Below are 110512 nucleotides of genomic sequence, written 5' to 3'. Positions count from 1 at the left end.
ATCAACGTTCTCTACGCCATCCTGCGCGACCAACGCCCCTACGAGGCCCGGCCACCTCTTCGTCTCGTAGCTTGACAACAGCATTAGGCAGCGTCATACCAAGGCTTGTTCTCCGCCCAGTGCCGGACCCATCCCGCAAATCCAGGCTCTCCAGTGGTGAACCCAAACTGGGCCCCGAAGGGGACGGCACCGACGTCACTGATCAGCCAGACGTGCCCTCGGTGGAGCCCGGTGACGATGAGATGCCAGTTCATCGCACATCCGTCCGTGCCGAGCACGATCGAGCCTTGGTCATAGACCTGCTCAAGGAGCTCGTCGGCATCATCGGCCGGAGCCTCGTCCTCCTCCCACATCCATGCCTCCGTCAGCGGGAACGCCTCACTCAGGTCACGTTCCTGCTCGTCATCACCCCAGTCGTCCGGCAGCTCTGCCACCGGCAGCAGCCCGTACTCTGGCGGCCCGGACGACGAACCGTCCGCTATCTCAGCGACGAAGGTCCGGTAGGGCTCGGGCAGCACGATTCCGTGTTCTGCCTCAAAGGCACGGACCGCCTCCCAGCCAAGAGCCGACTCACCTCCGTCATCGGCATCGAACGCCGCACGAAGCGCAGCCAACTCAGCAGGGTCCGCCTGATCAATGTTCATGGGGCATAGATACCACCCTGCTCTGACAGCGCTCGACGCCCCGGAGCACTACCTCCCGCCCCGTGCCGGGCTCCTTCCTCCAGAAAGGGTCACGCCACTGAACTCATTCCACTCATGACGTTACCGGGCACGTGAGCTGAGTTGTCCGCTGGCGTAGGCCTCGGGGAAGGCCTTGGACAGCCCGCCGTTCACGTGCGCGGCGCCCCATTCAGCCAGGAGTGCGTCACCCTGTGCGTCACCCCTCCCGGAGTGCGTCACCACCCTCACCGTCCTCCGTGTCCTGTCGCATCGAAGGTTGACAACCGGGACGTTCGTCTCACCGAAGGTTGATCACGTCACCAGGCTGGCAGTGGGGTTGATACCGTTCGGGACGGTTCAGTCAAGTGAACGAGGCAGGTCAGCAGGTGCCGACTCTAGATTTCTACGCTCATGTCGCTACCAGTTGCCACGTACTCGGAGCTGGAATTGGCACCGATCCCGACGGCTGGAGGGCTGCCATAGGACCGGATTTCCTTGACGTCCCTGGCAGTGGCCTCCTACGGCGGGACTACGGACTCGTGGAAGTCAACTTCTCACCGGACCAGCTTGGGAGCCAGGGACGAATGTCCTGCTTCGGCTTCGGCGTCAAGATCCAAAGACTGCTGTACGACCAGTCCCCGAGCACCGTGCCGCTTCCGCTGTTGCGGGAGTACGGAAAGTTCGCATCCCGAGTGTCGTTCGAAGAACTTCGGGCTGCGGTCTTGTCTCTGGGACATACGGTCGAGCTCGCAGACACATCGCACGACATGCACTGCTACCGCGTGTCCCGGTCCGCAGCCCGCATCCACGTCATCATCGATCCTGATCCGTATGGTTCAGGCGCCCCTGATCCGGACGGACATCAGGTGGGGGACGTCTGGTCCATCGACTTGTGGTGACCGGCTCGGGGCCGACAAGCGGATCTCGGACGTCGAAGCTGAGCCCTCTTGCCGCCGAATGTTCTCTGACCTGTGCGAACGTATGCTCCAGGCCGAACCTCCTGAGGAGCACCTGCCACCACGGGTCCACGTCCGTTGGGACGGCGCCGGTCTTCGAGGCCCGCGGGTGCAGCTACCAGGAACCCCTCGGCTGTCGGGTATGCCTCTCCTCGTTCGGCAAAGCGCATCCGCGGGATGCCCTCGACGGTTACGACGAGTGAGTCCGATGCCCGTCCCCCGTCGTGGAGGCGCTGGATAACCCCGGCCCGGTGCCTTGCTGAATGCTGCGGACGGATCGCCAGGCCGGTCCCTTCCTGAAAGGTTCACGGCACCAGGGTCCTGGCCGTGAGCAGCTCTTTCCGTGGGTGGAACGGCAATGTTCCGAGCGGCCAGCGAAGTAGACGCGCCGCACTTCGTACACCGCCCACTGGGCGGCGCTGCGTTCGCGTTCGAACGCGTCCAGGTCGGCGGTGTTGCCGTCGTTGTGGAGGGGCTGCTTGAGGGAGACGTCGCGGTACAGGATCGAGCGGGAGTTCAGGGCCATTGCGTTGGACTCCAGGCGCAGTACCGCGGCGGCCAGTTCGGCAAAGGCGCGGCAGCGAGCGAGGTGCGCGTCCACGGATGCTCGGACGGCAGGTACGGGCACGTTGTCGAGAATTGAGACAGTGAGGGTTTTCCATCATCGGTCTGAGCTGGCCAGATGAAGGCAGAGGACGGCTTGGACGAGGGTGGTGATCCGGGTGGTCGAGCACCGGAGCTTGCGGAGGAGTCGCCAGGCTTTGAGGGTGGCCATGGCCTGCTCGACGAGTGCGCGGATCGTCGCGTGGGACTGGTTCACCGCCTGCTGACCGGCGGAAAGGGTCTCCCACCGTCCCCAGTACGGGGTGCGGACCGTGCCGCTGGCGCCCCGGTAGCCCTTGTCGGCCCAGCATTTGTTGTCGGCCTCGGCGAGGGCGTCGAGGATGCCGTGTTCGCGAGCCGCGCGGATGTCGTGGACGGCGCCGAGAAAGGCCGGTGAGGCCCACAGCAGCCGGCCGGAGGGATCGGCAAGGACCTGAACGTTCACCCCGTGCCTCTTGTGCTTCCCCGAGTAGTAGGGCCGGTCCGCGGCGATCCGGTCGATCGGCAGCAGGGCCCCGTCCAGCAGCACGAACGCCTTCAAGGATGCTTTCCGGACCGCCTCCGCAAGGGTCGGCGCGAGAGCGGCCAGGACCTCGATGGCCTCGGTGATGTACCGGTACGCGGTCGTGGTCCCGATGCCGAACCCGGCCGCGAGCTGGGCATACGGGTAGCCGTTGCGGAGATGGGCAAGAGTGAGCAGGGCCTGACGGCCGATGCTCAGGCGCCGCCAGCGGGTGCCGAGCTCTTGGCGGCGCTGACGGAGCTTGGCGGACAGGAAGCGCAGGGCGGAACTGGACACGTCGACGCCCGACGGGTGGACAAGCACACGAAGCCTCTGGTGGAGACGGATTTCTTGGTCGAAAACCCATCTACCAGGGGCTTCACCTGTCTGTCACCCCAACTGGCCCTCCAACCGAACAGGTTGGAAAGAGCTCAGTCTTTCGGGCACGGTGGGGCTAACATGGCGGTTTTGCCGAGTGCAGGAGGGGATTCGCGGTGCTGGTCATGCCTGGGCGGCGGACATCGACGATGGAACTGTTGGCCATCGAGGCGGTGGGCCGGGGGATGTCGGTCAGGGCGGCGGAGGAGCGCGGCCTGGCAGGCCCTGCGTACTGGTACGGCGGGCCGGTCGCGGGTGCGCGGCTGGCAGGCCGGCTCGGGTTCGCGTTGCTGGAGCCGACCGACGGCTGGCTCGCCGAGTTGCCGGAGGAGTTCACCGGCCGCCAGATACGGGCGGGAACCATCGCGGACGCGTGGGCGATCGACCGGCCGATGTTCGTCAAGCCGCCCCGTGACAAGTCCTTCCCGGCAGATGTCTACACCGACGGCTCCCGGCTGTCCTGCGCTGTGGACCCGGCGACACCGGTGCTGCTGTCCGAAGTGGTGACCTTCACGGCCGAGTACCGGCTGTTCCTGCTGGACGGCCGGATCGCCACGGCGAGCCGCTACGCGGTCTTCGGCCGGCTCGACCCCCGCCCACTCGGCGCGACACGCGAGGACCTGGTAACGGCCGCGCAGCTCACGGAGTTTGCTGATCGGCTGGCTGCCCATGCCGGGCACACGCTGCCGAGTGGCGTCGTCGTGGACGTCGGGCAGCTGCTGGATCCATACCGCCCGGGCCACCGCTGGGCTGTGGTGGAGGCCAACATGGCGTGGTTCTCGCACGCCTACGCGGCCGACCCCGGACGGGTGCTGGATGTGGTCCTGCGCGCGGCGGGGCCACGCGAGCACATGCGGCCGCGAGATCTGGAGTTCGAACGGCACTGATTCGCATGGCACAAGAACCGGGCTTCCCAGCGGGTGCGGTCGAGATCACCTGTCAATCGGTCGAGATCGCGAGGCAGAGGACACCGCAGGTCAACGGTTCGGCGAGGGAGGTGTGAGTCTGGCGTACGGCCTGTCCCGCGGTGCGCGGGGTTTGCCTCACTTCGCTCGGGACGACATGAGGAACTGAGCGCCGTATCGGGCAACGTTCGCCCTGTTGTGGGGTGAGGTGCGTCAAGGATCCGTGGAGCCACTATGCAGGCTATGAGCCATCGCTGATGGTCAGTTCCCTATAGGGCCCGTAATCAGTGGCGTCGTCCGGCCCGCTGTGGAGAATGCGTCCATGTATATCCGAGCCGCGTTCCTGAACGATCTGCCCGTTCTCCAGGACATCGAGAGGGCTGCCGGGCAGTGTTTCCGAGACATTGGGATGCCGGAGATTGCTGAGGACGAACCGCTACCGCTCGATGAGCTCGCCCGCTACCATGACGCCGGGCTGGCCTGGCTTGTGGTCAACGAGTCCGACGCCCCGGTCGCCTACCTGATCGCCGACCGGATCGACGGCAACCTTCACGTCGAGCAGGTCTCGGTGCACCCGAACAGCGCCCGTCGCGGTATCGGCCGGTGGCTGCTGGATCATTTGGCGGCCCACGCCACGGACGAGGGTGCACACGCTCTGACCCTCACCACGTTTACCGAGGTCCCATGGAACGCCCCCTATTACGCACGCTGCGGTTTTCAGCTTATGGACGACAGCCAACTCACTTACGGCCTGCGGGAGATCCGCGAACGTGAAGCGGCGCATGGTCTGGACCGGTGGCCGCGGGCTTGCATGTCACGGGCGCTGTGATGCCGCTGGTGGAGCGCCGTGCGCGCGGTGTGTGTCCGACGCCTGCCGGCGAGGTGTTCCGGCGCTATGCAATGGTTACGCTCAACGAGGCCGACCGCGCCGTACGCGCCGTACGAGACGCTCGTGACGGTGCGTTCAGTCAGCCGCTGGCTGTGGGGGCCACTCCCTCTCTGGCCTCTGGGATCGTCCCCGAGGCCATCCGGGGCCTGCTGAAGCAGGCCGGATCCATCCGGTGGAGCCTCGCCCCCGGCCTGAGTACGCAGCTGCACCAGCGCGTGACCGTCGGCGATCTCGACATCGCTGTCGTCACTGACGCGCCACCGGGGCTGCCCCAGGACCCGCGGGTCGAGCGACGGTTCCTCGGTCTGGATGACATGGTCGTCGTTCTGCCCATCGGCCACCCACGGGCCGGGGGTGGCCCGGTACACATGCAGACGCTGGCCGACCAGACGTGGGTCGAGGACAACGACGGTTCAGCTGCGCTCCTGCGCCAGCACGCCGCCCGCGCGGGAGTCAGCGCCCGCATCGACCTCACCGCGGCCGACCTGCACGGCAAGGTGGCTCTGGTCGCGACCGGTCACGCCATCGCGCTGATACCTGGGGTTCTGACGTGCGCGTTGCGGACCGACGTCACCACAGTGAGGCTCGTCGGTCCTGCGACCCGGGGCATCTACACGATCACGCCACGCCGCGACCCCCACCCCTGCGCATCGCCTCTCCACGACCAGCTCGCGGCTGCGTTCGCCTCGGTCGGTCCAGTCCAAGCCGCTCACCAGCCGACGGAGACGGGCACTCAGCACCCTCACTTACCCGCTGGTCAAACCTCCTCGGAACAGCCCCGCACAGCCCCGCCACCCGCAGCCAGGCGCTGACCAGCACAACCGCGAATGGAATCGCAGACGGTCCACCACTTGCCGCATAACCCGTCTGGCCGCAGCCTGAGAAGTTCCCGGCACCGCTCGTCGTGTGAGTCCTACGGATTGCGGCCTTCACACCTCCATGCGCACCTACGGCCGAGCCATGAGATGCCACTCCCGTCCTGCGAAACCGCAAGGACACCAGCCGCACCGATCTTCCCGAAGGGGGACTGAGCCCCTCACTCGCCCCAACGGCATCAGGCTGCTGCCCACACGTCCGGTGACAGACCGGTTCTGAGGCGTCCCCCGGAGTGTGGACAGGGGGGTTCTTGCCGCGAGTGTGAGTTTACGTCCTTGCTGGCGCTGCTGCTGGAACTCGGCAGGCGAAAGGTAGTTGAGGGCGCTGCGGCGCCGTCTGGTGTTGTAGTAGGTCAGCCGCTGGAAGATCTCCAGTCTCGCCTGGTGCATCGTGTTGAACAGCCTCTGGTGCTGCGAGCCTCTGTCCGCGTGGAAGATCACTCCGGTGACGCTGCCGCCTCGGGCCGCGACCGCCATCGTCAGGGCGTCGATGATCAGCTCAGGGCGCATGTGTGAGGCCATCGAGTAGCCGAGCCCTCGGGCGAGCAGACGTCGATGACGCAGGCGAGATACAGCCACGCTCCGCCGACCTGCACGTATGTGATGCCGCCACACCACTTCTCGTCCAGTCGGGTGGCGGTGAACTGACGCTGGACGAGGTCCGGGGCGGGGGCGCGAGCCGGTCCGGGGCGGTGGTGCGCTTGCGGCGCCGCAGGTTCGGGCCCTCGATGCCGTGCCGTCGCATCAGCCGCTCGGTGATCTTTCGCGGCCTGTTCTGCGGGCGGGTGCTGCGGTGGGGGAGGAGGAGGCGAGCCTGGAATCGCCATGGGCTGCCCAAGATGGGGTGCGTTTCCGTTGTGGGCTGGCGGATTTGGTTGCGGTGGATAGGTCGTGTACGGACACCTTCGTTCGCTTCGCAGTGCCGACACGGGGCCGTGCAGCAGACTGACCTGCGCAGAGTGACAAGAGAACCGGACAAGGCCTCCTGCATTCATCAGGCGAGCAATAGTCAAGGCTTGTGGGTCGGCAGTTGTTCAGCTTCGAGTTGGTCGGAGCCTGGTGAGTCCTCCGACCGTCGAGAGCTCGATGTTGAGAGGCTCGGCGGCGGCCGGCGAGGTGATGAGCAGGAGTACCGACACGTCGGGGTGCTCGTCGTCGTAGAGATCGTCTTCCCCGTCGTCTCCGGGAATGTCGTTCGGCTGGACCTGGAGGCGGGTCGTGTCGGCGAGGGTGGCCAGGAAGGAGACGCCGAGGTAGTCGCTCTCGCGTTCGGTGAAGGTCACGTCGAGTCGGTCGGCGAGCAGGCCGGCCAGCTCCTTGGCGGGTGGTGTGATCGGTCTGGATGGTGGCTGGATTTTGGTTTGTGAGGGTGGGTGGTCGTAGCGGCGAGTGGAGGTTTGTGGCCGGTGAGGGTTCTTTTTGTTACGTCGGAGTGGTCTGGTCATTATTTTTGTATGGTGCCTTTGGGTTGGGCTTTGCAGGCGGCGGGGCATGAGGTTCGGGTGACGTGTAAGCCGTCTCAGGTTGGGGTGTTGAGTCGGGCGGGTTTGGTGCCGGTGCCGGTTGGTGATGGTCCTGATTTGGCGTTGCTGGCGCGGGTTGTTCATCACACTGAGGTTTCGATGGGTTTGCGTCCGCAGTGTGGTCCTGTTTTGAATCCGTTTACTAATCGTGTGTTGGGTGAGGTTGGTGAGCCTGATGTTGCTGTGGAGGGTCCGAAGTTTTTTCGGGAGGCTGCGGTGGCTGTGCGGCGGGGTTGTGACAATGTGGTTGCGTTTGCTGGGGAGTGGGGGCCGGATCTGGTTTTGTATGACGTGATGGCTGCTGAGGGGGCGTTGGCGGCGCGGGTTCGGGGTGTGCCTTCGGTTCTGTGTGGGCCTGGTTTGTTCGGGGTTGTGGAGACGGAGCGGGCGCTTGACATGGGTCCTGCTGATCCTGTTGAGCATTTCGATCGTTATGGAGTCGGCTCGTGGGGGCGTCGGGACATCGAGTATTTTATTGATCCTTCTCCGGAGGGTGCGGTTCCGCCGTTGGGTGGGGCTTTGCGGTTGCCGGTCCGTTTCGTGCCTTACAACGGCCCGGTTACTGCGTATCCGCGGATGCTGCCGGTGCGTGGTGGGCTGCGGATCTGTGTGTTGTGGGGGAACTCTGCCACGCAGATGTTCGGTACTGGTGTGCCGGGGTTGCGGTATGCGTTGGAAGCGGCTGCGGATCTTGCGGATGATGTGGTGTTTCTCGCTGGAGAGGAGCAGGTCGATGCGTTGAAGCCGTTCCCGGCTCATGTGCGGTCTCTGCCGAACTTTCCTTTGCATCTTCCGTTGAGTAGTAGCGATCTTTTGATCGACCACTGCAGTGACAACCCGGTGATGAATGGTGCTCTGGCTGGTGTGCCGCGTTTGGGGTTGGCGTTGAGTGGTGATCACTTCGTCTTTGGGCGGCGTATTGATCCGTTGGGAGCGTCGCGGACGTTGCCTGCCCTGACGGCCTCGCGGGAGGAGGTCCGGCAGGCAGTTGGGGAGATCCTGGACGGTGGGTCTTACCGGGCTGCGGCTGCTCAGGTGAGGTCCGGCGTTCTCGCGCAGCCGGCGCCGTCCCGGTTGGTACCCGTCCTTGAGCGGTTGGCTGCGGGCGGATCGCTTGGGTGTGTGGACCTTTCGTATGTACAGCCGACGCCGTACGGGTGACGTCTGCACCCGCTGTGTTCATCACCAGGCCGACTCGTCGATTTTCGAGGGACTGTCGTCATGCGCTTTGTGTTTACCACCTACGCTGCTCGTGCTCACTATTTTCCGCTGGTGCCGCTGGCGTGGGCTTGTGTGCTGGCCGGTCACGATGTTCGCATGGTCAGTACGCCGCTGTTGTCGTCCGCGATCGAGTGTTCTGGGCTTCCTGGTGTCTGTTTGGGTGCCGATATCGATCTCGATGCCCGGTTGGCCAAGGGCGAGTTGGCGCCTCGGCCGGCGGACGGGGGGTGGTCGGGGGACCCGTACGTGCGTGTGGTCGAGAACATGGCGCGCCTGCAGTTCGACACGGCGGGGGCGATGGTCGACGACTTGGTGGAGTTCGCTCGTTCCTGGCAGCCGGACGTCATTGTGCATGATCCGGTGACGTACGCGGGTCCGGTGGCCGGTCAGGTCCTTGGTATTGCCACGGTCGGCCATCTCTACGGTATGGCGAAGGTGCCCCGGCTCGAGCTGACCGATCTGTGGACGGGGACTGTGCCACGCCAGGGTTACAGCGAGTTGTTCCATCGGTTCGGTGTCGCACCGCGTGTCCGGCCCGATGCCTGGATCGATCCGCGCCCGTTGAGCATGTGCTGGCCTGAGGAGGACGCCGAGCGGGCTGCTGTTCCTCGTTATCCGATGCGCTATGTCCCTTACAACGGGCCGGGTGTGTTGCCGTCCTGGTTGGGCGGGTCGTTCGAGCGTCCTTGTGTTTGCGTGACGTGGGGGACGACTCAGCAGAAGAAGCTCGGTGTGGGGGTCGTTGAGACTTTCCGCCGTTATATCGAGGCGATCGCGGAGTTGGACGTGGAGGTTGTTGTCACGGTGGGCGCGGCGGACGAAGCGATGCGGGTACCGCTGCGCGGTCTGCCTGACCGTGTACGGATGGTGGAGTGGGTTCCGCTGAGTCTGCTGCTCACGCGGTGCGACGCGATCGTGCATACCGGTGGGACCGGGACGGTGATGACGGCGGCGGCGTGCGGGGTGCCGCAGCTGGGGGTGACGAGCATTCCTGAGGGTCGGTTCAACACGGAGCGGCTCGCCATGACCGGGGCGGGCATCTGGCGGGAGGAGGCTTCGGTGAGCGCGGCTGATGTCCGCGATGAGGTGCGCCGTCTGCTCGGCGACGTCCGGTTTCGTGGGGCGGCGGCCCGGCTTCGTGCCGAGATGCGAAGTCAGCCCGCCCTTGCCGACGTGGTGCGGGAGCTGGAGGCGATCGGATATGAGGAGAAGGTTCGATGAAGGTGCTTTTCGCTGTCTCGGCGTGGGCCGGGCACTACTCCTGCATGGTCCCGCTCGGTTGGGCCCTGCAGGCCGCGGGACACGAGGTACAGGTGGCCGTTGCCCCTTCAGCGGCCGACGAGATCGCTGCCGCGGGCCTTACCGCCGTCCCCGTTCTCGACACGCTCGACCTGAACGTGATGCGGCGTATGGCGTATTTCCAGGAGGCTGCTGACGGGGAGTGGAACCTGCCCGGTTTGCCGCCGCACCCGCTGACGGGCCGTCCCGTCGCCAGTCTGGAGGAGTTCGATATCGCTGCCGAAGGGCCCGCCTACTGGTCGCGGTGCGCGGCCGCGATCTCGCGTAGCTACGACGGCGCCGTGGCACATGCCCGAGCCTGGCAGCCCGACCTTGTGGTGTTCGATCTGATGTCGGCCGAGGGAGCGCTGGCAGCCACTTTGCTCGGGACGCCGTCGGTGTACTTCCCCTTCGGTCTCATCGGCACGGTCGAGACCGAACCGGGGGTCGACCTCGGGGACGGTGACCCTTCCGGATCATGGCCTCGGTATGGGCGACCGCCGTGGCGGGGTGAGCAGATCGAGTACGTCATCGATGTGACCCCGCAGGGAGCGACGCCGCCGTTTGGGGATGCCCTGCGCATTCCGCTGCGTTACGTCCCGTACAACGGCCCCGCGCAGATTCCCGGCTGGCTCCACTCGCCCGGGCCGGGCCCGCGGGTGGCTATCCTCTGGGGGAACTCCGCCACCGGCGGCTTCGGCACGCAGTTGCCGGTGCTGCGGTACGCGATCGACGCTGCTGCTGAATCGGCGGGTACCGTCTTCCTCGCGGCCAACACGGCACAGGTCGAGGCCCTTGATCGGCTGCCGGACAACGTGCGGGTACTGCGGCAGTTCCCCTTGCACCTGCTCCTGTCCGTCAGTGACCTGGTGATCCACCACGGCAGTGCCAACCCCGCGATGAACGCCGCGTCCGTCGGCACACCGCAACTGGCGCTCGCACTCAACGAGGAGCAGCAGACCGTCAGCGGCCGGATGGCCGCCACCGGTGTGTCACGGGTGTTGCCGGGGCTGCGGGCGGACGCGGACGCTGTACGCCGTGCCGTGCGCGACATCCTCGCCGACGCCTCATACCACAAGGCCGCCCGTCAGGTGGCCGAGACGATCGCCGCGCGGCCGAGCCCGGCCCAACTGGTCCCTGTGTTGGAGCGCTTGGCGCTCACCGGCCGCCTGGACCGACGGGACGTGGAACGGCTCACTGCGGTCGTCTCCACTGGTCCTGCGCTGTCGCGCTGAGGGGCTTTGACCATCCGACGCAAAAGGGGAGAGAACATGGCACGCTCAGGTACGCAGCTGTACTACGTCGTCAGCCCGGCGGGCAATGCCAACTACGGCGACGAACTCATCGCGGCCACATGGCTGCGCCACATTCACCGCGTGGCCCCCGATGCGGAGGTCGTCGTCGACTGCCTTGACCCGGTACGGGCGGGGGACCGCCTCGGCGCGCTCCACCCCAAGGCGCGTTGTGTCAACACGCTGTGGCAACTGTGCCTGCGCAGTGGGTCGTCGAACCCGCGGGAGGTGGTCGAGCGGGTCTGTAGTGCGGTGGATGACCCCGGTCTCGTCCCGGACCTTGCGCAGGGGATCGGCGAGCTGCGGCGTGCGGATGTGGTCCACATTGTCGGCGGCGGTTACCTCAACTCGTTGTGGCCCCAGTTCATGGGGGTGCCTGCGGCTGTGGCGGCCGCGGTCCGTCACTCCGGCGGACGCGCCGCGATGACGGGCCAGGGGTTGTGCCCGGCCGTTGAGGGTGGTGCCGAGCAGTTGCGCAGGTGTGTCGCGGATTTCGACGTCGTGGATGTGCGTGATATGCCGTCGGCGGCGCTCTTGGGGTCGGCGTCGTTCACCCACACGGGAGATGACGCGATGCTCGGTGTCGCGGAACACCTGCGTGCCGCGCCCCATGGCACGCCGCAGCTGATGATTTGCGTGCAGTCCCAGTTGTCCGAGGTGGAGTCGGAGCCGTTGCTGGGTTTCCTGGCCAGTGTGGTCAAAGCCTGGGGCGTCGACGAGGTCGGGCTGTTGGAGTGCCTGCCCGGCGGGGATCAGGGCATTGTGACGCTCGCCGAACGGATGCTCCCGGTCGTGCGGCGCTATGGTGCCGAGGAAGTCCTTGCCGAGGGCTTGCCGGTGAGCGCGGATCAGTTGTGGATGTCCTCGCGTTTCCATCCGCACCTGGTCGCCGCGGCCGGAGGGGCTGGTGGCATCGCGTTGAACATCAGGCCCGACTACTACGGCATCAAGCACCAGTCGTTGATCGAAGCCGGCTCTGGCTGGTCCCTCCTGAGCGAGCCCATGATTCCGGCCAGGCCGCAGGCTGGGGGGTTCGGGCCCGAGCGCTGCGCCGGGCTGCGTGAGGCCAAGCTCGAGGTCGCCCGGTCTGTCTATCCGCCTGTCTGTTGAGCCGGGGTGTTGTGTTCCCACCGGGCTGCGGCGTCGGTCCACAAATCGCGGAGAGCGTCTCGCAGAGAGCCGAGGGGACGCCACCCCAGGACCGTATCGGCGCGTCGGGCATCGGTCTGCTGCCAGGTGATGTCGGTCCGGGTCGGTGTCCGTGAACCGTCAGGCGCCCGCTCTATGATCTGGGCACGGGTGCCGCTGACTTCGACGAGGAGGTCGACGAGGGCGCGGACCGGTACGGCTCGGCCGCTGCCGAGGTTGAACACCTCGCCCGTCACGGGGCTCTGCGCGGCCAGGAAGGCGGCCCGTGCGACGTCTCGGACGTCGATGTAGTCGCGTCGGGCCCGTAACGGGTGCAACTCCACCTTTGCGGGCTGGCCCGCGGCTGCGAGCAATTGCTCCGCGACGCTGCCCAGCAGACTGCCGGCCGGCGCGCCCGGCCCGGCGACATTGCCGACCCTGAGGACCACGCCGCGTATGACGCCCTCGGCGCAGGCGGTAAGGACGGTGCGGGTGGCGGCCAGTTTGGATCGGCCGTACGCGTCGATGGGGCCCAGCGGCGCGTCCTCGCTGAGTGAGATGCCGGGCTCCGTTGGTGCGTACTCGCGCGTTGAGCCGAACTGCACCAAGCGGGGGGAAGTCTGCAAGGAGCCCAGCGCGTGCACTATCCGCTCCAGCAGACGGACGTTGGTTTCGAGCATCGCCTGCTCGTCCATGCCCCACACCATCCCGGTCGCGTTGACCACGACGTCGGGACGTTCCTGGGCGAACAGCCTGGCGAGGTCTGCGACACCAGCGAGTGAGAGGTCCAGGTTCCTCAGCCGGCTGCCGTGCGGCAGCGGGCGGGCGCGTCGAGCGACGACGGCGACCCGGTAACCGGCTTCAGCGAATGCGGCACAGACGTGCCGGCCGATGTAGCCCGTCCCTCCCAGGACCAGCACACGGCGGCGAGTGCCGAGAACGGCGGAGGTGCCCCTCTCGTTCATGCGGCGGCCACCTCCTGCAGTTCGGAAACCAGCAGGGCGGGCGAGCGCCGTCCTGCCAGGTCGTCGCGCAATGCCCGTGCGGCCTGCCGCAGCGGAGCGGACAGCAGGCCCTCAACGGCCTCGCGCACACTGTCCTGCGTGGTGATCAGAGCCGGCAGCCACAGCGCGCCACCGCTCGTCGCGGCGCGCTGCCCGGTGGCGATTGCGTCGTCGGTCAGGGCCAGGGAGAGTTGTGGCACGCCCGCCGCAGCCGCTGTCATCAACGCACAGGCACTGCCGTGATGGATCACCGCGTCACACGTGTCGAGGAGGAGCTGGAAGGGCAGGCCGGTGACGACCTGCGTGTCCGGCGGCAGAACCCCCAGCGCGTCCACCTGCTCGCGGGGAGCGGCGATGACCACCTCCGCGCCCAGATCCGCCGCGCACTGCACGGCCGAGCGCAGCGCGGGCACGTCACAGCCGAAGATGGCGGGGGCCGACCTGCCCCACACCACCAAGACACGGGGGCGTGAGGCGGGAGTACGCAGCCGGTCCGGCACGGCGCGCGGCTCGCCGTTGTAGGACACGTAGCGCACCGGTAGGACCGCCGCGTCGCCGTGGTCGGGTACGGACGCGGTCGGGGACGGGTCGATGACATGGCGGATCCGTTCCCGACGCCAGGGTTCCAGGCCGTGCCGTACGAACGAGCCGGTCGGATCGTCGGGTCCCATGTCCAGCTCGTTCCCGCGCTCCACCGCACCGAAGAGACCGGGGGGGAGGAAGACCGCGGGTACGTCGCGGACAGCGGCCGCGAGCGGGCCCTCCTCCGACATGAGGCTGTGGCAGACGAGATCGGGGGACCAGGACCGGGCCACGTCCACCGCCGCATCGGCGCTTTCCCGGTAGTGCGCGGCCAGGTCGCGCCAGAGCGCCGCGCCCACCGCGGCGATGTCGATCTCGGACAGGCTGTACCCCAAGGCGCCGGTGAGCGGGTGCAGCGGCAGGGGGAGCCCGGGCAAGGCACGCCGCCCCTCCGCGCTCTTGAGCAGGTGGGCGAAGCGGGCGACGCGCATCAGATCAGCGCTGCGCAGCACCGGCAGCGGGGTCAGTCCGCTGCGGGCCACACACGCCGCCAGCTCCGGCTGGCAGGCCACCCGCACCTCGTGCCCCGCCGCCTGCAGCGCCCAGCCGACGGGGACCATGCAGTAGTAGTGACCGCTCCAGCCGGCCACGGTGAACAACACGCGCATACCCACCTCCACATCAGCGGACTCCGGCACGTAGGTTCGCGCGGGGTTTTGGAAAACGGCTCAACGCCTCGCGAGCCTTTTGACGGCGCGTGGACCACCTCCCCAACCGCCCTCAAGCGGCTCTGCCTAGGGTCTGGGCGCATGAAGGTCCAAGAGCGAAGCCTTCCCGGGGTCTTCCTTGTCTCGGCCGAGAGGCACCAGGACGTGCGGGGCCATTTCTACGAGGCTTTCCGGCGGGACGTTCTGGCCGAAGCGGTCGGGCACCCGGTCGTGATCGAGCAGACGAACTGCTCGGTGACGCGACGCGGCGGGATACGGGGGATCCACAGCACGAACGTGCCACCGGGCCAGGCGAAAATCGTGACGTGTGTGCGCGGAGCGGTCCTTGACATGGTGGTGGACCTGCGCATCGGCTCGCCGACCTTCGGCGAGTACGAAGTGGCCTGGCTCGACGCCGATTCGAGCAGTTCTCTGTACATCTCCGAGGGGCTCGGGCACGCGTTCCTGTCGCTGGTGGACAACAGCTGTGTCTTCTACCAGTGCTCCGCCTCGTACATGCCCGATCAGGAATTCATCATCACGCCGTTCGACAAGCGCATCAACCTGCCCTGGGGACTCGTCGATGAGGCGATCGTCGCGGAGAAGTACAAGTCGGCCCCGACCCTCGACGAAGCGATCGAGGGCGGTCTTCTCTCCACGTACGAAGAGTGCATGGCTTTCCGCGAGACATTGAGCAACGCCCATAGTGCGAAGTGAGGATGCTGCGTGCGTGTGCTGTTCACGGTCTCCACCTGGGGAGGCCACTACTACTGCATGGTCCCGTTGGGATGGGCCCTCCAAGCCGCAGGGCACGAGGTGCGGGTGGCCTGCCCGCCCGGCCAGGCCGCCACGGTCTCGGCCGCAGGACTGGTGCCGGTGCCCGTCCTCGACGGTCCCGACCTGACATACTGGGCACGGCTGACCCGCTACCAGGAAGCGGTCGAGGGCAAACGCTCCCTGCCCGGCATGCCGCTCCATCCGGACACCGGCGAACCGGTCTCACACCTGAGGGAGTTCGACGTCGACGCGGCGTCGAACCGGTTCATGGAGACCATCTTCCACGCGCTGCGCACCAGCCATGACGCGGCGGCGGACCTGGCCCGTCTCTACCAGCCCGAGCTCGTCATCCATGATGTGCTCACGCCGGAGGGCGCGCTCGCCGCTCAGCTCGCGGGCGCCCCTGCCGTCTACCACTCCCTTGGCCTGTACGGTGCCGCGGAGACCGAGCCCCCGATCGACATGGGACTCGACGATCCGACGGAGTCGTTCGCCCGCCATGGCCTGCAGCCCTTCCGCCGCGAAGACATGCCCTATGTGATCGATCCGTCCCCGAGCAGATCGGTGCCTCCCCACGGCCGTACGACACCGCTGCCCGTGCGTTGCTTGCCCTACAACGGGCCGGCCGCCACGCCGCCGCCCTGGCTGTCGGACCCGCCGTCGAAGGGCCGGATCTGTGTGCTGTGGGGCTACTCGGCCACCGCGATGTACGGCACCGGCGTCCCGGCGCTCAGGACCGCCATCGAGGTCGCCGCCCGGCTCGGCAAGGAGGTCGTCGTCACGGCGGGCAGCGACGAGGTGGAGGCGCTCGGTGAACTGCCTGTGGACATGCGCGTGCTGAGCGACTTCCCCCTGCACACGCTCCTGCAGACATGCGACGCCCTGTTCCACCACGGCGGCGCGGGCGCCATGATGACCGCTGCCGCGGCCGGAGTTCCGCAGCTGGCCCTTTCCTTGAGCCCGGACCAGATGGTGTTCGGGCGCCGTATGGAAGCCACCGCAGCGGTCGTCTCGATACCGGGTCTGACGGCCGTCGACGAGCAGGTCGACAAGGCCGCCCGCACCGTGCTGAGCACGCAGTCCCAGGAAGCGGCACACGCCCTGGCCGAGGACATCCGGGCCAAGCCGACGCCGGCGGAGCTGGTCCCCGTGCTGGAGCGACTGGTGCACGACAAAGGCGCGGAAGGGCCCTTGGCACAACGCGGCGCCCGTCCGACGTTCCGTCCGTCCCTAGAGAATTCCGGATTGAAGACATGAAGACCCAGACCTCACAAAACGGTCGAGCCGTGACCCGGTCGGACAACGCAGTGGGCCTGCGCCGACGGGCCGACAGCTCCTCGGCGCGCAGTCTCGCGCGGTCGGCCGCGGCACGGCAGGGCGCACACCGGAGCACGGCGCAGATACTGGCCTGGCTGGACGAACGCACCCGTGCGCACGACTTCCGGGTCGACCGCATCCCCGTCACCGACATGACCGGCTGGAACTTCGAGGAGCAGACCGGCAACCTGCGGCACCACAGCGGGCGGTTCTTCACCGTGGAGGGCATGCACGTCACCGTCGAGGACCGCGGCGTGGGCACCCCCGCCAGGACCTGGTCCCAACCGGTCATCTGCCAGCCGGAAGTGGCGATCCTCGGCTTGTTGGTCAAGGAGTTCGACGGCGTTCCGCACATCCTGATGCAGGCCAAGATGGAGCCGGGCAACTGCAACGTGGTCCAACTCTCGCCCACGGTGCAGGCGACGTGGAGCAACTACACCGGCGTGCACAAGGGGTCGCCCGTCAAGTACGTCGAGTACTTCGCAGAGCCCGGCAAGAGCACGGTGCTGGCCGATGTCCTCCAGTCCGAACAAGGTGAGTGGTTCTACCACAAGAGGAACCGCAACGTCGTCGTGCAGACCTGGGACAACGTGCCGGTACACGAGGACTTCTGCTGGCTCACCCTCGGCCAGATCGGCGAACTCCTGCACCACAGCAACGTCATCAACATGGATTCCCGCTCGGCGCTGTCCTGCCTGCCGGTCGAGGACACGGAACAGCGCGCCCTGCACTCGGACAACGAGGTCCTGTCCTGGTTCGCCGGCGCACGGGCGCGCTATGCGGTGACGTCCCGGCTCGTCCCGCTGAGTGACGTGCCGGACTGGCGGAGCACGGCTTCGTCCATCGAGCACGTGAACGAGGCGTACTTCCGGCTCGTGGGGGTGTCCGTGCAGGCCGGCAGTCGTGAAGTGGCGAGTTGGACGCAGCCGCTTCTGGAGCCCTACGCACAGGACATCGCCGCCTTCCTCGCCTGCCGCATCGAGGGCGTGGTCCACGTACTCGCACACGCGAGGCCCGAGGGCGGCTTCGCCAACGGTGTCGAGATCGGGCCGACCGTGCAGTTCTCCCCGGGAGATCTGGCCCGACTGCCCGACGCGCAAGAGCCGCCCTTCGCCGACGTCGTGCGGGCGGCGGAGCCGGACTCGATCCTCTACTCGACCGTCCACTCGGAGGAAGGGGGCCGCTTCCTCAACGCGGAGAACCGGTACATGGTGGTTGACGTCCAGCAGCACTTCGACCCGCCGCCGGACTACCGCTGGGTGACGCAGGCCCAGCTCAGCACGCTCGTCGGACACGGCCACTACCTCGGCATCCAGGCCCGCACGCTACTCGCCTGCCTGAACGCCTCGACGGCGGTCCCCAAGTGACGGAGACTGCCCGGCACAAGGTCGCCGTCGTGGGCCTGGGATACGTCGGCTCCTGCGTCGCGGGAACCCTGGCCGAAGCGGACTGGGATGTCGTGGGCATCGACCTGAACGCCCGGCTCGTCGATGACCTGGCCGACGGGGTCTGCCGGTTCGAGGAACACAAGATCGCCGAGCTCATCGGCCGGGCGGTGAAGAGCGGCAGGCTGCGGGGGACGACAAACTACGCGGCCGTCACCGGGGTCGACGTCGTGCTGATCACGGTGGGAACGCCGGTCCGTGACGACGGCTCGCTGGCCGACGAACAACTGCGATCCGCATGCACCGAACTGAGCCGGTATCTGCGACGCGGACAACTGGTCATCGTGAAGAGCACCGTGCCGCCGGGGGCGACGAGGAACTTGGTCCTGCCGTTGCTGGAGCGCAGCGGACTGAAGGCCGGGGCGGACTTCGCCCTGGCTTTCACCCCTGAGCGGCTCGCCGAGGGCACGGCCCTTCACGAGTTGCGGAGCCTGCCCATCGTGGTCGGCGGCGTCGACGAGGCGAGCGTCACCGCCGCTGCCGCGTTCTGGTCCGCCGCGCTCGGCGTCCGGGTCGTCCCGCAGGACTCGCTCGAGGCGGCCGAGATCGTCAAGTTGGCGGACAACTGGTGGATCGACCTGAACATCGCACTCGCCAACGAACTCGCCAAGCTCTGCGCGCTGTACGGCGTCGACGTACTGGACGTGATCGATGCCGCCAATGGCATCCCCAAGGGGGCCGGGAACGTGAACATCCTGCTCCCCAGCGCGGGGGTGGGCGGCTCGTGCCTGACCAAGGATCCGTGGATGGTCTGGCAGGCAGCCAGGAGCCGGGGCCTTCAGATCCTCACGGCGCCGGCCGGGCGGAAGGTCAACGAGGGAATGCCCCGCTACACCGCGGACACGATCCTCGCCGAACTGCGGTCCCTGGGCAGAAAACCGGCGGACGCGGCGGTGGCCGTCCTCGGCATGGCCTTCAAGAACAACACGGGTGATCTGCGGAGCACGCCCGTGACCGCGGTGGTGGAAGCACTGCGCGCGGCCGGGGTGCGGGTACGGGTGCACGACCCGCTCGTCGATCCCGAGGAGGCGTTGAAGCTGCTCGGGTTCGAGCTGTCGGACACCGTGCACGACGCGGTGCGGGGAGCCGACTGCGTGGCCGTCCTGGCACTGCACCGTGAGTTCACGTCCGTCGACTACGCGACCCTGCCGGTGGCCAAGCCGTGTCTGGTCCTGGACGGTCGTGCCTACTACCCCAAGGAAAAGATCGAGTCCTTGCGGCGGCTCGGCTATCTCTATCGAGGAATCGGACGGTAGCGCATGGCACGGGTGGTGGTGACCGGTGGCGCAGGCTTCGTGGGCAGTCGGCTGGTCCGGCGGCTCGTCGAGCGGGGAGACGAGGTCGTGGTGGTCGACGCGGCCTCGGGAATCAGAGCACTGGAAGGTATCGACACCGCCGTGGTCCCGGTGGACGTACGGGACCGCGACCGGCTGGCTCGGACGATCAACCAGGGTGTGGACCTGGTGTACCACCTCGCCGCGGTGGTGGGCGTGGACCAGTACCTGGCGTGCCCGCTCGATGTCATCGACGTCAACTTCACCGGTACGCGCAACGTCCTGGAACTGGCAGCACGCGCCGACGCCCGAGTCGTCGTCGCCAGCACCAGCGAGGTGTTCGGCAAGAACTCCGCGGTGCCGTGGTCGGAGGAGGCCGATCGGGTGCTGGGCCCGACCGCGGCCGACCGCTGGAGCTATGCGACCAGCAAGGCCCTGGCGGAGCATCTGACGCTCGCCTTCGGACGCCGCCACGGCCTCGCGGCGACCATCGTCCGCTACTTCAACGCATACGGCCCCGGGCAGCGACCAGCCTACGTCGTGAGCCGGAGCATCCACCGGGCACTCAACGGAAAACCGCTGGTCGTGTACGACGGCGGCAAGCAGACCCGGTGCTTCACATACGTGGAGGACATCGTTGACGGCACCCTGTGCGCCGCCGACGACGAGAAGGCCGTCGGCGAGACGTTCAACCTCGGTAGCATGGTGGAGACCACCGTGCGCGAGGTGGTGACCGAGATCGGTGAACTGTGCGGCTTCGACGGGGAACTGGTACCGATCGACACCGCCGAGCGGCTGAGCCCGGGCTACCAGGACCTGCAGCGCCGCATCCCCGACACCGCCAAGGCCGCCGCGCTGCTGAACTGGACGGCCGCCACGACGTTGCGGGACGGCCTGGCCCGGACCATCGCCTGGGCCAGGAACAACCCGTGGTGGCTGGCGCTCGCGGACAGCGGCGCCTCGGCCCGGCCCGCCGACGACCGGCCCGGGGGAGAGCGGAGGGCGAGTTGATCACTCGGATGAGGATTCCCGACACCTTTCGCATCGATCCGCACCGGTTTCAGGACCCTCGGGGCTCGGTCCATGAACTGTTCCGGCATGAAGAACTCGGCGACGTGACGGGCCGGACCTTCGTACCGGCCCAGACCACCTACTCGGTCTCGCGCCGGGGCAGCCTGCGGGGCATCCACGCCACACCGGTTCCGCCGGGGGAAGCCAAACTGGTCACCTGCGTGCGCGGCGCGGTGCTCGATGCCGTGATCGATCTCCGGGCGGGTTCGCCGACGTTCGGGGAGTTCGACATGGTCCGGCTCGACCCGGGGTCCGGTACCGGCATCTTCATGGCGGAGGGGATAGGGCACGCCTTCCTCGCCCTCACGGACGACACGTGCATGAGCTATCTGTGCTCCGCGGAGTACCGGCGGGGCCGAATGATCGACATCAATGCCCTGGACCCGGAGATAGGGATCCCCTGGGGCGACGCGGAGCCGTTCGTCATGTCGGACAAGGACGCCTCCGCCCCCTTTCTCAAGGACGCGGTCGATGCCGGGTTGCTTCCGCAGTACAGCCGGTGTCGCGACCTGTACGAGAAGTTGGCCGATGTTCCCCGTGCTGGACGTCTCGCAGGAGGGCCGTGAGAAGCATGGAGCAGAACGGATTCAAGGACCCACGGGTCGTCCCGCACGAGTCGGAACAGGAGCGGCAATCGCGGCTGCGGCTGACGAAACTGCTGACACAGACGCCCATCCCGCCGGAGTACCTCATCGACAACCTGCCGGTTTACCTGAGGCGGCACCAGCTGGCGGACCTCCTCTGTATGGACGCGCTGTACCGCATGATCCCCGAAGTTCCCGGCGTGATCATGGAGTTCGGGGTGCTGCACGGCCGTCACCTCGCCGCGCTGACCGCGCTGCGCAGCATCTACGAGCCCTACAACTCGCTCCGGCGGATCATCGGGTTCGACACCTTTACGGGATTCCCCGACATCGCAGACGTGGACCGGGTGACCACCAGCGCGGTCACCGGCCGCTTCGCCGTTCCCGAGGACGAGGTCGACCACCTGCGCGAGGTCATGGCGGCGCACGAGATCGGTGAGCCGTTCGGCCACACACAACGAACCTTCGTGATCCAGGGAGACGTCCGCACCACGGTACCGCGCTACCTGGCGGAGAACGAGGAGACGGTGATCGCCCTCGCCTACTTCGACCTGGACCTCTACCGCCCCACGAAGGAACTGCTCGAGGTGATCCGACCGCACCTCACACGGGGAAGCATCCTCGCCTTTGACGAACTGGCCCATCCCAAGTGGCCCGGGGAGACGACAGCACTGCGCGACGTACTGGGCCTTGACCACGCACGCCTGCGCCAGCTGCCCGCACGGGAGTCCCCGGTGATCTACCTGGAATGGCAGGGCTGAAGACCGGCCCGGGCGGCGGGGCCGGACCGCCCCGCCGCCCGGGGCTCAGCGCAGATCGTCCCGGGTGACCCGGCGGCAGCTCACCAGCCAGCCGGCACCGTCGGGCACGAGAACGTCCTCGCACAAGGTGCTCAGGCGTACGTCCGGTCGTCCGTTGCGCGGCGATTCCACGATGAGCGCGTACGCGCGAGTGCTCAGGGTGCCGTCGCCGCGGGCGGACACGTCGAGCATGCCGAGCCAGTGGCGTCGTACGACACCCCGCTCCGCCAGATCCGTCGTGGTCGTGAGCGCCGCCGCGTCGATCGCGTCCCTGCCGCGTACCGGTTCGGGGTGGGCGTTGGCCGAAAACTCGCCGTCCGGGGTAAAGGTGGCGGCCCAGGCCGAGGCGTCACCGCTGTCGAGGGCGTGCATCTGGTGCGCGTAGAACTGCTGGACTTGCAGGTACACGGCGCTGTCGACGGGGCTGCCTGCTGTGTGTTCAGAGTCGATCATGGCCATCCCACTCTTCTCGCGACCGGTCTCTCCGGGTCGGCCGACGAGCTTCGCGGATCACGATTGAGCACGGTTGGAGCCGCCGTCGACAGGTCCTCTAACGAACTTCGTGAACATTCCCGCGATCGACATGGAGGGAGAGCCGGCGCATGGCGGACGAAACGAGACACGTGGCTCTTGTCACGGGCGCCACCAGCGGAATCGGAGAGGCCATCACCCACACCCTGGCCGAGAGCGGGCACCGTGTGTTCATCTGTGCCCGCGACGGCGAGAAGGTGGCGGCGGCGGTCAAGGACCTGCGGGCGCGGGGCCACGATGTGGACGGCCGCGCGGGCGACGTGCGCTCACGCGAACAGGTCCGCGAGGTCGTCGCTTCGGCGGTGGAACGGTTCGGTCCGATCGGCATCGTGGTCAACAACGCGGGCCGCAACGGCGGCGGCGTCACCGCGGAGATCACCGACGAGTTGTGGCTGGACGTCGTCGCCACCAATCTGCACAGCGTCTTCTACGTCACCCGCGAGGCACTGACCACCGGCAGGATGCTGGAACAGCGCTGGGGCCGCATCATCAACATCGCCTCGACCGGCGGGAAGCAGGGCGTCGAGCTCGGTGCCCCGTACTCCGCCTCCAAACACGGTGTCATCGGCTTCACGAAAGCGCTCGGCAAGGAGCTGGCCAAGACGGGCATCACCGTGAACGCCGTCTGCCCGGGATATGTCGAAACCCCCATGGCCCAGCGCGTCCGGCAGGGATACGCCGAGCACTGGGACATTCCCCAGGACGAGGTCCTGCGGCGCTTCGAGGCGAAGATCCCACTGGGCCGCTACACCACCCCCGAGGAGGTCGCCGGGCTCGCCGCTTACCTGGCCACGGACACCGCCGCATCGATCACCGCCCAGGCCCTCAACGTCTGCGGTGGTCTCGGCAACTACTGACCCGACCGCAGCGACACGGTCGCGAACGGCAGAGAGGCAACAGCATGGCCCAGCAGGAAGCCCAGTACACCGAGCACACCGTCGTCGCCACCGCGTCCGCCGAGGCGCTGTACGACATCATCGCCGACGTCACCAGATGGCCCGCGGTCTTCGGCCCCACCCTGCACGCGGAACAGGTCCAGAGCGACGGCACGAACGAGCGCGTCCGCCTGTGGGCACTGGCCAACGGCGAAGTGAAGACCTGGACGTCGCGGCGGACGCTCGATCCGCAGGCGCACCGGGTGACCTTCCGCCAGGAGGTGTCCCAGCCACCCGTTGCGTCGATGGGCGGCGAATGGAGCATGAAACCGGCGACCAACGACGGCACCCTGGTGGTGCTGACCCATGCCTACACCGCGGTGGACGACGACCCCGCACACGCCGACTGGATCGCCCGGGCAGTGGACCGCAACAGCCGGTCCGAACTGGCGGCGTTGAAAGACGCGGTCGAGCGGCCGCCGGGCCTCGACCAGCTCATGATGTCGTTCGAGGACACCATGGAGATCGCGGCCACGCCCGACGCGGTGTACCACTTCATCCAGGACTGCCGGTCGTGGCCGCAGCGACTGCCGCACGTCTCGCGCCTGGAGCTGACGGAACAGCCCGGCGGGATCCAGCACATGGCCATGGACACCAAGGCTCCCGACGGAGCGGTGCACAGCACCGAGTCGATCCGCCTGTGCTTCCCCGCAAAGCGCATCATCTACAAGCAGACGACCTTGCCCAAGCTGCTCCGCGCACACACAGGCTGCTGGACCTTCGCGCAGTCCCCGGACGGAACCACGGCGACATCGCGGCACACGGTGGTGATCGACCCGGCATCGATCACCGCGGTCCTGGGCGCAGACGCCACCGTCGCCGACGCCCGCGCATCGGTGCGCCGGGCGCTGGGCGCCAACAGCACGGCCACGCTGCGACTGGCGAAGCAGTTCGCGGAGGCGGGCCGGGAGCCGCAGGCGTGAGCGCCGTGACGCGGGGGAGGTTGGGCCTCGAAGGCAAGGTCGCGCTGATCACCGGCGGTACCCGAGGACTCGGGCTCGCCATCGCCCGCAAACTGGCCTCTTGCGGCTGCGAGATCCTCCTGAACCACGCGGGACCGCGGGAACAGGCAGAGAAGGCGGTGGCCGCCCTCGGCGATGCCGAGGGCAGGGTGTCACTGGAGCGCGCCGACGTCGGGACCGCCGAGGGCGTGGAGTCCCTGATGAGCAGGGTCCGCGACACATACGGACGGCTGGACGTGTTCGTCCACAACGCCGCCAGCTGGACACCGATGACAGCCCTGGAACCGGACCCCGGGGCGGCCTGGCAGGACCTCGCTGTCGCGCTGACACCCCTGCTGCACGGCGCGTCCGCGCTCGCCCGTCTGATGCCCGAGGGCGGCAGGATCATCGCCGTCTCCAGCACGGGAGCACACCATGCGGTGCCGGCCTATGTGAGCCTGGGCATGGCGAAGGCCGCCCTGGAAAGCCAAGTTCGCTACCTGGCAGTGGAGTTGGCCCAACACGGGATCACCGTCAACGCGGTGTCCACCGCAAAGCTCGACAAGGGGCAAACCCCGTCCCCGCCAGCGGTCACCGCGCTCGCCGCGCGCACTCCAGCGGGCCGTCTCACCGTGCCCGAGGACGTGGCGGACGTGGTGGCGCTGCTGTGCGCGCCGGAAGCCGCATGGATCCAGGGCCAGGTGATCCGTGCCGACGGCGGTCTGGTGCTGCGGGCATGAACGTCACGGCGACGGCGGAGGCGGACTTCTGCGTGGTCGGGGCAGGACCGGCCGGCCTCACACTCGCGCTGCTGCTGCTCCGCTCGGCATCCCGCGTGGTCCTGGTGGAGCGAACCACGACCCTGCGGCGCGAATACCGCGGGGAGATCATCCAGCCGGGAGGATCGCAGGTACTCGACGCACTGGGAGTGCTGGGACCCGCCCGCCGCCAGGGCTGCCACGAACTCGACAGCTTCCAGCTGGTGGAGGACGGCAAAACCCTGTTCGCCAGCGACTACCGTCAACTCCCCAAGCCCTACGACCACTTGCTGAGCATCCCACAGGAGCACGTGCTTGCCGAACTGCTGCGGCGCTGTCGCCGGTATCCGAACTTCACGCTGATCGAGGGCAGCAAGGTCACCCGCCTGGGGCGTAGCGCGGATCGTGTGTCCGAGGCCCGGGTCGAGGGACGGGGCGGGCCGCTGCGGGTCGTAGCGCACTGTTTCGTCGCCGCGGACGGCAGGTACTCCAGGACGAGAAGCCTGGCGGGCATCGAGTCGGGCCGGCACGACGTCTTCGACCAGGACGTGCTCTGGTTCAAAGTGCCAGCGAGCGGTCGCCCGGACCCTGACGTACGCATCGTGCGGGGCGGCGGCAACGCCGTCCTGACCTATCCCTCGGGCCCGGACGACATCCAGATCGGCTGGCTGCTGCCCCACCGGACGTACCGCAGTCTTGCTCACCGCGGCATCGAGTACGTCAAGGACCAGGTGTGCGCGGCCGTTCCCCAGTACGCGGACACGATCAGGGACACCGTCCGCAGCATGACCGACCTGACACTCCTCGATGTGTTCGCCGGACTGTCCCCTCAGTGGGCGCAGGACGGCCTGCTCCTGATCGGCGACAGCGCGCACACCCACAGCCCGATCGGCGCCCAGGGAATCAACCTCGCGCTGCAGGACGCGGTCGCCGCGCACCCCGTACTCATGGCGTCGCTGCACGAGAAGGACGCCGGCGCAGACGTCCTGGAGCGCTACTGCGGCCCACGGCGGCGCGAGATCCGCCGGGCCATGCGGCTGCAAGTGGTACAGAGCAAGATGATGCTCTCCGCCGGAAAAGTGTCCCGGGCTCTGCGCCCCAGGATGGCCTCTCTTGTCTCCCACACCCCCGCCTATCAGAAAATCCTGCGGCAGATCGCTTTCGGCAGCGAGGTCGAAGTTTCCTCCGAGTTGTTCATGGACGGATACGAAAGGACGGAGCGCGCATGCGCGTGATCGATCTCAGCTCACCTGTCGACGCGTCGTTCTGGGAACCCGACCCGGTGCGCCACACCGCCATGTCGCCCGCGGAAGGCGCGCGCCACATGGTGTCCGAGATGCGGGAACACTTCGGTCTCGACCTGGATGTGAGCATGCTGCCCGGGGGCGAGTTCCTGAACAATGACACGCTCACTCTGACCACACACACCGGCACACACGTCGACGCGCCCGCGCACTACGGATCGACGGCGAGCTACCGGGCGTCCGGCCCGCGCACCGTCGACGAGCTGCCACTGGAATGGTTCTACGGGCCCGCATTCGTCCTCGACATCTCCGACGTGGTGGGCCGCGGCACCGTGGATGCGAGCCGGATCGCCGACGAGTGCGCGAAGATCTCCTATTCTCCCGCTCCGGGAGACATCGCTCTCCTGCACACAGGAGCCGATCAACACGTCGGAACACCCGAGTACTTCACAGATTTCGTCGGCCTGGACCGCTCCGCGGTGGCATACCTGCTCGACCTCGGCATCCGGGTCATCGGAACCGACGCATTCAGCCTGGACGCTCCCTTCACCCACATCCTGACGGAATACGAACGGACCGGGGACCACCGTGTGTTGTGGCCTGCGCACTTCATCGGGCGGGAGCGCGAATACTGCCAGATCGAGAGACTGGCGAACCTGACGGTGCTGCCGAAAACCTCCGGATTCCGCCTCTCCTGCTTTCCGGTGAAAGTAGCGCGCGCGGGGGCCGGATGGGCGCGTGCAGTGGCACTCCTGGACGAGTGAAGGAGGCGAGACGAAGGGTGCGGAATCCCATGGAGTTCCGGGCGAACGTCGAGTCCGGGAGGAGTGTGGCCGTCGGACCTCCCCCGAGTGCGCTGGGCGACCTGCCGGGCGGTCCGAGCATCGACGCCCTCCTGGAACGCGCGGCCCGCCGAATGCCCCGGCGGGCCGCGATACGCGCAGACGGAGCCGAGTGGACTTACGACGAACTGAACACACAGGTGACACGGTTCGCCAGGGCACTGCGCCAACTGCTGCCCGACCTGGGCTCGGTCGTCGCCGTCCCGGCCGTGGCCGATCCAGCATTCGTGACCGCCCTGTACGGGACGTCCCGCAGCGGCAACATCAGCGTGATCCTCAACCCGCTCTGGCGGGAGGACGGCCTGGTGCACGCGCTGCGCACCAGCCGAGCGCAGATCGCCGTCGTCACACCGCAGATGTACCGCGTCCTGAGCGACATCAGATACAACCTGCCCTACCTGGACACGGTGATCCTCACGCACGCCGCCGACGACATCCCCGACGTACCCGTACTCGGCGACCTCCGGGCGCCGGCACCGCCACCGTCCACGACGGTGAGTCCCCTCCCGGACGCGGTCGCCTGCGTGCTGTTCACCAGCGGTACGACCGGCGCCTCGAAGGCGGTGATGCTCACCCACCGCAACTTGACGGTCAACGCGGCACAGACCGCGTACGCCCATCAACTCGATGACCGGTCGGTCACGCTCAACTGCCTACCGACCTATCACCTCATGCACCTCAACAGCAGCGTGTGCGCCATGGCGCGGCAAGTGCTCCACCCCAAGGGTGATCCGGCCGGCTCGCTCAAGGCCGCGGTGGACAACGGCGTGACGCACTACTACAGCCTGCCCGTACGGCTTGCACAGCTGGCCACGGCGGAACCTGCGACCGGCCCCAGGAAACCGGTGCCCACCCTGCGCGCCATCCTCTCCGGCGGCAGCGCCCTCCCGGTCGAGCGGGCAGCCGTACTCGCCCGCAGGTTCCAGGTTCCGGTGGTGCAGGGCTACGGGCTGGCAGAGACCTCACCGCTGAGCCTGTGCGACCCGCTGGACGCCTCCCGGCACGGTTCGTGCGGTGTGCCGCTGCCCGGAACCCAATGCCGGATCGTGCATCCGGACACCCGCGAGGTGCGGCCGCTGGGCGAGACGGGCGAGGTGGAGCTCCGGGGCCCCCAGCTGATGAAGGGGTACCTCGACGTCGAACCGCTGCCCCGCGATGTGTGGTTCGCCACCGGCGACGTCGGCCGTATGGACACCGCAGGCCACCTCTACCTCGTCAACCGGATCAAGGACGTCTTCAAGTGCGACAACTTCCTCGTGTCACCCACCGAGGTGGAGGCGGTGCTGCGCAGACACCCCGCCGTCGACGACTGCGTGGTGGTCGGACGTGCGGATCCAGACCGCGGAGCGCTCGCCTGCGCGCTGGTCGAGACCCGTGACCCCACCGTACGGGCGGACGACCTCGCGGCGTTCGTCAACGGCCAGGTCCCCTACTACCAGCGCATCTGGCGGGTGGAGATCGTCGACGAGATCCCGCGTTCCGCGAACGGCAAAGTCCAGCGCATCGACCTGCGCGACACAGTGGCCCGGTGGACGCTGCCGGCCGGGCCGCCGGAGAATCCCACACAAGGAGAAAACTGACATGGCCACAGTGATCAACCGTCTCAGGCTGACCGGGGACCGCGAGGAGTTCGAACGTCTCCTCGGCTCGATGACCGCCTACATGAAGAGCCGGCCCGGATTCGTCTCGCACCGCCTGTACCGCTCGGCGCGCAACCCCGAGGTCTACGTGGAACTGGCCGAGTGGCGCGATGCCGCGGACCACCAGGCGGCCCTGCGCAGCCAGGAGTTCCAGGCCCACATACCCCAGCTCATGAAGCACGCCGAGGCCGAACCCGATGTGTTCGAGCCAGTGGTGGACGGCGTCGCCGGCCACTGAGGCGCGGCAGGGAGCAGGAGGCCGGGCGCCGTGTGCGCCCGGCCCCCTGCTCTCAGGGGAGCCTCGGGCCCGTCGTCAGCCGCCCGTACCAAGCGGCAGCCGGGCCAGCAGACCGGTGAACCCGTGCTCGGTGATGCCCGTGCCGCGAGCACACAGGTAGCCGTCGGGACGTATCAGCAGCCAGGAGCCGGACTCCGCCCCCAGCGCGCGTCGCAGCGAGCCCTCGTCGGTGAAGGCACCGGGCAGGTTCGGCCGGACCTCCGGCCCGTCGGCCGGCAGCACGGTACGCACCGAGAGCCACCCCCGGTGACCGGCCCGTATGTGTTGGACTTCCTTCGATGCGTGTTCGTCCTCGAAGAACCACAGAAGGGTCCACCGCGGACCCGCCAGCTCCGCCAGGAAGGCTTCGGGGCCCGATGACTGGGTCTGCGTGGACGTGAGCCGGCTGACCCGGTCGCCGGGTCTGACCACCGACCCGTCGCTCGTCGGCAACGACAGGGGAGAGTCGGCGTAGTTCACCTCCAGGCCGGACATCGTGCCGAGAATCTTGTGCTGCATGTGCCGGCGGAGCGCGGGCACCGCGCGCACCAGGGCGAAGAACACCGGAAGGACACGCTGCAGCACCGGGTTCCGCAGCTGGATGAGGCGCGTTGCAGTTCTCGTCGAGGCCAGCAGGGCGCGGCCCACCGGAACGCGCTCGTCGCTGTAGCTGTCCAGCAGATCCTGCGAGGCACGGCGGTGGACGACGGCCGCCAGCTTCCAGGCGACGTTGTAGGCCTCCTGGATGCCCGTGTTCATCCCTTGACCGGAGGCCGGGCTGTGCACGTGGGCCGCGTCACCGGCGACCAGGCACCGGCCCACCCGCATGCGCTCCACCATCCGTTGTTGGAAGGCGAACACCGACACCCACTCGGGACGGCCCACCTCGACGGTGGCGCCGACGCCCGAGCTGAGCATGGCCGCGAACCGACGCGCGACGCGGTCTGGATCCTCGTCGTGCGGCGGTCGCGAGGTGTCCAGCAGGCGCCACCGACCCGGTTTCGACAGCGGCACCATCATCAACGTCGTGCCCCCCGTGCGCACCCAGTAGATGCTGTGCCGGGGCAGGTCCGTCTTCACCTCGGCGTCCGCCAACATCCAGGTCTCGCTCTGCTCGCCCAGCAGGCGCAGCCCAAGACGCTTGCGCACGAGACTGTGCCCCCCGTCGCACCCGACCAGCCACGGCACGTCGAGCTCCTCGACGCCCGCGGAGCGGACCAGACGGGCCTGCACCCCGTCGCCGTCGTGCTCGAAAGCGTCCAGCCGGGTGCCCCACTCCACCTCGACCCCGCGCCGCGCGAGAGCCGTCCGCAGGACCCGCTCGGTGCGGACCTGGCTGATGGTCAGCGTGAAGGGGTAGCGGGTCGGAGTACGCCCGTAGTCGGCCTCCAGCCTGGTCAGCCGTTTGCCGTTCTGGAAGAGGGTGAAGGCACTGACCCGCTGCCCCAGGGGGAGAATGTCGTCGACGATGCCCATCTGGGCGTAGGTCTCCAAGGTGCGGGGATGGGTCGCGATGGCCCGGCTGGTGGTGACCGGGGCCAGGCGGGCGTCCACGATCCGCACCCGCAGGCCGTGGCGGGTCAACTCGTGGGCGAGCGTGAGGCCGACGGGACCGGCTCCGGCGATCAGAACCTGAGGCCCCTCGTCGGCCGTGCCCTGCACCCCGTCCCTGTCATGTGTGTGGTCTTCGGGCGTCAAGATCCCTCCTTGAGCGGACGCGACTGACCGCGCATCGTCCGGTACTACGCTCGAGCCGGCTTCGTGACGCCGAGCGCCAGGGTCCGCCGCAGCACGTCGGTGAGCCTGCCGACGGCGTCGGCAGGCGCCGCGTCCCGGGCCCTCCAGCACACGAACCCGTCGGGCCGGACCAGCACGGCACCGGAGTCGGTGACACCGTGCGCCTCGGCCCATGACCCCTCCATGACCGTGAGATCCGCGCCGACCCGGTGCACCCGCACCGGGACCGGCAGGCCCGGCTGCCCGCCCGCCTCGGCCCAGCGATCGGCGCGTGGCCCCGCCAGCAGCACGAAACGGTCCCGGAACAGGTCAAGGGAGGAGATCCCGACCCCCTCGTGCAGCAGCGGGAGATGCGGGGCCCTGCTGCCCGGGCCGCCGTCCCAACGGCTCACCGGGATGGTGTCGGTGTCGCACGGCGTACACGCGCCGACGCCCTCGTCGCCCGCCACCGCGGCCGAGCGATAGCGGTAGCCGAGCGCCACGGCCAGCGCGTCAGGCAGAGCGGACCCGGGCGAGCCTCCGGTACCCGTACGCCCCCGCTGACTAGCGGCGGAGAACGCGCACGCTGCGACGGCGACCGGGCGGCGCTCGTCCTCGTAGGTGTCCAACAGGCCACTGGCTGCCTGGTCGCGCACGACTACCGCGAGCTTCCAGGCGAGATTGTGCGCATCCTGGACACCGGTGTTGCCACCGAGGCCGCCGGCCGGTGGCGTCACATGAGCGGCGTCGCCCACCAGCAGGACCCGGCGGTCGCGGTACCGCTCGGCGACCCACGACGCCAGCTCCCAGCGGTCCAGCGGAACGTCGTCGGTACGCAGCAGCTCGATCGGTACATCGTCCCGGCCCACGGCCTGCCGGATCAGGGAGAGGCACTGCTGGTCCGAGGGGGCGTCGCCGGCTGCTTCCGCGGGCACCATCAGTACCCACCGCTGCGGATGGTCCAGGCGCGTCAGCACCGTTCTCGGCACCGGCCGGTCGAGGTAGCACAGGGCCAGTCGGCGTCCCCGCAGAGCGGGTCCGAGGTCCGCGCCGAACGGGATGCTGACGTAGCGGGTCGCCTCCACCGCCGTTGCGCGTACCGAGATGCCCAGCCGCTCGCGGATCGTGCTGCGGTGTCCGTCCGCCGCGACGAGGTACGCGGTGCGGACCCGGGACACCCGCCCCGTGTCCCGGTCGAGCAACTCGGCCGTGACGCCGTCCTCGTCCTGGGCGAACGACCGCAGTTCCGTGTGGAACCCAAGGGCGCAGCCCAGACGCGAGGCATGCTCACGCAGCACGGGCTCGACCTCGTTCTGATCGATCAGGAGCGGCGCCGTGGGGCTGATCCGGGCGTAGGAGTCGGGCGCCGGCCGCACGGCGTGGAAGTCCTCATCCGCATCGAGGGTCCGTGCGCGGGCGACCTCCGGGAAGTCCCGCAGCACCGAGGCGGGTGCGGCATGCAGGGCGTCGGAGAGACCGACCGAGGACAGCACCTCCATCGAGCGCACGTTCAAGATGCGCCCGCGGGGCAGCACGGAAGTACGCGGATGGCGCTCCACAAGCCGCGCCCGCACACCGTGGTCGGCGAGGAAGACAGCCAGCGACAAGCCGACCAGACCACCACCGACGATCAGTACCGGCACCTCGTTGTCCATTCCTGCTCCTTCACGCCCGACGGCTGGCGGCGCAACCGTGCCGGAGCAGGATCGACACCCGCTGGACGACCGCTCGACTCCGCCGGCACTCGAACTGCCCTTGAACCGCCTCGCCGATAGTGCGAGCGCGCTGTCGGCCGAACGGGAAAGGGGGGGATGACCTTGTCGAACGCGAGCCACTCACCTCTGCACCGCAGTGCCCGGGACATCAAGGACATGGCGGCCGCACACACGAAGCGGACCGACGACGGACGCCGCTCGTCACCGACCGTCGTGGCCGCGCCCACCGACGCCGGCTTCGCACACCACTTCGTCCCGAGAACGGCCGGCGGCGAGGAACGAACGTCCAGCGCCTTGCTCGGCGCGGTGCCCACGATGTCCGAGGGCGGCTCGCCGCCCGACTGGTGCACCGCCCTGCTCGCCTCGCACACCACAATGGCGCACTACCTGCCTGACCCCGGCCAGAAAGAAGTGTGGGCCAACGCAGAGTGCGGATCTCAGCGGCCATGCGTCCCCTCCGGGACGCATCGCACCACGCAAGGCGGCGGCTGGCGACTGACCGGGGGGTCGGGGTTCCCCAGCGGCGTCGACCTCGCCAAGTGGGCACTGCTGTCCACCGCCGAGCCCGACACCGACGGGCGGATCCGCCTCTTCGCCGTGCCCCGCGAGGCACCGGCGGTGGTCGACACCTGGTTCACCGTCGGCCCGCGCGGCACCAGCAGCAGGACGGTCGTCCTGAAGGACTTCTTCGTGCCCCAGCACGACGCCCTCACCCACCAGGCACTCCTCGACGAAAGCGGCTGCCCGGGCCCTGCAGACGGACGTGGCACGCTGCCACGCCGTGTCGCCCCGCCTGGTGAGCGGCCCGAGCCTGCCGGCACCGCACAGGAGGCCACACGTCGGCCACCGCACCGGACGCCGCGGACCTCCCGCTGCGCTGGCACCCATCGCGGCCGCGCCGACAGCGCGACGCCGCTGACCGGTGACCTGGTGGCACGCCGCCGCACACGTGACGGACGCCGTCGAAAGCCTCCAGCGCGCCGCGGGCGGGCGCAGGGCAGCGACCACCACCCGCTGCAGCGGGCCTGGCCGCCTGACGTGCACGCCGCGACCAGCCACGCCGCCCTGCAACTCCAGCCCAACGCCGCCGCATACGCACGGCACGCCTTGTCCGACGGCTGACCCAGCGACTGGGAGAATCCTCATGAACGACGCCCCCGACAGCGTTCCCACACCGCTGCTCCTGCACGAGATGGCCTTCAGCCTGGGGACCACGGCCGCCCTGGTGGCGGCGGTGCGCCTCAACGTGCCGGACGCCCTGGACAAGGCTCCCACCGGCGCGGCGGACCTGGCGCGCACGGTGGGAGCCCACCCCGAGGCCATGGAGCAACTACTGCGGGCGCTCGCGGCACGCGGGGTCTTCCGAGCCCAAGACGACGGCCGGTACGTCCACACGGAGGCCTCGCGGCTGTTGCGCAAGGACGCCCCGGGCACCCGGCGCACGATGGTCCTCCTGGCCGGCGCACCGTTCGCCTGGCAGGTGTGGTCGCACCTGACGGATGCGGTGCGTACAGGCGAAAGCGTCTGCCAGGACCTGTTCGGCACCGATCTGTTCAGCCACCTGGAGAAGAACGACCCGGACCTCGGGGCCCTGTTCAACCGGGCCATGTCCCAGTCGGGCGAGACCACCATGCAGCCCGTTGTCGAGGCGCTGAGTGTCGGCGACACCGACACGATCGCCGACATCGGAGGCGGGCACGGCACCCTGCTGCGCATGCTACTCGAGCGCCATCCCACCACGCAGGGCGTTCTGTTCGACCTACCGCAGGTGGTAGAGGGGGCCGAGAAGCGGCTGACCGACGGCGACCTCTCCGGCCGGTGCCGAGTCCTCGGCGGCGACTGCCGGCGGGCGATCCCGGTTGAGGCCGACACGTATCTGCTGAAGAACGTCGTGCACATGTGGGACGACGCGACGGTGGTGGGCGTGCTGCGCACCCTCCTCGACGCGGCGCCCGCCGGCGCCCGCATCGTGCTCGTCGAGCAAGTCCTCAACGCGACGCGGACGCTGCGCAGCGCCACCACGATGGATCTGCTGATGCTGGTGACGCAGGGCGGACGCGAGCGCACCACCGCCGGGTTCACCCGGTTGCTGGAGCGGGCCGGGCTGCCCGCTCCGAGGATCGTTCCGGCGGGACCGGCCGCGTTCCTGGTGGAGACGGTCGTCCCGGCAGACGTCAGGCGCGCCGCGCCTCGATGAAGTCCCAACGCACGCCCGTCGCTACGACACGGCCGGCCCGTCCGATCCCGAACCCGGCCCGCCGAAAGAGCTCCATGTTCTCCTCCTCGGTGCCCACCCAGCCGCCGCGCTGCAGGAAGACCGAGAAGCCGACCCGGTGTGGTTCCCTCGGCCTCCCCATCGACGTTCCGGGCCGGTGATGCCATTCAGCAACCCGGTCAGGAAGGCCTCCACCACCAGGTGCGCCGACGCCGGCATGCCCGCCGCAACGCCAGGCAGGACGCGCACGACCCGGCCGTCGTCGTTCTCCCACAACACAATCCTGAACAGGTACAGGTCACCGTCACCCGGACGCGGCCTCGAACACGATGCCCCCGCGACCCTGCGCTCCGTGAGGTTCGCACGGGCAGCAGGCGTGATCGCCGGAACCTCGAAGAGGACGCCCCGCGCGGCGGGAGCCGCGGCCGGACCCGGGACCGAAGTTCGCGGCGAACACGCCACCGGAGGTGAGCAGCGCCCATGGGGCCAAGCCCGAGCACCTCCTCGATGACCAGCCCGAGGACCACACGGGATCGCAGACACCTGCTTTTGTGTCCGCTCGTGCGCCCCGATCGCGACCGCGGGGCCGGCGACCGGACGCGGACCGTCCACCAACTGGCCGGGCACACCCAGCGACGTCCATGCCCTGACGTACCGGGACGGTGGAACGAACTGATGACCGGGCCCTGAAGGACCGAGGCGTCGACCCTTTCTTCGGGCACGGAGAGCTCCCTTCCCAACCCGCGGCTCTGTTTCGATCCGTGCCGCTCACCCGCGCTCGCGACGGAAGCGCCCGTAGGCGACACCGCCCGGCAGGCTCTCGACCGGGGACCTGCCCTCGAAATAGGCGTCGCAGGCCGCCTTGACCCCGGGGAACGGCGCGACCGTGCCCGCCGCCGCGCAGGGATCGGTGTAGTCGTCGATGATGAGGGCGCCGCCGGGCGCCAGCCGGGGAACGCATTCGGCCAGGGAGACCAGGGTCGAGGAGTACAGGTCACCGTCCAGGTAGCCGAAGGCGATCCGGTCGGGCAGCCCGTCGGCGAGGGTGGTGTCGAACCAGCCGGGGTGTATCTGCGGAGGCCGCTTGCGCCACGTGTCGAAGGCCGCGAGCAGGTCGTCCGCAGAGCAGGCGAACACACCGGACGGCATGACGATCTCGTCCTCCTCCGTGGTGTCGGGAAGCCCTTCGAAGGAGTCGAAGACGTGGATGGGCCTGTCGTCGCCGCGCGCGTCCAAAACAGCGCGCATCCACAGGGTCATCGCCCCCCGATAGCAACCGAGTTCGACGACCGGACCGCAAACCCCGTCGGAGACGATGCGTTCCAGTTCGTCGCGAACATACGTCAACCGAGCCGGATCAACGGTCTCATGATGCTCCGTCAGCAAAAACAAGCGCAGCTCGTCGAGATCTGAATCCGTTGCCAAGGCAACCACCATTCTCCATCGCAAAACCCGTCACAGGGTGGCGTCTTCACCGCGCGCGAGCCGCGTCAGCGGCGCGACGAGGGCGGAGACGGGGGGACGTTGCGCACCGCTCGAGCGCACCCGAAGGGCCGCGGCGCGCAACGCATCGTCATCGAGGAGCCGGCCGACCGCGTCGTGCACGTCGTCATACCGCGCGGCCAGGCCGGGAACGCGCAGCCCGGCACCGGCCGCCGCGTACCGCTTGCTCATCTCCCTCGTGTCGTCGGTGAGCGGCAGCATCAGCTGGGGCAGCCCCGCGACCGCACCGGCCATCATCGGATTGACGCTGCCCTGGTGGATCAGCGCGTCACACGTGTCGAGCAGAAGACTGACCGGGCACTGACGCAACACACGTACCCCAGACGGCAGTTCGCCCAAGATGTCCACCTGCCGGGAGGACGCGGTGAGCCACAGCTCCGCCCCGTGCGCGGCCACCGCGTCCACGACGTGGGACAGCGTCGGCATCGCCGGTCCGTAGATCTCCAGCGCAGAGTTGCTCCACAACAGGCAGACCCGCTTGCGCTCGGGCCGCCGCCACATCCACGGCGCGATCTCACCGGGCCCGTTGTACGGGATGTAGCAGCTGCCCAGCCGCACGGCGTCGCCCGCGTCCGGAGCCAGCACCCTCGGCGTGGGATCGATGAAGTGGCTCACCTGGGTGCGCTTCCACTGCGCCACGCCGTGCCGGGCGAACGACCCGACGGCATCGTCGAGCCCCGTCTCGTACGCGCCGAACATGCCGGGGGAGTGGTAGACCGCGGGGACCCCCAGCACGCGTGCGGCCAAAGGACCCTCCAAGGACATCAGGTCGTGCACCACCAACGACGGCCGCAGCGCGCGAGCACAGCGCACCGCGGCGTCCCGGTTGTATCGGGTGATGTCCTCGAACTCGCGCAGGAACGCGGCCCCGTGCCGTTCGGCGTTGTACTCGTCCGCGGATGCCAGGGGCTGCCCGGTCAGGGGGTGCAGGAGCGGCAGTTCGTCTTCCGGCCGCGCTTCGGCGTGGCGCGCCATCCGCTCGAAGACCATCATGTCGATGTCCTTGAGCGCCGGCACGGGGTCAAGCCCTGCGCAGCGGACCGCGGCGGCCTGCGAAAGCGCGCACAGGACCCGGACCTCGTGCCCCGCCGCGCTCAGTGCCCAGCCGAGCGGAACCATGCAGAAGTAGGCGCCCTTCCAGTTGGTGGTGGTGAACAGCACGCGCATGCCGGGCTCCTGGGACGGGAAGGCGGTCACCTTCGGGGGGCGAGCGGCGCAGCGGCCACGGACAGGACGGCACCATCGAGGCGGGACAGATCGCCCGAGGTCAAAGCGGCCACGAGATCCACCACAGGAGCGGCGGCAGCCGCGAAGACCCCGGTCCCGGCCACCACGTTGACCCGCAGGGCGGGCGGTCGTACCTCGGCGGCCAGGTGCCGCACGACCGTCCTGGCCAGCGCGTCGTCGAGACCGCAGCCGGCGGTGAGGTACACCAGCGCACCGGATTGCCGAAGCGAGGCAAAGGTGCGCACGGCGGCCCGGGCGGGCACCACGCAGGCGCACATACGGCGCCCGATCGCTTCGAACACGTCCATCACCCCGGTCCCGCCGCGCCCATGGGCGGCGGGACCGGCGGTGTCAGCGGTGTTCACCACCACCGCGTCCATGGCGCCGAGGGCGCCGACCGTACGCTGGTAGAGCGCCTCCGTCTGCGCCGCGTCCGTGAGGTCGGCCCGCACCGCGATCGCGTGGCCACCCTCCTTCTCGATGCCGCGCACCAGGTCCTTGGCGTCCGCGAACGAGGCGTCGTACTGGATGGCGAGCAGGGCGCCACGCCGTGACAACTCGGTCGCGATCGTGGCGGTCGACCGGGCGTCCCCGCCCACGACCACGACGACCTTGTTCTGCAGAGAGTCCGAGACCATGGCGGGGCACGGTACGGCGGCCGCTTTGAGCCCTGCTGGAGCGTCGTTGGGCTCACCGGCCGCCCGCGACGGTGATGCTCTCACCGGTGACGTTCCCGTTCGCGGCCGAACAGAGGAAGAGCAGGGTGCGCGCCACATCCTGAGGCGAGCTCAGCCGGCCCGTCGGAGTACGGGACCGCTCACGCTCCCTGATCTCCTCGGGCAGCCCACCGCGCACCCGCTCGGTCAGCGTGAGACCGGGCGCCACCACGTTGACCAGGATCCCGTCCGGGCCCACGTCCCACATCAGGCTGCGGGCGAAGCCGTACAGCCCGGCCTTGACGGCACCGTAGAACTCCTGGCCCGGCTGGCCGCCGAATGCGTTGTGGGACGAGACGAACGCGATGCGCCCCCACCCACGCTCCCGCATCCCCGGCAGGACCAGCTGGGTGGCCCGGACGACCGGCGCCAGATTGTGCGCCACCACCGCACCCCACTCGCTCTCCGGGACCTCCTCGAACCGGACGCCACGGGCACGTCTGCGCCCCCAGCCGAACGCGTTGGCGACGAACACGTCCGGTCCACCGCATCGTTCGCGCACCACCGCGACCGCCTCGGCCGCCGAGCCCGTCTCGTCGAGTGCGTACCGGACCGGGAACGCGTCCTTGAGCTCGCACGCCAGACGCTCGGCGCCGTCCCGGTCGTTGCGATAGCCCAGAGCGACAGTCGCTCCCTCGGCGGCGAAGGCCCGGGCGATCTCCTGCCCGATCCCGCCGGTCGCCCCGGTCACCAGCGTGGTCCTGCCAGCCAACCCGAAATCCATGGCAGGACGGTGCCCCGCCCCGATCGAGGCACGCTCGCAGCCGGAGAGGGAAAGACGGCGTCTCGAATCGGCCTCGAACGCAGACGGATGACCGCTGGGGAGGGTGGAACCATCCACGTCCGTTCCCCGCGACCAGGAGGAAGAAGGATGCCACAGGAAAACGCAGAAGCGTTGACCCGTCAAAAGCTCCACACCTACATGCGCGGCTACACCCACTCCAGCCTGCTCCGCTGCTCGGTCGAGCTGGGTGTGTACGACGCCGTCGTGGTCGGCCCGGCCGGTGCCGACGTCCTCGCGACCCGCCTCGGCACACCGCTGCGCGGCACGCGCATCCTGCTGAACGCGCTGGTCGCCATCGGTCTGCTACACCACGAAGACGGTCGTTACTCCTTGGTGCCAGGGGCGGACGATCTCCTGGTCAGCACCGGCAAGGACTACTTCGGCGGGCCCATCAGGCTCGGCACCGACAGCTGGGAGTGGGACGCGCACAAGCGCCTCGCGGAGTCGGTCCGCAAGGGCGGTCCGGTCATGGAGACAACCGCTGACACCCCGGACTTCACATATTTCGAAACATGGGCCGAGCACAGCGCCGACTCGACCTTCAACACCGGCGCCGCCCCCCTCGTCGCCGACCTGCTGCTTCCCTGGAACCCGTCCGCCGCCGCGGTCGAGGTGCTCGACGTCGGCTGCGGGTCCGGCTCGTACGGCTTCGAGATCGCGCGCCGGGACCCACGCGTCAGGCTGTGCGCCTTCGACTGGTCCTCCCGCGTCCTCGCGGTGGCGGAGGACAACGCGCGGCGCCTGGGGATCCGGGGCCGGACCGAGTTTCGCCAGGGGGACGCCTTCAACGATCCGCTGGGCGGCCCCTACGACCTGGTCACCATGGCACACGTGCAGCACCACCGGTCGGCGGAGCAGGCGAGCGCGCTGCTGCGCCGGCTGCACGCGGCGATACGGCCCGGAGGCCGCATCGGGGTGGTCGGCCACACCTACGACGAGAAGGTCTCCCCGGCCGACGACCCCAATCCGCACATGTTCGCCGTGATCATGCTGATGCAGACGGAGACGGGCGAACCCCACTCCGTCGACACCTACCGGCGCATGTTCACCGAAGCCGGTTTCACGAACGTCCGATTTCACGCCAGCAACAACTCCATGCACAAAGCGATCGTCGCCGACCGTGTCTGAACGGTCTGAGAGCGAGGGGTAGAGCGTGGCACAGCAGGCAACGAGCGGGAAAAGCTTGCACGAGGACCCCGTCCGAATCGGCGTGCTGGGCTGCGCCGACATCGCCCGGCGGCGCATGCTGCCCGCCATGGTGAACGTGCCCGACATCGAGATCACGGCGGTGGCCAGCCGTGATCTCGCCAAGGCACAACGTTTCACCGCCGACTTCGGCGGACAGGCCGTGTCGGGATACGAAGCCGCCCTCAAACGGGACGATGTCGACGCGGTCTACATCCCCCTGGCCACCGGACTGCACGCCGAGTGGATCACACGGGCGCTGCTGGCGGGCAAACACGTGCTCTGCGAGAAGCCACTGGTCACCAGATACGCGGACGCGGCCAAGGCGGTGTCACTCGCCCGTGAGCATGGGCTGCTGCTCATGGAGAGCTTCATGTTCCTGCGACACTCACAGCACACCCGGGTGCGGGAACTGGTCGCCGACGGAGCCATCGGCACACTGCGCGGCTTCACCGCCGACTTCGGGATCCCGCCGCTACCGGACGGCGACATCCGCTACCAACCAGCCCTCGGCGGCAGCGCGTTGTTCGACGTGGGCGTGTATCCGGTGCGGGCCGCCCAGATGTACCTCGGCTCCGACATCCGGGTCGCCGGGGCGTACCTGCGCGAGAATCCCCGGCACGGGGTGGATGTGGCCGGCAGTGCGTTGCTGCATGACGAGAACGGAGTGACGGCCCAGCTCGGCTTCGGCTTCGTGCACGCCTACCGTTCCCGGTACGCGCTGTGGGGAAGCGCGGGTAGCATCAGCCTGGAAGGGGCCTTCACGCCCCCCAACGGCTATCGACCGGTGCTCCGGTTGGAACGGCAAGACGTCCGCGAGGAGCGGGTCCTGCCCGCCGACGACCAGTTCGCGAACATCGCCGTCGAGTTCGCCCGTACCATCGGTGAAGGTACGGGCTTCGAGCCGCACCTGGAGATGATCCTGCGTCAGTCCGCACTGGTGGAGGAGGTCCGCACCCGCGCGAAGGAAGGCTGACAGCGGCGGGCGCCGCCCTCGGGCCGAGGACGGCGCCCACCGAATGAGCTGTGCTCACCCCGAGGCCGTGGCGGCCTGCAAGGGCTTCCACCACGCCGGGTTGTCGCGGTACCAGCGCACGACCTCGGCGAGGCCCTCGTCGAAACCGATGCGCGGAACGAAACCCAATTCGTCGCGGATGCGCGTGGCGTCGAGGGCGTAGCGACGGTCATGACCCCGCCGGTCCTGCACGTAGCGCACCTGGGACCACTCCGCGCCGCACAGGCGGAGGATCCGTTCGGTGACCTCCTTGTTGCTCAAACCCGCGTTGCCGCCGATGTTGTAGACGTCGCCGGCCTTTCCCGCGACCGTGACCAGGTGCACCGCGGCGCAATGGTCACGCACGTGCATCCACTCGCGGACGTTTCCGCCGTCGCCGTAGAGCGGGACCGGCCGCCCGGACAGCAGGTGCGTCACGAACAGCGGGATCAGCTTCTCGACATGCTGGTAGGGGCCGTAGTTGTTGGAGCAGCGAGTGATCCGGACGTCGAGGCCGTGGGTGCGCCAGTACGAGCGGGCCATGAGCTCCCCGCCGGCTTTGGACGCGGCGTAAGGGGAGTTCGGGGCGAGGGGACAGGACTCGTCCCAGGCGCCTTCGAGAATGGACCCGTAGACCTCGTCCGTCGACACGTAGACCAACGGTGACACCCCGGTACTGACACACGCGTCGGCCAGAGACTGCGTTCCGACGATGTTGGTCTGCACGAACGCCGAGGCACCGGCGATGGACCGGTCCACATGCGACTCGGCGGCGAAGTGCACCACCGCGTCGTGACCGGGCAGCATCTGTTCCAGCAACGCCCGGTCCGTGATGTCGCCATGCACGAAGCGCAGCCGCGGGTGGCAAACCGGGAGGTTGCTCAGATTACCGGCGTAGGTCAGCTTGTCCAGCACCGTCACTCGGGCACCGTCGCTGTCCGGAAAGTCTCCGTTCAGCAGGCTCTTGGCGTAGTGGGCGCCGATGAACCCGGCGCCTCCGGTGACCAGGATCCTCATGCGGAGCGCACCTGAATGCTGGTCTGGTCGCCCAGGAGCAGGCACTGCGACTCGACGTCGCGTGCGATGCCCTGGACGCGGGCCCCTTTGCCGATGACCGAGTCCCGCACGCCCCGCACCCCTTCGACTTGTACGTTCTCGAGCACGATCGACTCCTGGACGTCCGTGTTCTCAATCAGGCAGTTCTGTCCGACAGCGGTGTGCGGACCGATCCTGGCATGGCGTATGACGCACCCCGCGCCGATGGTGAGCGGACCCTCGAGGTGCGAGGCGACGATCTCCGAGCCGGCCCCGACGGCCACCGGGCCCTTGACGACGGAGCTCTGGTCCACCCGGCCGCGCACGTCGTCGACAAGACCGTCGAGCACGACGCGGTTGCACTCGAGCAGCGCCTTCACCCCGCCGGTGTCCGCCCAGTACCCCTGGTAGATCTCCGCAGTGACGTCCTGACCGCTGTCGAGGAGGTGCTGTACGGCATCGGTGATCTCCAGTTCGCCCCGTGCGCTCGGCCGGACACGGCGCACGGCCTCGTGGATCGCGGGGCTGAAGAAGTAGACGCCCATCATCGCCAGGTCCGAGCGGGGCTGTTCGGGTTTTTCCGCCAGCGACACCACCCTCCCCTCGGAGTCGAGTTCGGCGACACCGTAGTGCTGGGGATCGTCGACCTTCGTCACGAGCACCTTCGCCGCCGGGCGACGTTCGGTGAAATCCCGTGCCGCGCCCGCCAGATCGCCGATCAGCATGTTGTCGCCGAGATACATGACGAAGTCGTCGTCGGCCAGGAACTGCTCGGCCACCGTCACGCAGTGCGCGAGTCCGAGCGGCGCCTCCTGGAACAGATAGGTGATCTCGAGGCCCAGGTCCGCGCCGTCCCCGATGGCCTGCTCGACCTGGCCACCGCGCTCGCCGACGATGACGCCCACGGACGTGACACCCAGATCGCGGAGGTTCTCCAGGCAGTAGTGCAGGACCGGTTTGTTGGCCACCGGCATGAGCTGCTTGGGCATGGAATAGGTGAACGGACGCAGACGGGTCCCGGTTCCCCCGGACAGCACCAGACCTTTCACCGGGGCCCTCCTTCACTCGGTGGTGGGTTGCCTTCTGTTGCACGACGTGGCATCTCAATCGCCCTGACCTGTGACGTTCCGGATCCACTCGGCAGCCGCCGCATGCCATGAGCAGGCGTTGCGAGGGAGTTCGGCGCATGCCCGGCCCCTGGCAGCACGTAGGCGCCCAGCCGGTCGTCGCCGGCGAACCCATACCGCTCGAAGGCGCTCACCTCTTCCGGCGACGTACACGCCGGATACGGGCCCCCGCAGACCAGGGCGTCGTCCGAGCCCAGTGCGACGAGTACGGGGGCCTTCTCCACGGCGGCCAGCGCGGCATCATAAAGATCACAGAGCGAGTCCCGTTCTCCCGTGGTCGTTGTCGACGTGATCGGCTCATCGGCCGCCATCGTCCGCGCAAAGGCGTCGGCGGGCGGGTAGAAGAGGTCCTCGCGACTTCCCGACTTCGCCGTCGGACAGCCGTCAGGGGACCGGGTGGGGCTGACGACCGGATCCTCCGACACAGGGATCGTCAACGGCAGGAAGCCGTCGCCCGTGGGACCGGCCGCGTACGCGAAACCGCTCAGGACGACCTTCGGATACGCGTGCCCGGCCAGCCCCGAGTGCAGCGCGGAGACCACTTGGCGACCCCAGGCCACGCCGGTGTCGAAGGTGACAGCGAAAGCGGCCGAAAGGCCGCTCCTTCTGGTGCCGAGCCGGGCCAGCGCCGAGGCGGCCGGTGCCGCGAGCGAGAAGACAGTGACCGCGAGACTCACGAGCGTGGTGCGGGTGAGGGAACGCACGAGGGACGGGGACACTAGGGCGCTCCCGTCGCCGCGAGCTGCGAGACCTCACGCATCTCCCGCTCCAAGCGCCCCATGAAGTAGATGATCTCCTCATGGTTGGTGGAGCCCACGAACCCGTCGACACCGACCTTGTAGTACAGGGCCGAGGTGAACGGCACGAGCACATGCTCGTACGGCTCCTCACGCTTGAGGGCCTGCACGAGAGCCGGTACGTCGCACGTGAACGTCATCCCCTCGCGCACGTGGAACTGTTCACCGGAGATGGTGACGACGGGCAGTCCGGGGTGCGGGTACTCCTCGCTCGCCTCCTCACCGCTGGACACGTACGCGGGCAATGTCTGGATGTCGAACCGGAACACCTCGTCGAGGAGCGCACGGGGCTCCTTGGGCAGAAGCGGGCGCATCGCCTCCTCCCACCACTGCTGGAACAGACGCTTCGCCACGCGGCGGCCGTAGACGAACTCGGTGGCCGGGCCCAGTGCGTCCACATTGGTGAAGGAGCGGTTCAGCAGTTCCTGGATCGGCCCGGCGTCGGGATCCTCCGTCTGCCCGAACCACTCGATCATCGACCGTATGGCCTGGGACTGGGTGATGCCACCGAGCACGCGCAGGACCGGCCAGAGGTTGCGGAACACCGGATTCTCCGCAGTGAGCCGGGAGAAGAACAGGAAACGGTGGATCAGCTCGTTGTCCTGCGGCGTCATGGTCTGGTGCGAGAGCAGGTACTCGAAGTCGTCGTTGTCACCCCGCACGGTGACCAGGCCGAACTTCTCCTTGTTCTCGGAGTACTCGGTGTTCGGCAGGAGCAACATCGGATACGTGGCCACCCGGGTGACGTACCTGGCCAGCCGGTCGTACCCCTTCATGAACGACTCGACCGTTTCTCCCGGAGCCCCCCAGATGAGCTCGGCGTAACACTCCATGCCCTCCTTGTTGAGCCACTCCGCCAGCTCTTCCCAGGAGTTCACCTTCATGTTGCGCCGGTTCATCAGCGACAACGCGCTCTCGTCCAAGGTCTGCAGCGCCAGCGTGAAGGAGCTGTGCAATCCCGCTTCCTTCATCATGCGGACGATGTCGTAGAAAAGTTTGGACTTGTTCTTCGCCCAGGAAGTCTCGAGCGCCTTGGGGAAGCCATACTTCTCCCGCACCTCGATCATGTCCTCGACGAATTCGCGGTCTATGGGCAGCATGCCGAAGTTCGCGTCGCATAACACGATGGTGTGCACCTTGTGCTGCGCGAACAGTTCCAGCTCCTGCCGGAGACGTTCCCGGGAGAAGGCGCGCACGCGCTGGCCCACGGCGCCGCCCCAGAAACAGAAGGCACACTTGTAGGGACAGCCTCGGTTCGTCTCCAGCAGGGCGACGTCGTAGGGGAACTTTCCGTCCTTGTCCTGCAGACTGATCGCACCGGTCAGGAACGGCGACGGGATGATGTCGAGATCCTCTATCCGGGGCCGCTCCTCGGTGGTCACGAGCTTCTCCCCGCCGCCCATGAAGGAGATGCCCCGGATATGATCGAGTTCGGTGCGCGGCGTGCCGTCAAGGTAGGCGTTGAGGATTTCCCTGAAGGTCAGTTCGCCCTCGCCGTTGACGATGACGTCGACCTCGGGATACATGCGCAAGGTGCGCTCCGCCTGGTGGGCGACATGGGTACCGCCGAAGACGACCCAGCCGTCCGGATTCAACTGCTTGAAGGTCTCGGCGAGGCAACCGAAGGTACGGAAGTTCCAGCCGAGCACGGAGAAGGCGATGACGTCGGGAAAGTCTCCCTTGCCGAACAGCTCCTGGGCGATGCCGACGAGCGTCGCACCGCCGTCGAAGTTTCTTATCTCTACGTCCAGTTGCTCGCTTATTCGCTGATCTTCGAGAGCCGTGGCCTTGATGTAGGCGGAGGCGAGCGGCATGGATTCGAGCGACATCGCCCAGACACCCTGCTGGACGAGCAGGACCTTTTTCTTCGGAGTCTTCTCCATTTTGAACCTATTCTTCACGGGGTCCCCCGGCCGGGGCCTGAAGCCGATGAGGATGTGCTAGACGGCGGGCCCCGACAGCAGGTCCCAGCCTCCGTCGACGGTGATCACCTGACCCGTCACCCACGAACTCGTCGGTGCCGCCAGCTGCGTGATCCACGAGGTGACGTCCTCCGGCCTGCCGTAACGACCGAGGGGGAAGGTCCGGGCCTTTTCCGCGCGCACCGCTTCGATCTTCTCGTCGCTCCAACCGGCGGCCCGGGCCGTGTCGATCAGCCCTTCGGTCTCCACGCTCCCCGGCGCGACGGCGTTCACCCGGATGCGGCGGGGAGCCAGTTCGCTCGCCCAGGAGCGGGTCAGACTGTCGACGGCCGCCTTGCTCGCCGAGTAGACCGCCTGTCCGGGGCCCGGAAGGTGCCCCATCACACTGGACACGAAGACGATCGAGGCTTCCTCGTTCAGCAGGGGGAGCAGACGAGAAGTCAGGGTGATGGGGCCCGCGAGGTTGGTGTCGAGCACCTGACGCGCGGCGGTGTCGTCCAGGTCGGCCAGCGGCGTGCGCCGCCACACCCCCGCGTTGTGGACCACCACGTCCAGGTGGCCCGCCCCGCTCGTCACCGCCGCCACGACCGCCCGCGCGCCGGACTCGGTGCGGACATCCGCCACCACCGGCCTGACCGCCGGGTGCAGGCCGGCCACGGTCTGCAAAGGCCCGCCCTGGCGCCCCGTGATGATCACCGATGCGGCACCCTGCTCGGCGAGGGCCAGCGCCGTGGCCCGGCCCAGACCCGCGCCGCCGCCGGTGACGACGGCATGCCGGTTCGTGAAAGGCAGATCTGCCATGTTCTTCCTCCCTTGCGGAGTGCTGCGGCGTCAGAAGATGAGGTTTCCGCCGGCCACGGGCAGGAAGGCACCGGTGACGTAGGACATGTCGCTGCTGACGATCGAGGCGACCGCCCGGGCCACCTCCTCCGGCTCGGCGATACGACGCAGGGGGATGCCCCCGATGTAGGAGTCGAGTTGCTTGGCCACGTGCTCCACCTTGACGGCGCGCTCGAAGCCCTCGCTGCGTGTGACGTCGGGGATGACGGTGTTCACCCGGATCCCCTGCGGGCCCAGCTCGACCGCGAGGTGTTTCATGGCGGTCTCGACGGAGACCTTGGCGAGAGCGTGTCCGAGTCCGCCGGCCATGGTGCGCCGCGGGTAGATGGCCGAGATGAAGACGATGTTGCCACTACTGCGCTCGGCCATCCGCGGGGCCAGCGCGTACGCGGGCACCATCGCGGCCCGGAACTGCGCGGCGATCTCCTCCTGGAGCTCGTCGACGGTGTGATCGAGCGCGGGACCGCGCAGGACGTCGTCGAACCCGGTGGCATTGAGCACGAGCGTGTCGATCGGTCCCAGGTCGTCCTCGACCGCGTCGATCATGCTCTGCACCTGGTCCGCGTCGCGAACGTCCGCCTGATAGGCCTGGGCGCGGCCACCTCGTGCCCGGATGTCACGCACACCCTGTTCCGCGCCCTCGGCCGACTTCCGGTAGTTGATGGCGACTGCCGCGTTCCGCCCGGCAAGTTCAGCCGCGATCACCGCGCCGATGTTCCGGCCTGCCCCGGTGACCAGGGCCACTGTTCCCTTGAGGCTCGTACCTGTGGTCATGCGCCTGCACGTTAGGGACCGCTGACCGAGAGCCCCTTGAGGCGCCTTCGAGCCGTATCGGAGTAGACGCGGGCACCATCACGACGAGGACCGGAGACACCCGCGGGCGTCTCCGGTCCTCGTCGTGGCCTGGTCGGCCCAGGGCTTTCGGTCAGTTCACCTGAGCGAAGGAGGGGTGGGGGCGGGGCGTCCTCGGGGGGAGTCCCCGCACATCCGCCTCGAGCACGCTCTGGTGGATGATCTGCAGGTTCGCCGACGGGGCCAGGCCCAGCTCCTGGTCGAGCAGCCGGCATGCGTGATCGTACGCGTGGAGGGCGTCCCTGCGGCGTCCGGTCTGGGTCAGGGCGATCATCAACTGCCCGTGGAACCACTCGTTGTACGGGTAGGCGTGCACCAGTTCACTCAGCTCCGGGATCAGTTTGCGGTAGCGTCCCACTTCCATGTCGGCCTGGATGCGCAGTTCGAGTCCGCTGACGTAGCGCTCGTTCAAATGCGTCACATAGCGCTGCAGCAGGGGGCCGTGGGCGACATCGGTCAGAGCCTGGTCACGCCACAGCGCCAGAGCCGCGCTCAGCCGCTCGGAGGCTTGCAGGTGCTGCCCCTGTTCCATCAGGGCAGCACCTTCCTCCATCGCCGTGTTGAACTCGTGGTAGTCCAACTGGTCGTCGCCGACATGGAACACATAGCCCAACGGATTGGTGGCGATGACCTTCTTTCCTGTCTCGTCGCCCATCAGCCGAGCCGTGGCCTTGCGCAGTTGGTAGATGTACGTCTGGGTGGTGGTGACGGCACTGTGGGGAGGCGTCTCGCCCCAGAGTTCCTCGACGAGGGAGTCGATGCTGACCAGTTGATTCGAGCGGAGCAGAAGCAGTGCGAGTACTTGCCGAACCTTCGGGGCTTGGGGAGTACAGACCTGCTCGTCATGGCTAGCCTCGAGCGGGCCCAACACTTTGAATCTCAAGGAGATCTCCAGCTGTTTAGGCTGCAGCGATGAATGGGGCCAGGTGGAAGCTAGCCATAGCGAGGAGCTCAACTCAACGGGGGTACACCCAAGGTGTCATTGTGACGGATGATGCGGCCGGGGTCATCCGGCAGCGGGATCGTGGCCGAAACACAACCGTTGCAACGGAAGACCGGTCAGACCCATCTCGCGCACCGCGGAGAGGCGGTTCAGCAGCGGATAGACGTGGCCGCGCAGGAGTCCTCGCCCGGCGGGCGGGATCAGGTCGGACACCTCCGCCACGTTGGGCAGGGCACGCAGCCTGTCCTTCTCGGCCGCATCGATCGCCCAGGGCATCGGTGGGCTCGCGTACCCCCCGCTGGTCTTCATCTTCCCGGCCAGGGTCCGCTCGCTGAACCAGGGAGGGACGCCGTCGAACACCAAGGCGGCGCCGGGGAAGCGCCGGGCGCACGTCGTGATGAGCGTATGCACCTCCTCGGGCTGGAAGTACATGAACAGACCCTGGGCCGTGAGCAACAGCCCATCGGAAGCGTCGACGTGCTCCATCCACTCCTCGGAGAGGGCGGAGCAGGCAACCGTGCGCTGGCGGGGCTCTTCGTCGGGCAGGAGCTGACCACGCAGCTCCACGATGTCCGGCAGCTCGACCCCGAGCCAGCGCACCTGCCCGTTGTCGACGCGCCAGAACTGCGTCTCCAGCCCTTCACCGAGCGCGACGACTTGCCCGGACGGGTGCTCCCTCAGAAAGGCACCGACTTGCTGGTCGAAGCAGAGAACCCGCAGAGCCTGCCATTGACCGAGCTTCCCTTTGCCGAATTTTTCCGCGAAGGGGTAGTCGATTAACCGCACCAGTTCCACTGCTTTGGGGTCCCGCAGAATCGCATCCCGGCGACTGGCCTCGGCGGCCCGCTGATACAGATTCCACAATAGTGACTCGGACACACCACTCAGATCAACCGGCAGATTGGGGGAGTCGGCCATGTGTGCTCCTCATGTTTCTGGCTGAAGATCAGCCGGAATCTAGACCATACGATCAGCCCGGGCAAGCCGCTCCTGGACCACGCCGATGAGCGACCTCGGAGTCTTCACACTGGCGAACAAGTCGTCCGGAAGCTCCACGCCGAATTCCCTTTCGATGACACTCAGGGTCTCCAGGAGCGCCAGCGAGTCGTACCCCAGGCTGCTGAACGTGCTGTCGAGGATATCCCCGTCCAGGACGCCGACGCCGTTCTCACCCGCGCACTGGCGCAGTATGCGGCGCACATCGTCGATCGTGAACACACTCGTCTCCCAACTGTTCATGCGAAATGTCGCACGATGGGCCGTCGTTGTGGTGCGGACAGCGTGACCAAGTGCCGTCGAGAGCCGATGGCGCTGGCATCGAGGCGCCGAGCCCGATGATTCGAACCACGGACGAACCCCGCTCGAACGGGACCCGTCACTCTCCTCATCGAGCCCGACGGCTAGGCGGAAGGCAGGACATGCGGGAAGTGACGCTCGGCGGCTCGGCCCTGGTGGTCCCCGCCCTCGGAGTCGGCTGCATGAGGCTCACCGACGTCCGTACCGCGGCGGACATCGTGCTCCGCGCAATCGATCGGGGCATCACGCTGTTCGACACGGCCGACTACTACGGACAAGGCGCATCCGAGACCACGCTGGGCCTGTCCCTCTCCCGGGGGCACAGGGACAGGGCCACGCTCGTGACCAAGACCGGCATCGTGCACCGGACAGGAGCTCCCCCGACGGTCACGGGCAGACCGGCCGACATCCGCGCCGCCTGCGAGGGCTCCTTGCGGCGGCTGATGACCGACCGGATCGACCTGTACCTGCTGGCGCGGGTGGACCGGACGGTCCCCATCGAGGAATCGGTGGGGGCCATGGCCGAACTGGTCACTGAGGGAAAGGTCCGCCACATCGGCCTGTGCGAGGCGGCCCCCGGCACTCTGCGCCGGGCCGCCGCCGTCCATGGACTGGCCGCGCTCCAGTCGGAGTACGCGCTGTGGGAACGCCACGTGGAGAACGGGATCCTCGACGCCTGCACCGAGCTGGGGATCGGGTTCATCGCCTGCCGGCCGCTGGGCCTGGGCCTGCTCGCCGGCGCCACCGTCGACCCCGCCTCGTTGCCCCACGAGGACTGGCGGCGCAGGGACCCCAGATTCGAGCCGGCACATCTGGCCCACAACGCAGGGCTGGCCCTGCAGCTACGACGTCTCGCGACAGCCCATCACATGACCGCGGCCCAACTGTCCCTGGCCTGGCTGGCCGACAAGGGGGTCGTCGCCCTCGCGGGCATGCGCCAGGAGAAGCACCTCACGGAGAACGCCGCGGCCATGTCCATGCGGCTGCCCCAGGAGCTGCGCGCGCAGCTCGACTCCCTGTTCAGGCCCGGCAGCACCGGCGGAGCGCGCTACGCCCCGCTCCTGCTCGACCTGATCGATCAGCACAGTTCGTGAACAGGACACGGAGATGACGTTATGCCGGACGAAAGCAGGGCGATGAGACGGCGCGTGGTGATCACCGGAATCGGGGTGGTGGCCCCGGGAACGCCGGGCACCCGGCCATTTTGGGAGCGCGTTGTCGCGGGCCTTCCGGCGACGCGGCGAGTCACCCGGTTCGACCCGTCAGGCTTCAGGTCCCAGATCGCAGCCGAGTGCGACTTCTCCCCGGAGGAGGCGGGGCTGACGCCGCAGGAGATACGCCGGATGGACCTCGCCGCACAGTTCGCGGTGGTCTCGGCGAGGGAGGCCCTGGAGGACAGCGGGCTTCGCGAGTCCGCTCTGGTGGCCGAACGAACCGGCGTGAGCCTGGGCAGTGCCGTCGGCTGCACCATAAAACTGGACCAGGAGTACAACGTCCTGAGCAACGGCGGCAAGGACTGGGTCGTGGACCCGCAGTACGCACTGCCGCACCTCTTCGACTACTTCATCCCCAGCTCGCTGGCGGCCGAGGTGGCGTGGGCGACCGGCGCCGCCGGCCCGGCCGCGGTCATCTCGGCGGGCTGCACGTCAGGCCTGGACTCCATCGGGCACGCCTGCGACCTCATTCGTGAAGGCTCGGCGGACGTCATGATCAGCGGCGGGACCGATGCGCCGCTGTCGCCCATCACGGCGGCGTGCTTCGACGCGATCAAGGCGACCTCCAACCACAACGACGACCCCCCGCGCGCGCTCAGGGCCTTCGACCGCACGCGCAACGGGTTCGTCCTCGGCGAGGGCGCCGCCGTCCTCGTACTGGAGGAACGCGAGCACGCGCTGCGCCGCGGAGCCCGCATCTACGCGGAGATCCTCGGGCACGCCACACGCAGCAACGCTTTCCACATGACCGGCCTGCGACCGGACGGAGTGGAACTGGCGGCAGCCGCCACGACCGTGCTGGAGGAGGGCGGGGTCACCGCGGCGGACGTCGACTACGTCAACGCCCACGGCACAGGCACCAAGCAGAACGACCGGCACGAGACGATGGCCGTGAAGCGCGCGCTCGGCGAGCACGCCCATCGCGTCCCGATCAGTTCGATCAAGCCGGTCACGGGCCACTCGCTGGGAGCGATCGGCTCGATCGAGGTCGCCGCCTGCGCCCTCGCCCTCACGCACGACGTGATCCCTCCCACCGCCAATCTCAACGAGTCCGACCCCGAACTCGACCTCGACTACGTCCCCTTGGTGGCTCGCGAGCAACAACTCAACGTCGTACTCAGCCTCGGCAGCGGATTCGGCGGTTTCCAAAGCGCCGTTCTGCTGGCCGACGCGGATTGGACCGCAGCGTGACAGCAGTGATCACCGGCATCGGAGTAACGGCACCGACCGGCCTCGGCACCCAGGAATTCTGGGGCGCGACGTTGGACGGAAAGAGCGCGATCGCCTCCATCAGCCGTTACGACGCCAGCAGCTACCCGGTACGGCTATGCGGCGAAATCACCGGGTTCGACGCAACGGAACACATTCCCGGCAGGCTGCTTCCGCAGACCGACCGCATGACCCAACTCGCGCTCACCGCAGCGGACTTGGCCCTGGCGGACGCCGGCCTCTCGGCGGACGACCTGAACCCGCAGAAGACAGGCGTGGCGACGGCGGGAGCAGCCGGCGGATTCGAGTTCGGCCAGAAGGAACTGCAGACACTGTGGAGTCAAGGACCGCAGTACGTCAGCGCGTACCAGTCCTTCGCCTGGTTCTACGCGGTCAACACAGGGCAGTTGTCGATCAAGCATGACACGCGGGGGCCCAGTAATGTCGTGGTGAGCGAGCAGGCGGGCGGGCTGGACGCCCTGGCCGTCGCCCGCCGGCGCATACGCCAGGGAACGACGGTGATGATCGCCGGTGGTCTGGACGCGCCGCTGTCCCCGTGGGCGATGGCCGCGCAGATACCGAACGGGCGGATGAGCCGGTCCCTCGACCCGGACCGGGCCTACCTTCCGTTCCACGAGGACGCGTGCGGCTATGTCCCCGGCGAGGGCGGGGCGCTGCTCATCGTCGAGGACGAGCGGACGGCTCGGCGTCGTGCGGCTCCGCGGATCTACGCCAGGATCGCCGGCCACTGTTCCACCTTCGACTCCGATCGCCGAGGCCCCACCCGCCTCGCGTCCTGCATCGAAGGCGCGATCGCGGACGCGGAGCTGTCACCGCGGGACATCGATGTCGTCTTCGCCGACGCTGCCGGAGTTCCGGCGCTGGACCAGGACGAAGCGGAAGCCCTCGTGCGGGTCTTCGGCCCCCGGCGCGTCCCGGTCACCGCGCCGAAGACGATGACGGGCCGCATGTACTCGGGGGGCGCGGCCGTGGACGTCGCCATGGGGCTGCTCGCACTTGCCGACGACATCATCCCGCCCACGGTCAACGTCGGCAGACCGGCGCCCGGGTACGGGATCGATCTGGTCACGTCGGTGCGCCCCTCGTCGGTGAACACCGCCCTCATCATCGCGCGGGGCTATCACGGCTTCAACAGCGCGCTCGTCCTAACCGGCGTTGATGGCGAAAACGTCGATTTCGTGCCAGAAATAAACCCTGAACAGACAAGGCGTTCAAGAAAAGGTCAATATATGGTAAAGGAGGCGTAAATTGTAATGTTCACATTGTATCGGTGCGGCAAGTCTTGATTGTAATGTAAACCGACCCCTGATGACCGAACTCGATGTGGAGTGTCCAGCATGCCCGATTGCAACGAGCTGACGCAGATACTCATCATCGACGACCACCCCCTCTTCCTGGAGGCACTGCGTTCGACGCTGGAAGTGGAGGAGGATTTTTCGGTGGTGGGGACGGTCAAGTCCTCCAGGGATGTCACAGCCAAGGTTCGGGATGCGCAGCCGGACATCATCATCATGGATACCGTGCTGCCGGGCAGATCCGTCATGAATCAGATAACCGACATCGAGAGAATAGCGCCGAATTCACGCGTCATCATGCTGACCATGCAGGACGACCCGTTCCTGATTCGGCAACTCCTGACGCAGGACAACGTCCGGGGTTATCTCCTCAAAAGCACCACACGAATGATGTTAATCGCCGCCATTCGCGCCATACATGCCGACCAGAGCCGCATCATCGTTTCAGCTTCACCGATGAGCCTCAAGTCGGATGAGCGCAGGGTGTTGTCGGACCGTGAATGCACGGTATTAGAATTAGTGGCCGAGGGATTGAGCAACGGGCAGATCGCCTCGAGACTCGCCATCGCCGAAGCGACCGTCAAACGCCATCTCCGCAACACGTACACCAAGCTGGGAGCGGTGTCCCGGATGGATGCGGTCAACAAGGCGGTTGCCGCATCTGTCATCGAGGCGCCGAACCTGGTACGCGGCCCGCTCGGAATTCCGGCGGGTTCGGTGGGGTTCGCCAGGTAGTGCCCGCCCGCCTGTCACTTGAAGCAGAGGGGCCCGGCCACCCGCGACAAGCCGGTTCGCCACTTGAGGAACCGTACGGACCTCCAAAGGCACTACGGCCCCTACACGGGGATGCGTAAGCAGGGCTGTCGCCTTCCGTGCCACCCGTCGTGGGCGTTGAACGGCGGGCGGCGCACCAGCGTCGTACTCGCCGACGCACTGAGCCTTTTTCAACCTCGTGTTGCGGCGTGGTGAAGGACGAGGATGGCTTTCACGATGTCGGTGATGCGGTTGGTGCTGCGGCGGAGCTTTCGCAGGAGGCGCCAGCCCTTGAGGGTGGCCATGGCCTGTTCTCCGACGCAGCGGATCTTGGCGTGGCTGCTGTTGTGTTGTCGCTTCCAGCGCTTGAGTCGGCGGCCCCGGAAGGGGACTCGGATATGGCGGCCGGCGCCTTGGTAGGCCTTGTCGGCCCAGCGCTTCAGTCCTGCGGCGGCGAGCGCGTCGACGATGCCGTGGCTGCGGGCGGCGGTCAGGTCGTGGGTGGAGCCGGGCAGGGCTGGTGATGCCCAGAGGAGGCGGCCGAACGGGTCGGTGAGGACCTGCACGTTCATGCCGTGCCGCTTGTGTTTTCCCGAGTAGTGCGGGGTGTCGGCGGCAATCCGGTCGATTGGCAGCAGGGTGCCGTCGAGGATCACGAACGCCTTCGTCTGGGCCGTCCCCATCGCCTTGGCCAGCGTCGGTGCGAGAGCGGCCAAGACCTCGATGGCTTCGCGTATGTACCGGTAGACGGTCGCGACGCCGATTCCGAACCCAGAGGCAAGCTGCGTGTAGGTATCTCCGCACCGCGGATGGGCCAGTACGAGCAGGGCCTGACGGCCGACGGGTAGGCGCCGCCACCGGGTCCCGATCTCTTGCTGCCGGATGATGAGCTGCTCGGTCAGGTGCCGCAGGGTGCGGCTGGACAGATCGATGGAGGACGGGTAGACAAGCAAGTGAAGCTCCTGGCGGCACGGGTGATCTTGGTCGAGAACCCGTCTACCAGGAGCTTCGTCGTTCCGTACAGCCCTCACCCACCAACACCACGACCACGCAGCCAGGTTGGAAAAGGCTCACTGATCGCCGACGACTTTCGCTCGCCCTAAGGAGCAGCAACAGGGCGGCCAGAGCGGCCCTGCCACATCCGCTGAACTGATCGACGATGCCGAAGCCCGCCTGGCCTATGTAGCTGTCACCCGGACCCGCCGGCGCCTGGATCTCGGCGGACTGTCCTGGATTCACAACAACTCCGCCACCCACCAGTGACTAGCTGCCCCAGGGTGCCGTCCTTCACCTGCTTGCAGTGCTGACACGAAAGCGACGACTTCTCCGTTTGTCGTTTGCGGCTTGCGGTGTGCAGTTGTGATGATGTGCCGTATGTCTGAGCACGGGGATGAGGTCGACGGGCCGCAGAGGATTCCACGGTCGCGACTTGCGGACTACGCGGAGATGGCGGTGGCGCCACCGGCTCAGGCACCGATGGCGGCTTCGCGCGAGCACCGGGAACGGGAAACGCAGCACGGTGAGCAGCCATCCGTTCCGGAGTCTACTTATGAACCAGCACTCCCTAGTCCCGAAGTAGCCTCTCGCAGAAGCGAGTTCGCGGCCCTGCTCGGCGAGTTCCGCCGCACCCCCGTGCTTGTCCCGCTGGGTGACGGCTCCGGACCGGACGAGGAACGCGGTTTGCTGACCGCAGACCTCAATGGCATCCGCTTCATTCTGGCCTTCTCTGACGAGCAGGCACTGGCCCGCTACGCGGTGGCACGCGGCGAGGCGGCGCGTGAGTGGAGGTACCAGACCGTCCTCGGGGCACGTCTGCTGGATGTGGCCGTTCCCGCGGCCGGGGTGCCCTGCGGGGTGGTGCTGGACTGCGCGGACGGCGAGGAAGGCATGGTGTTCCCGCCGGTGCGCGGGATCGTGCCGGACGAGGTGGCATTGGACTTCGACATCGACGCCGACAGGGACGCGGGGGGCGCGGCATGAGTGTTGACGGCAAGGACCTGAAGACGGACGGGCTCGCTCTGATCGCCAAGGGCCTGACCGAGGCGTTGGAGGAGTTGAAGGAGCTGGGCATGGTGGGCGAGGCCGGTGCCGGGCGCGGCTTCTCCGACATCGCCCTGTCCGGGCTGGAGCTCGGCCACGAGGGGCTGACGGGCGACTTCACGTCGTTCTGTGAGCGCTGGGAGTGGGGGGTGCGGTCGCTGATCAACGAGGGAAACGGGTTCGCCGAGAAGACGGGTCTGTCGGCGGGTACCTACTACGAGACCGACGAGTACGTCGAGGGCACCTTCAAAGTCGTCACCAACGCGGCCATTGGCAATCCGTACGCCTCCGAAGAGGAGGTCGAGAAGATGGGCTGGGGCGACATCGCCACGTCCGGCATCTACGGCGGCAATGTGGACTACAGCCAGGAGTCCATGCACCAGGCCATGGACAACAGCGGGCAGGCATGGGTGGACGCGGGCCGAGACGTCATGACCTCGCGCACCATCGGGCCGACGCCGGGCCTGAACCCGGAGAACCTCCATGGCGCATTCGGGGTGTCGGACGAGGAGTACAACCAGTACCTGGACGACACCTTCGGCCCCGAGGCCCGCGCCAAGGCGGCCGACCAGCAGGGCGGCGAGCGCTGATGGGACTCGGAGACCTCACCAACTCGCTCCTGGGGGGCGCGGAGGACCTCTACGACGCGGGCAAGAAGAAGCTCGGCGAGGGCGTCGACTGGGCCACGGACAAGGTGGGCGAAGGGCTGGACAAGGTCGGTGCGCACGACTGGGCCGACAGTGTCGAGGACTGGGGCGACGACATCGCCTCCGACCTGGGCGCCACCCCCGGCGAGCAGCAACTCGGCCAGACCGAGGAGGCCAACGAGCTCGTCCACGGCAATCCGGACAAGATCCGCGAGAGCGCCAACCACCTGAAGGATTTCCACGGCGCCTTCGACAAGGTCAGCTCGGGCCTGAAAAAGGTCGACTCCTCCGGCTGGCAGGGCGAGGGCGGCGACGCGTTCCGGGAGAAGTTCGGCGTCCATCCCACCAAGTGGGCCCAGGCTGCCGAAGCCTGCGCATCGGCGGCGGGGGCACTGGAGTCCTACGCGGACACCGTCAAGTGGGCGCAGGGGCAGGCCAAGGAGGCCGTGGAGCTCTACAAGAAGGGTGTGAAGGCGTCCAAGGACGCGGCCGAGGCGTACAACAAGAGGGTCGACGCCTACAACGCCAAGATCAAGGCGAACGAGGACCCGGGCCCCAGGCCTGAGCCGTTCAAGGACCCCGGCAAGGCCGATGTCAAGGCGGCCGCCGAGAAGCTCGCCGAGGCCCGCAAGCAGCGCAACACGGCCGCCTCCGAGGCGCAGGGCAAGGTCAAGGCGGCCCTCGCGCACGCACCCGCCGAACCCCCGCCGCTGGAGCGCCTCGGCAACAACCTCGCGGACGGCTACCAGGCCGTCAACACCGAACTCACGCACGTCGTGGGTGGCGCCCTCAAAGGCACCGCGGGCCTGCTCAACTTCGCCCGCGGCCTCAACCCCACCGATCCGTACAACCTGACCCACCCGGCCGCCTACGCGCAGAACCTCAACATGACGCTGGCCGGCCTGGTCTCCACCGCCTCCCATCCCGAACGGGTCGTGCAGGCCGCCGTGGACGGCTTCAAGAAGGACCCCTCCGAGTTCATCGGCCGCCTTATCCCCGAACTCATCGGCACCAAGGGCGCAGGGCTCGCGCGGGGCGGGCTGCGGCTCGCACTGAAGGAAGGAGCGGAGGGGGTCGCGGAGCAGGGGCTGCGCAAGACCGCGCGGAATGCGGTGGAGGACGGGGCAGAGAATGTGTCGCGGCGGCCGGGCGAGAAGGTCCTCGCGAAGGACCCCGTCGATGTCGCGACCGGCCGTGTAGTACTGCCGCAGACCGATGTGTCCCTCCCGGCTGGGCTGCCTCTGCTGCTGAAGCGCCAGTTCGAGTCGTCGTACCGCCTGGGCGGCTGGTTCGGTCCGAGCTGGTCCTCGACGCTCGACCAGCGCCTGGAGATCGACGCGACCGGCGTCGTCCTGGTCGGCGAGGACGGTGTGACGCTCGCCTACCCGCACCCGGCACCCGGCGTGCCGACCCTGCCCAGCCACGGCCCGCGCTGGCCGCTGGACCGGGTGCACGACGGCTACACCGTCACCGACCCGGAATCGGGCCGGGTACGGCATTTCGCCGACCGCTCCGACACTCTGGCGGTGCTAGAACAGCTCGATGACCGCAACGGCAACTGGATTACCTTCGAGTACGACGCCGACGGCGCACCCCGGTCGCTCACCCACAGCGGCGGCTATCGCCTACGCGTGTCGACGGCGGACGGACGTGTCACCGCACTGCACCTGGCCGGTGCGGCAGCGGACGGTGGGGACCAGGAGCTGATCCGCTACGGCTACGCCGACGGCCACCTCACCCAGGTCTTCGGCTCCTCCGGCCGCCCCACCCGCTTCGAGTACGACGAACCGGGCCGCATCACGTCCTGGACCGACACCAACGGCAGCCACTTCACCTACACCTACGACGACGAGGACCGCTGCACCCACCAGTCGGGCGCGGCCGGCCACCTGCGCTCGACCTTCGCCTACGGGCCGGCCGACACGGACACCGGCACGCGCACGACGACCGTCACCGACTCGTACGGTCACACCACCCGCTATCTGATCAACCGGCGCTGCCAGGTGATCGCCGAGACGAACGCCCACGGCGCGACCACCCGTTACCATCGCGACCGCCGCAACCGCTTGCTCTCCCTGACAGATCCGCTGAGTCACACGACGTCGTTCCAGTACGACGAGAAGGGCCGCCTCTTCGCCGTGACGCGCCCGGACGGGCGCGAGGGGCGGGCGGAGTACAACGAACTCGGCTTGGCGGTCAAGCTGATAAGTCCGGACGGGACGGCAGTCCGGCAAAGCTTCGACGAACGGGGCAATCGCACCTCGCTGACCGATCCCGCGGGCCGGACCACGCGTTTCACCTACAACGAGGCCGGCCACTTGACATCCGTGACCGACCCGATCGGCCACACCACCGGCATCGTCTGCGACCGGGCCGGGCTACCGTTGACGGTCACCCATCCCCTGGGCGCGGTGACGCACTACGAGCGCGACGCCTTCGGCCGTCCTGTCGTCATCACCGATCCGACTGGCGCCACGAGCCGCCTGGAATGGACGGTCGAGGGCCGTCTGACCCACCGTACCGCTCCGGACGGAACGAGCGAGTCCTGGACGTATGACGGCGAAGGCAACTGCACCAGCCACACCAACCCCCTCGGTGGCGTCTCCCGGTTCGAGTACACCGATTTCGATCTGCTCACCGCTCGCACCGGCCCGGACGGAGTGCGGTACGAGTTCGCGCACGACCGCGAGCTGCGCCTCACCAAGGTCGCCAATCCGCACGGCTTGAGGTGGAGTTACGAGTACGACGCGGCAGGGCGCCTGATCTCGGAGACGGACTTCGACGGCCGCACCCTGACATACACCCACGATGCCGCCGGCCGACTGGCCTCGCGCACCAACGCGCTGGGCCAGACGGTGACGTTCGAACGCAACGAGCTGGGGCAGATCGTCTGCAAGGACGTGGCCGGCGCGGTCACCACCTACGCCTACGACCTCACCGACCAGGTGGCGCAGGCCACCGGCCCGTACGGCAGCACGCTGGCGGTGCTGCGGGACCGTTTCGGCCGGGTGCGGGAGGAGACGGTCGACGGCCGTCGGATGACATACTCCTACGACGAGTCAGGCCGCCGTACGGGCCGCAGGACGCCGTCCGGTGCGACGACGACGTGGTCGTACGACGCCGCCGGACGCCGCACCGGCATGCTCGCCTCCGGTCGGGCCATCGACTTCACCTACGACGAGGCGGGGCGCGAGCTGACCCGCCGCATCGGCGAGGCGCTCACCCTGGAGCACACCTTCGACATCATGGGCCGCCTGGCCACCCAGGCGGTGACGGGCGCGGGCGCCACCCCGGTACAACAGCGCGCGTACACCTACCGCGCCGACGGTCACCTGATCGGCATCGAGGACCGGCTTTCCGGCTCCCGCCGCTTCGATCTCGACGCGGTCGGCCGCGTGACAGCGGTGCACGCGACCAACTGGACCGAGACCTACGCCTACGACGAGACGGGCAACCAAACCCAGGCGTCGTGGCCGACCGGTCACCCGGGACAGGAGGCCGTGGGGACCCGGTCATACACGGGCACATGCGTGACCCGAGCCGGCAACGTCCGCTACGAACACGACGCCCTGGGCCGCATCACCCTCCGTCAGAGGACCCGTTTGTCCCGCAAGCCGGACACCTGGCGCTACGCATGGGACGCCGAGGACCGCCTAGCCTCGGTGGTGACCCCCGACGGCACCTGCTGGAGCTACACCTACGACCCACTGGGCCGCCGCACCGCAAAACTGCGCCTGGCACCGGACGGTGAAACCGTCGTCGAACGGGTGGTGTTCACCTGGGACGGCACGACCCTGTGCGAGCAGACCACCACGTCCGCCGAGCTGCCGCACCCGGTCACCCTCACCTGGGACCACCAGGGCCTGCGTCCGCTCGCCCAGACGGAGCGCATCACCGCTCCCGACACGCCGCAGGAGGAAATCGACTCTCGCTTCTTCGCCATTGTCACGGACCTCGTTGGCACGCCGAGCGAACTCATCGACGAACACGGAGACATCGCCTGGCGCACCCGGAGCACCCTGTGGGGAACGACGGCCTGGGCCGTCGACAGCACCGCCTATACGCCCCTCCGCTTCCCCGGCCAGTACTACGACCCCGAAACGGGCCTCCACTACAATTACTTCCGCCACTACGATCCCGAAACCGCCCGCTACCTGACCCCCGACCCCCTCGGCCTGACACCCGCCCCCAATCCCGCCACATACGTCGCGAATCCGCAAACGTGGAGCGACCCGCTCGGCCTTTCTCCCTGCACGGCCGAGGGCGGCATGGAGTACATGAGCGACAGCGGTATCCCCTCGGGGTCACCGGTGACGCACGGGGAGACAGCTACGCTGGTCGGTGAGGACGGGCCCAGCGTGAGAAACTTCCGCAATGTCCTGAACCAAGGCGAGCACGACGTGGTTGCTCATGGTTCACGGGACGGCTTCTTGGAGACTCCGGACGGCCCGGTGAACGGAGGCCAGCTCGTAGATGCCATCCGCAACAACCCGAACTACAACGGTGGGCCGCTTCGTCTCATGGTATGCCATTCCGGGGCGGACAGCTCAGGAATCGCCCAGCAGATAGCCAACGAAATGGGCGTCACCGTAAGGGCACCCACGGACAGGGTAGGCACCAATCCGCTGCTCGGCCCGGGACAGATTCCGCAGATCGACAACGGCGGATACTGGCGGACCTTCCTTCCCATCATCGGAGGCTAAGATGAAGTTGATCGGTTTTTATCAGGAAATGGATCCAGGGTACTCGGTGGCCTGGGGTGGTCCCGTACCTCCGCCTGAATCGGGTGCGGGCAAGTATCCGGTCCGAGATGTAATCAGCTACCTGAAGTCCGGATATCCCATCCTCGACGTGATGGAGTTGACCACTGATGTCATTGGTGGCGCCTTCCGTGTGCCGGGCGGATCGTCCGTACTCACGGATGGGCAATTCGTATGGCGCGAGGACCTGGCATGGTACATCGAGCGATACCAAGTCGACCTTCCGCAGGATTTTATTGATACTGCTCAGAGTCATGACTTTCGCACACCTCCAGTCGGCCATGAAGCACTGCTCAATATCTCCGTTGAAGTGAGCCGTGCACTCGGATTTCAACCAAAACCATGAGCAGACCTGGCTACTGTGCTGGGTGAGGGCGGTTTCGCTACGCCCTGGAGTGAGGGAAAACGGTCGCTCCCGTCCTTGTCCCTGTGCATTCCGACGCGGCATTTTCGCGTCGCAATGCGGCGGGCTGCCGCGCGATCGGTGCCTCACACATGCTCCACGCGGCCCTCGGCGGCAGTCCCAGGTCGGCTCCCTGGCTTCCAGGCCTAACAGCAGCTAACACAATGAGCCTTTTCCAACCTGGCTGCGTGGTCGTGGTGTTGGTGGGTGAGGGCTGTACGGAACGACGAAGCTCCTGGTAGACGGGTTCTCGACCAAGATCACCCGTGCCGCCAGGAGCTTCACTTGCTTGTCTACCCGTCCTCCATCGATCTGTCCAGCCGCACCTGACCGAGCAGCTCATCGAGTAATCGTCAAGACCTGTGGACAGGTGGGTTAGAAGAAGCCGATCGTGTCCTTGAGGAGCCGGAGGGCCTTTGCGTGGATTGTCGCGTTATTGCGCCACGTCTTCTCGGCCTGCACGCTGGTGATGGTGACGCCAGCGTTTCCGGCCGGGTTCTCGGCTGGCGACAGGTGACCGCAAGCGATCAGGACGCCGATGCGGAAGACGGCGATGCCCAGCTGCCGGGCGGCCTCGGGCTGACGCGTGGGAGTGTCTAATCAACGGCGGATCTGTTGATCATGGAGACGCCAAGTGAGTGAGATGAAGATTGAGCAAGAGCCCGCGGCCGAGTCGGTTGATGTGGCTGCGTCGGACGAGCAGTTGATCGCGATGCTGGTCGACCGGGCCCGGAACGAGGGCCTGCAGCTGACGGGCGAGGGCGGGCTGTTGCAGCAGCTGACGAAGCGGGTGTTGGAGTCCGCCCTGGAGGGCGAGATCACCGACCACGTCGGCTACGAGAAGCACGACCCGGCCGGGAAGAACAACGGCAACAGCCGCAACGGCACCCGCGCCAAGACGGTGCTGACCGACGTCGGCCCGGTCGAGGTGAAGGTGCCGAGGGATGTGGCCGGCACATTCGAGCCGCAGATCGTCAAGAAGCGGCAGCGCCGGCTGACCGGCGTCGACGAGATGGTGCTGTCCCTGTCCGCGAAGGGGCTCACGCACGGAGAGATCTCCGCCCACCTGGCCGAGGTCTACGGCGTCGAGGTGTCCAAGCAGACGATCTCCACCATCACGGACAAGGTCATGGAGAGCATGGCCGAATGGCAGAGCCGCCCCCTAGACCGCGTCTACCCGGTCCTGTTCGTTGACGCCATCAACGTGAAGATCCGCGATGGGCAGGTGGCGAACCGTCCCATTTACGTGGTGATGGCGGTGACCGTGGACGGCACTCGCGACATCCTCGGCATCTGGGCCGGAGACGGTGGCGAGGGCGCCAAGTACTGGCTGCACGTCTTCACCGAGCTGAAGAACCGCGGCCTGGACGACGTGCTGATGCTGGTCTGCGACGGACTCAAGGGCCTACCCGACGCGGTGGAGACCGTCTGGCCTCGCACGATTGTTCAAACATGTGTCGTTCACCTGCTGCGGAACAGCTTCCGCTACGCGGCCCGCCAGGACTGGGACAAGGTCGCCAAGGCACTCAAGCCCGTCTACACCGCACCCAGCGAGGACGCGGCGACCGAGCGGTTCCTGGAGTTCCAGGAGGCATGGGGCCGCAAGTATCCGGCGATCGTGAAGCTGTGGTCGGACGCCTGGGCCGAGTTCGTGCCTTTCCTCTCCTTCGACGTCGAGATCCGCAAGGTCATCTGCAGCACGAACGCGATCGAGAGCGTCAACGCGCGAATACGCAAAGCCGTTCGCGCCCGCGGGCACTTCCCCTCGGAAACCGCCGCCCTCAAATGCGTCTACATGGCGCTGATGAGCCTCGACCCGACCGGCAAGGGCCGCAAGAGGTGGGCCATGCGCTGGAAGGCACCCTTGAACGCCTTCCAGATCGCCTTCGAAGGCCGACTCACCCCGGCCAACAACTGAACCTAAACAACCAAGATCAGCCGTTAAATTGACACACCCAGAACTGGCCGTACGAGGAGAAGGTGATGGGCTGGTCCGGCTGGTCCATGGACACCGGCTACTCCTACTCCACCGACGGACGGCAGGACCGGCCCGGCGAATCCGGGTACTCCACCGCTGGGTTCCGGCCCGCTTGGTGGATCAACGCAGCGCAGCGCGACCTGGTGAAGCCGCCGCTGGACGCGTTCTGCAACGCCACCAACAACTGCAACGCCGCAAGTCCGCCGGACTGCCCTGATGCGGAGTGCTACAAGCAGTACTGGTGGCGCGGGTCGAATGTGACGTGGAAGAAGAGCTGCTTCATCGACTGCGGCAACGAGAGCATCAAATACGCCACGCTGCGCGAGGAACCGGGCCGCGGGTACCGGTTGGAGTACGGCACCCCGAAGTGCGACGCTGCCCCCGCGGGGGCGCTGATCGTGGAGTCCGTGCCCGACAATATCGACACCTACAGTGACTGCGGGTCCAGCGGCACTGACGCCGGGCACTTCCAGTTCACGTTCTACCCCAACCCGGCAGCGATCGAGCCTGGCTTGGGCCCGTACCAGGCCAAGGGAGACCTGCACCAGATCGGCGGCGGGCACGGCGGCCACTTCTGGTACGCGCACACCCGCGATACGGCGCATCTCGGCGGGGATTCCGGGCTGATGACCATCAAGGGCACCTGGACCCTCGACAAGAACATCGAATGGGCCCGCGTGCTCGTGCATCTGCCGGATACAGGAGCGCACACCCGGCAGGCGGCGTATGTGATCGGCGGCGCTGACACCACCAGCAAGGTGAGGATCGTCGAGCAGCGTGCCAACCGGTGGGTCAGCCTCGGCGCTTTCCGCTTCACCGGCACCCCGACGATCACCCTCACCAACGCCACCGCTGACGGCACCGCCGACGAGGATGTCGCGTGGGACGCCGTCGCCTTCCAGCCCCTTCCCAGCAAGCCGAACCACATGGTGGTCGGGATGGGCGACTCCTACTCTTCCGGTGAAGGAGCATCCGACCCGGGCAGCGACGACTATTACCCCGAGTCCGACTACTACAACAAGGTGTCGGGCGACAAGACGAAGAACACCTGCCACCGTTCCCGGCACGCCTGGTCCCGCCGCGCTGTCTTGCCCGGCGAACAACTCTCCGTCGGGGAGCTGGCGGACGTGTGGAGTGCCAGGATGGACTTCCAGTTCACCGCCTGCTCCGGCGCTCGCCACTACAACATCCTCAGCATCACCTCAGATTCTGGGGAACTACCACAAATCGAGCAGGGCTACCTGGACCAGCACACCACGCTGGTCGCCATGTCGATCGGCGGCAACGACATGGCGTTCGCCGACGTCGTCAAGAAGTGCATCACGAGCGTCACCGACGTGTGCCAGAACGGGTCGATCAAGGCTCGCAACCCCGACACCGGGAAGGCATACGACACCGACACGCCCGCTCTGAGGGACTGGCTGCCGGCATGGGCACACACCTCCATCCGGCCCCGCCTGGTGAAGACGTTCAAAGCCCTTCACGACAAGGCACCCAACGCGAAGATCGTCCTCATGGGCTACCCCAGGCTCCTGGAGAAGCGCGGCTCGTGCGTGCTCGGTATCGGTACCGAGGAGGCGCCATGGCTGAACGATATGGGTGACGTCGTCGCCACCGAGATGAAGGGAGCCGTCAGTGACGCCGGCTCGTACGCGGTGTTTGCCGACCCACGGGCTGCGTTCGCGGGGCAGGCGATCTGCGGAGACCCGGAGACGATCCACGGCATCGTCCTCACCGGGCACTCCAAGGCTGATACCAAGCCGAACTCGATGAAGTCGTTCCATCCCAAGGTCTCGGGAACTGCTCACTACGCGAAGGCGTTCCAGGATGCCCTCGCCCGGTAACAGCCGACTATGAGTTCTGGGGCGCCGTACGACGCGGCGCCCCAGAATCTCCTTCCCCAGTTGAGTAGCTGTACGGATAGCAGGCGACGAGTCAACGGGCAGATGATTGTGATCATGACGTATGTAGTGCGGGCCGCGAAAACAACGGCTGTGGCTGCCGCGGCCACGCTCGCCGCATGGTGGCTGTTCCGCGGCATGTATACGCTGATCGACGGCGCCACCGAAGCCGACAGTGCACGCAATCCCCTCGCGGGAGTCCCCTATTACCTGGCCGCCAACGCGGCAGGCATCGCCTTTCAGCCCTTCGCCCTGTGGGCCGGCCTCAGACTGGCCGGAGTCCGCGGCAACCATGTGGCGACCATCATCAGCGCCTACGTGTGGGCCACGATGACCACAGGGCACCTCGTGGACTCCACCCCAGGCCCGGGGGAGGCAGTCCTGTGGGTGGCCGTCCAGTCCGCCGCCACGACCGGCGCCTCGCTGCTGCAAGCCAGGCTCATACCCGCCAGCACACAGCCCAAGGAGCGGTCCTGCTGACCCGGCGCCCGGTGAAGATTCTCGTACTGCGCGCTGCGACATGGCCCTTCCTCGCCACGTTCAATATCGTGGCCCGAATATGGACGCTTTTTGGCTCGACCAGCCGCCGCAGAGCCCTCCGACTCGCAGACAGTGACACCGCTCGGCAGGCTCGGCGGGCTACCGAGGCCCGACTGCGTGCCATCGCGCACGCCTACACTGAGAGCACGCCGCTGATGTTGCGCCTCCTGGTCGTCGAGGACCACTACACCCGCGGAATAGCCGGCTGGGATCTGTTCACTCCGGTGAGGCCCGCCTACCGGGTGTCCTGCGGGATGCGTCTGATGGCCTACTACAGTTCCCCGCTGCCACCAGCCGAGACCATCACCCAGATCCTCGACGCGGGGGAACAGCCCCTGTCCGGAATCCCTTTCACCCACGACACCGCCCGCGAGGACAGGCGAGGCGAACTGACCCATGCCGGGCACAACCTCACCTGGGATCAGCCAGGCTCGCCGATTCCCAAGCCCGAACAACCGGCGAACGCCAACCGGTTTATCTGCGAACCTCCTGAGGCGAGCGTAGGTGGTATCCGCCGACGGTACGGCACGGTGTTCGCGCTGACCCTGCCGCCAAACCACTACTACCGGATCCCCCGATGACAATGCCAGGGGAAAGCTCCCTTCGAGCCACGCCGACCAGACGCGGTCCGGCGGGACGTGGCGGCCGGCCTCCAGCTCGTAGAACTCCGCGTCGATGGAGGACTTCGGGAGCTTGTCGGCGGCGGCCAGGTCGTCGTCGGTGGCGTCGTTGACGTACAGCTCGGCTGCCGTCTCCGGGAGCTTCTCCGCGAACGCGGCGGCCTCCTCCACCTTCTGGTGGAACGTCATGACCGTACGGAGGTTGTGCGCGGCGGCGTGCTCTAGGAGCGCGGTCTGCAGGAGCGCCAGGCGCCGGCCGCGCCGCGCCTCTTCGGACTCCCCGACGATGGGGGAGGGGTCGCGGTGTCACCGGTCTTGCCACAACGCACTCAGTTCTCAATGCTGGCATGGGAAGGACGAATTGACAATCGCCTCAAGAATTTTGCGGATACCGTCCCAGTCCTGGGTCTTGATGACTTCCGGGTTGGCTTGGGCTCGGGCGAGTTTTTCTTGGAACGCGACTTGGACGTCCTTCTTTCCGGTGATCTCTCCCTGGTACTGCTTGCTGCCGTCGATGTAGCTGCGCCATTGCACGGGCCGCATCCCGCCGTCCGGTAGCGTCAGGACGTCGCGTCCGAGGTAGATCTCGATGGATCCAGCGGTGCCGTTGATATCTGCGTGTGACAGGTGGCCTGCGGGGGATTCAAGGGTGGGCGGTCCCAAGGTCGGATAGTTCGTAGCCATCTCCAACGGGGGGCACTGGAGGACTTTGATGTTGTGGGGCAGCGCCGCTCGGTCGAGGGGACGGAGGGCGTCGCTGGCGGCCGTGTCGTTGTCGAACAGTGCGATCACCGGATTGGCGATGCGGGCAGCTGCGAAGGCGCGCACCGTGGCCACCAGGGCGGGTGCTCCCCCTCTCGGGCTGTTGGAGTAGTCCATGAAGCGGATCAGATCGGTCAGGTGGGGGTAGAGCAGAGCGAGGGCTGGCCCGAGGATGGCGACATCGCTGTGGCCTTCTGTGAGTACGACGACTGGTGCGTGGGCGGATGCTGTGGCCTGGATGTGATCTAGCGCGTCGGCGCATAGATTCTGCAGGTCGGGCTGCTCTCCGGCATCATCGGGGTCACCGTGGTCTATGACGAAGACCACCTCGGCGTCCGGCGTGGCCAGCAGTGCCGCTCGCAGTGCCATACATGGGTTGCTGTCGGCGAGCATCCGCAGTGGATCGGCCATGTCACCAAATGCTGTTGCTTGTGGCCCGGCAGCCTGCGATGTCGTAGCAACATCGCGTACCCAGTCCGCCGCGGTGTATTGATCAGGAAGGTGCAGCTCAGCGGGCCAGTCGCTGTTCTTGGAGGCGAGCAGCCGCCACATGCTTCGCTGCTCATCGACTGCCTGGGCGAGGAACTCCAGTGCGGCCCCCTGGGTGTAGCCCAGCAGGTTGAGGCGCTCCGCGATGATCCTTCCCGGCGCACGCAGGGAGTACTCGATCACGTCCTCATTGCCGTACACGGTGCTGCTCAAGAATTCTGGATGCCCGTTGCGGTAGGCGCACAGCATGTCGTCTGTGAACGCCGCTACGAGGTCGGCCTCCCACCCATCGGACAGGCGGCTAACCTGGCGGCCGCCCACCCACAGACCCTCACCTGAGCTCATGCTCCATGATCGGTGATGTCGTGCTCGTCCGCTATCGGTTTCCCCAGTGCGGGCCCCGGTCCATAGCCAGTGGACGGGAGCAGTAGAACCGCATACAACCGAACTGTTCTACGGGGTGGCGGGGTTGGTGTCGAGCCAGGTGGTGGGAATGAGTTTTTCGCCGCCGCGCCAGTTGTAGCGGACGGATGCCTGATACCAGTCGTGGGGCAGGTCGGCGTGGTCGCTCACGATGATCTGGAAGTCGGGGGCGAGCTCGGTGACGACTTGGTGCATGAGCTGGAAGAGGTGGGTGACGGTTACGCGGTCCTCGTCGAGTGGGATGTCTTCCAGCCGCCCGCGTGCTTTGGCCATGTCGGAGGGGTAGTAGGGCTGGGTGGGCTGGTCGAGCATGAGGAAGCGGGGTACGGGCCGGCCGTTCGCGACGAGGTACTGATGGAGCGCGAGGTGTGCCACTAGGTGGTAGCCCACGTGGTTTTCGCCGCTGCCGATGCGCAGCAGCTCTGTTGCGCCTTCGGGTTTGTCGGTGACGACGGTGAGCTTTTTGAGGTTCAGGCGGACCAGCCCGTCGCCGTGCTCGAGTTTCAGGAACCGGGCATGGCTCGTCATTTTCCCGCTGATGAAGCTGAGGCTGTGGGTGAGTTTGTCGTCGATGGCTTCGCTGTCGAGTTGCTCTTCGAGGCTGGCGACGAGCTGCTGCGCGACGGCGACGTCTGTTTCCAGGCGTTGGAGGTGGCCGCTGTCGGTCGTGGCGCTGATCTGACTCAGGTAGGCGTTGATCCTGCCGCGGGTGTAGGCCTGGGCTTCGGCTTGGCCGAGGAGGCCGGCCTGCTCGGAGCGCTGCTCGGCGATGATGCTGAGGGCGCCTTCGATGCCGCGGAGCTCTTCGCGTAGACGTACCGCCGCCTGTTCGATCTCACGTAGTGCCTGTTCGCGGCGCGGCTGTACCGTCTGCACGCTGTCGAGCTGGCTGCGGAGGTCTTGGAGGGTGGTGTGCATGGCGGCGACGGTCGGGTCGGGCTCTGCCAGTCCGCTGCCGCACAGGGGACAGCTTTGTTCTCCGGGGAAGGCGTCGGGCACGAGGTTGAGGGCGGACAGTCGCGACATGCCGCGGGTGACGGCTCCTTGGTAGCCGGCGGCCTGGGATTCCAGGTCATTGAGAAGCTGACGCTCTTCAGCCAGGGAGCGGAGCTGTCGCCGGAGGGCTGCAGATTGCTCGGTGAGGAGGATCTCCTGCCGGCGCTGCTCCTCGTCTCCGCCAGGCCGGGCGGGTCGGAAGGACGACGCCTGCTGGAGAGCTCCGATGACTGCGTCCCTGTCTGAGCTGCTGAAGCCGTCCTGAGTCAGGAGCCCGTGTACGCGGGCCTCGCCCAGGAGGGACTGGAGCTGGGCTTCTACTCCCTGGTTCGCTTCCTGAGCTGCCTTGAGACGGTTCTCCGCGCTACGCAGGGCTCGCCTGGCTTGCTGCAGCTGTTGTTGAAGGGCGGCCTGGTCTTCAGGGACAGCGCCGAGGAAGTAGGGGAGCGTGGCCTTGAGGCTTTCGGGGATTCCGCGCTCGCTTTGGCGATGGAACAGGAACCGCTTGGAATCGACTTCGTCCTGGTTTTGCAGACAGAGCAGGGTGGCGTGGCCGAGGTGAGCGCTGAGTGGCTTGGCCAGACTGCCGGAGGGTGGTTCGCTGCGGGTGTCCCCGATGCCGAGCCGGCGGCCGATCTGCTGGCGGAGCTGCGTGGAGTCGGTGTTGATGCGGAGGTCTGCCCGCTCCGGAACGCCGAGGTCGTTGCCTACTTCCAGCATGGCGTTGGTGACCGACTTGGCCCCTGTAGATGGTGCTGGCCGGGCGGCGAAGATACGAGTGTCGGGCAGCTGCAGGATGACCGCGTACCAGGCCACGGTGTTGAAGATCGGGCTGATCGGGAGGGTGGCTTCGTCTCTGCCGAGGCAGTAGTCGACAATGTCGAGCACGGCACTTTTGCCGGTCTTCGATGTGCCGGTGACGATGTTCAGCTCACCGAGGCGGAAGTCCAGGACGCGCTTCTCGCCGCTCTTGCTGTAGAGGATGATCGACCGGATCTGCACCCGCTCAGGGTCTCACGCCCAGCAGCGCAAATACGGTGGAAGGGTTGTCGGACTTCGCGGTCCAGCGGCCTATGAGCGAGGCCGCCTTGATGAGGTCGGCGAGCTCGCCTTGGGCGCGGGACTTCGAGAGCTTGCCTTTGAGGTGGCCATCCTCGATGGCGAGCATCTGGTGACGGAGCCCGAAGCTGAGGCCTTCCCGTACTGCGGGTGCCAGCGAGGTGCTCCGTGGGGCGAGACCGGCGACGAGTGCCGCATGGTCGGCCACCCAGTTTGTCAAGTGTGTGCGTGTTGAGGAGGGCAGCGCTCGCCGGGTCGGCCGGTGCAGGACCAGTGGGGCCACGACGAAGGCCATCGGCCACGGCATCAGCCTGCCGGAGGACTCCCGCTCGTAGTCGCGTGCCGCGGTAGCGGCAATGGCGGCCATGAGGGCGGGGTTGAGGAAGGCGGCACTGGCCTGGGGCCGCTGTGTCCAGCTAGGCACGGGCAGCCCTGATCAGGTCCTTCACCCGTGCCTCGAAGTCGGGATGCCATCCAATCCGGCCGCGGTCAGCCAGCTCGTGGTGCTTGCCGCGGGAGAAGAACGCCTCGTCGTAGGCCTCGCGGATCCGATAGCGGGTCTGGTCCAGGGTCTTGCGCAGCAGTGCCCTGCCTGCCTGTTCCTGCTCGCGGTCCGTGGCGTCATCGGGCAGGTCGTCGAGCATCCAGTCGAACTCACGCTGCCATTCGTCGGAGAGGTTGTCTTCGAACCGTGCCAGCTCGTCGAGGTCGACCAGGTCGTCTTCGAGCCAGGCGACCGTCTGGGTGTAGGCGCGGTAGTAGTCCACCATCGCCTTGTTCAGCTGACGGCCTGCTCCTACCCAGTGCATCTGGTGGACGAAGCGCGCGTCGGAAAGCTCGGCCTCCGCCTCAGCGGGGAAGTCCTGACGGCCCACCAGCGTGGGCAGTCGGTCGGAGGTGTAGTCGTCCCGGATGCGGCTGATGCGCTGCATCAGCCGGGTCACGGAGACGCTGGTGTGCCGCTTCTGCAGCATCTCCACGGTCTGCTCGTACCACCATGCCCACAGCTGCCGCATGAACGAGTCGGCGTGCCCATCTGGGAGCGCGGCTCTGAGCTTGGCCCGTACCTGCGCGTCGAGGTCGTCGATGGACGGGCTGCCGTCGATGACGCGCATCCGCTGTACGAATACGGCACGCTGGGCCGGCGGGAGTTTCAAGAAAGCTGTTCGCGCGTCCTCGGTCCCCTTCGCCTTGGACTCCTCGGCCGCAGCGATCAGCAGCTCCAAGGCCTGACTGGGTTGCGGGGTGGGCGCTTTGAGTGCCGCCATCGCAGTACCCGGCCGCGCTTGTTGGGTGGTGACCAGGGTGAGTGTTGGGCCGTCCTTGTCACCAGGCTGGTGGGTGTCCATCCATGACTGGATGGTCCGCCACACGTCGTCGTCCTTGTCGCCGAGAGTACGTACCCCGCGGACGTGGTGCTTGACCTGGAGGAGATCAACGGGCCGCCCGTCCTCTTCCCACGCGACGTCGTCGTGGAGTTCCAGGCTGATAGCCCCGTCAGGGCGCTCCTCTTGTCCGCGTAGCAGTTCGAGCAGGGCGAGCTGCGCCTGGAAGAGGTAGCCCAGGGCGGACGCCGATGCCTCATGTGCGGAGGACGCCATGCCCTCAGTCTCCCGATACCGATCTCAACCTGTCCAGGACATCACACTAATCGAACATAGTTCCGTCGGATAGGTGAGGTTCCACGCCCGTCTTGGGCGATGACTTCCGTCCCTTCCTGTCCCTTCTGCGTGCCTGGACATGTGATGAGGCTGGCTGAGGGGGTGGTTGGTAGCCGAGTTCGGTGAGTTCGATGGGGCCCGGATCGTAGGGGCTGTGCCGGCGGGGCCATCGCTCGCGGGCGCGGGGATGGCGGCCGGGTGTGTAGCTGATGCGGTCGCCGAACCGGTCCGGGTACAGGGCGGGGTTTTCGAGCCAGGGCCGGCCCAGGAGGGAGGCGACGGCGGTGTGGAGTGGGTGGGTGTGCCCGGGGCGTTCGAGGACGTGGAGCGCACGGGGGTGGTGGGCGAAGAACTGGGCGAGAGTGATGGTCTCGGGGTAGGTGATCGCTTCTCGAGCGAGGGCGTACCAGAGGCGGGCGCGCTTGTTGTTGCCGATACGCCGGGCGCGGGCGGGCCAGATGCGTTCTTCGGGAGGTGCTGCGCGCCGCCAGTTCTCGGTGAGGTTCATGGCCAGTGTGAGGGCGTGTTCGGCGGCTGCGCCCCAGCGGCGGAGGAGCTGCATGTGGATGCGGTGGGCGGCGAGGATTTCGGGCGTCCGTGTGAGGTCGGCGTGCTCGATGGGCAGTGGGATGCCGGCGAGGGTGTGGCGGCCGAGCATCCAGGTGTGGTGGGGGCGGCAGACGAGGCGGGTATCGGGCAAGTACTGGGAGACAGGGTGGGGGTTGCCGGTGCGGGTGATTGTGCAGCGGGGGCAGCCGGGCACGGCGTGCGCAGAGGCCAGGCGGAGCCGGGCGCAGGCGGACTGGGGGTCGGGTTTGTCGCGGTAGCGGTTCCATTCGGGGAGCGCGTGGGCGAGGTGTTCGTCCGGGATGCCGGCGAACGCTGCGATCAGGCGGCGGCTGGGTGCGTTGAGGTAGAGCTCGATGCTGGTGTAGGGGCCGTGCGGCTGGGTGCATTCCTTGTTCGCCTGGAGCTGGGGGATGCCGAGGGCGTGGAGGAGTTCCGCGGTGGTCAGGTGATGTCGGCGTGCCAGGCGCTGGATGTACGAGGCGGTGGTCTCCCACTGCAAGGGGGCCACGCGCCAGATGTCCGGGCGCGGGAGAGAGCGGTGCGCGCGCGGCATCTCAGGCCCGTGCCGGTGGGCGCGCGGCCTGTTCGGCGAGTTCGTCGAGGTCGATGTCGTCGAGCAGCTGCTTGGTGATCTTCTCACTGCCGTCCAGGATGGCGGCGATCGCTGCTTCCCGGACGAGGGCGGAGAGGCTCCCGATGCGGCCGCCGGTGCGCTGGTGGAGGTAGGGGGCGTGCCGGGTGAGGGTGTCGGGGCGGTGTGCTTGGAGGCGTAGGGCTTGGTCCATACCGCGGACCAGGCCTTCCCAGGCGGTGCGCTGTGTAGTGCTGCCGTACGCCAGCGGCGGGTTGCGCACCATTTTGAACCGTCCGGCGAGCTGCGCGCCGCGGCTTCCCGTCAGGAGCGGGGAGGCCTCGATGGCGACGCCGGGCGTAGACGAAGGTCGCGGGGAGGCGCTCGCTGAGGTGCTTCATCTGGTCGGAGGTCTCGGCACCGATGCGGGTGCGGGTGTTGAGTAGATGGACGTCGTCCAGTTTACCGACCGCAGGAGCTCGGATATCGGCTCTGAACTGCGACGATTCATAGACTACATGTCCGTGATGGTGGAGAACAGCCCTCAACTGGACGGTAGCGTTGGCCGCATGGCGGAGAACACCTACGACGCTGCGGAAATCCAGGTGCTGGAGTTCGACGACGGCGTGCGTGCGAGACCCGGCATGTACTTCGGGGTGGCCCAGGAGGATCCGAGGCTGGCCACCCAGGTGCTGAGCAGAGTGGTTGGCCACGCACTCCATCCCGCCTCCGGCGTCGCTCCGTCCCACTCGCTGTGGGTCATCGTTGAGATCTCCGCCGACCTCGCGTTCTCGGTAGCAGATGATCATGCTGGCCCCCTCGACGAACAGGGCAGGCCCAGGTTGGGCTACTACGGCTCCATACTTGGCGGGGAACGGTGGCTGAGTGCGGCGGCGGCCGTGAGCTCACGCGCGGTCGTCGAGGTATGGCGAGAGGGCCGTGGCTTTCGCCAGGAACTCCTCCGCCTGCGGCCCGCCGCGGCGCCCGAAGAGTTCCAAGCCCCGCCGGACTGCGGAACTCGGGTGTCCTTCGAGTTGGACCCGGCCTACTTCAGTTGCTCGGCCATCACCCGCGACCTGGGTTCGCTGGACCTTCATGGTCCCGACTGCGCTGAGCGCGCCGGACCGGGATATGTGACTTTCCGGGACCATCGGGACGGCGGCGCTGGGGCCGAATGCCGTCGCTGGTAGGCCGTCGGCCGACCTGGCGCATCGACGGCTCTCCAGTCCAGCTGACGCTTCGCAGGGTCAGCTGGATCGCAGCTCGATCTGCTGACGGGCGGCTGTCCAGACCACTTCGAACTCTTCTGCCGACAGCCAGCTGGGATCATGCCCTTCCCACTCCTGGAAGGGCAATTCTGCGGTCAGCCCGTACTTGGCCTCGTACTCCTCCAGCCGTCCGGCACCCTGAGCGCGCTGCCACTCGTCGAGCGACGCCGCCGCGAGCGGAGTCAGTACAGGCTCTTGCAGCTCGACCTGCCGGATCACTCGTCCGTCGACATCGAGCTCGAAATAGAACCAGATACCCTCTTCGTCCCAGTAACAGCAGGGCCACCTCATCACCCAGCCACTGTAGGCCGCGCCTGTGACAAGGGCCGATCGTGCTCCGCCCCCGCGACTGCAAGGGCGGAGCACGACGGGCGACCCGAGTGGACTGCAGGGCATCATGGGGTCATGCCGATCGTGCCCGTTGCTCCGCGACCATTGAACCCAGCCGAGAGGGCAGTGCTGGAACACGTTCTGGCAAGCGACTTCACTGGTTCATCGGAGCTTCGGAGTCAGATCGGTTCGGCGGAAGTCGTCGCCGCTTGGGCGCCCGGATCGGTGAGTATCGACCTGAGAGTCCTCGAACCCCTGCGACGGGCGTCGCTGGGCGCCGGCATCGTCCCCGTGGACGCGCAGGTGCTCGATGAGCAGGGTCAGTACATCGGCGAGCTGCTCGTGTGGGTCGAGGATGGTGCCCTGGCCGGCCTCGAATACGCCTGGGTCACCGACAAGATGCCCATTGCTCTACCGCCCGTCGAGAGGATTCGGCTCACGTCCTGTCCGTGACCGGCGACGATGCACGGCCGGACGTTGTCGGCCGATTCCCTGCCATTGGCTCGGCGATCTGGGCCTCAAGGTCGGCGACGCGGCGGTCTTGGAAGCGGAGGTTGGAGCGGGCGGCCTTGAGGCGTTCGTCGAGGGTGCGGTTGTCGGTGGTGAGCTGGCGGACGCGCTGTTTGAGGGTGGTGTTCTCGGTGGTGATCCGCTGGATGGCGTCCTCGGTCCATTCGGCTTGCAAGTCGCGTATCTGGCCCAGAAGTTCGCCGATCCGGGTGCGTTGGGCGAGGACCTCGGTGTGGGCGGCCTTGAGGGCGTCCTCGGCGTTCAGGGCGCGTTCGCGCCAAGTCGCCTCGCGCTCCTCGTCCTGCTCGGCGAGCGTCCCAGTCCGGCGTTCGCCAGCTGCGGTCATGGCCGCGGCGACCGCGGCTCTGGCCGCGATGTTGTCGTAGAGGAAGCTGCGTGAGACGTCCGCTCGGCGGGCGACGGCAGCGACACTGACCTGGGCTTTCTCGCGTCGGAGACGGGCGATGGCCTGGTGGACGCGCTCGACGGCGGCTTCGGTCTTGCGGCGGCGGGCGGCCAAGGCCGCCGCGGTGCGGGGTTCGGGCATGGGGACGGTGTTCATGCAGCGTCCTGTTCGGGGTCGTCGCTGTCGGCTGTGCACGTATTGCTGTACTCGTCCGGCTCGTCGGTGCCCGCGTCGGCGAGGTCGGCGGCGCGGAAGGCGGTGGACCAGACGCGGTGGAAGTAGTCCTGGGGTTTGCGCAGGTCCAGGGCGAGGGCATCGTCGAGGAGACCGAGGCCGGCCAGGGCTTTCTCCAGACCGTCGATGGCGCGGGCGGTGGGCTCGAAGTAGCGGTGCAGGTAGTCGGCGGTGGCATCGTCGGGGGCGCCTTCGGCCAGCAGGCGCCATTGTTCGCGCTTGCGGCGCCAGTAGAGGAGGTCGGCGCCGGAGAGGACGGACTTGTCGCAGTTGTGGCAGTCGAGGTTCCAGGGGCAGGCGCCGCCGTCGACGACTGGTTGGAAGGTGCAGAACCCGCCCTCGGCGGGGGTGCTGCGGCGGGCGAGGTCGATGGCGAGGGCCTGGGCCTGCTCGCGGGTGAGGAGTTCGCCGGGTTGGGTGGTGCCGGGGCCGGTGACCCAGACGTGCTGGAGGACGTTCTCCAGGTCTTCGCTGGTCAGGTGGACGTAGTGTTCGGCCATCCGGTCGGAGACCTGGCCGAGGTAGCGGCGGATGTGGGTGAGGCTCGCTCCGGCCCGAAGCAGGCTGGTGGCCAGAGTGTGGCGAGCCTGATGGGGGACGAGCTGGCCGAGGTCGAGCTCGGTGACCCACTCCCGGAACCGCCGATGAAACCACTGGTAGGACAGGGCGGTGGAGCCATCGGGGTTGCGGACCTTGCTGGTGAACAGGGCGAGTTGGGCGCGTTCGGCACTGGTCGGGCGGCGTCCGTGCCGGGCGACGAACCGGTCCAGCGTCTTGCGCTGCCGTTCGGCGAGGAGGCCGTAGAGCCGGTCGGGGATACGGATTGCGGTGTCGTAGTTGCCGACCTTGCTCTGGTCGTGCCAGAACATCGGCAGGCCGCCGTAGCGGCCTATGCAGTTCCAGCGCAGCTTGAGGACCTCGTTCACGCGGCGGCCGGTCAGCACGATGGTCTCCCAGACGTCCCGCATCCCTTGGTCATCGGGGTCGTACTGCTCTGCGAGCTGGGCTAGGTTGGTCTCGTCGGCCAGGGCTCGGGCGACCTCGTCGGGAAAGGGACGCCGGGCCCGCAGCGGCTCGCCGCCGGCAAAGGGCATGGCGATGATGAACTCGCGGTCTAGGCCGAGCCGTTCGGCGGCGCCGTTTTCCAGTGCGTGCCGCAGCAGCTTGCGGACGCCGTTGAACACGTCGGTGCGGGTGACGGAGGTGACCGTCGACAGCTTGCCGTAGAGCCCCTTCATCACCAGCGAGGGCAGCCCGTGGCGTTCACGATGGCGCTGATCGGCGATGAAGCGGTGCATGGTCTCCACCCGCAAGGCGCTTGGGTCGTGGCCTCCGCCGGGGGCGTCGACCTCCATGAACGCGCTCAGTTCGGTGCAGGCCCGGCGGATGCCGTCGATGGGCTGTGCGGTGCGCGGGCGGTGGGGCGAGCGGATCAGTTCGGCGGTGTAGTCCCAGAGCAGGTCACGCAGCCAGCGCTGGGTGATGCGGGTCAGGTCGATGTGGCTGGCCCGGTGGGGGAAGCGGATGCCGAAGTGGTCGGTCTCAAGGAACCCGGCGTCCCGCGTCTGCTCGGGGGTGAAGTAGACCAGCCGCAGGTAGTGGAGCATCTTCTTCACGATCGAGGTGTGGAAGCGCGGGAAGTCGTCCAGGTCCAGGTCGGTCAGCGAGCCGGCGTCGCGTTCACGCGCGAGGTTGACGAGTTTCTGGATCCAGCCCAGGCGCCAGATGCTGTGCCGGTCCTGCTGGGTGTGGGCGAACAGGGTGTACTGGATCTCGGCTCGCAGCAGCGGCCGCAGACCGCGCAGGTTGACCAGTCCCGGCCGCGGGGCCGGATCGACCGTCGCGCACCAGGTGCGGAAGGCGTTCTCGTCCGTGCAGGAGACGGGGACAGCGTGTCCCTGGCTCTCGTATCGTTGCCACCAGCTGGCCGGAAGGGCCGCCCCGCCGGGACGGCGGTCACGCTTGTAGCGGTGCCAGTGCCAGCTGCACAAACCCAACGGCGACTCTGCCAGCCCGGGGCAGACCGTGACCTGGCAGTTTCCGTAACCCTCGCGGGGCTCCTGCTCGACAACCCACTGCTCGAAGTCCGCCCCGGAATCGCGCGGGGCGACGTAGTACTTCCAGGAGCTGTAGTGGTAGCGACACAACCGCAGGTCGGTTCGCGGCTCCGCCGGCCGATCCGGGCAGATCAAGCACAGGCCCTCGCGCTCGAACTCGGCCCGGGACAGCGGCTGTGCCGCGGTGAGGAACTCCGCCCGCGTCGTGCCCGACTCCCGCGCTTTTCCCCACTGTCGAAGGTGGTTGGAGCACAGGTCCGTCCCGCCGGAGCGGACGCGTTCGCAGGTGCCGACGACGCATCCCCACTGGTAGACGGGGTGGTCTTGGGGAACCCGTACGAGTACTCCACGGAAGATCGGATCGAAGGACGGGGCACCGATCAACGCGGTGAGGATTTCCAGCCGGTCCCGGCCCTCGCGGTCGAGGCGTTCGGTGTAGAGGGGCAGCAGCGAGTTCGCGGTCACTTCGTCTCACCCCAGACCATGCGAAGCGCGGCGTCGAAGACCGGGTCGTGGACATCGACGTGCCCGTAGACCTCGTCGACCATCGCGGCCGACGCCCAGCCGCCGGCGTCCCGGGCGATCAGGGTGTTGCCGTCCGCGGCATCGAGAACCGCCGAGGTAAAGGTGTGCCGGAAGGCATGGGGTTTCACCAGCCCCAGACCAGCGCGTTTCCCGGCCCGGCCGAGCATCCGCCGGGCGCCGACCGGTGCCCACGGCTGACCGGCACCGGCGCCGTGCAGCTGGACCAGGAGCATGCCGTGCCCGGCGCCGCGCGGGTACTCGGTCGTCATGTACTCGAAGTAGGAGTGCACCATCGCCGGGCTGACTCGCTTAATCAGCCCACCAGTCACCGTCCCGCGCTCGACCCGCCAGGGGTGTTTGGTCTTGGCCTCGGCCCGGTTCGGGTTGCCGGGCCGGTGGCAGACGTGCAGGTGCGGGGTGCGGCACTCGCCGCAGGCAGCGTTCTCCCGCAGGTGCAGATCGACCAGGTGCAGCCCGCAGAGCTCGCCGATCCGAAGCCCGCCGTCGGCGAGCCAATCGACGACCAACCGGTCCCGGGCGGCGTTCACCGTCTCCAGCAGCCTCTCCCTGGCCCCCTCCGGCAGCATCTTCGGGTGCCGGCGGTGCGGCCCCTTCGGCGCCAGCGGGTTGGTCGGCAGCGTGTTCTTCACGTGCCCGAGGAACGAGCGGCGCTTGTCCGCCCTCGTCGGCAGCCGGGACTTGTCGAGCTTCTTGCCGAGCTCGCCGTTGATGCCGCGAGAAGCCTGCTGCAGGTAGAAGCCCTTCAGGCAAGCCGCCGCGGTCGACAGCGCCGAGCGGCCGTAGGGGCGCTTGCCCACCCGCCACGGTTCCCCGAGCGGTATGCGAACCTCGGCGCCGACGATGCCCATGTACCGTTCCAGGTCCCGCAGCTGGACCGTGTCGAAGGCCAGGCACTCGCGCTCCAGCCACCGCAAGTGGTCCACCAGGTAGTACGCGTAGGTCTTCTGCGTGCCCGAGCCCTCGTGCTCACGCAGGAACCGGTCCGCCTCCCCGGCTTCTCGATCATCATCGAGTGCAAGCGCACAAGAGGCAACACCACGAAAAAGGGGCTCCGCCGGTACCTCGGCCAGACAGTCGCATACCAGGCTGGCGGAATCACGCTCGGCATGCTCGTCGTCCTCGACCTCACGCCGAAGAACAAGGACTGGATCCCCAACATCCGCGACAACATGTGGGCCGATCGCGTCGCAGCGCCCACAGCCGAGCAACGAGACCGCTGGGCCGTCGTCATTCGCGTCCCCGGAAATCGGGTCAAGCCGCACGAAATGTAGAGCAGAGTCCTGTACCACCACGCACCCCTTGAGGGCGCAGCAGGTTAAAAAACAAGGTGAGAGCCTGTCTTTAACCTCGCGAAGCACACAGCGTCTCTGGTCGGCCAGGCCCGGTGGGACGGCGAGAAGGGAGGGGCTGCAACCACGCTGTGGGCGTAGATAGTCGTATTGGAGGCGAGAAGGGGAGATGCCATGAACGCCGATACGGTGACCGCTGTCTGTGCCACTGCCATTGCTTCCGCCTCGTTCGTTGTCTCCGTCCAGCAGAGCAGGGCGAACCGCCGACACAACCGGCACTCAGTGATGCCGGTGCTCACGCTGTGGAACTACCGTCGTGTCGGCGGAGTCACCGGGATAAGCCTGGAGAACCACGGTTTGGGACCCGCCTTCGTCACCACTTCACAAACCTGGCTCGACCAGCTACCCCTGGGCCACTGGGGGCACGACACCGTGGTCTCGATCTGCGCGGAACTGAGGGAAACGCCGCGCGTGGTGGAGATGAACCGCAAGCCCTGGGTGCTGCCCGCTGGCGCCTCACGCCTCCTGCTGTCTGTGGACAACTATGACGACGCCCGTCACTCCGATCTATGGGATCTGATCAAGAACCGCCTGGCGATGAAGATCGTGTACGAGTCTGTCTACGGTGGCGATGCACACGAACTCGATTACCGGATTGACACTCTCCCAGGTGGGACGCCAGGCCTGTGACCCTTGCCGCCCGGCAGAGGCGGTTCAGGCGGCTTGAATTGTGGATTGCGAGCGGGGCCGAGCTGCGTTGGGAGCAATGGCGGCCCGGGTGAGACGCCGGGTCATGAGGGTGATCGCGGCGAGGGTGAGCATGGCTTCGGAGCGTTCGGGCCGGGTCTCGTAATCTCGCACGTTCCGACGCGCGTGCAACAGCCACGCCAGGGACCTCTCTACCACCCAGCGCCTCGGGAGGATCACAAAACCCTTGGCATCCTTGGGCCTGCTCACGGTCTTGATCGTCAGGTGGAGAAACACGCCAGTCGCGTGAGCGGTAGCAGGAGCCGTTGTCGGTCAGAACTCGCTCGACGGTGATCCCGGCCTGGGTGAAGAACGCCTGGGCCCGGTTCCAGAAGCCGGTGGCGGTCTCCTTCTTCTCGTCCGCGTGGATCTCGCTGTAGGCGAGGCGGGAGTGGTCGTCGACGGCAGTGTGGATGTAGCTGTAGCCGTCCCGGAACGGGTTTTGCGGCCGGCCTGACGGCCCAGGACCTTGTGTCCGCCGCCGTCGGGGATATTGCCGAGTTTCTTGATGTCGACGTGGACCAGCTCGCCGGGTCTTGCACGTTCGTAGCGGCGTATGACCCGGCCGGTCGCGCGGTCCAGGTGGGCGAGGCGGGCCAGGCCGAACCGGGTCAGCACGCGGTGCACGGTCGAGGGCACCAGCCGCAGGAGGTGTGCGATACGAGCCGGGCCCCACCGGCGCAGGAGGCGGACCTTGATGATCCGGCGCTCGGTGCGGGTCGGGGTCCGGCGGGGGCTGTGGTGCGGGCGGGAGGAGCGGTCGCACATCCCGGCCTCGCCGAACTGCCGGTAGCGGTCGGCCCAGCGCTGGGCCGTGGTCGGCGAGACCTGGAAGCGTTCCGCGGCGCGCCTGAGAGGCCAGTTGTCCTCGACCACGCACCGGGCCAGGCGCAGTCGTCCGGTCTCGGTCAGAGGTGCATTACGGTGGGGCACGAGGGCCTTTCGTCGTTCGGTGGAGATGTCGCAATCCACACCGAACCCGGAAGGCCCTCACTCATTCAAGATCACTCTCCAGTGATCGCTGTCACCAACCTCCGTGGACAGAACAACTAGGCGGGGGACCGCAAGTGTGACCGGAGGTGGGACCCCCCGAATCCGGTGATCTCCCATCTGCACAGGCCAGAGGCCATGGGCAAGCCCCTTTCGGGAAACGACACCTCTAACCTCGCGGTAGCCGAGGGGAGAGGTCTATCCTGTGTCCAGCGGCCGGCGGCGACGCTGAGGGGGACATGTACCGGTACGGCTCCTGCTAACGACGCCAGGTGATGACCTTCTCGCGTACCAGCAGCGGCTTGTCGTCCGGTCCTTTCACGTGCTCGCTGATCCAGATTGGGCGGTGGCTTTGCAGGCGTGGGTGCCATTGACGCCGCCAGTGCCCCCGGACGACCCAGCGATGCGACCACTCGACCTCTTGGGCCTCGTCGTTGTTTCCGCCCGTCGCTGTCTTGCGCCGCAGGGTGACGACTGCCACGGGAGCAGCGGGTATCTGTCCTGCCCGTTGGAGTCGCCTCCGCTGAGGGCGGTCCGCCTCCAGATCGCCAACGGCCACCAGCGGCTGCTGCATCAGGGTCCACATGGTGCGTGCGTATCGGCACAGGGCAGCAGACTCGGGACGCATGGCGCCGACCTCTACCGACTGAGCCATCTGGAGAGGGCGACCCGCTGGCATGAACATCCCGTTCCCCACTGGCGCGACGGGTGATCCGAAGAACTTGCGTTCTTCCTCGCCAACGACAGGTCCGATCCATTGGATAAGGATTCCGTCATCGTGCTGCTCCTCCGCCCACTTGGTAGCGGGGAGGATTCGATGGACGGGACGCCACCGCAAGCCGCTGAACGGATGGTCAACTGCACACTCCGGATCGGCGCACCGAATTGTGAAGGGCTCAGCGAGCACGAGGAATCCGTGACTCGACGGCGGCTCCTCTAGGAGAACGTCTTCGTCAGGCAGGGTTTCCTGCGCCGCTTCCACGATGCGCACCATGTCCGGAGCCACCCAGTAGTTCTGCGCGATACGCAGACTGTCCAGCTCGTCTTGCGGGGAGTTGCTGAACCCCTGTCTCGCGTAAGCCTCGGCTTCCATCTCTGCCAGCTCCGCGGCCGGCTTACTGGTGAACCAACCTGCGAAGGCCAGCTTGATGTCCATGGTCTCCTCGGGCCGCATCGGCCTCCTTCCACACCGCAGTGCAGACATGTACATGGGGGGCATTCTTCAAGCCGGGGGCCGCGCGCGCAGTCGTTTGGCCGATTCAGGCCGACGGCCCGAACGAAGTTCAGTGAGGGCCTGTCCGCAGCCGCGGGATCACTCGCCTTGGCTACAGGCTGGTCGTCTCCTCCTGCGCGGTGTTCCCGTCTTCGGCGGCATCGGGGGCGTCCTCGGCGCTCTCCGCGGTGCGGCGGTAGTAGGGGTGGGTGGAGTCCATCCTGCGGGCGAGGTGGAGGGGGGTGGGGGTGCTTTGGCGGACGTCTGAGGTGATGCCCTGGTTGGTCAGGACGGCGGCGACGGCTCCGATGAGGTCGCAGTCGGCGTCGGGGCTCTGGGCGATGACGGTGAACCGGGTGGCGGTGTGGGCGTAGCCGTTCTTGCTCTGGCTGCCGCTGTCGAAGCGTGTCTCGTCCTTGCCGAAGCGGCCGGCGGGGCCGGCGGCCCAGGTGCGGGGGACGTTGACGAGCAGGAGGTCGGGGTAGGTGACGGCGCCGTCGTCGGTGGCGAGTTGGAAGAGGCTGTTGGTGGTGTCGGTGGCACGCCAGGTGCCGTCGCTGGTGCGCATGTGGGCCCCGGTGGGGCGGCCGATGCGTTCCAGATCACCGATGACGCGGACGGTGGCCAGGGGGCGCTGGGCGCGGGGGAGGCTGTGGCCGGGCAGCCAGGACGCCGGCCGGGGCATGCCGGGCGGCGGGTCCTGGCCCAGGGCTTCGTCGGTGAGGCCCGCCCAGATGTACTCGGCGGCGTCGCCGTCGACGTAGAGCACCGCGGGGGCTGGTGCGGGAAGTTGGGTGCGGACGGCGATAAGGGCCTGCTCGACGATGTCTGCGGCGGCGCGGGCCTGGAGTGTCTCGTCCGCGGTGGCGCGGTATCCGCTGACGTCCCAGGCGAGGTCGGCGGCGTGCAGCGCGGTGGTGGCCGGGCTGAGGGGCTGCCACTGCCCGGCCTGGGGGCTGTAGGCCCAGAACTGCCAGGGGTCGTCCTTTCCGCCGGTGGGGCGCATGGCGGCGAGGGTTGCGGTGATCGGCGCCGGTTCGGTGGTGCGGCGCTTGCCGGGTGTGCGGCGCTGGGCGTGGCGGCGGACGTGGATGCCGATGTGCCACCAGTTCTCGAGCGACAGTTTGCCGAACGCGGCACCGAGGCGGTGGTCGGTGGCGCCGACCCCGCTGAGGATCTCGCGCAGCACGTTCGCGGTCGAGCTGTCGAGGCCGCTCTGGCGGGAGGCGACCTTCTTCGCACGGTACTTCTCGTTGTAGGGCTTGCCCTCCCGAGTGTGGGTGGGGACCGGCGGCGGGGCCTGCTTGATGTACTGGGAGGTCGCTGCGAGGCGCGCGAGAGCCTGCTTGGAGGGCCACTTGCCGTCCTCGGCCTCGGCCTTCTCACGGGCTTCGACACTCGGGTACCAGCGCTCGGGGTCCCAGTCGGTCTCGCAGATCGCCGCGACGAGCGTGTCCTCGCGGGTGTGGGGAGCGAGCATCTGCGCCAGGTCCCGCTCGCGCTCCGCGCTGGTGCGCGGTCCGTGGCCGAGGGCACTGGCCTTGTCGTGGAGGAAAACGACCTCGATGCGCCCGCCGACGGCGGGTTCGGCGACGCCTTCGACGGCCTTCCAGTCCTCGCCGAGGCCCCACTGGGCGGCGATCGCGGCCTTCACCCGGGCACGGACCTCGTTGGTGTTCCACAGGACGGGAACGAGGAGGGTGCCCACGCCGGCGGCGTCCAGGGCGGCGGGGATCCGTTCGAGGGGGATCGGTCCGCTGACGCGTGAGCCGCTCTCGGTGGGCGGCACCTTGATGCCGGGGACCTCGATGAACACGGGGCTGCGGTGGCTGTACTTCTCGCACCGGGTGTCGATGGCCTCCTCGACGCGGCGGAAGAACTCCATGCCGTGTCCGCGGCCCAGGCCGGGGGTACGGACGCTGGCCGGGGCGACGGCCCAGACCGGCCCCGGGGCGGTATCGGCCAGGGCGTCGTCGGCGAGATGTTCGGGGAAGGGCGGCACGTTCGCGCTCAGGCGGGGCAGGGCGGCCAGGCGGCGGCTGGCGGCGACCGCGGGGACGTTCAGGCGGCGCTTCCACGGCGGCCCGTCGGTAGCCGCGGCGACGACGAGCGGCTGGTCGGGGTTGGCCAGCAGGACGGTGGCGACACCCTTCCAGGAGGTGGCGAGGAGAGTGGTGGTGGCGTTCACGGTCAGCGCGTGGCGCCGGGAGTGCCCGCTGGCGGCGGTGCCGATGGTGATGCGGGGCAGCAGGTGGCGCACGATGCCCTTGCGGTCGGGTTCGGCGGGCAGTTCGTGACCGATCGCGGCCAGGCGGCCGTCGGTGCACAGTGCGAAACGGACGGGGGCGCCGTTGTTGCGGGGCCACTCGAGGGCGGCGAGTTCCTCGGCCAGGCGCCAGCGGGCGAGTTCGCCCGGCCACCAGCCGCGCGAGCGCTTGCCGGTGCTCGGCGGCGGGGGCAGGACGGCGGAGCGGGGCTCGGCCTGGGCGAGGAGTTCGGCCAGCTGTTCGCCGATGCGCCGGCCGTCGGGGCCGGGGACCACGGCTTCGGCCCAGTAGCAGAACACGTCGCGCCGGTCCTCGGCGCTGATGGGCGCCGCGCACAGGAGTTCGTAGCAGCCGTCGTTCCACTGCCAGCGCGCCCAGGTGCCCGCCGCCGCGCGCAGGACACACTCCAGCGCCCGGTAGGGCGGCTGCACGTCCAGACCGGTGCCGACGTTGCGCTTGTACTCGCGCGAGAGCTCCATGGCCAGGTCCATGACGGGGGCGTCGGGCCGGTAGGCGATTACCTGGCCCAGGTCGGCGGGAGCGGTGCGGAATTGCAGCAGGCGGGCCTGCTTGCGGGCGACGCTGTCGAGCGGGCGACTCATGCGTACTCTCCCAGGTAGGCGTCAAAGCCCGCGCGCAGCGCGGGGAGCAGGTGCTGGGCGTGGGCGTACTCGGCGATTTCCTCGATGGTGTGGCCGTAAGAAGCGCCGAGCTGCGCGAGGTCGTCCTGCGGGGACTGCTCGAGCAGCCCGCGGATCAGGGTGGGCAGGTCGGATCCCCAGGTGGGGTCGTGGAAGGCGCCGTCGATGAAGTGGAGCTCGACGTGGGTCTGCCCGCGGCGTCCGCGGCCCGCCAGCTGAACGCTCTGCCCGAGGAGGGTGGCGACGAGTTCGTACTTCAGCTCGTCGGGCAGGGCGGAGAAGCGCTTGGGCGCGTTGAGGTTCAGGCGCAGGTGCGCGTCGGCCGCCGCGCGGGCCTGGGCCAGGACGGCGGCGGGGTCGTCGCCGGGCACGGTGTCGCGCCAAGCCCGGGCGGCGACACTGGCCGCCAGCACCGCCGGGTCGTCGGCCGGCATGACCGGCCGCACACCCATGGCGATCAGGGTGATGGCAGACACGGCGACGCCCTCGAACACGGTCAGCACGTTCAAGCCCCGCTCGGTGCGCGGCAGCGGCGAGATGAGCACCTCGCCGTCGAGGTCCGCCAGCTCCGCAAAACGGTCGCGGGTGAGCTGGCCGATCGCGTCGCAGACCGGCGGCAGAGACAGGTCGGGGGTGTCCGCGACGGCGACGTAGATCCGCAGCCGCCGCCCGAGGGCGAGCGCGGTGTCGTACAAGGTCTGGGCGAACAGGCGAGCCTGACGATAGGAATTGACGGTGATCAGAGCTCGCGCGCGATGCCGGGTGCGCGCCTCCGCGGCAAGCCGGTCCAGGTCGCGCACCAGGCCCGGCGCGTAGCCGGCGGCCAGTGAGATGACCCGCTGGTCGCGTTCGCGGTAGGGGGTGCTGCCGACGGCCAAAAGCTTTCCGTCAGCGACGGGGGTGCTGTTGAAGACGGTCAGCCCATCGCGGAGCGTGTCGGGCATCGCCCAGTCGGGGCGGGCGAGCAGGTGGGTGCGCGCCGCGCCCGGCATGAAGCCGGTGGCGGACATGCCCAAGACGGTGCGCTGGCGGCCGCACAGGGCGAGGGAGACGACGCTGCCGAGGAACTGCGTCTCGGTGTGGGGGTCGGCGCGCAGCACCTCCATCTTCAAACTCGCGTGACTGCCGGGGTCGTCCAGCCCCTCGAAGCGGAACCCGCCCAGCTGGCGACCCAGCGGCCCGAACGGGACGACGGTGCCGGCGCCCTGGTGGCCGATTGCGTCGGCGAGCTCGGAGGCCGCGTCGATGCCGTGCCCGGCGAGTTCGCCGGCCCTGTCCGTCAGGTTGAACATCGTGTGGACGATGGCCGTCAGCCACGTCTTCATGATCAGCGCGTGCAGGACGCCCGCGGTGACCTCGGTGCGCGTGGGCGCCCGCTCCGTCTCCGGTTGGTCGGGCCCGCGCTGCGCCGGCACCGTGGACTCGGCAGGTGTTTCGTCGGCTCCGCCCTCGGCGGCGCAGAAGGCGGGCAGCGCGGCGGAGACGATCTCCCGTAGTTCGTCCTTGAGGGGGGCAAGCTGCCACTCGCCGCCCTCGTCGATCGTGAGCATCCGCTCCAGCACGTCCGGGACGGGCAGCAGCTGGTCCGGCAGGACGGCGGAGGAAGGGCGGTCGCCTGGCCGGGTGGCCACGCGCGGGAGCAATGCCTGCAGACGGTCGGCCTGCTCGTCGGTGGCCGCAGCGTCAGGGGCCACCCCGATCAGGTTCTCCAGCAGATGCCGGTCCCACTGATGGGGCTGATACCAGCGCTTGCGGTCCTGCAGGACCTGCCGCGTCCGGCGCGGGTCCTGCCCGCGGGCCAGGGCCCGCGCCTGAGCGACCTCGGTGCAGACCTCCTCCCCGGCCACCAGGTCGAGCAGCTGCTCGGCCAGGAACACAGCCCGGGTCAGGGGCCGGCGCACGGCCACCGCCAGCCGCGGCGGCGCCTGGTGCAGGCTGTCGCGAATGCGCCGCAGCACCGTGGTTGGGCGGGAGCGGGACGCGAGCTCCAGCACACCGCACTCGTTGAACCCCCGCGACTGGTAGGCGTCGACCTCGTCGACGACCACATACGACGCCAGGCGCAGAAGGAACTCCCGCACGCTGATCCTGTTGCGGACCTCCCCGTCGACCTCCACCGGAACCTTGATCATCCCGGACTGGAAGCAGGCGTGGGTGGTCACGATGATCCTGGCCGTCGTCGCGGCCTCGACGTGGGAGAACTTCCCGCAGGACGACACATACGGGCACAGCGCCCGCTCCGGCTGGCCGAAAGCATCCGACGCCGTGACCGTGCACGGCTCCCTGCCGCCCTCGAAGGCGTCGCGTCCCTCGAGCTGCGCCTGCGCGGCGCACCCGTAGGCAGAGTTGTTGACGAGGAAGGCGATGCTCGCCGAGGCCTGCGCCAGCGGCACGCCGGTGCCCTCCAGCTTCGCGGCGGAGCGCAGCGCGAAGTTGTACCGGCTGTTGGGGGCGATGAACGGCGTGGCCGTCTCCTTGACTCCCGCCGCCCGCAGCTCCTGCTGCAAGGTGAAAGCCTCGCCGTAGACGTCGCCGTTGTCGCTGACCACCAGCACGGTGGTGCGGCCCAAGCCCGCCTGCTGGATCGCCAGCCCCCGACCGAAGACGTTCTTGCCCACGCCCGGGGGCGCACTCAGCAGGTGCATCCGGCCCGGCGGCAGGACGACGGGTTCCAAGGGGCGCTGCCCGCCACCGATGGTCCCGCGCAGCAGCAGCGCGATCTGCTTCTCGCGGAAGGCCGGGCCCTTCATGTCCTGGTCAGTGTCCCGACTCTGCCAGCCGAGCTCATCGGCGTCCACCACCAACTCCACCGACGGCGCGGTCACGACCCGAGGCGGCCTGTACACCCCCTGCTCGTCGGGGAAAGCGAGCTGGACCCGTCCCCGCGATGTCGGTGCCGACCAGCCCGATCCGCTCGCGACCCGCAGCAGCCGCCCGCGCCTGGTCGGCGCGAGCAGGCGTTCGGCAATGTCCGAAGGGTCCTGCCCGTGAGCCGGCAGCACCTCGAGCGCCCGCCCCCGCTTGCTGTACCCGAGCGAGTAGAGAGCGGGCAGCGGGTCGTCCGCGTCAGGGGTGTGGAAGACGTCGTAGACGGTCCGTTCGACGTGGTGCAGAAGCGCCTCCCCCCGATGGCGGGTGCCCAACAGCGCGCCGAGGCGCTGCTTGTCCGCCTCCGACCACTGCTCCCAGCCCACCACGGCACGCGGCGCGTGCCCGCTCAGCAGGACATGGGCGTCCGCGACACGCACCACCTGCCGCCCGTCGCGGAACCGGACGGGAAGAAGATACTCGGCCAAAGCCAGAGCCCCGGCAATCGTCCTGCTCACGCCCCCTCCACCTCCGCCACCAGGGCGGCATCGGTCAGCACGCGCGCCCCACTGCCCCGCACCACCCGGCGCAGCAGCGGCAGGTACCCCCGCAGGTGCTCAGGCACCACAAAGCACAGCTCGCCGGACCCCTCGGGATCCTCGCGCAGCTTCTGGGCCAGACCGTACGGGTCGGCCCAGGTCTTGACATCGACGCGCCACGCCCTGGACCAGCCAGGACGAGTGACATGCAGGTCATAGGCGTCGCCGAACGGCCACAGCCGCACCTCCGCACCCAAGGCGACCAGCCGGTCGCGCAGCTCGACCTCCAGCAGGCCCGGGAGCGTCACCCACAGCCACAGGGCGTAGGGCAACGCCACGTAGCCCTCCACGGGCAGCAGCTCCGGCACGGCGCGCAGCTCGCTACACGGGACCAGGCGCCAACCCTCCATCGCAGTCGGCTCGGCCCGGTACCGAGCGCCCAGCAGGCTGTGGCGCTCGTCCTCACACTCGACATCCACCACGCTATTGGGGCGGTAGGTGGCCCGCATCGTCCATCTGCAAATCGGACACGCCGCCCACAGGCCGCCGAACTGCCGCGTCGGGGAGATACCGGTGTACGCGCCCAGCTCGACCAACGCGGTGTTCCGGGACAAACCGCGCCGTGTCAGGACGGGCGTGCGGACCATCGCCTCCCGGCCCCGGGCGTACGCCTCGAAGCCGGCGGCCCTCAGCGCGCGGAAGATGGCGTGCTGGACGGTCTCGCCGGAGATTCGCGACAGCCCGGTACTCACCGGCAACATCCCCACCGCCCGCAGCAGGCTGTGCAGATGGCGGATGTCGGCACCGATCCCCGGGGCCTGGTGGCCGTGCTCAGAGTCCACCGCGAGCCGGTGCAGCGCCGAACTGGGCATGCCGTCGTCATTGAGCAGCCACAGCTGGCCGAGCACTGAACCCTGGGGCCGTCCCGGCAAAAGGTCGGCCACCCGGCTTCCGTGGAGCCGACGGGCGAACACCTCGTACGACGGTGCCTGCTCAAGGACCCCGAACGAGCGCACGTAGCGACCATGGCACTCCATCAGCAGCTGCATCCGCCACTGTGCCTCGCCCTCAGTGCTGCTCAAGGCCAGCGCCGCGACCACGCAGGCGTCGAGCGCTGCGAGCTGGTCCCCGTCGAGTTCTTGAACGGCCGCTGCCGTCCCGGCCACCGCCGACACTCCGGTCCTCCCCACACCGCATCGAGCCCATGCCGCAACCTCAACCCCTGCGCCCTGTGGGAGGGCACGGAGGTTCGGGGACCTCCCCCCGATTCGGTGATCACGGTCCGACGTGCGCGGTGCGGCGGTCTTCCGGACGGACTCGTGTCCGGCTGCCTCCGGATCGGGGCCAGCAGCGTCGTGCCCCCAACAGCGCCCCGTAGGAGACGCGGAAGCTGCGCGGGCGCCCCGCGGGGGCCGGTAAACGGAAGGCCCGTTGTCGGACCCGGTCCGTAGCCTGGTGCTCAGCCCCTTGGGCTGCGGTCCGGATGCTGGACCTTGGATCACGGGAAGCGGGACTTCATAGTGACGTCGATCTACCTCTCCTCCGACAACCCCCGGTGGATGCCGAAGACCGAGGCCGACCTCCAGGCCGCCGTCGACGGCGGGCTGTTCGAGGAGAGCCACCACCTGGACCTGAAGAAGGCGCCGAACAGCAAGGGCGACAACAAGGAACTGGCGCGCGATCTCGCGTCGTTCGCCGTCGACGGCGGCACCCTGATCATCGGCGTGCAGGAGAACAAGGACAGCCGCACCTTCGAACTCGCCCCTCAGCCCCTGAACGGGCTGCCGGAGAAGATCGAGCAGGTGGCCCGGACCATCCCCGACCCGCCTCTGACCGTCGTCACCGAGGAGATCAGCGCGGCGGCCGACGACGGCACCGGCTACCTCATCGTGCACATCCCGGCCAGCCCCGTCGCACCGCACATGGTCGACAACCGCTACTTCGGCCGCGGCGACAAGACGAAGTACCAGATGGCCGATGCCGAAGTCGTCGGCCTCCACACACGGCGACGCGACACCGAGGCCGACACCCTCACCCTGCTGCGCAAGGAGATGGACGAGGACCCGCTGCGCGATGTCGGAGCCCAGTCCCACCTCTTCCTGGTCGCCCAGCCGACCGCCGGACGACGGGACATGTGCCTGCCCATCACCGGCGCCAAGGACTGGAACCAGCGCCTGCACGCCCTGATCCAGCGTGCCCTGCAAGCCCCGCGTACCCGGGCAGCCCTTTCCGGGGGATTCAGCCCTGATCTGTCTTCCGCCCACCAAGGCCACCGTCGCGCGAGGGGAGTAGCCCTCAGCTCCTCGGGGATCGGGGCCGGCCGCGTCTACACCCCGCAAGGCGGCTCGTATGACGAGTCCGTCGTCGAGCTTCAGCTCTTCGAGGACGGCGGGCTGAGGCTGCTCATGACCCGCCTCTCCGAGGGCACCTCCAAGCCGTACGAGTCGCCAGACGAGGCCGAGCAGGTCATCTTCGACTCCGCCGCCGTCGTCTTCACCCGGCACATGCTGGACCTGATCTGCCTGATCTCCGATGACGTGGGCTACCACGGCAACTGGGCCGTGGCCGTCGGCGCCAACCGGCTCCGCGGCCGACGCCGCTGGAGCCAGCCGGCCATCTTCGCCAGCAACCACCGGTACAGCGCCGACACCTACGAGGAGAGCACCGGCGCCACGCTGGCCGAGCTGCGCGATGCGCCGGGCACGGTGACGCGAAGGCTCCTCGGTCCCCTGCTCCGCTCACTGGACTCCGAAGAGGCGTTCGCGAAGGCCCTGACCGACGAGGAGTGATCCTCGCCGCTTCGTGAGGCGGCACGATCCCCGGACCATCAGCCCTCCGTGTGTCGGTGGGGCCTGAGACCATAGAAGCAGGGCGAAACGGCCCTCACCGGACAGCAGTTGACGATGGAGACAACGCGCACCATGACACTGGCACTGAACAAGGAATGGGCCGTCGGCGCCCGTATCGGGGGTGGAGGCTTCGGCGCCGTGTTCGAGGCGGTGAGCACCGACGGCGAGGAGGCGGCGGTGAAGCTCGTGCCCAAGAACCCGGGCACCGAGCGCGAGATGCTGTTCACCGATCTGGACGGCGTCCGCAACGTGGTGCCGATCATCGACAGCGGCGAGCACGAGAATCAGTGGGCACTGGTGATGCCCCGGGCCGAGAAGTCCCTGCGCGACCACCTCCAGGACCACGGCCGACTGCCCCTCAACGAGGCGGTCGCCGTCCTGTCCGACGTCGCCGAAGCACTCACCGACCTCAAGGACCGCGAGGTCGTCCACCGCGACCTCAAGCCGGAGAACATCCTGCTGCTCGGCGACCGCTGGTGCCTCGCCGACTTCGGCATCGCCCGCTACGCCGAAGCCAGCACAGCCAACCGCACCTTCAAGTTCCACGGCACCCTCGCCTACATGGCCCCCGAACGCTGGAACGGCCAGCGGGCCACCAGCTCCAGCGACATCTACGCCCTGGGCATCCTGGCCTACGAGCTCCTGGAGGGCACCCTGCCCTTCACCGGGCCGGACGAGCACGACTTCCAGGACCAGCACCTACACGGAACCCCGCCGCCCCTCGCCACCGCTCCGCCGCTGCTGGCCGCGCTGATCACCGAATGCCTCTACAAGGCGCCCCAGGCGCGCCCCGCGGCTGGCAACGTGCTCGCCCGGCTGGGACGGATCCCCGCCGCCGCGCTCTCCGGCGGGCTGGCCGCGCTCGCGGAGGCCAACCAGGGCGCGGTCGCACGTCAGGCCGAAGAAGACCGCCGGGCCTCAGCACATGCCACCGAGACCGATCGCCGCAAGGCCCTGCTCGAGGCCGCCACGACCTCCTTCGCCTTCATCGCCGACCCCTTCCTCACAACCCTGACGAACGCCGCCCCGAACGCGGAGGTCCGCAAGGGCACGCAGGGCGGGTGGACCGTCCGAATCAACGACGCCCAGCTGACCCTGTCCGGACCGAGAGAGACCGCTCCCGAGATCTGGCGTACCGGTTCGACACCGGCACCGTTCGACGTCATCGCCTCCGCGACGCTCTCGCTGAAGGTCCCCGCGAACCACCACGGCTACAACGGACGAAGCCACTCCCTCTGGTACGCCGACGCACAGACGGAAGCCGAGTACCAGTGGTTCGAGACGGCCTTCATGGACACGCCGCTCCGCCCCGTGGCGAGCACCACGGAACCCTTCGCCCTCGACCCCCACCACGAGGCGCGCACCGCCATCAGCCCGACTCTCGGCATGCACCAGGTCGCCTGGCCCTTCATGCCCCTCGTCATCGGGGACCTGGACGAGTTCATCGACCGATGGGCCACCTGGCTAGCCCAGGCGGCGAACGGTCGACTTGCTCACCCCAGCCACATGCCCGAGCGCAACCCCCAAGGCTCCTGGAGGCGCTGATCAGCCCTTCCCATGTGCTTCGGCTACACCAGGACGGCGGCCACGCTCTCCAGCACGGTGCGCTGCCTTGCGTCCAGCGGTACGTCGACTTGCTCCAGGGAGCGCAGCGTGGTGCCGTTGACGCACAGCCGGCACAGGCCGACCAGCGGGAGCGGCCCGGCGCCGATGAGCATGCCGGATGAGGAGCTGTCGTAGACGGGGCGGTAGCAGCCGGGGCACGGCGTGCTCTCCTCGGGCTCGTCGGCCGGCGGCGCGTCCGGGCTCAGGAGCGGGACGATGCGGCGCAGGTTCTCCCCGGCCTCCGCCCACAGCGCCATCGGCCGCTCCGCACGCCGCTCGAAGACGATGGCGCCGTCCGGGCCGTCCTCGGTGCGGATCCGGGCCAGGGTGCCGACGCCTTCCTCGGGATGGTTCGGGATGAACATCAGCACCCGCTCATACCCAGACCCCGTCTCCCCGACGATGCCGTGCGGCTGCCCGGAAGCGAGCGCCGTGCCCAGCTCGGTCAGCCCCTGGCCGTCGTCGTCGTTGCTGATCCGCAGCGGCCACCCGGCCAGCACACCGTCGACCTCGGCCGGGGCACTGGTGATCAGGATGCCGTTTCCGGACTGCCTCACGTCCAGGTGCTGCATGCCGGCAGTGGAGTGGAACGCGGTGCCGAACCACTCCGTGGCCGATTCGCCCGTGACCGGCTGTGCGCTCCCACCGCGCGAGCGCCGCGGCTTGTGCTGCTTATGACGTCCCATGAAGTACCTCGCAGAAGTGGCCCCGTATACGGGCCGAATGGTCCGCTCAAGCCCCAACCGACAGCCCGACCAACCGGGCACGCCCAGAGCACTGGCGCTCACCCATTCGGCCCCCGGGGACTGCAACACCCCCGCGAGACAGCAGGGTGTAACAGAGCAGTGTTGCACCTCTGATCTGCGGAAACACCCGACCTCGCTGGAGACCGAGGGAGCGCGTTGCACTGCCTGAATGCGATGTGCCGGGTTGGTGTCGGTGGTTGGGTGTCAGTGACGGCACGTCAGAACGGGGTGTTTTTGCTGGTGGGGTCCTGAGTAAGGGCGGGGTCACTGTCGTGGGGTGGTGCATGCGACGGTCGCAGCTGTCATGGGGTGGTACACCACCCTCCGCTCCACTGTCTTGGGAACGGTACTTCTGATCCTTCCGAGGGCTGCGTGGCTGCACCGTGGTGGGTGTCGGTGGCCGTGGTGGAAGGGTGTGGGGTGGGCGAGCCGGGTGTGTGGGGTGAGGTTACGGCAGGGCTGAGGGTGTCCAGGCCGGTGCTGGTGGCGCGGCTGCTGGAGCTCGATGCGGCCGGGGCGTTGACCACGGCGCATGTGCGTGCGGGTGCGCAGGTCGGTGGGGTGACTGCGCGGACGGTGTGGCGGTGGCTGGAGGCGGCGCGGACCGAGGGCCGTGTGGAACGCAGGCGCCGGTCCCGGCTGGAGTTGTCCGACCATGCGTGGGAGGTGCTGGCGCGGGCGGGCGGGAACGTGGCGGTGCTGCACCGGCATCTGAAGCAGGCCGGGGGCGAGGTGCCATCGCTGGCGTCGTTGTACCGGGTGGTGCACCGGGACCTTGAGGCCGGCAGGGTTCTGCCGGACCGCGCGATGGTGCGGCGGGATCGGGAGGAGCAGCAGACGAGGCAGGCGCTGGCTGACCTCGCTCTGGCCGCGCCGCGCGAGGGCGGTGCGGCGAAGGTGGTGGCGCGCCGGCCGCCGCACCCTGCGCCGGCGGCGGGCGCGGGCGTGCCATCGGGGGAGAGAGGCGCGCTGGAGGGGGTGGCGTTGCCGGCGGGCGCGCAGTTGGTGCGGACGTCGTCGGTTCGGGCGGTGGCCGAGGCGGTCGGGCAGGCGATGGCGGTTCAGGGCGCGGTGTGTGTGTTCGGCGACCCGGGCCGGGGTAAGACCGTCGCCGTGCGGATGGCGCTCCACGCAGTGCCTCCTGGTTGGAAGGTGACGTGGGTGCGGGTGCCGGTGCGCCCGTCGGTGGCCGGCATGCGGCGGGCGGTGTTCGACGCTCTGGCGCTGCCGGGCCGCTTTCCGCACACCTCTGCGCTCGCCGACGCCGCGGTGGCGGGGGCTCTGGGCGAGGCTCGGGTGCTGGTGGTCGATGAGGCTCAGCGCCTGCCCATGCCGTGCCTGGAGTACCTGCAGAGCCTGTGGGACAACCCCGATACGCGGATCACGCTGGTGCTGTGCGGGGCGGGCAGCGAGCGGTCGTTGGCCAGGCTGCCGCATCTGGCATCGCGGATCGGTGCGTGGCAGGAGGTTCCACGCCTAGCCGGAGCGGAAGCAGAGGCCGTGATGACCGGCTTCCATCCACTGTGGCGCACCGTCCCGGCCCCGGACCTGAGATGGATCGACCAGTCGTGCGCCCACGGCACATTCCGCACGTGGGCCGCTTTGACCGCGCACCTGCAGAACGCGCTGCTCACCACCGCTGACGCAGCCATCGACCGGACCTTGCTGAGGCGGCTGTTCCAGCGGGTCGCGCCGCCGCTGTGACGGGAGCGCTCATGCAGGGGGAGGGCGATTGCCTGCTCCCGGCCACGGCACGCACACGATGTCCCGCCCGGGTGAGGGGAGCTGGCATGGAGGACGGTGACGCGGTCCGCGCAGGCGGCGGGTTGCCTGATGCGTCGAGGATGGCACTGCGCGGTCCGGCTGTGCGGCGGCTGCTCGCACTGCGGGCAGGGAAGATGCTGACAGCAGGGCACGTGCGGGTGGCCGCGGATGCGCTGGGGGTGTCGGAGCGCACGGTGTGGCGCTGGCTGGCCGCCGCTCAGAGCGATCAGACCGCGGCCGCCTACCCCGGTGCCCGATCTCGAGCCGACGCCAGGTTCACGATCACGCCCGAAGTCCGCGGCCTGCTCGCACTGTGGAAAGGGAACGTGCGGGCAGTTCATCGCGAGCTGGTCCTGCGTGCCGCTCGGCAGTCCCCGCCTGCGGACGCACCGTCGTTGACGACGCTGCATCGGGCGATCCGCCGTGATCTGACGCCGGGGGAGCGGGCCGGGCTTGCCGGTGGTGAACGTGAGGCCCGTAAGCATGATGTGTTCCTGGCCCGGCCACGCGGCTGGCGCAACCACGTGTGGGAGACCGACCACATGCAGGCCCCCGTGCTCATCGATGTCGACGGCACCGCCCGCAGACCGTGGATCACCTGGTTCACCGACTGCGCCACCAACGCGATCACCGGCGTCGCCGTCACCCCGATACATCCCTCCCGGGAGTCGGTGCTGGCCGCGCTGCGCTCCTCGGTCCTGCGCGAGGACCCCTACGGACCCTTCGGCGGCCTGCCCGAGAAAGTGCGTGTCGACCGCGGCAAGGACTTCCTGTCCCGGACGGTGACCGCCGCGTTCGATCTCCTGGACGTGACGGTGGAGGACCTGCCCGCCTACACCCCGCACCTCAAGGGCACCGTGGAGGGCCTCAACCGGGCGGTGGAGAGCATGTTTCTAACCGCGCTGCCCGGCTACGCCCGCCAGCCGCGCCCCGGCAAACGCCCTTCCCGGCCGAAGGACGAGGTGCTGCTCGGCTTCGAGGACTTCACCGCCCGGCTGCTCGCCTGGACACGGTGGTGGAACACCGAACACCAGCCCGCGCCCTTGCGGGGCAGGACCCCGTTTGAGGCGTGGCAGGACGATCCCACCCCGCTACGGGACGTGGCCGCGGCGGATCTGTGGACGTTCACCCTGGAGGACGCCGGCACCCGCACACTGACCACCCGCGGTATCCGCTTCAGGAAACGCGACTATGTGGGGCCGTGGATGACCGGTCAGTCCGGGATCCAGGTCCGAGTCCGCTTCATGCCCCACCACGACCACCGCATCGAGGTCTACCACGCGGCCACCGGCCGCTACCTCGGTCCCGCGGACCTGGCCGACCAGGCCACCGAGGAACAGGTCAGCGCTGTACGGCGGGCACGGGCCGCCCGCGCCCGCCGCCTGAAGAAGGACCTGGAGGCTTCACAGCGCGAGCGCTACGCAGCCGTGAACCAGCCCGAGGCGCCCCGGCGGCTCGGCACCCTGACCACCGCGCAGGCCGAGGCCGAGCTCGCCCAGGCCGCCGGCACCGACCTGTCGGATCTGGCGATGCCGGACCTCATCCCGCCCGCCGCGCCCCCGGCCGACTGGCGCACCCCGCCATCCCTCGTCACCCGGACCGCGCCCGGCCGGCCTGCTCCCGTCCCGCCCGAACCTGCCCCCGGGCCTGTACCCGGATCGACCGCTCAGACCACTGAAGACGGAGACGCCTCGTGACCGCGGCCACCTACCAGTACGTCGACCTGCCCGACGCCTCCGTGGTCACCACCCGCGCCCTGCTCACCGCGCGGGAGAACATCGGCGATACGGTCGCCGCCCGCGCGATGATGTGTATCCACGGCGGCGCCGGCTTCGGCAAGACGCTCGCCGTCAACACCTGCTTGCGTGAACTCGAACCCGGCGAGGACGTCCGCAAGATCACCTTCCGGGCCCGTCCCACCGCCCGAGCGGTGCGCTACGAGCTGTTCACCGCGCTCGACCTGGCCGGCGAGCCGCCGCGCCACCCCAGCGAATTCGACCGTCTGCTGAAGACCGCTCTGGCCGAGCGCCCCCGCACCTTCCTCGTCGACGAAGCACAGTGGCTCAACGGGGAGGCGTTCGAGTATTTCCGCTACCTGTGGGACGAGCCCTCCACCCAGCTGGCGATCATCTTCGTCGGCGGTGAGGGCTGCCATACCGTTCTGCGCCGCGAACCGATGCTCTCTTCCCGCATCTTCATCTGGCAGCACTTCACCCGCCTCACCCCCGACGAGGTCCTCGACGTCATCCCGCTGTTCCACCCCATCTGGGCCGACGCCGACCCCGAGGACATCACGTTCGCCGACAGTCACGCCGCACACGGCAACTTCCGCGCCTGGGCCCAGCTGACCGCGCACACCCGCACCGCCCTGGCCCGCACTGGCCGCCCCCGCGTGGACCAGGAACTGCTGCGCTGGGCCTTCAGCCGCCTTGGCTGACCACCACACCGCCATGTTTCTCGCCGCGCGGCCGCCGTCCGTCATCGTGGTCATCGACCGCGATGACGACGTCATCCACACCCACACCGCCCTGGCCGCCCACCACCCGCCGTCCGGCCGGATCACTCTGCACCCCGGCCCAGGCACCACCAGCGAGACCGGCCTCGCCCACGACCTTCTCGCCGCCCTGGGCAAACCGCCTCTACTCACCGGGCGCTTCCCCGCCGGGCGTCAGCCCGCCTGGGAAGCCGCCACGGCCTGGATGACCGCCCTGCCCGTCACCCGGCTGACTGTCCTGCGCGCCCATCGCCTCACCGCCCGCCGCACAGTTCGCCTCCTGGAGTTGCGTGCCCTCACCGGTATCCAGCTGACCCTGGTCTGCCACCGCCCCCACCTTCCCGCCGCCCTGCACCAGGCCCTGCAGACAGCCGACTACTCCCTCACCACCGACCTCGACGCAGCCCGCCGCCACTACTACGGCACACCGGTCACCGAACCCCCACTCGCAGACGAGCCAGCCGGGCCGACCGGTCCGTGGCTCACCCTGCCCGCACTGGAACGCCTCATCTCTACGACAGCCCCCGCCCCTGCACCGACCCGTGCACCCCGCCCCCGATCATCTGGCGGCACCGCCCACCGCCCGCTCCTCTCACCGCACACACCGCCCAGCGAGTCGCCCACCGCCTCCACGCAGCGACCGCACATCCGCGCCTGGCCGCGGCCGTCGCCGCCGCGCTCTTCACCGGCGCCTCCCTCCAGCAACTCGCCACCTCCCGCCCCCACGACTACGACACCGCCGCGGCCACGCTCGCCCTCCACGACCGCGCCCGCTACACCGACGGCTGCGCCGCCCACCCCGTACCACCCTGGGCCAGCGTCTTCCTGCGAGCGACCGCCTGCTTCACCCGGCTCGTCTCCGGCGAGGACCAGGAACTGCTCGCCGCGCCAGGTGACCGTGCGCACCTGCTGCGCGTGGCGGAGACGGCCAAGCTGCGCCCGCCCCAGCCGCCCGCAGCCCGCCGCCAAGGCCCGGTCGGCCGTGTGGAGTGGGACTGGCGCGAGCGGCAGGAAGCTGAGCGGTACGAAGCGATGCCGGCCAGTCGCGTCAGGCCCTTGCGACGCCGAACACCCTGACGCGGTCGCTAGAAGGGGCAGGCTCAGCAGATCGAGAAGTCGGCGAACTCGACGTCGCTGAAAACGGTGTGCAGACCGTGGGCGCGGCGGCCCCATTCGCGAAAGTAGGCGTGCCCCAGCGCCCGGGCCAGGATCACCGTCTGCTGCTGCTCGCCCGCGCCGGCATCCCGGGCGGCGAACAGCTCCCGGGCTACCTCTCCCGGCAGATCCTGGGTAATCCACCGCACCCGCGGATCGTCCGAAGAGCCTGCTGGCGCGGCGAACCCGAACCGCGCCCTCGTATGGAAGACGAAGCCCTCCGCCTCGGCCCGGGCACGCCGACGGGCCCGTATCCGGGGCTGCCACCGAGCCAGAACTGCTTCCTCGATCGCTCGGACCTGCATCGGGCCCGGCGGACGACGTGCTTCGGACCTCTTCGTCACCCACCGCTGCACAGTGCGCTGCGACACCCCCAGCACAGCGGCTACCCTCCGGGTGGAACCCTGGTGCGCCGCCAGCAAAAATCGCAAGCGGGCCCCCGTGCTTGACGGAACGGGCCGGGTACGCAGCGCGCGCTCCAGTCCGTGCGCGATCTCTCCCACGTTCAGCCCCCTTGATCGGCCTGCGGGTCGCCTTCCCGCGCCTGTGGTGTCAGGTCTCGCACACCCGGCGGCTCATGCCCGCCGGTTTCGGTGTCTTCGTGACAGCACCGACCGCCGTCGGCTACGGCATCCCTGCACGTGCCGGTGAAGGGGCGTGCCGCACGTCTCCGGCCGGCGATGTTCATCCGACCCGGGCATGGCGAGGCGTTCTCGGTGAGGGGAATGCCAAGGGGCAGCCGGACTTGCTGACCGGAGCCGGGGCTGGCGAGCCGTCAGCCGCGGATTGCGTTGTTGCTGCTCAGTAGTTCGACGAGACTGGTCTTCGAGATCTCGACGCGCGGACACAAGAAAGTGCCCCGGGGGCCGAGGCCCCCGGGGCGGGGCGGGTGCTTTCGGTGATCAGGAGCGGGGAGGCACAACCCCGCTGAGCCCTGATTCGTCGTCACGGCCCGAAACCATCTCCTGGTGGACGACGGGCTGCGACTGCCGGTTGACCCTGCGGCAGGCACCGTCGATCACGCGGAGATTGGGAGGCACAACCCCTCCGGTGATCCGTCCTCGGCCTGCTGTGTCTTCGACGGTACAGGACCCCGCCGAGGGAGAGCAACAGGCTTATGCGGAACGCCCATTGGGAACCCTACCTTTGTGCCGGACAGGCGACGGCAGTACCCTGTTGTTTACCAACCTTTGTGCAGGGGTGGTTCGTTGCTAGCGCCAGGCACTAAAGTACCTAATTAACTTCTCCTACTTCGATGAACAGTGAGGACCCGGTGCAAGCGGAACGGACGTCAGAAGCGACCAGGGCCCCCTCGGCGCGCTCGTTGAGGATGGCTGAGAGCGCGGCGCGGCTGGGGCGGCGCAGGGCACAGGTTCGGTACACCTTCGTCGAACGGTTCACCCATGCCCACGAGCCGCCGCCTCTGGCCCGCATGCTCCGCGGCGGCCGGGGCGGCCAGGTCCGGCTCAAGCTCTACCTGAGCTATCTGTGGCTGCAGAAGGACGACACCGCCCGGGAGCTGGCCATCCGGCACAACGCCTGGGCCACGCTGCTCGACCTCCCCGATCCCGAGAAGGCGGGAGCCCGCCGGATTGCCGACGCGCAGGCGTGGCTGGAGGAGCACGGCTTCATCGACGTGACCCGCACCGGCCGCCTGAACCTCGTCACCGTTCTCGACGAGACCGGTGTTGGAAAGCCTTGGATCGCCCCGGGTGCGGCCGCGAAGAAGGAGAAGGAGACCAGCGACCTCGGCGCTCTGCTGCACCGCTACATCCAGATCCCGCAGACCTTCTGGACCCAGGGACACATCGCCGTCCTCTCCGGCGCCGCGGTCGCCATGTTCCTCACCCTGCTGTGCGAGAACGGCGGGCTCGGCGAGGACCGCGCACTGTGGTTCAGCCCCAGGGAGGCGGAGAGTCGCTTCGCGCTCAGCGAGGACACCCGCAGCAAAGGGCTGCGGGAGCTGGCGCACGCAGGGCTCGTCACCACCAAGCGTCGCCCGGTGAACGAGACCGACTTCCAGGCGGAAGCGCTCTACATGCGCAACGTGCACTTCCTGCGGCTGGAGCGCCTCACCGAGCCCGCAGCCGTCACTCCGCGGCGGCGCGTGGTCGGGGTCCCCGATCAGCGCGGCACCTCGGCGGACACTCCTTAACCGCGTCAGCCCGAAGATTCCCAGGGCACTGCTGTGGGCACGAGCTGCTCGAGGAGGACGCCGGCCTGCCACTCCGGCCCGGGACAAGAGATCTATCCAGGTCGGAGCAGTAGGGCCCGGCCGGCGTGAACGGGCGTTCGGTGTAATGGCGACTAGCCCTGTACTTCGCGGGTCACTGATTCAGGTCTGTGGCCAGCGGGTTTGCGTGACTTCAGTGCCGAGGAGTTCGAGGAGGTGGAGTTGGACGCCGCGGTTGATCTGCACTATCGGCCGGTCGGCGATGGTGCCGATGCGCAGGGTGAGTTCGCCGAGGTGGTAGAGGATCATCCGGCCGGTGGGGCGAACCCGGCGGTTGTCCGGGTAGAGGCCGACCATGGTCTGCTCGGGGCCGAGCGCCCGTCTGACCTGGCGCTCGATCAGGCAGAACACCAGCAGTGCGAGGCAGATCACCTGGATCAGGGCGGCGACGCGGTGGTTGTGCTGCACGAACACCGGTGCGACGGCGAGCGGGCCCTTGAAGTCCGCGTATCGGCGCTCGACCGCGCCTTGGCCCTTGTACTGGACCAGGACCTGCGCGGGGTCGGCCTTGTCGGCGGGCATGCCGGCCAGCAGCGCGTACCAGCCGTCGATGGCGGCCTCGGCGTCCAGTACCTCCTAGTCGAAGTGCCACTGAAGGCTCGGGACGCCGGTCTCGTCCTCGGTGATGTGCCAGCGCAGGCAGGACACGACGCGGCGGCGGGCGGCGATGACCCCGACCCGGGCGGCGATCTTCTCACGGGTCCTGTAGTGTCGCCCGCCCGCCGCACCGGCGAGCTTGTCCAGCTCCTCCTGCGCCTTGGCCAGCCGCTTGGCCCGGGCCGCCTGCTGCCCCTTGGCGTTGCCGGTGGAGTGGACCAGAATCCGTCGCACGGTCAGCACTGGGTCGCGCTTGCGCGGCCCGGTCAGGGTGTGGACGTCCTCCAGCACCCGGTAGACCTCCCGCTCCCCGGGCGGTCTGCCCGCGTCCCGCTCGGGCACCCAGTCCACAACGCGGGCCTGTTTCAGATCGAGGGCGGCGTAGACCTCGTCCTTGACCTGCGCGGCCGGGACCGGCGCGATGAACTCCACCTCGGCAGCCAGCAGGGCGGCGACGTTCGCGTAGGACACCAGTTTGGAGTCCGCGACCATCAGGAACTCCTGTTCGCCCGCCATCGCGGACAGGTCCCGCATCGCCCCGACGACCTGGCTGACCTCGGCCGTCCCGCCGCCGAACACGCGGGCGTGGACGGGGATGCCGCCGTCGGCGGACACCGCGAGCCCGGCCTGGACCTGCTTCAGGTCCACCCGCCGGTCCTTGGGGTGCCCGTAGCCGATGACCGGGTACTGCTCGTCCTGGTCCCCGACCGGGTAGGCGCCGTGGACGGACATGCTGGTCATGTCCCAGTGCAGCCTCGACACGTCGATGCCGAACTCGGCGATCGCCCGCGCGCCGACCGTGCCCGCGATCTTCTCCAGGTGCGGGGCGACCGCATCCAGAGCCCGGGCCAGGCGGTCGTCGTTGAGCAGGGCCGGCTCGATACCGAAGACCTCCTCAACCGCCCAGGTCCGAGCCCAGTCGCCGACCCGCACCAGCGGCGCGGGAGAGGTCAGCCGATTCGCCACCATCGCCTCGATCACCTGCCCGTGGGTCAGGTGCGCACTCGCACCACCCGGACACAGCCCGTCGACGACCCCCGCCACATCCAGCCGGCGCAGAAACTCGGCAGCGACAGGCAGAGCGCCCAGACGCTTCTCCACCACGGACGTCACCACCACATCCAGGCGCTGACGCTCAGACCTTGGCCGCGGGGACCGGGAAGTCATCGACACACCCCACCCAACGCCACACCACCGGCCCAGGACACCCCCAGGCCGGTCACACCATACGAATCAGCGACCCGCGAAGTACGGGACTAGCGTTGGAAGCTCGTGGACGGCCCAGTGGCCGCGTCTGGAATCCGAAGCGTGACCTGGTTCATCATCGAGGCATGGCTGAACAGATGGACCTCCAGCGGTTGCGGAGCCTGATCGAAGGCGTGTGCATCACGCTGTACCAGCGATACCGCCATGAGGATCTTCCATCGCTGTGCGAGCGCCTCGGCCTGCCCTCGCCTTCTCCCAAAGACCAAGCGACCAAACACGAGCGCTTGACCGCGAGCCTGGGGGCCTGCCCGGACGACCGACTGCCTCATGTGGCCCAGGCCGTTCTCGACAGCGAGCCACTTTCAGCTCCCGAGCAAATGGAACTGCAGGACGTTGTGTGGCTCGGCCGCGACTACGTAGAAATACCCGGCCGCACGCGGCGAGAGCTGGCCAAAGAGTTCGACCTCTCCGACCACCTCAGCTATCCGGACCGCTTTCTGGCCCTGCTGGGCCGCCTGTGGGACCTCGGTGAAGACGACTTCAACGTGTGGGGCCCCCACCTCGGAACCCTGCGCTCCGACATCCAGCGCCATGTGATCAGGTTTCCAGGCGACTGGTCGACCGAGGACCTCTTCGAGCAGCTCAGAGCTTTCGAAGCCACACACCCTCGATTCGGTCGCTTCCTCGAGGGCCTGGCCGCCCCGGAGACGCTTCCTGACGAACAGGCACAGCGCCGCTTCGTCGAACTGGCCAACCGCCATCTGCAGCCGATCGGCGCGCAGCTCCGTCAAGAAGGGGAGACGGACGGATACCCCCAGTTCCACCTGCACAAGCTCGGCCGCGGCACCGCCCGCCGACCGCGCAACCTCATCTTCGCCACCCAGGGGAAACCCGACATCCGCTTCACCAGCGCCCTCGACAACGACATCGAGATCGCCGAACGAGCCGACGAGATCCTGGTCTATAACCACCCCGTCGGCAAGAACGGGCTCCTCTGGAGCGACCTGCTGTCCTGGTGGCAGGAGACCCGCAGCATCAAGGACACGGAGAAGGCCAGCCACTCCCTTTACAACCGCATGCAGGCTTCCCTGCCACGTGAATCCGCTGGACAGAAGAACCTGTTCTGGCTCTACCACAACCTCTACAGGAGCCACCTGCACGACGTGCCTGCTCTCCTGCCAGAGATATGGGTGCACTGGGATCCCAAGACCGTCCGCGAGCGTGGGGAACGCGCCATGCAAAACCTCCGCATGGACTTCCTCATGCTGCTGCCCGCGAACCGCCGTGTGGTGCTGGAAGTCGACGGCATGCAGCACTACACGCGCGACGGCGGAGCCGTACCCGACAGCGCAAAGTACGCCGCGACCATGGCCGGCGACCGCAACCTAAAGTTCCGCGGATACGAAGTGTTCCGCTTCGGCCACGACGAACTGCGCGACCGTGAGCGTGCCCGGCCCGTGCTCACCGACTTCTTCCGAACGCTTCTGGACCGCACACCTGATAGCTGTACATAGCTGCTCCACTGACGGCGAGTGCCCCTGCTCAGCACTGCGGCAGGGGACACCGGATGGCCAGACGCGGTCAGCTGCGTCGGATCAGCGCTGCTGGATCACATGAAGTCGAAGTCGGGTTCCCAGTCGTCATCCACCTCTTCCTCGGTGCGCAGTGAATGGCCTTTCATGCCCGCGAGCTCCAGTTCCGGGCCAGTCAGCGTGAGCTTGCAGACCCGGCACCCGAAGAAGCGCGGGAGGAACCAGATATCCCCGTACTCCCCGTCTTTGTCGCGCCCGCTGACGAGGGCGGGACTCTCGCACGCTGGACACTGCGTGGGAATGTACAGGTACCACCGGCTGGGCAACGGCGCCGCCGACAGACCCGCGATCACGGCTGCTTTCTCGCTGTCTGTCATGCGTTCCGTCAGCTTTGCGAAGGTCTCCTGCGCCCGTCGGACCTTCACCTCGTAGCGCAGCTTCAGTTCGGACGTCGCCTTCTCTACAAGGTTCTTGCATGCCTCGTAATGGACCTCCCAGAACCAGCTCGGCTCCTTCTCCAGAGCAGGCAGCAGGGAGTCGATATACGTGACACCGGCTGCCAGCAGCTCCCTGCACTCGCTGGAGGCACGCCCCCATCCCATGTGAGTGATGCCGTTGCGGGCGTCTCGCAACGTCGCGAGATGCGCTGGCGGCTTGACGTTCTGCACCTTCGCGAGTCTCGTCACGGCCTCCGCACCGCCGACGGTTCGGAGGCTCGCACGCCCCCTTTCCACCTTGCCTTCCTGGCCACCGAGTACCAGCAGGTCTTCTACGGAAGGCCTGACGTCGGCCAGCAACGTGAGCGCGATGGAGGCCAGACACCCCTTGGCTAGATGTTCGACAGCCACAGCCATGTGATGGACTGCGAAGTCCTGGTCCACCGGCTCCTCGAAGTAGGCGTCGAGGGCTGTCCGAGCCCATCGCTGTGCAGATCGCACCAGCTCATCACGGATCTCATCCTGGTCCATCGAAGAACCGTAATGCGCTTGGCGCTCGATGTACGACACTCGGTGAGTTGTCGCGTGAGCCCGATGGGGTCGGCCAGCGGTCCGTGGTTCTCACGCCCAGTCGACGCCCAGTTCCGCGAGGGCGGCGAGTTGGTCGGCGTCCAGCCGGTCCCTCCTGGATTTCGTGTTCGAAATCCATACGCCCAGCTTGACGGTCATCGGCTCCGTCTCGCCGTCGACCGCGATCTCCACGACCGCGCCGCGCGGTACGGGCCGGTGGGCGCCTTCCCGCTCGACCCACTGCGCCAGGGCTGCCAGGCCACGCTGGAACGCCTGCTGTGCCTTGCTCGGGCCCTTCGCCGTACGGGGCGCCGCCGGGGCGGGAGACGGGGCCTGGGCGGGCTGCACGCCCAGCTTGGTCAGCCGTTCCTGCTGCTCTGTCGACAACTGCGCCCAGGTGCCCGGGTTCTTCTGCCGCTGAAGCCACCGCCCGATGTCGTCGCCCTCGAAGAGCACCCCGGGTTCGATGGCCGGCAGACTGCCGTCGGCGTCGACCAGGTCCGCGAGGACGCGGTAGTGGCGCTGCCAGTCCAGTGGCCACGGGCAGTTCCAGTCCTCATCGACCGCGGCCAGTTGCTGCGCGCGCACGGCGACCCGCTCCGCGTCCTTGCCCAGACCGCCCTTCCGTCGGAGGTTGGCCATGTGCTGGCCGACCGGCACCATCGCCTCGCCTTCGCCCCACACCGCGTCCTGCCGCGGCGCGAGGTGCCCCATGGCCCGCCGGTAGGACCTGAGCGCGGCGAGCTTGTTCTCCCACGCCTCCTCGCCGGGCTCCCAGACCATCCCGGCCGACGGGGCGTCCAGCAGGGTCTTGCGCCGCTCCTCCAGCTCCCCGGCCCGCAGCGTCTTGCGCTGCTGGTGCACCCACCGCCCCAGCGGGAAGTTCTTCGTGACGCCGACCTCGACCTCAACGTCGTAGGGCACGGCGTAGAGGCCGGTGATCTCGTTCTCCTTCCGCCAGCGGAGCAGGGCCTGGTAGCCCTCGAGCCACACCAGCGACTCCGGCCGGTAGACCCGGGTGCGCAGGAAGGCCGCGATGGTTGCGGCGTCGCGCGGGCTGGAGAAGTGGAGCAGGGCTGCTTCGGCGGCGGCCTGGGTGTCGTCGTCCTCCTGGTCCTCGCCGTCGCTCTCGCCGCTGGCCCCGACGATCCGCCCGTCCTTGTCACGCCGCAGGTGGACCTTGCGCTTGCCGCTGGTGAGCGCCCGGGAGGCGAGCTGCTCGACCAGACGTTCGTCATGCGAGCGCAGGCCCTGGAGGACCGCTACAAGGGGGCGGAAGCTGGCGCTGGCGACCATGTCGGTGGGGTCCTCGTCGGGCTCCAGGAACACCGGCACGATGATCCTGGCGACCTTGGTGGAGCCGTCCTTGTTGAGCCGGAGCGCGCGGCCGATGTTCTGCACGATCTCGACCTGGGAGCCGCGGGTATCGGCGAAGCAGATCGAGTCGACTCCCCGCTCGCCGGTGATGTCGACGCCTTCCCCGAGCACGCGCACGCTGGCGAGGAAGGCACGGTGGACCCGCCGGCCCTCGGCGTCGATGCCGTTGGCGAACTGGCGCAGGACCTCGCGCCGTTCGGTCACGAGGTGGTCGCCGCACAGCCACGCCGACCAGACGCGGTCCGGGGGTACGTGGCGGCCGGCCTCGAGTTCGTAGAACTCCGCGTCGATCGACGACGCGGGGAGCTTCTCCGCCTTCGCCAGGTCCTCGTCCGAGGCATCGTTGACGTACAGCTCGGCAGCGGTCTGAGGCAGCTTCTCCGCGAACGCGGCGGCCTCCTCCACCTTCTGGTGGAACGTCATGACCGTACGGAGGTTGTGCGCGGCGGCGTGCTCTAGGAGCGCGGTCTGCAACAGGGCCAGGCGCCGGCCGCGCCGCGCCTCCTCCGATTCCCCGAGAACGGGGGAGGGGTCGCGGATCTCCAGGACGTCGATCTCGAACCCGGCGAGGATCTCCCGCTCGATCGCCTCGCTCAGACCGAGCTCCGCGAGCCACGCGCCGTACGTTCCGTTCGGGTCATCGGCCATGGTCGCGATCTCCAGCTCCTGGCCGTCCGCGCCCTTCTGGGGCCGGGGCGCGGCGAGGATGCGGGGGGTCGCGGTGAGGTAGAGCCGGAAGTCCGCCGGGACACGGGCGTTGTCGTGGATGGCGGCCCAGGGCCTGCCAAGATCGCCTGCGGTTGAGTGGGCTTCGTCCACGATGGCGAGCGAGAAACCGTCCATCTGTTGCCCGTACAGCCGGTCTCCGCCCGCGAGAGCGGCCTCCAGCGGCCCGCGAACGCGTCCCTGGCCCTCGGGCGCGTCGATGTCCTCGCGGTCCACGAGGGAGGCGTACGTGGCGAACACGACCACGGGGCCGTGCCCGGCCCACAGGGCGAGCTGGATCGGGTTGGTGGTGGTCCGCACCCCGAGCGAGTTGAGGACCGCGTCGTTCTCCAGCGAGCACACCGCGATCATCGGCGCCCGGTGGCCCATCAGGCGCCACGCCTGGGCGGTCTGCGCGAGCAGGTCCAGGGTCGGCACGGTCACGAGGATCCGGCCGTCCGCGAACGACTCCAGAGCGCACGCGGCGGCTGTGATCGTCTTGCCCGATCCGGTCGCTGACACGATCGTGCCCCGGGCACCCTGCGGGGGCACAGATGACCTTGCAGGGAATCCCACCCACCTGCGAAACGCGGAACGCTGATCTACCTGGTGTTCCTTGAGCTGAATCGCTGACATTTTCATACCCTCCCCGAGTGCTGAATTCATGTGGTCTTTCAGAGGGCCGCCTGCGGAATGCAGGCCGCGCCCATGTCGTTCCAGATCGACGCATCCGCCTTGTGCCAGCCGCCCGGCTGCCCGTCCTTGAAGGGCGGCTTGTCGTCCACGTCGTAGTGACCGGCATCGAGAGTGCAGACGATGACGTCCCCGTCCACGTCCGGGCCGTGCACAGACCGCCGGCCTCACCCAGCGCCTCCAGCACCCGACGCCGCGCCGTGGTGTGCGGATGGGTGCCCGGCAGCACGTTCTCCCGGACGAACCTCTCCAGCCGCACCAGGTCGACCCGCTCACGCTGCCTCACGTCCGCGATGTGTACGGCCAGTTCAGCGGCCCCGGCCGACCGGCCGCCATGCCGGGACCACTCCCGGTCCGCGATGCCCACCAGGGCCTCGCTCACGGCCGCCACGCCGTCATCCCAGCCGTCCGCGAACAGTGAGCCCCGAGAGGCCGTCGCCATGCCGCCCAACTCCACCACCTGGCACTGCGCCCTGGCGACCGCCCCGGCCTCCAACGCGGCCACCAGGTCGTCCGCCTCGCTCGCAGGCACGCCCTGCCCCTCCAGGAGCGCGAACACCTTCAACCGGGCGTTCACGCCCGCAGTCTGGTACTGCGTCACCCGGCGCACAGAATCGCTGCTCAGCACGGGATCAGGTCCGGTAGATTCGTGGTGACCGGTCATCCGCGGTCGTTCCTCTCGGAATTCCGGGAGTTCCCGGTTGGTTGCGAGGTGTCCCGTGTTTCCGCCAACGATACATGGTGCATCAACTGATGCACCCACTACACTGGAACCCACCCGAACGCCCCCAACCCCTCGCAGCCAGCCCGGCCCGCGTCAGCGGGCCCAAGGTTCTGGAGGCGCAGCCGGAAGGACCGTCAGGCGGGGGAGCGCAGCGGACCCGCCCGCCAGGCTGGAGCGAAGCGGAAGCCTGGTAGCGGGACGCAGTCCCGCCGGTCCGGGAGCGCAGCGGACGGACCGTCACCTTGCCTGCGCAGCAGGCAAGGTGTGCGGGTGACGCAGCCACCCGCTGGCGCTCACGCGGAGCGGGAGCGCAACACCCT

96 protein-coding genes and 5 pseudogenes are annotated in these 110512 nt (G+C 68.2%); 50 read left to right on the top strand and 51 right to left on the bottom strand.

What is annotated here, in order from left to right; all coding sequences use genetic code 11:
• Positions 1-83 precede the first annotated feature (83 nt).
• Positions 84-644 (bottom strand): SMI1/KNR4 family protein, encoded by a 561-nt coding sequence (locus ACFXOM_RS32200; RefSeq protein ID WP_384941964.1) that lies wholly within the window; start codon positions 642-644, stop codon positions 84-86.
• Positions 645-764: 120 nt separating this feature from the next.
• Entirely contained in the window at positions 765-902 is a 138-nt protein-coding gene (locus ACFXOM_RS32195) for a hypothetical protein (protein WP_384941969.1), read from the bottom strand.
• Between the two features lie 299 nt (positions 903-1201).
• Here ACFXOM_RS32195 and ACFXOM_RS32190 point away from each other — a divergent pair, with 299 nt between their 5' ends.
• Complete coding sequence (locus ACFXOM_RS32190; protein WP_384941971.1) at positions 1202-1561, top strand: hypothetical protein; 360 nt, start codon at positions 1202-1204, stop codon at positions 1559-1561.
• Positions 1562-2279: 718 nt separating this feature from the next.
• Here the strand turns inward: ACFXOM_RS32190 and ACFXOM_RS32185 are convergent.
• Positions 2280-3047, bottom strand: coding sequence for a transposase family protein (locus ACFXOM_RS32185; protein ID WP_385040840.1), 768 nt, complete (start codon positions 3045-3047; stop codon positions 2280-2282).
• Between the two features lie 203 nt (positions 3048-3250).
• Here ACFXOM_RS32185 and ACFXOM_RS32180 point away from each other — a divergent pair, with 203 nt between their 5' ends.
• From ACFXOM_RS32180 to ACFXOM_RS32170, 3 genes and pseudogenes are all read left to right on the top strand, one after another.
• Positions 3251-3988 (top strand): ATP-grasp domain-containing protein, encoded by a 738-nt coding sequence (locus tag ACFXOM_RS32180; RefSeq protein ID WP_384941974.1) that lies wholly within the window; start codon positions 3251-3253, stop codon positions 3986-3988.
• 340 nt (positions 3989-4328) lie between these two features.
• Complete coding sequence (locus tag ACFXOM_RS32175; protein WP_384941976.1) at positions 4329-4835, top strand: GNAT family N-acetyltransferase; 507 nt, start codon at positions 4329-4331, stop codon at positions 4833-4835.
• A pseudogene (locus ACFXOM_RS32170) lies at positions 4835-5707 on the top strand (LysR substrate-binding domain-containing protein); the annotation flags it as partial. The gene ACFXOM_RS32175 and the pseudogene ACFXOM_RS32170, both read left to right, overlap by 1 nt.
• A 135-nt stretch (positions 5708-5842) precedes the next feature.
• On the opposite strand, the gene ACFXOM_RS32165 reads toward ACFXOM_RS32170, so the two are convergent.
• Together ACFXOM_RS32165 and ACFXOM_RS32160 are read right to left on the bottom strand one after the other, a co-directional pair.
• Entirely contained in the window at positions 5843-6349 is a 507-nt protein-coding gene (locus ACFXOM_RS32165) for an IS3 family transposase (RefSeq protein ID WP_384949291.1), read from the bottom strand.
• A 455-nt stretch (positions 6350-6804) separates the two neighbouring features.
• Positions 6805-7053, bottom strand: coding sequence for a hypothetical protein (locus ACFXOM_RS32160; protein ID WP_385040837.1), 249 nt, complete (start codon positions 7051-7053; stop codon positions 6805-6807).
• Between the two features lie 123 nt (positions 7054-7176).
• Here ACFXOM_RS32160 and ACFXOM_RS32155 point away from each other — a divergent pair, with 123 nt between their 5' ends.
• Genes ACFXOM_RS32155 through ACFXOM_RS32140 form a run of 4 tightly spaced genes read left to right on the top strand, consistent with a single transcriptional unit; the run spans position 7177 to position 12194 of the window.
• Entirely contained in the window at positions 7177-8454 is a 1278-nt protein-coding gene (locus ACFXOM_RS32155; RefSeq protein ID WP_385040834.1) for a nucleotide disphospho-sugar-binding domain-containing protein, read from the top strand.
• A 60-nt stretch (positions 8455-8514) separates the two neighbouring features.
• Complete coding sequence (locus ACFXOM_RS32150) at positions 8515-9735, top strand: nucleotide disphospho-sugar-binding domain-containing protein (RefSeq protein WP_384927686.1); 1221 nt, start codon at positions 8515-8517, stop codon at positions 9733-9735.
• The gene (locus tag ACFXOM_RS32145; RefSeq protein ID WP_384927685.1) at positions 9732-11027 is read left to right on the top strand and encodes a nucleotide disphospho-sugar-binding domain-containing protein; all 1296 of its coding nucleotides are present in this window, start codon (positions 9732-9734) and stop codon (positions 11025-11027) included. The genes ACFXOM_RS32150 and ACFXOM_RS32145 overlap by 4 nt, the downstream gene beginning before the upstream one ends.
• 36 nt (positions 11028-11063) lie before the next feature.
• Complete coding sequence (locus ACFXOM_RS32140; RefSeq protein ID WP_384927683.1) at positions 11064-12194, top strand: polysaccharide pyruvyl transferase family protein; 1131 nt, start codon at positions 11064-11066, stop codon at positions 12192-12194.
• On the opposite strand, the gene ACFXOM_RS32135 is transcribed toward ACFXOM_RS32140, so the two are convergent.
• Positions 12176-13177 (bottom strand): NAD-dependent epimerase/dehydratase family protein, encoded by a 1002-nt coding sequence (locus ACFXOM_RS32135; RefSeq protein ID WP_385040831.1) that lies wholly within the window; start codon positions 13175-13177, stop codon positions 12176-12178. The genes ACFXOM_RS32140 and ACFXOM_RS32135 overlap by 19 nt on opposite strands.
• A complete protein-coding gene (locus tag ACFXOM_RS32130) occupies positions 13174-14406 on the bottom strand; it encodes a nucleotide disphospho-sugar-binding domain-containing protein (protein ID WP_384948566.1) in 1233 nt (410 codons plus the stop codon). Before ACFXOM_RS32130 ends, ACFXOM_RS32135 begins: the two co-directional genes overlap by 4 nt.
• 141 nt (positions 14407-14547) lie before the next feature.
• On the opposite strand from ACFXOM_RS32130, the gene ACFXOM_RS32125 reads away from it, so the two are divergent.
• From ACFXOM_RS32125 to ACFXOM_RS32095, 7 genes are read left to right on the top strand one after another with little or no spacing between them, the layout of a single operon-like run.
• Positions 14548-15162, top strand: coding sequence for a dTDP-4-dehydrorhamnose 3,5-epimerase family protein (locus ACFXOM_RS32125; RefSeq protein ID WP_384927677.1), 615 nt, complete (start codon positions 14548-14550; stop codon positions 15160-15162).
• Positions 15163-15171: 9 nt separating this feature from the next.
• Positions 15172-16479: a nucleotide disphospho-sugar-binding domain-containing protein gene (locus tag ACFXOM_RS32120; protein ID WP_384927675.1), complete on the top strand. Its 1308-nt coding sequence runs from the start codon at positions 15172-15174 to the stop codon at positions 16477-16479.
• Between the two features lie 29 nt (positions 16480-16508).
• Positions 16509-17906, top strand: coding sequence for an NDP-hexose 2,3-dehydratase family protein (locus ACFXOM_RS32115; protein WP_384927674.1), 1398 nt, complete (start codon positions 16509-16511; stop codon positions 17904-17906).
• Positions 17903-19240 carry a nucleotide sugar dehydrogenase gene (locus ACFXOM_RS32110; protein WP_384927673.1) on the top strand — a complete coding sequence of 446 codons (1338 nt, stop codon included), beginning with the start codon at positions 17903-17905 and terminating at the stop codon, positions 19238-19240. The genes ACFXOM_RS32115 and ACFXOM_RS32110 overlap by 4 nt, the downstream gene beginning before the upstream one ends.
• A gap of 3 nt (positions 19241-19243) precedes the next feature.
• Complete coding sequence (locus ACFXOM_RS32105; protein WP_384927672.1) at positions 19244-20269, top strand: NAD-dependent epimerase/dehydratase family protein; 1026 nt, start codon at positions 19244-19246, stop codon at positions 20267-20269.
• Positions 20270-20277: 8 nt separating this feature from the next.
• Positions 20278-20895: a dTDP-4-dehydrorhamnose 3,5-epimerase family protein gene (locus ACFXOM_RS32100; RefSeq protein WP_384927670.1), complete on the top strand. Its 618-nt coding sequence runs from the start codon at positions 20278-20280 to the stop codon at positions 20893-20895.
• Positions 20896-20900: 5 nt separating this feature from the next.
• Positions 20901-21674: a class I SAM-dependent methyltransferase gene (locus ACFXOM_RS32095; protein ID WP_384927668.1), complete on the top strand. Its 774-nt coding sequence runs from the start codon at positions 20901-20903 to the stop codon at positions 21672-21674.
• Between the two features lie 45 nt (positions 21675-21719).
• On the opposite strand, the gene ACFXOM_RS32090 is transcribed toward ACFXOM_RS32095, so the two are convergent.
• Complete coding sequence (locus tag ACFXOM_RS32090; RefSeq protein ID WP_384927667.1) at positions 21720-22166, bottom strand: nuclear transport factor 2 family protein; 447 nt, start codon at positions 22164-22166, stop codon at positions 21720-21722.
• Positions 22167-22315: 149 nt separating this feature from the next.
• On the opposite strand from ACFXOM_RS32090, the gene ACFXOM_RS32085 reads away from it, so the two are divergent.
• Genes ACFXOM_RS32085 through ACFXOM_RS32055 form a run of 7 tightly spaced genes read left to right on the top strand, consistent with a single transcriptional unit; the run spans position 22316 to position 28842 of the window.
• Positions 22316-23101 (top strand): SDR family NAD(P)-dependent oxidoreductase, encoded by a 786-nt coding sequence (locus ACFXOM_RS32085; protein WP_384948558.1) that lies wholly within the window; start codon positions 22316-22318, stop codon positions 23099-23101.
• A gap of 44 nt (positions 23102-23145) precedes the next feature.
• Positions 23146-24102, top strand: coding sequence for an aromatase/cyclase (locus tag ACFXOM_RS32080; RefSeq protein WP_384948555.1), 957 nt, complete (start codon positions 23146-23148; stop codon positions 24100-24102).
• A complete protein-coding gene (locus ACFXOM_RS32075) occupies positions 24099-24860 on the top strand; it encodes an SDR family oxidoreductase (RefSeq protein ID WP_384927662.1) in 762 nt (253 codons plus the stop codon). Before ACFXOM_RS32080 ends, ACFXOM_RS32075 begins: the two co-directional genes overlap by 4 nt.
• Positions 24857-26113 (top strand): FAD-dependent monooxygenase, encoded by a 1257-nt coding sequence (locus ACFXOM_RS32070; protein ID WP_384927661.1) that lies wholly within the window; start codon positions 24857-24859, stop codon positions 26111-26113. Before ACFXOM_RS32075 ends, ACFXOM_RS32070 begins: the two co-directional genes overlap by 4 nt.
• Positions 26104-26886 (top strand): cyclase family protein, encoded by a 783-nt coding sequence (locus ACFXOM_RS32065; protein WP_384927660.1) that lies wholly within the window; start codon positions 26104-26106, stop codon positions 26884-26886. The genes ACFXOM_RS32070 and ACFXOM_RS32065 overlap by 10 nt, the downstream gene beginning before the upstream one ends.
• A 17-nt stretch (positions 26887-26903) precedes the next feature.
• On the top strand, positions 26904-28544 hold the full coding sequence (locus ACFXOM_RS32060; RefSeq protein WP_384927658.1) for a class I adenylate-forming enzyme family protein: 1641 nt from the start codon (positions 26904-26906) through the stop codon (positions 28542-28544).
• A gap of 1 nt (position 28545) precedes the next feature.
• Entirely contained in the window at positions 28546-28842 is a 297-nt protein-coding gene (locus ACFXOM_RS32055) for an antibiotic biosynthesis monooxygenase family protein (protein ID WP_384927657.1), read from the top strand.
• Between the two features lie 75 nt (positions 28843-28917).
• On the opposite strand, the gene ACFXOM_RS32050 is transcribed toward ACFXOM_RS32055, so the two are convergent.
• The gene (locus ACFXOM_RS32050; RefSeq protein ID WP_384927655.1) at positions 28918-30579 is read right to left on the bottom strand and encodes an FAD-dependent monooxygenase; all 1662 of its coding nucleotides are present in this window, start codon (positions 30577-30579) and stop codon (positions 28918-28920) included.
• A gap of 44 nt (positions 30580-30623) precedes the next feature.
• Positions 30624-32252, bottom strand: a complete 1629-nt coding sequence (locus tag ACFXOM_RS32045) for an FAD-dependent monooxygenase (RefSeq protein ID WP_384927653.1) — start codon at positions 32250-32252, stop codon at positions 30624-30626.
• A gap of 156 nt (positions 32253-32408) precedes the next feature.
• Here ACFXOM_RS32045 and ACFXOM_RS32040 point away from each other — a divergent pair, with 156 nt between their 5' ends.
• Together ACFXOM_RS32040 and ACFXOM_RS32035 are read left to right on the top strand one after the other, a co-directional pair.
• The gene (locus ACFXOM_RS32040; protein WP_384948550.1) at positions 32409-33434 is read left to right on the top strand and encodes a hypothetical protein; all 1026 of its coding nucleotides are present in this window, start codon (positions 32409-32411) and stop codon (positions 33432-33434) included.
• A gap of 22 nt (positions 33435-33456) precedes the next feature.
• The gene (locus tag ACFXOM_RS32035; RefSeq protein WP_384927649.1) at positions 33457-34509 is read left to right on the top strand and encodes a methyltransferase; all 1053 of its coding nucleotides are present in this window, start codon (positions 33457-33459) and stop codon (positions 34507-34509) included.
• On the opposite strand, the gene ACFXOM_RS32030 is transcribed toward ACFXOM_RS32035, so the two are convergent.
• From ACFXOM_RS32030 to ACFXOM_RS32010, 5 genes are all read right to left on the bottom strand, one after another.
• Complete coding sequence (locus ACFXOM_RS32030; protein ID WP_384927647.1) at positions 34487-34669, bottom strand: hypothetical protein; 183 nt, start codon at positions 34667-34669, stop codon at positions 34487-34489. The two genes, ACFXOM_RS32035 and ACFXOM_RS32030, sit on opposite strands and share 23 nt — an antisense overlap.
• 626 nt (positions 34670-35295) lie before the next feature.
• The gene (locus ACFXOM_RS32025) at positions 35296-35964 is read right to left on the bottom strand and encodes a TylF/MycF/NovP-related O-methyltransferase (RefSeq protein WP_384927645.1); all 669 of its coding nucleotides are present in this window, start codon (positions 35962-35964) and stop codon (positions 35296-35298) included.
• Between the two features lie 18 nt (positions 35965-35982).
• On the bottom strand, positions 35983-37197 hold the full coding sequence (locus ACFXOM_RS32020; protein WP_384927643.1) for a nucleotide disphospho-sugar-binding domain-containing protein: 1215 nt from the start codon (positions 37195-37197) through the stop codon (positions 35983-35985).
• A gap of 26 nt (positions 37198-37223) precedes the next feature.
• Entirely contained in the window at positions 37224-37895 is a 672-nt protein-coding gene (locus ACFXOM_RS32015) for an SDR family NAD(P)-dependent oxidoreductase (RefSeq protein ID WP_385040828.1), read from the bottom strand.
• A gap of 52 nt (positions 37896-37947) precedes the next feature.
• Positions 37948-38697: an SDR family NAD(P)-dependent oxidoreductase gene (locus ACFXOM_RS32010; RefSeq protein WP_384927639.1), complete on the bottom strand. Its 750-nt coding sequence runs from the start codon at positions 38695-38697 to the stop codon at positions 37948-37950.
• Positions 38698-38844: 147 nt separating this feature from the next.
• Here ACFXOM_RS32010 and ACFXOM_RS32005 point away from each other — a divergent pair, with 147 nt between their 5' ends.
• Both ACFXOM_RS32005 and ACFXOM_RS32000 read left to right on the top strand, forming a co-directional pair.
• Positions 38845-39885 (top strand): class I SAM-dependent methyltransferase, encoded by a 1041-nt coding sequence (locus ACFXOM_RS32005; RefSeq protein WP_384927637.1) that lies wholly within the window; start codon positions 38845-38847, stop codon positions 39883-39885.
• 25 nt (positions 39886-39910) lie between these two features.
• A complete protein-coding gene (locus ACFXOM_RS32000) occupies positions 39911-40918 on the top strand; it encodes a Gfo/Idh/MocA family protein (protein WP_385040825.1) in 1008 nt (335 codons plus the stop codon).
• Between the two features lie 54 nt (positions 40919-40972).
• Here the strand turns inward: ACFXOM_RS32000 and rfbB are convergent, their stop codons facing one another.
• From rfbB to ACFXOM_RS31955, 9 genes are all read right to left on the bottom strand, one after another.
• Complete coding sequence (gene rfbB, locus ACFXOM_RS31995) at positions 40973-41953, bottom strand: dTDP-glucose 4,6-dehydratase (RefSeq protein WP_384927633.1); 981 nt, start codon at positions 41951-41953, stop codon at positions 40973-40975.
• Positions 41950-43020 carry a glucose-1-phosphate thymidylyltransferase gene (locus tag ACFXOM_RS31990; protein ID WP_385040822.1) on the bottom strand — a complete coding sequence of 357 codons (1071 nt, stop codon included), beginning with the start codon at positions 43018-43020 and terminating at the stop codon, positions 41950-41952. Before ACFXOM_RS31990 ends, rfbB begins: the two co-directional genes overlap by 4 nt.
• Positions 43017-43817 (bottom strand): hypothetical protein, encoded by an 801-nt coding sequence (locus ACFXOM_RS31985; RefSeq protein ID WP_385040819.1) that lies wholly within the window; start codon positions 43815-43817, stop codon positions 43017-43019. The genes ACFXOM_RS31990 and ACFXOM_RS31985 overlap by 4 nt, the downstream gene beginning before the upstream one ends.
• Positions 43817-45778, bottom strand: a complete 1962-nt coding sequence (locus ACFXOM_RS31980) for a KedN5 family methylcobalamin-dependent radical SAM C-methyltransferase (RefSeq protein WP_384927627.1) — start codon at positions 45776-45778, stop codon at positions 43817-43819. Before ACFXOM_RS31980 ends, ACFXOM_RS31985 begins: the two co-directional genes overlap by 1 nt.
• 57 nt (positions 45779-45835) lie before the next feature.
• Positions 45836-46618, bottom strand: coding sequence for an SDR family NAD(P)-dependent oxidoreductase (locus ACFXOM_RS31975; protein WP_384927625.1), 783 nt, complete (start codon positions 46616-46618; stop codon positions 45836-45838).
• A gap of 30 nt (positions 46619-46648) precedes the next feature.
• Positions 46649-47431 (bottom strand): SDR family NAD(P)-dependent oxidoreductase, encoded by a 783-nt coding sequence (locus tag ACFXOM_RS31970; RefSeq protein ID WP_384927623.1) that lies wholly within the window; start codon positions 47429-47431, stop codon positions 46649-46651.
• 151 nt (positions 47432-47582) lie between these two features.
• On the bottom strand, positions 47583-48392 hold the full coding sequence (locus tag ACFXOM_RS31965) for a BTAD domain-containing putative transcriptional regulator (RefSeq protein ID WP_384927621.1): 810 nt from the start codon (positions 48390-48392) through the stop codon (positions 47583-47585).
• A 123-nt stretch (positions 48393-48515) separates the two neighbouring features.
• Positions 48516-49370 carry a class I SAM-dependent methyltransferase gene (locus tag ACFXOM_RS31960; RefSeq protein WP_384948540.1) on the bottom strand — a complete coding sequence of 285 codons (855 nt, stop codon included), beginning with the start codon at positions 49368-49370 and terminating at the stop codon, positions 48516-48518.
• A gap of 39 nt (positions 49371-49409) precedes the next feature.
• Positions 49410-49691: an acyl carrier protein gene (locus ACFXOM_RS31955; RefSeq protein ID WP_384927617.1), complete on the bottom strand. Its 282-nt coding sequence runs from the start codon at positions 49689-49691 to the stop codon at positions 49410-49412.
• A 179-nt stretch (positions 49692-49870) separates the two neighbouring features.
• On the opposite strand from ACFXOM_RS31955, the gene ACFXOM_RS31950 reads away from it, so the two are divergent.
• The 4 genes from ACFXOM_RS31950 (at position 49871) to ACFXOM_RS31935 (ending at position 54222) form a co-directional block, all read left to right on the top strand.
• A complete protein-coding gene (locus ACFXOM_RS31950; protein WP_385040816.1) occupies positions 49871-50842 on the top strand; it encodes an aldo/keto reductase in 972 nt (323 codons plus the stop codon).
• Between the two features lie 42 nt (positions 50843-50884).
• Positions 50885-52153, top strand: coding sequence for a beta-ketoacyl-[acyl-carrier-protein] synthase family protein (locus tag ACFXOM_RS31945; RefSeq protein WP_384927613.1), 1269 nt, complete (start codon positions 50885-50887; stop codon positions 52151-52153).
• Entirely contained in the window at positions 52150-53439 is a 1290-nt protein-coding gene (locus ACFXOM_RS31940; protein WP_384948534.1) for a ketosynthase chain-length factor, read from the top strand. The genes ACFXOM_RS31945 and ACFXOM_RS31940 overlap by 4 nt, the downstream gene beginning before the upstream one ends.
• 90 nt (positions 53440-53529) lie before the next feature.
• On the top strand, positions 53530-54222 hold the full coding sequence (locus ACFXOM_RS31935; protein ID WP_384927610.1) for a response regulator: 693 nt from the start codon (positions 53530-53532) through the stop codon (positions 54220-54222).
• Between the two features lie 209 nt (positions 54223-54431).
• Here ACFXOM_RS31935 and ACFXOM_RS31930 read toward each other — a convergent pair whose 3' ends face one another.
• Positions 54432-55193, bottom strand: coding sequence for a transposase family protein (locus ACFXOM_RS31930; protein WP_385040813.1), 762 nt, complete (start codon positions 55191-55193; stop codon positions 54432-54434).
• 727 nt (positions 55194-55920) lie between these two features.
• Between ACFXOM_RS31930 and ACFXOM_RS31925 the strand changes: the two genes are divergently transcribed.
• The 8 genes from ACFXOM_RS31925 (at position 55921) to ACFXOM_RS31890 (ending at position 67090) form a co-directional block, all read left to right on the top strand.
• The gene (locus tag ACFXOM_RS31925) at positions 55921-56220 is read left to right on the top strand and encodes an SseB family protein (RefSeq protein ID WP_385040810.1); all 300 of its coding nucleotides are present in this window, start codon (positions 55921-55923) and stop codon (positions 56218-56220) included.
• Complete coding sequence (locus ACFXOM_RS31920; RefSeq protein WP_384943221.1) at positions 56217-56870, top strand: hypothetical protein; 654 nt, start codon at positions 56217-56219, stop codon at positions 56868-56870. The genes ACFXOM_RS31925 and ACFXOM_RS31920 overlap by 4 nt, the downstream gene beginning before the upstream one ends.
• Positions 56870-61630: a putative T7SS-secreted protein gene (locus ACFXOM_RS31915; RefSeq protein WP_384943223.1), complete on the top strand. Its 4761-nt coding sequence runs from the start codon at positions 56870-56872 to the stop codon at positions 61628-61630. Before ACFXOM_RS31920 ends, ACFXOM_RS31915 begins: the two co-directional genes overlap by 1 nt.
• Position 61631: 1 nt before the next feature.
• Entirely contained in the window at positions 61632-62033 is a 402-nt protein-coding gene (locus ACFXOM_RS31910; RefSeq protein WP_384943225.1) for a hypothetical protein, read from the top strand.
• A 769-nt stretch (positions 62034-62802) separates the two neighbouring features.
• Positions 62803-64008 carry an IS256 family transposase gene (locus tag ACFXOM_RS31905; protein ID WP_385040844.1) on the top strand — a complete coding sequence of 402 codons (1206 nt, stop codon included), beginning with the start codon at positions 62803-62805 and terminating at the stop codon, positions 64006-64008.
• A 65-nt stretch (positions 64009-64073) separates the two neighbouring features.
• Complete coding sequence (locus ACFXOM_RS31900; RefSeq protein ID WP_385040807.1) at positions 64074-65912, top strand: hypothetical protein; 1839 nt, start codon at positions 64074-64076, stop codon at positions 65910-65912.
• Positions 65913-66026: 114 nt separating this feature from the next.
• Positions 66027-66449, top strand: coding sequence for a hypothetical protein (locus ACFXOM_RS31895; protein ID WP_384943268.1), 423 nt, complete (start codon positions 66027-66029; stop codon positions 66447-66449).
• 11 nt (positions 66450-66460) lie between these two features.
• On the top strand, positions 66461-67090 hold the full coding sequence (locus ACFXOM_RS31890) for a hypothetical protein (protein ID WP_384943267.1): 630 nt from the start codon (positions 66461-66463) through the stop codon (positions 67088-67090).
• Positions 67091-67108: 18 nt separating this feature from the next.
• On the opposite strand, the pseudogene ACFXOM_RS31885 reads toward ACFXOM_RS31890, so the two are convergent.
• The 7 genes and pseudogenes from ACFXOM_RS31885 to ACFXOM_RS31855 all read right to left on the bottom strand — a co-directional run.
• A pseudogene (locus ACFXOM_RS31885) lies at positions 67109-67432 on the bottom strand (helicase); the annotation flags it as partial.
• A 33-nt stretch (positions 67433-67465) separates the two neighbouring features.
• A complete protein-coding gene (locus ACFXOM_RS31880; RefSeq protein ID WP_385040804.1) occupies positions 67466-68725 on the bottom strand; it encodes a hypothetical protein in 1260 nt (419 codons plus the stop codon).
• Positions 68726-68833: 108 nt separating this feature from the next.
• Positions 68834-70801 carry a DUF3732 domain-containing protein gene (locus ACFXOM_RS31875; protein WP_385040801.1) on the bottom strand — a complete coding sequence of 656 codons (1968 nt, stop codon included), beginning with the start codon at positions 70799-70801 and terminating at the stop codon, positions 68834-68836.
• Positions 70802-70805: 4 nt separating this feature from the next.
• Positions 70806-71282, bottom strand: a complete 477-nt coding sequence (locus tag ACFXOM_RS31870) for a three component ABC system middle component (RefSeq protein ID WP_385040799.1) — start codon at positions 71280-71282, stop codon at positions 70806-70808.
• Complete coding sequence (locus ACFXOM_RS31865) at positions 71275-72459, bottom strand: ABC-three component system protein (protein WP_385040796.1); 1185 nt, start codon at positions 72457-72459, stop codon at positions 71275-71277. Before ACFXOM_RS31865 ends, ACFXOM_RS31870 begins: the two co-directional genes overlap by 8 nt.
• A 46-nt stretch (positions 72460-72505) precedes the next feature.
• Positions 72506-73597 carry a TniQ family protein gene (locus ACFXOM_RS31860; protein ID WP_385040794.1) on the bottom strand — a complete coding sequence of 364 codons (1092 nt, stop codon included), beginning with the start codon at positions 73595-73597 and terminating at the stop codon, positions 72506-72508.
• Between the two features lie 46 nt (positions 73598-73643).
• Positions 73644-73946 carry a hypothetical protein gene (locus tag ACFXOM_RS31855; protein WP_385040790.1) on the bottom strand — a complete coding sequence of 101 codons (303 nt, stop codon included), beginning with the start codon at positions 73944-73946 and terminating at the stop codon, positions 73644-73646.
• A gap of 160 nt (positions 73947-74106) precedes the next feature.
• Here ACFXOM_RS31855 and ACFXOM_RS31850 point away from each other — a divergent pair, with 160 nt between their 5' ends.
• A complete protein-coding gene (locus tag ACFXOM_RS31850; protein ID WP_385040787.1) occupies positions 74107-74850 on the top strand; it encodes a hypothetical protein in 744 nt (247 codons plus the stop codon).
• 57 nt (positions 74851-74907) lie between these two features.
• Here the strand turns inward: ACFXOM_RS31850 and ACFXOM_RS31845 are convergent, their stop codons facing one another.
• Complete coding sequence (locus tag ACFXOM_RS31845; RefSeq protein ID WP_385040842.1) at positions 74908-75219, bottom strand: hypothetical protein; 312 nt, start codon at positions 75217-75219, stop codon at positions 74908-74910.
• A gap of 114 nt (positions 75220-75333) precedes the next feature.
• Between ACFXOM_RS31845 and ACFXOM_RS31840 the strand changes: the two genes are divergently transcribed.
• Positions 75334-75711: a hypothetical protein gene (locus tag ACFXOM_RS31840; RefSeq protein WP_385040784.1), complete on the top strand. Its 378-nt coding sequence runs from the start codon at positions 75334-75336 to the stop codon at positions 75709-75711.
• On the opposite strand, the gene ACFXOM_RS31835 is transcribed toward ACFXOM_RS31840, so the two are convergent.
• From ACFXOM_RS31835 to ACFXOM_RS31825, 3 genes are read right to left on the bottom strand one after another with little or no spacing between them, the layout of a single operon-like run.
• Positions 75695-76330, bottom strand: a complete 636-nt coding sequence (locus ACFXOM_RS31835) for a DUF6262 family protein (protein WP_385040781.1) — start codon at positions 76328-76330, stop codon at positions 75695-75697. The genes ACFXOM_RS31840 and ACFXOM_RS31835 overlap by 17 nt on opposite strands.
• The gene (locus ACFXOM_RS31830) at positions 76327-78930 is read right to left on the bottom strand and encodes a tyrosine-type recombinase/integrase (RefSeq protein ID WP_385040778.1); all 2604 of its coding nucleotides are present in this window, start codon (positions 78928-78930) and stop codon (positions 76327-76329) included. The genes ACFXOM_RS31835 and ACFXOM_RS31830 overlap by 4 nt, the downstream gene beginning before the upstream one ends.
• The gene (locus ACFXOM_RS31825; RefSeq protein ID WP_385040776.1) at positions 78927-79934 is read right to left on the bottom strand and encodes an integrase; all 1008 of its coding nucleotides are present in this window, start codon (positions 79932-79934) and stop codon (positions 78927-78929) included. The genes ACFXOM_RS31830 and ACFXOM_RS31825 overlap by 4 nt, the downstream gene beginning before the upstream one ends.
• Between ACFXOM_RS31825 and ACFXOM_RS31820 the strand changes: the two genes are divergently transcribed.
• Positions 79926-80282, top strand: a complete 357-nt coding sequence (locus ACFXOM_RS31820) for a hypothetical protein (protein WP_385040773.1) — start codon at positions 79926-79928, stop codon at positions 80280-80282. The two genes, ACFXOM_RS31825 and ACFXOM_RS31820, sit on opposite strands and share 9 nt — an antisense overlap.
• A gap of 192 nt (positions 80283-80474) precedes the next feature.
• Positions 80475-80990 (top strand): hypothetical protein, encoded by a 516-nt coding sequence (locus ACFXOM_RS31815; protein WP_385040770.1) that lies wholly within the window; start codon positions 80475-80477, stop codon positions 80988-80990.
• A gap of 24 nt (positions 80991-81014) precedes the next feature.
• Here ACFXOM_RS31815 and ACFXOM_RS31810 read toward each other — a convergent pair.
• The 6 genes and pseudogenes from ACFXOM_RS31810 to ACFXOM_RS31785 form a co-directional block, all read right to left on the bottom strand.
• Positions 81015-81242, bottom strand: a pseudogene (locus ACFXOM_RS31810) (IS5/IS1182 family transposase); the annotation flags it as partial.
• A gap of 49 nt (positions 81243-81291) precedes the next feature.
• Positions 81292-81980: pseudogene (locus ACFXOM_RS31805) on the bottom strand (IS481 family transposase); the annotation flags it as partial.
• Positions 81981-82296: 316 nt separating this feature from the next.
• Entirely contained in the window at positions 82297-83193 is an 897-nt protein-coding gene (locus ACFXOM_RS31800; RefSeq protein ID WP_385040767.1) for a hypothetical protein, read from the bottom strand.
• Between the two features lie 169 nt (positions 83194-83362).
• Positions 83363-86119: an RNAseH domain-containing protein gene (locus ACFXOM_RS31795; RefSeq protein WP_385040764.1), complete on the bottom strand. Its 2757-nt coding sequence runs from the start codon at positions 86117-86119 to the stop codon at positions 83363-83365.
• Positions 86116-89484: a hypothetical protein gene (locus tag ACFXOM_RS31790; RefSeq protein ID WP_385040762.1), complete on the bottom strand. Its 3369-nt coding sequence runs from the start codon at positions 89482-89484 to the stop codon at positions 86116-86118. Before ACFXOM_RS31790 ends, ACFXOM_RS31795 begins: the two co-directional genes overlap by 4 nt.
• Positions 89481-90680 carry a hypothetical protein gene (locus ACFXOM_RS31785; protein ID WP_385040760.1) on the bottom strand — a complete coding sequence of 400 codons (1200 nt, stop codon included), beginning with the start codon at positions 90678-90680 and terminating at the stop codon, positions 89481-89483. Before ACFXOM_RS31785 ends, ACFXOM_RS31790 begins: the two co-directional genes overlap by 4 nt.
• A gap of 345 nt (positions 90681-91025) precedes the next feature.
• Here ACFXOM_RS31785 and ACFXOM_RS31780 point away from each other — a divergent pair, with 345 nt between their 5' ends.
• Both ACFXOM_RS31780 and ACFXOM_RS31775 read left to right on the top strand, forming a co-directional pair.
• Positions 91026-92294: a helix-turn-helix domain-containing protein gene (locus ACFXOM_RS31780; RefSeq protein WP_385040757.1), complete on the top strand. Its 1269-nt coding sequence runs from the start codon at positions 91026-91028 to the stop codon at positions 92292-92294.
• A gap of 132 nt (positions 92295-92426) precedes the next feature.
• Positions 92427-93899: a serine/threonine-protein kinase gene (locus ACFXOM_RS31775; RefSeq protein ID WP_385040754.1), complete on the top strand. Its 1473-nt coding sequence runs from the start codon at positions 92427-92429 to the stop codon at positions 93897-93899.
• A gap of 23 nt (positions 93900-93922) precedes the next feature.
• On the opposite strand, the gene ACFXOM_RS31770 is transcribed toward ACFXOM_RS31775, so the two are convergent.
• Positions 93923-94645, bottom strand: coding sequence for a hypothetical protein (locus ACFXOM_RS31770; RefSeq protein WP_385040752.1), 723 nt, complete (start codon positions 94643-94645; stop codon positions 93923-93925).
• Positions 94646-95077: 432 nt separating this feature from the next.
• On the opposite strand from ACFXOM_RS31770, the gene ACFXOM_RS31765 reads away from it, so the two are divergent.
• The 3 genes and pseudogenes from ACFXOM_RS31765 to ACFXOM_RS31755 all read left to right on the top strand — a co-directional run bounded on the left by ACFXOM_RS31765 (position 95078) and on the right by ACFXOM_RS31755 (position 98906).
• Positions 95078-96409, top strand: a complete 1332-nt coding sequence (locus ACFXOM_RS31765) for an AAA family ATPase (protein WP_385040750.1) — start codon at positions 95078-95080, stop codon at positions 96407-96409.
• A gap of 161 nt (positions 96410-96570) precedes the next feature.
• A pseudogene (locus ACFXOM_RS31760) lies at positions 96571-98077 on the top strand (Mu transposase C-terminal domain-containing protein); the annotation flags it as partial.
• 85 nt (positions 98078-98162) lie between these two features.
• Positions 98163-98906 carry an AAA family ATPase gene (locus ACFXOM_RS31755; RefSeq protein ID WP_385040748.1) on the top strand — a complete coding sequence of 248 codons (744 nt, stop codon included), beginning with the start codon at positions 98163-98165 and terminating at the stop codon, positions 98904-98906.
• Here the strand turns inward: ACFXOM_RS31755 and ACFXOM_RS31750 are convergent.
• Both ACFXOM_RS31750 and ACFXOM_RS31745 read right to left on the bottom strand, forming a co-directional pair.
• Complete coding sequence (locus ACFXOM_RS31750) at positions 98890-99078, bottom strand: hypothetical protein (RefSeq protein ID WP_385040746.1); 189 nt, start codon at positions 99076-99078, stop codon at positions 98890-98892. The genes ACFXOM_RS31755 and ACFXOM_RS31750 overlap by 17 nt on opposite strands.
• Positions 99079-99108: 30 nt before the next feature.
• Positions 99109-99291, bottom strand: coding sequence for a hypothetical protein (locus ACFXOM_RS31745; protein WP_385040743.1), 183 nt, complete (start codon positions 99289-99291; stop codon positions 99109-99111).
• 149 nt (positions 99292-99440) lie between these two features.
• Between ACFXOM_RS31745 and ACFXOM_RS31740 the strand changes: the two genes are divergently transcribed.
• Positions 99441-100040: a hypothetical protein gene (locus ACFXOM_RS31740; protein WP_385040740.1), complete on the top strand. Its 600-nt coding sequence runs from the start codon at positions 99441-99443 to the stop codon at positions 100038-100040.
• 23 nt (positions 100041-100063) lie between these two features.
• Here the strand turns inward: ACFXOM_RS31740 and tpg are convergent, their stop codons facing one another.
• Entirely contained in the window at positions 100064-100621 is a 558-nt protein-coding gene (gene tpg, locus ACFXOM_RS31735) for a telomere-protecting terminal protein Tpg (protein ID WP_385040738.1), read from the bottom strand.
• An 827-nt stretch (positions 100622-101448) separates the two neighbouring features.
• Between tpg and ACFXOM_RS31730 the strand changes: the two genes are divergently transcribed.
• Complete coding sequence (locus tag ACFXOM_RS31730) at positions 101449-102273, top strand: hypothetical protein (protein ID WP_385040735.1); 825 nt, start codon at positions 101449-101451, stop codon at positions 102271-102273.
• Between the two features lie 180 nt (positions 102274-102453).
• Here ACFXOM_RS31730 and ACFXOM_RS31725 read toward each other — a convergent pair whose 3' ends face one another.
• The gene (locus ACFXOM_RS31725; protein WP_385040733.1) at positions 102454-102873 is read right to left on the bottom strand and encodes a hypothetical protein; all 420 of its coding nucleotides are present in this window, start codon (positions 102871-102873) and stop codon (positions 102454-102456) included.
• 54 nt (positions 102874-102927) lie between these two features.
• Positions 102928-104052, bottom strand: coding sequence for an IS1634 family transposase (locus ACFXOM_RS31720; protein ID WP_385040730.1), 1125 nt, complete (start codon positions 104050-104052; stop codon positions 102928-102930).
• Positions 104053-104279: 227 nt separating this feature from the next.
• Here ACFXOM_RS31720 and ACFXOM_RS31715 point away from each other — a divergent pair, with 227 nt between their 5' ends.
• Positions 104280-105668 carry a hypothetical protein gene (locus ACFXOM_RS31715; RefSeq protein ID WP_385040727.1) on the top strand — a complete coding sequence of 463 codons (1389 nt, stop codon included), beginning with the start codon at positions 104280-104282 and terminating at the stop codon, positions 105666-105668.
• Between the two features lie 95 nt (positions 105669-105763).
• Here ACFXOM_RS31715 and ACFXOM_RS31710 read toward each other — a convergent pair whose 3' ends face one another.
• From ACFXOM_RS31710 to ACFXOM_RS31700, 3 genes are all read right to left on the bottom strand, one after another.
• The gene (locus ACFXOM_RS31710) at positions 105764-106654 is read right to left on the bottom strand and encodes a hypothetical protein (protein ID WP_073865841.1); all 891 of its coding nucleotides are present in this window, start codon (positions 106652-106654) and stop codon (positions 105764-105766) included.
• Positions 106655-106744: 90 nt separating this feature from the next.
• Positions 106745-109411 carry a Helicase associated domain protein gene (locus ACFXOM_RS31705; RefSeq protein WP_385040724.1) on the bottom strand — a complete coding sequence of 889 codons (2667 nt, stop codon included), beginning with the start codon at positions 109409-109411 and terminating at the stop codon, positions 106745-106747.
• A 38-nt stretch (positions 109412-109449) separates the two neighbouring features.
• Positions 109450-109608 (bottom strand): hypothetical protein, encoded by a 159-nt coding sequence (locus ACFXOM_RS31700; protein ID WP_385040721.1) that lies wholly within the window; start codon positions 109606-109608, stop codon positions 109450-109452.
• Positions 109609-110512: the final 904 nt, after the last annotated feature.

This window comes from Streptomyces sp. NPDC059169 (assembly GCF_042755225.1).
Classification (GTDB): Bacteria; Actinomycetota; Actinomycetes; order Streptomycetales; family Streptomycetaceae; genus Streptomyces.
This window is presented reverse-complemented; position numbering and strand designations above follow the sequence as displayed.

What these genes read in the sequence shown, in the direction of transcription:
- ACFXOM_RS32200 (WP_384941964.1), bottom strand. Translation starts at nt 644, where the DNA reads ATGAACATTGATCAGGCGGACCCTGCTGAGTTGGCTGCGCTTCGTGCG.
- ACFXOM_RS32180 (WP_384941974.1), top strand. Translation starts at nt 3,251, where the DNA reads ATGGAACTGTTGGCCATCGAGGCGGTGGGCCGGGGGATGTCGGTCAGG.
- ACFXOM_RS32175 (WP_384941976.1), top strand. Translation starts at nt 4,329, where the DNA reads ATGTATATCCGAGCCGCGTTCCTGAACGATCTGCCCGTTCTCCAGGAC.
- ACFXOM_RS32150 (WP_384927686.1), top strand. Translation starts at nt 8,515, where the DNA reads ATGCGCTTTGTGTTTACCACCTACGCTGCTCGTGCTCACTATTTTCCG.
- ACFXOM_RS32145 (WP_384927685.1), top strand. Translation starts at nt 9,732, where the DNA reads ATGAAGGTGCTTTTCGCTGTCTCGGCGTGGGCCGGGCACTACTCCTGC.
- ACFXOM_RS32140 (WP_384927683.1), top strand. Translation starts at nt 11,064, where the DNA reads ATGGCACGCTCAGGTACGCAGCTGTACTACGTCGTCAGCCCGGCGGGC.
- ACFXOM_RS32135 (WP_385040831.1), bottom strand. Translation starts at nt 13,177, where the DNA reads ATGAACGAGAGGGGCACCTCCGCCGTTCTCGGCACTCGCCGCCGTGTG.
- ACFXOM_RS32130 (WP_384948566.1), bottom strand. Translation starts at nt 14,406, where the DNA reads ATGCGCGTGTTGTTCACCGTGGCCGGCTGGAGCGGTCACTACTACTGC.
- ACFXOM_RS32125 (WP_384927677.1), top strand. Translation starts at nt 14,548, where the DNA reads ATGAAGGTCCAAGAGCGAAGCCTTCCCGGGGTCTTCCTTGTCTCGGCC.
- ACFXOM_RS32105 (WP_384927672.1), top strand. Translation starts at nt 19,244, where the DNA reads ATGGCACGGGTGGTGGTGACCGGTGGCGCAGGCTTCGTGGGCAGTCGG.
- ACFXOM_RS32100 (WP_384927670.1), top strand. Translation starts at nt 20,278, where the DNA reads ATGAGGATTCCCGACACCTTTCGCATCGATCCGCACCGGTTTCAGGAC.
- ACFXOM_RS32095 (WP_384927668.1), top strand. Translation starts at nt 20,901, where the DNA reads ATGGAGCAGAACGGATTCAAGGACCCACGGGTCGTCCCGCACGAGTCG.
- ACFXOM_RS32090 (WP_384927667.1), bottom strand. Translation starts at nt 22,166, where the DNA reads ATGATCGACTCTGAACACACAGCAGGCAGCCCCGTCGACAGCGCCGTG.
- ACFXOM_RS32085 (WP_384948558.1), top strand. Translation starts at nt 22,316, where the DNA reads ATGGCGGACGAAACGAGACACGTGGCTCTTGTCACGGGCGCCACCAGC.
- ACFXOM_RS32080 (WP_384948555.1), top strand. Translation starts at nt 23,146, where the DNA reads ATGGCCCAGCAGGAAGCCCAGTACACCGAGCACACCGTCGTCGCCACC.
- ACFXOM_RS32070 (WP_384927661.1), top strand. Translation starts at nt 24,857, where the DNA reads ATGAACGTCACGGCGACGGCGGAGGCGGACTTCTGCGTGGTCGGGGCA.
- ACFXOM_RS32065 (WP_384927660.1), top strand. Translation starts at nt 26,104, where the DNA reads ATGCGCGTGATCGATCTCAGCTCACCTGTCGACGCGTCGTTCTGGGAA.
- ACFXOM_RS32055 (WP_384927657.1), top strand. Translation starts at nt 28,546, where the DNA reads ATGGCCACAGTGATCAACCGTCTCAGGCTGACCGGGGACCGCGAGGAG.
- ACFXOM_RS32045 (WP_384927653.1), bottom strand. Translation starts at nt 32,252, where the DNA reads ATGGACAACGAGGTGCCGGTACTGATCGTCGGTGGTGGTCTGGTCGGC.
- ACFXOM_RS32040 (WP_384948550.1), top strand. Translation starts at nt 32,409, where the DNA reads ATGACCTTGTCGAACGCGAGCCACTCACCTCTGCACCGCAGTGCCCGG.
- ACFXOM_RS32035 (WP_384927649.1), top strand. Translation starts at nt 33,457, where the DNA reads ATGAACGACGCCCCCGACAGCGTTCCCACACCGCTGCTCCTGCACGAG.
- ACFXOM_RS32030 (WP_384927647.1), bottom strand. Translation starts at nt 34,669, where the DNA reads ATGGGGAGGCCGAGGGAACCACACCGGGTCGGCTTCTCGGTCTTCCTG.
- ACFXOM_RS32025 (WP_384927645.1), bottom strand. Translation starts at nt 35,964, where the DNA reads ATGGTGGTTGCCTTGGCAACGGATTCAGATCTCGACGAGCTGCGCTTG.
- ACFXOM_RS32020 (WP_384927643.1), bottom strand. Translation starts at nt 37,197, where the DNA reads ATGCGCGTGCTGTTCACCACCACCAACTGGAAGGGCGCCTACTTCTGC.
- ACFXOM_RS32015 (WP_385040828.1), bottom strand. Translation starts at nt 37,895, where the DNA reads ATGGTCTCGGACTCTCTGCAGAACAAGGTCGTCGTGGTCGTGGGCGGG.
- ACFXOM_RS32010 (WP_384927639.1), bottom strand. Translation starts at nt 38,697, where the DNA reads ATGGATTTCGGGTTGGCTGGCAGGACCACGCTGGTGACCGGGGCGACC.
- ACFXOM_RS32005 (WP_384927637.1), top strand. Translation starts at nt 38,845, where the DNA reads ATGCCACAGGAAAACGCAGAAGCGTTGACCCGTCAAAAGCTCCACACC.
- rfbB (WP_384927633.1), bottom strand. Translation starts at nt 41,953, where the DNA reads ATGAGGATCCTGGTCACCGGAGGCGCCGGGTTCATCGGCGCCCACTAC.
- ACFXOM_RS31980 (WP_384927627.1), bottom strand. Translation starts at nt 45,778, where the DNA reads ATGGAGAAGACTCCGAAGAAAAAGGTCCTGCTCGTCCAGCAGGGTGTC.
- ACFXOM_RS31975 (WP_384927625.1), bottom strand. Translation starts at nt 46,618, where the DNA reads ATGGCAGATCTGCCTTTCACGAACCGGCATGCCGTCGTCACCGGCGGC.
- ACFXOM_RS31970 (WP_384927623.1), bottom strand. Translation starts at nt 47,431, where the DNA reads ATGACCACAGGTACGAGCCTCAAGGGAACAGTGGCCCTGGTCACCGGG.
- ACFXOM_RS31960 (WP_384948540.1), bottom strand. Translation starts at nt 49,370, where the DNA reads ATGGCCGACTCCCCCAATCTGCCGGTTGATCTGAGTGGTGTGTCCGAG.
- ACFXOM_RS31955 (WP_384927617.1), bottom strand. Translation starts at nt 49,691, where the DNA reads ATGAACAGTTGGGAGACGAGTGTGTTCACGATCGACGATGTGCGCCGC.
- ACFXOM_RS31950 (WP_385040816.1), top strand. Translation starts at nt 49,871, where the DNA reads ATGCGGGAAGTGACGCTCGGCGGCTCGGCCCTGGTGGTCCCCGCCCTC.
- ACFXOM_RS31945 (WP_384927613.1), top strand. Translation starts at nt 50,885, where the DNA reads ATGAGACGGCGCGTGGTGATCACCGGAATCGGGGTGGTGGCCCCGGGA.
- ACFXOM_RS31935 (WP_384927610.1), top strand. Translation starts at nt 53,530, where the DNA reads ATGCCCGATTGCAACGAGCTGACGCAGATACTCATCATCGACGACCAC.
- ACFXOM_RS31920 (WP_384943221.1), top strand. Translation starts at nt 56,217, where the DNA reads ATGAGTGTTGACGGCAAGGACCTGAAGACGGACGGGCTCGCTCTGATC.
- ACFXOM_RS31915 (WP_384943223.1), top strand. Translation starts at nt 56,870, where the DNA reads ATGGGACTCGGAGACCTCACCAACTCGCTCCTGGGGGGCGCGGAGGAC.
- ACFXOM_RS31910 (WP_384943225.1), top strand. Translation starts at nt 61,632, where the DNA reads ATGAAGTTGATCGGTTTTTATCAGGAAATGGATCCAGGGTACTCGGTG.
- ACFXOM_RS31905 (WP_385040844.1), top strand. Translation starts at nt 62,803, where the DNA reads ATGCTGGTCGACCGGGCCCGGAACGAGGGCCTGCAGCTGACGGGCGAG.
- ACFXOM_RS31900 (WP_385040807.1), top strand. Translation starts at nt 64,074, where the DNA reads ATGGGCTGGTCCGGCTGGTCCATGGACACCGGCTACTCCTACTCCACC.
- ACFXOM_RS31895 (WP_384943268.1), top strand. Translation starts at nt 66,027, where the DNA reads ATGACGTATGTAGTGCGGGCCGCGAAAACAACGGCTGTGGCTGCCGCG.
- ACFXOM_RS31880 (WP_385040804.1), bottom strand. Translation starts at nt 68,725, where the DNA reads ATGAGCTCAGGTGAGGGTCTGTGGGTGGGCGGCCGCCAGGTTAGCCGC.
- ACFXOM_RS31865 (WP_385040796.1), bottom strand. Translation starts at nt 72,459, where the DNA reads ATGGCGTCCTCCGCACATGAGGCATCGGCGTCCGCCCTGGGCTACCTC.
- ACFXOM_RS31855 (WP_385040790.1), bottom strand. Translation starts at nt 73,946, where the DNA reads ATGGTGCGCAACCCGCCGCTGGCGTACGGCAGCACTACACAGCGCACC.
- ACFXOM_RS31850 (WP_385040787.1), top strand. Translation starts at nt 74,107, where the DNA reads ATGGACGTCGTCCAGTTTACCGACCGCAGGAGCTCGGATATCGGCTCT.
- ACFXOM_RS31845 (WP_385040842.1), bottom strand. Translation starts at nt 75,219, where the DNA reads ATGAGGTGGCCCTGCTGTTACTGGGACGAAGAGGGTATCTGGTTCTAT.
- ACFXOM_RS31840 (WP_385040784.1), top strand. Translation starts at nt 75,334, where the DNA reads ATGCCGATCGTGCCCGTTGCTCCGCGACCATTGAACCCAGCCGAGAGG.
- ACFXOM_RS31835 (WP_385040781.1), bottom strand. Translation starts at nt 76,330, where the DNA reads ATGAACACCGTCCCCATGCCCGAACCCCGCACCGCGGCGGCCTTGGCC.
- ACFXOM_RS31815 (WP_385040770.1), top strand. Translation starts at nt 80,475, where the DNA reads ATGAACGCCGATACGGTGACCGCTGTCTGTGCCACTGCCATTGCTTCC.
- ACFXOM_RS31800 (WP_385040767.1), bottom strand. Translation starts at nt 83,193, where the DNA reads ATGGACATCAAGCTGGCCTTCGCAGGTTGGTTCACCAGTAAGCCGGCC.
- ACFXOM_RS31795 (WP_385040764.1), bottom strand. Translation starts at nt 86,119, where the DNA reads ATGAGTCGCCCGCTCGACAGCGTCGCCCGCAAGCAGGCCCGCCTGCTG.
- ACFXOM_RS31775 (WP_385040754.1), top strand. Translation starts at nt 92,427, where the DNA reads ATGACACTGGCACTGAACAAGGAATGGGCCGTCGGCGCCCGTATCGGG.
- ACFXOM_RS31770 (WP_385040752.1), bottom strand. Translation starts at nt 94,645, where the DNA reads ATGGGACGTCATAAGCAGCACAAGCCGCGGCGCTCGCGCGGTGGGAGC.
- ACFXOM_RS31730 (WP_385040735.1), top strand. Translation starts at nt 101,449, where the DNA reads ATGGCTGAGAGCGCGGCGCGGCTGGGGCGGCGCAGGGCACAGGTTCGG.
- ACFXOM_RS31725 (WP_385040733.1), bottom strand. Translation starts at nt 102,873, where the DNA reads ATGCCCGCCGACAAGGCCGACCCCGCGCAGGTCCTGGTCCAGTACAAG.
- ACFXOM_RS31715 (WP_385040727.1), top strand. Translation starts at nt 104,280, where the DNA reads ATGGCTGAACAGATGGACCTCCAGCGGTTGCGGAGCCTGATCGAAGGC.
- ACFXOM_RS31710 (WP_073865841.1), bottom strand. Translation starts at nt 106,654, where the DNA reads ATGGACCAGGATGAGATCCGTGATGAGCTGGTGCGATCTGCACAGCGA.
- ACFXOM_RS31705 (WP_385040724.1), bottom strand. Translation starts at nt 109,411, where the DNA reads ATGTCAGCGATTCAGCTCAAGGAACACCAGGTAGATCAGCGTTCCGCG.